Source organism: Roseateles sp. FW305-36 (assembly GCF_058787015.1).
In genome coordinates, this window is the sequence record NZ_JBYSZK010000011.1 from 1 (window position 1) to 115,015 (window position 115,015).

The following is a 115,015-nucleotide window of genomic DNA, read 5'->3' on the forward strand; positions in this document are numbered from 1 at the left end:
GTTTGGCGATTTCCAGTCTCTCAAAACCTCGCCGGGTGAACACCCGCAACAACCTATTGAACCTTCACACCTAGCCCGCCAGGCCGCGCAAGACCTGGGACCGGCTGCGGCTGACCATCAGGGCCCGACCGTCCTTCAGCTCGGCGCTGAGCTGGCCGTTGGCCAGGCGCCGGAAGCGCGCCACTGCGTTCAGGCTGACGATGCAGCCGCGGTGGATGCGCACCCAGCGTTGCGGGTCGAGGCGCTCCTCCAGCCGCGCCAGGGCCAGATGCAGCAGGTGTTCCGCGCCGCCGACGTGCACGGCGACATAGTCGCCCACTGCCTCGAAATGGCTGACCTCATCGACCGCCACCGGCACGATGGCCGCCCCGCTGCGCACGAACAGGCGGGTCAGCGGCCCGCGCCCCAGCAGCTCGGCCAGGCGCTCCAGGGCCGGCGGGACGGGCTCGCCCAGGGCAGCACGAACGCGTTCCAGCGTCGCGTTCAGGCGCTCGGCGCCGAAGGGCTTGAGCAGATAGTCCAGCGCGCCCAGCTCGAAGGCCGTGATGGCATGCTCGGCATGGGCGGTCGTGAAGATGACCAGAGGCGGCGTGCCGGACTCGGCCAGGCGGCGTAGCACCTCGGTGCCCAGCAGCCCCGGCATCTGGATGTCCAGGAAGACCAGCTCGGGCTTGAGTCGCTGGATCTCGGCCAGGGCCGCCGGCCCGTCGGCCGCCTCGCCGATGCAATGCAGCCAGGGCAGGCCGCGCAGCAGATGGCGCAGGCCGGCGCGGGCGACGGGCTCGTCGTCGGCGATCAGGGCGGTGACGGCGGCCTCGCTCATGCGTCGTCACCCTTCAGCGGCAGGCGCAGCTCGGCGCGCAGGCCCTGGTTGGGCGTGCTCTGAATTGCCAGCGACGCGCTGGCGCCATACAGCCAGCCCAGGCGCTCGCGCAGCCGGCGCAGGCCGGTGCCGCCCGCTTCCAACGCTGAGGCCTCCGCTCCCATGCCGTTGTCTTCGACGACGAGATGCAGTTGATCGCCATGGACGCTGGCGCGCAGCTTGAGGGTCGTCGCCTCGACACGCGGCGCCGCACCATGGCGCACGGCGTTCTCCACCAGGGTCTGCAGCGCGAAGCTGGGCACCAGCTCATCCAGGGCGGCCGGTTCGAATGCGGTCTCGACGACGAGCCGCTCGCCGAAACGGATGGCCTCGATGTCCAGATAGAGCTGCACGACCTTCCACTCCTCCCGCAGCGTGACCTGCTCGCGCGGGTTGTCGAAGCTGGCCCGCAGCAGGGCCGCGAGCTGCTCGGCCGCGCGCGTGGCCCGCTCGGGGTCCAGAGGGATCAGCTGCACCACGGTGTGCAGCGCGTTGAACAAAAAGTGGGGGTGGAGCTGCGCCCGCAGCGCCGCCAACTGGCTGCGTGCCTGCAGGGCTTCCAGCTCGGCATTGCGGGCGGCGGCGCGCTGGGCGTAGGCGACGCCGGCGATCATCACGTAGAACCAGACGCCGGTGACGAGATAGGCCGGAAGGCCCGGTCCGACGACAACGACGAGGTGGCGAACCCGCAGGCTCTCGACCAGGCTGTTGGCCGTCACCCAGGCCACGGCATAGAGCGCCGCACCGAGTGCATGCTTGGCGATGAAGGTCAGCCGCATCGGATGCGGCCAAGGCAGGCGGGCGGTGGCCCGGTGCACGACCAGGCCCAGCACCGCCGCCGTCGCCATCAGACGCAGCGAGTAGTGCAGGGCCTCGTGGATGCCGGCGCCATGCACCGTCATCATCAGCACCGCGAACAGCGCGGCCACCGGCAGCCAGCCGATCAGCCATTGCACCCAGATCCAGGCTCGCCCCATCTTTTCTCCGCTTATCGAGCTGCCTTGCGGGAGATTCGCTTGGCGATCACCGTCAAGGTCCCCTCTTCCCAAGTCGCGCCATTGTCATAGGACCGGTCCTGGCGCATCTTGAAGCGGTCGGCCGTGATCTCGAGATAGCGCGTTCGCGTCGTCACCGTCTTGCCCTCGGCGTTCTGACTGCTGCCCTCCAGGCGCATCTCGCCGTCCTGCCAAACGCCACTGCTGCTGCCGAAACGGGCACGGTAGACATCCAGGCCACTGACCAGCCAGCGCTTGGCCTTGGTGTCGAAGATGCGCTGGTTGTAGTTCAGCGACATCGGGTTGCCAGAGGCGTCGATGATGCGCAGTTCGTCGTCCAGGCCGTAGCCGTCGAACGCCTTCCAGGCCTTCCAGCTGCCCACCAGCTTCGGCGCGCCATGGATCATGGCCGCCAGGCCGCTGGCTTTGGGCGTCACTTCCAGCTCCCACTGGCCGATGAGGAAATCGAACTGTGCGGCTTCGGCCGGCGCAACGGCTGCGGCCGTCGAACCGCCACCATGCTGGGCATGGGCGGCGAGGCTGGTCAGGGCGATGGCGAAAGAGAGGACAAGAGCCTTCATGGTGTCTCCGGTTGAGTAGCGATGGCGCCAGCATCGCCACGCGCGCCACGGCTGGCGAGGGCCGATTCGCCGAGTGGCAGAACCGTGCCGTCGAACGGCGCGCTGCCGGGCCGTGCGCTTCCTACATTGGCCGCCATGCAAAGCCCCACACCCCTCATCCGCCTGCGCGGCGTCGGCAAAAGCTACCCCGTCGCGGGCGGTGAATTCCATGCCCTGAGCGGCCTCGACCTCGACATCCAGGGCGGCGAATTCGTCGCCGTCGTCGGCCCCTCGGGCAGCGGCAAGTCGACCCTGCTCAACCTGCTCGCCGGCATCGACCGCGCCGGCAGCGGCGAGCTCAGCGTCGCCGGCCAGGACCTGCGCGCCCTGCCCGAGCGCGCGCTGTCGCGCTGGCGCGGCAAGGTCGTCGGCGTGGTCTTCCAGTTCTTCCAGCTGCTGCCCACGCTGACGGCGCTGGAGAACGTCATGCTGCCCATGGATTTCTGCGACCAATGGCCCGCCGCCGAGCGCGCTTCGCGAGCCCGTGCCCTGCTGGAACGCCTGGGCGTGGCCGACCAGGCCGACAAGTTCCCGACCGCCCTCTCCGGCGGCCAGCAGCAGCGAGTCGCCCTGGCGCGTGCCCTGGCCAACGCACCGGCCCTGATCCTGGCCGACGAGCCGACCGGCAACCTCGACTCGACCAACGCCGAGGCGCTGCTGGCCCTGTTGGCCGAACTGGCCCGCGAACAGGGCGTCACCATCGTCATGGTCACGCACGAGGCCGCGGCCTTGGGCCAGGTGCAGCGCAGCCTGCGCCTGCGCGACGGCCGCCTGGTCGAGGACCGCCGCCATGACTAGGTCGCGCAAGACCTGGCGCGACCTCTGGCAGCACCGCACGCGCAGCCTGCTTGTCGTCCTGGCCGTCGCGCTGGGGCTGACGGCGGCGGGCACCATCCTCAACGCCTGGGCCCTGGTCGAGCGTGCTACCGACGACGGCTACCGCGCCAGCCAGCCGGTCTCGGCCACGCTGGTGCTGGACCGTGCGGACGCACGGGTGCTGGCCCTCGCCAAAGCCCGGCCCGATATCGCCGCCGCGCGGCTGCGCCGCAGCACGATGGCCGCCGTGCAAGCCAACGGCCGCTCGCGCAATGCCGTCGTCATCGCGCTGGACGACTTCCAGCGTGCCGACATCGCGCGGTTGCGGGCCGAGTCCGGCGCCTGGCCGCCTGGCGACGACGGCCTGTGGATGGAACGCTCGTCGCTGGACTTCTCGGGCGCCAATGTCGGCGAGGCAGTGTCACTGCGACTGGCCGGTGCCGAAACCGCATCGGTCGACATCCAGGGCCTGGTGCGCGACGTCAGCCAGGCACCGGGCTGGATGGAGAACCTGGTCTATCTCTACGGCAGCGGGGCAACGTTGACCAGGCTGGGCGCCCCGCCCGGCTTCAACGAGCTGCAGGTCCGCGTGCGCGACGAGCGCGCCACCCGCGTCGAGGTGCGCGCCATCGTCGACGCCTTGAAGGCCGAGCTGACCTCAGCTGGCTACACCATCAAAGGCGTCGACGTGCCCGAGCCCGGCCAGCACATCCATGCCGCGCAGATGGACTCCCTGCTGATGACCCAGGGCGCTTTCGGCGTGCTGGCCCTGCTGGCCTGCGGCTTTCTCGTCGTCAACCTCGTCGCCGCCATGCTGGCCGGTCAGACGCGCGAGATCGCCGTCATGAAGGTGCTGGGCGGCTCACCGACGCAAATCGGTGCCATGGTGCTGGCCCAGGCCGGCGCGCTGGGCCTGCTGGCCTCGGCCATCGCCATTCCCGCCGCACTCTGGCTGGGCCGCATCTACGGCGGGCTCAAGGCCGAGCTGCTGAACTTCCCGCTCGACGGCATTGCGACGCCGGCCTGGGCGGTCGCGCTGCAACTCGGCGTCGGCCTCGCCCTGCCGCTGGCGGCCGCAGCGCTGCCGGTGCGGACGGCACTGCGCAGGCCGGTGGGCGAGGCGCTGCGGGACATCGGCATCACCCGTGAAGGCCAGGCCCTCGGTCTGCAGCGTGGCGCCTTTGCCGCGCGACTTGTGCCCCTGCTCGGCGGCTGGGCACGGCCGCTGCTGCTGTCGGTCGGCAACGCCTTTCGCCGCCGTCAGCGCATGCTGCTGACCGTGCTGGCCCTGGCCAGCGGCGGTGCGGTGTATCTCGGTGCGGCCAATCTGCGCAGCGCCGTGCGCGGCTCGGTGGACGATCTCTTCGACGCCCAGCGCTACCAGCTGCAGGTGCGCGTTGCGGCGCCCTCGCCTGCCGCCCGGCTGGAGGCGCTGGCCCTCGAAGGTCCCGGCATCGCCGCGGCCGAGGCCTGGCGCGGGCTGCGCACCAGCCTTGGCACCGAGCCGCTGACCTTGCTGGGCGTGCCGTCCACCGGCCGGCTGCTGGCGCCACGGATGGTGCAAGGCCGCTGGCTGGGCGAAGGCGCCGTTCAGGAGCTTGTCGTCAGCCGCCTGCTGCAACGCCAGCAACCCGCACTCGTTGTCGGCAGCAAACACCGCATCGCCGATCGCGACTGGACCATCGTCGGTCTCGTCGAAGCCGGCCCGCAGGCCCTGGCCTACACCTCGCGCGCGACGCTGGATGCGCTGGCCGGCAACGAACTTGCGACCAGCCTCGTGCTTCGGCTCGAACGGCCCGACTCACCGGTCGCGCTGCTCGACGCGGTGCGCCAATTGCGCGAGAGCTTCACCGAAGCCGGCATCGGTGTCGCCGCCAGCCAGTCGCAGGCCGAGAACCGCCGCGTCATCGAAGACCATCTGCTGATGGTGGTCGACTTCCTCGGCGCCATGGGCCTGGTCATGATCGCCGTCGGTGCCATGGGCCTGGCCTCGACCATGGGCCTGGCCGTGCTGGAACGGCGCCGCGAGATCGGCGTGCTGCGCGCCATCGGCGCCCGCAACGGCGCCATCCTGGCCATGGTGCAGGTCGAAGGGCTGACGCTGGTGGCCCTCGCCTGGCTGACATCGCTGCCATTGGCATTGCCCATCAGCGCCCTGCTCGAGGTGGCCTTCGGTCGCATCATGTTCGCGGTGCCATGGCGGTTGGTGCCGAGTGCGGCGACCGCGTTCGGCTGGCTGGGCTTGATGGCCGTGATCTCGCTGCTCGCCTGCGCCCTGCCTGCGCGTCGCGCACTGCGAATTCCAGCCGTGCAAGCCCTGTCTTACAACTGATTCAGGCGAAAGCCCCAATCGCGTTTTGCAACGCTGAACAAGACAATCTCCGCCTTCCTGCAGGTGGCGGTTGTCCTTGAGTCACACAACATTACAGAAGTCGTACACAACGCAAGATTGGCGTGCCCGGGCGGCCCGCAAGATGCGTTGCATGTTGGCGTTGGCGGTCCTGCCCTGGAGTTGTTCGACCATGGCGGCCGGACCCGTTTCGACGAGTCCGTCGGCCACGCCCTCGGCCGAGGGTGCGGGTGAGCTGAATGTGCTGCACTGGTGGACGTCGGCGAGCGAGCGCGCCGCGGCCAACCACGTCGCCGCGCGCATGGCCGAGAACGGCCTGAAGTGGGTGGACGGCGCCGTCGCCGGCGGCGGTGGCGGCCCGGCCATCAAGGTGCTGAACGAGCGCATCCTGCGCCGCATGGCGCCCAAGGTGGCGCAGCTCAATGGCGCCTCCATGAACGAATGGGCCGACATGGGCCTGCTGCTGGAGCTCGACGGCGTGGCGGCCAAGCGCAACTGGTCCAAGGTCATGTTCCCGCAGGTCATGGCCCAGGTCACCGTGCATGGCCATGTGGTCGCCGCACCGCTGGGTATCCAGCGCATCAACAACCTCTATCTGAACAAGGCCCTGTTCAAACGCATCGGCATCGAGCCGCCCAACGACTGGGAGGGCCTGGAGCGCGCCGCCGTCAAGCTGCGCGCTGCCGGCATCACGCCGGTGGCCTTCAGCGACGAGCCCTGGCAGGTGGCCACCATCTTCGAGGCTATGCTGCTCAGCGAGGCCGGCCCGGCCCTGTACCGCCGCATGCTGGAGCAGCGCGACCTCAGCGCCTTCGACGACCCGGCCCTGGAACGCGCACTCAAACGCCTGCGCAACTGGCGCAACCTGGCCCTGCCGACCAGCGGCGCGGCACCCGGCGAGCGGCCCTGGACCGATGTCGTCGCCGACTTTGCGGCAGAGCGTGCCGCCATGATGATCATGGGCGACTGGGCCCGCGGCGAACTGGGCACCATGGGGCTGGAAGGCGAGCGCGACTTCAGTTGCAAGGCCGTGCCCGGCACGGCCCAGGCCCATCTCTACAGCATCGACACCCTGGCCATGCTCGCCGGCAACGGCGGCAGCCAGGCCGACCAGGAAAAGATGGCCGAGCTGCTCGGCAGCGCCACGACCCAGCTGGGCTACAACCGCATCAAGGGCTCCATTCCCGTGCGCCGCGACGTGCCGGTGGACGAGCTGGACCCCTGCGCCCAACAGTCCTTCCACCTCTTCGCCAACCCCAGCACGCCGCGCGTGCCCAGCCTCGTGCACCGCATGGCCTTCGGCGAGGTCGGCAAGAACGCCATCATCGAAACCGTCCACCGCTTCGCGCTGGACCCCAGCCAGACGCCCGCCGCCGCCCAGCGCAAGCTGCAAGGCCTGCTGCGCGCCCTCGCCCCCAAGAACGCCAAGGCCACTCCATGACCCCGCGCAAGATCCTGATCGTCGACGACGACCAGAAAATCCGCAGCCTGCTGAAGACCTATCTCGAGAAGAACCAGTACGAGGTGCTGCTGGCCCATGACGGCGCCAGCTTCATGGCCGAGTTCGAGCGCCACCGCGACGAGATCAGCCTGTGCATCCTCGACGTGATGCTGCCCGACACCGAGGGCTTCACCCTCTGCCAGTCGGTGCGTCGCCGCTCCGAAGTGCCCGTCATCATGCTGACGGCCAGCGCCGACGAGACCGACCGCATCGTCGGCCTGGAGTTGGGCGCCGACGACTACCTCGGCAAGCCCTTCAACCCGCGCGAGCTGCTGGCCCGCATCAAGGCCATCACGCGCCGCACCGGCCAGGAGAAGACCAAGGAGCCGCGCTACTACGCCTTCAACGGCTTCACGCTGGACCTGCTGGAGCGCAGCCTCATCGACCCCGACGGCACGGCCACGGCCCTGTCGGGCATGGACTTCCAGCTGCTGAAGCTGCTCGTCGAGCATCCAGGTGAGGTGCTGGACCGCAGCCGCCTGGCCGAGGTCACGCGCGGCCGCGACCTGGGGCCGCTGGACCGCTCGCTGGACGTGCAGGTCAGCCGCCTGCGCCAGCGCCTGCAGGACGACGGCAAGCAGCCGGCGCTGATCAAGACGGTGCGAGGCTCGGGCTATGTGTTCTCGACCACCGTGACGCCCCGGCATGCACTCTGAAGTGGCCGGGGACGTCGGCCCGCCAGCGCCCTTGCGCAGCTGGCCGCAGCGTTTCGGCAGCTTTCTGTTCGACAGCCTGCAGGGCCGCTTCGTGCTGGCCATGCTGGGCGGCCTGGCCCTGGTGCAACTGACGGTCAACCTGGTCTGGTACAGCCAGATCGAGCAGCGCGTGCGGCGCCAGACCGAGCTGGCCGCACATCACGTCGCCAGCGGCGCCATCGGCGCGGTACGGGCGCTGCGCGAGCTGCCGGCGGCCTACCGCCCGCTGCTCATTGAGCAACTGCGCACCATGGGCGGCACGCGCTTCCTGGTCTTCTTCAACAACGCCGCCGTGACGGTGGCGCCGCTGCCCGACCAGCCCATGGCGCGCATGCTGGAGCAGCAGGTCACGCAGGAACTGGCAGCGCAATTACCCAAGGGAACCAAGGTGCGCGCCGTGTTGGCCTCACCACTCGGCCTGGCCGTGTCGCCCGGCGGCGCGTTGCTGAGCGATCTGCCGGAAAGCTGGGTCGAGCCGTCCCTCATCGCCGCCGAGCGGCCCGCACCCTTCCTCGTCATCCAGGCGGAGACCGAACCGGGCCAGTGGCTCTATCTGAGCAGCACCCTGCCGGACCCTTACTTCCTCGAGCAGCTGGAGTTCTTCACCTGGCAGAGGCTGACGCCGCAACTGCTGGCACTCGGCCTGGCCGTGCTGCTGACGCTGATCGCCGTGCGCGCCATCACGCGGCCGCTGGCCGGCCTGAGCCAGGCGGCCGCCCGCGTGGGCCGGCGCGTGGCGCCCAAGCCGCTGCGCGTCAGCGGTACGCAGGAGGTGCGTCAGGCCATCGAGGCCTTCAACGACATGCAGGAGCGCATCCGCCGCTATATCGGTGACCGCGAGCGGCTGTTCGCGTCCATCTCGCATGACCTGCGCACGCCCATCACGCGGCTGCGCCTGCGCAGCGAACTGCTGGACGACACCGCCGTGCAGGACGAGTTCCACGAGGACCTCGACGAGCTGGACATGATGGTGAAAACCGCTCTGCAGATCGTCAAGGACACCGACATCCACGAGAACCGCGCGCCGCTGCGCATCGACCTCGTGCTGCAGAAGATGGTGCGCGACGCCCGCATGGGCGGCCACAAGGTCGAGCTGCGCAGCGAGGCCCTGACCGTGTTCGGCAAGCCGCTGGCGCTGAAACGCGCCATCGGCAACCTGCTGGACAACGCCATGTACTACGGCGAGGCCCAGCAGCAGCCGGTGGAGGTCGCCATCGCACCCGACGAGGCCGGCATGGTGCTGGTGACGGTGCGCGACCACGGCCCCGGCGTGCCCGAGGCCGCGCTGGCGCGCCTGGGCCAGCCCTACACACGCCTGGACCATGGCGCCGCCCTGCGCAAGGAAGGCCTGGGACTGGGCCTGTCCATCGTGCGCGAGATCGTGGCCGACCATGGCGGCACGGTGCAGTTTCACAATCACCCGGACGGCGGCTTCGAAGTCCGTCTCGCACTTCCCGCGGCATGAATCCTCCGAAACACATCGCCATCGTCGGCGGCGGCACGGCTGGCTGGATGACGGCCAATCTGCTGAGGCATCGCTGGGCCAGGCTCGATGTCGAGGTGACGCTGATCGAGTCGGCCGACATCGCCACCATCGGCGTCGGCGAAGGTTCAACGCCCTTCCTGCGTCATTTCTTCCGCACATTGGGAATCGAGGAACGCGACTGGATGCCGGCCTGCGACGCCACCTTCAAGAGCAGCATCCGCTTCCCCGGCTGGAGCAGCGTCCCGGGCTACGAGAGCTATGTCCACCCCTTCTTCAGCGAGGCGGACCGCGAGCTGGGCAACGTCTTCTTCACCAATGCCTGCCTGCGCCGGCGCGGCAAGGCGGCGGACGCCAACCCACAGGACTTCTTCTTGGCCGCCGAGCTGGCCCGCCAGCGCCGCGCGCCCAAAAGCGAAGGCCTTGGCACCGACTACGCCTACCACTTCGACGCCGGCAAGTTGGGAACCTTCCTGCGAACGCACGCCGTGGGCCAAGGCGTGCGCCATTTCGTGGACACGGTGGCACGCGTCGAGCAACAAGAGAGCGGCGACATCGCAGCACTGCAGCTGAGCAGCGGCGCACGCATCGGGGCTGATCTCTTCATCGACTGCAGCGGCTTCAAGGGCCTACTGATCACCGAAACCCTGGGCGAGCCTTTTCACTCCTATCGCGACAACCTCTTCAACGACCGCGCCATCGCCATTCCGACGCCGCTGGTCGACGGGGAAGACATCCCCTGCGAGACCGTCTCGACCGCGCTGCGCCACGGCTGGGCCTGGCAGATCCCGCTGACGACGCGCTACGGCAACGGCTATGTCTACAGCTCGGACTTCGTCAGCGACGATGAGGCCGAGCGAGAGCTGCGCGAACACCTCGGCCCGATCGCCGAGGGTGCGACGGCGCGCTGCCTGCGCATGCGCGTCGGCCGCGTGAAGCAGCACTGGCGGCAGAACTGCGTGGCCGTCGGCCTTTCTCAGGGTTTCATCGAGCCGCTGGAAGCGACGGCGCTGATGCTGATCCAGTTGAGCGTCGAGCAGTTCATCGCCGCGCTCGAAGACGATGGCTTCGGCCGCGCGCGCCAGGCCGCTTACAACGAGCGGGTGAACGCCATGTTCGAAGGCGTGCGCGACTATGTCGTCGCCCACTACCAGCTCAACACGCGCCGCGACACCGACTATTGGCGGGCCAATCGCGCCAACCGCGACATCTCCGACCGCCTTGCCAGCCTGCTTGAGGTCTGGGACCGAGGGGGCGACTTCGAGGCCGAGCTGGAGCGCCACGGCGCCGGGCTGATGTATCTGCGCCCGTCCTGGTACGCCCTGTTTGCCGGCATGGGCCGCTTCCCGGCCGAACTGCGCGCCGCACCGCAGGCCATCACGGCAGCCCAAGCAAGAGAGCGACTGAACCAGATCGCCCGCGCATTCGGCTCACACCGTGGTCATCTGACAGCTTGATTCACAAGCCGTAGGGTGCCAAGCCCGCCACGCGCGGCCGCACAATCCGCCGCATGATGTCCCTACCCGTCACCCATCAATGAACCGCCCCGCGTCGAGCAATCCGCTGCACGGGCTGAAGCCTGCCGACGTGCAGCAGTTGGCCCGTGCCACACAGGCGCTGCAGGCGGGCGACCGCATGTACGCGGAACTGCTGCTGCTCGATCTGGCGCGCAGCGCGCCGGAGCACCCGGAGGTCTTGCGCCTGCGTGCGGTCTGCCGTGCCGGCAACGAAGACTGGGAAGGCGCAACGCAGGACCTCGCTCGCGCGCTGGCACAGCGGCCCGGGGACTTCGACCTCCGCTCGCAGCTCGCGGCCGCACAGGAGCACGCGCACGACCATGCTGCCGTGGTCGCGACGCTGCGCGAAGGCGAGGAACACGCCACGACATCGGCCGACTGGCTGGGGCTGTCGTTCGAGCATGACAACGCCGGCGAACCGGCGGCGGCGTACGGCGCCGTGCAGCGCGCCGTCGCGCTGGACCCGGCAGCGCCGCTCGCCCGGCTGCAACGCGCGCGCTGCGCCACGGCGCTCGGCCATGCCGACGTCGCGGCCGCGGATTGCCGGCACCTGATCGCGCGCGGCGAACTGGTCGCGCACGCATGGTTCACGCTGGCCGACCTGAAGGTCGTGCCGATGACCGCCGACGAGCTGGCTCAGCTCGAGGCGCAGGCCGCAGCGCCGCCGGCGACGATGCCGGCTGAGGAACGGCTGTTCCTGCGCTTCGCCCTCGGCCACGGGCTGGAGAGCGCGGGCCGGCACGCCGACGCGTTCCGGGTCCTGTGCGCGGCGAACGATGCGGCGCGCGCGGCGCGGCCGTGGGATGTCGCGGCGTTCGCGCGCCACGTCGACGCGATCCGCGCCGCGTTTGCCGCCGCGCCGCCACCGCCGCAGGACGGGCCGGGGCGCGAAGTCATCTTCCTCGTCGGTCTGCCGCGGTCGGGGACGACGCTGGTCGAGCAGATCCTTGCCAGCCATTCGCAGGTCGAAGGCGCGAGCGAGCTGCCCTACCTGCCGCAGCTGCTCGACGCCGAATCTCGCCGGCGCGGCAAGCCGTTCCCGGCCTGGGTCGGCGATGCCAGCGACGCTGACTGGCGGCGGCTCGGCGACGCCTACCTGCGGGCGAGCGCGCGCTGGCGTACAGCCAAGCCGATCGCCACCGACAAGCTGCCCGAGAACTGGCTCTATGCCGGCGTCGTGCTGCGCATGCTGCCCGGGGCTCGCATCGTCGACTGCCGCCGCGACCCGGTGGAGACCGCGTGGTCCTGCTACAAGCAGCTCTTCGGGCCGGGCATGGTGAACTTCACCTACAGCTTCGACGGGCTCGCGGCGTACTGGCGCGCCTACGACGCGCTCGCCCGTTTCTGGGCCGAGCGCCACCCAGGCCGCTTCATCGTGCAACGCTACGAGGACCTCGTCGCCGACCCGAGCGCCGGCATCCACGCCCTGCTCGCCGCCTGCGGCCTCGACTTCGAGCCGGCCTGCCTGCGCTTCCACGAGACGCCACGCGCGATCCGCACGCCGAGCGCGCTGCAGGTGCGCCAGCCGATGCGCGCCGCGTCGAAGCCGGCGCAGCGCTACGGCCCGCTGCTCGACCCGCTGCGCGATCGTTTCGCCGCGAGGTGATCTGGCGCTCCACGGCAGCCTCTCGCGTGACATGGCACCATCCAGGCCTGCCTGTGTTCATGGGCCGTTCAACCGTGGTGGAGTGAGATTGGGAAAGAAGCTGATTGGATTCGTGCTGGCCATGGCGGCCGCACTGCAGGTTGCCCAGGCGGACACGGAGCTGGCCTACCCGCCGCAGTTGAAGCCGGCGGCGCAGGAGGCCAAGGCGGCTCGCCTGGCTGCGGACCTGCTGTCGCGCTTCCACTACAAGGCCGTCCCGCTCGACGATGCCTTGTCGAGCAAGGTGTTCGACCAGTACCTGAAGTCGCTCGACCCCGAGAAGCTTTACTTCTTGCAGTCCGACATCGACCGCCTGGCTGCTGACCGCACCCGGCTTGACGATGCCATCCTGACCGAGGACCTGCGCGCGCCGTTCGCGATCTTCAACCTGTACGAACGCCGGGCGGTCGAGCGGATGGCCTTTGCCCGCAGCCTGCTTCCCAAGGGCTTCGACTTCGAGCGCAACGAGACGCTGATGATCGACCGCAAGGACCAGCCCTGGCCCGCGACCGAAGCCGAGTCCCTCGAGCTCTGGCGCAAGCGCGTCAAGAATGACTGGCTGCGGCTCAAGCTCGCTGGCCAGGACGACGCGGCCATCCGGAAGGTGCTCGACAAGCGCTACGACAGCGCCGCCAAGCGCCTGGGCAAGATCTCCAGCGCCGACGCCTTCCAGGCCTTCATGAATGCCTACACGATGGCGATCGAGCCCCATACCAACTACATGGGGCCGCGCGCCGCGGAGAACTTTGACATCGCGATGCGCCTGTCGCTGGTGGGCATTGGCGCCGTGCTGACCGAGATCGACGGCTACATCACCATCCGCGAACTGGTGGCGGGCGGGCCCGCGAGCGTGTCGGGGCAGCTGAAGGTGGGCGACCGCATCGTGGGCGTCGGGCAAGGCGCGGCGGGCGCGATGGACGACGTGGTCGGCTGGCGCCTGGATGATGCGGTGGCCCTGATTCGCGGCACGGTGGCTTCGACGGTGCGGCTGGACATCCTGCCGGCCGACAGCGGGCCCGACGCCTCGGTCAAGACCGTGGCCCTGGTCCGCAACACCATCACGATGCAGGACAGCGCGGCCAAGGCCAAGGTGTATTCGGTGGCGACCGGCGAGGGCAAGCGCCTGGTGGGCGTGATCACCCTGCCCTCGTTCTACGAGGATCTCGCTGCCCTGCAACGGGGCGACAAGGACTATCGCAGCGCGGCGCGCGACGTGGCCCGGCTGCTGCAGGATTTGAAGGCCCAGAAGGTGGAGGGCGTGTTGATGGACCTGCGCAGCAACGGTGGGGGTTCACTGCGCGAAGCGGTGGAGCTGACGGGCCTGTTCGTCGGCAAGGTGCCGGTGGTTCAGACCCGCGACGCCAAAGGCGACATCACCGTGGCGAAGAACACCGATACCGGCCTGGCCTGGACCGGCCCGCTGGGTGTGCTGATCAACCGGGGTTCGGCTTCGGCGTCGGAAATCTTCGCGGCGGCGGTTCAGGACTACGGTCGCGGCCTGGTCATCGGCGAGCCCAGCTTCGGCAAGGGCACGGTCCAGACCATCGCCAGCCTCGACCGCTACGCCAAGAACGCCACGCCGGTGCTCGGCGACCTGAAGCTGACCGTCGCGCAGTTTTTCCGGGTGAACGGCGGCACGACGCAACTGCGTGGCGTGACGCCGGACATTCCCTTCCCATCCAGCGGCGACGACAGCCAGTTCGGTGAGTCCAGCTTCGGCAACGCCCTGCCGTGGACCCGCATCAAGGCGGCCGACTATGCGGCCGTGGGCGACATCACGACCCAGCTGCCGCGGCTGCTGGCGTGGCACGAGAGCCGTGTCCGGCGCGACCCCGACTACCAGGGCCTGCTGGAAGACCTGGCCAAGGCCCAGGACCTGCGCAAGAACAATGTCATCTCGCTCAACGAAGGGGTGCGGCGCAAGGAACGCGCCGCCCTGGAGAAGCGCCTGGCCGCCATGGTGGGTGGAGCGGGGGCGAGCGCAGCCCAGGGTACGGGCAGCGAACTGGCAGACGACGGCCTGCAGTTCAACGAACGCAAGCTCGGCAAGGATCTCGCCGCACAGAAGACCCGGGACGCCGTCAACGACGTCCTGCTGAACGAGGCCGTCAGCATCCTGTCCGACAGCGTGGCGTTGAAAGAGGGCAAGGCCCAGATGACGGCCAGCGCTTCGCCCACCCGTCCCATGGTGGTCAAGACTCTGCTGACCAAGGGTTCATCGGAGCAATAGGCTTCGGGAATGAAGATCGCCGTGATTGGCGGCGGCATCGCCGGCCTCGTCGCAGCGTGGCAGCTGTCGCGGCGACATGCGGTGACGCTGTTCGAACGCCACGCGGTGCCGGGCTTCGTCGCCAGCTCGGTGACGCTGGACGCCATCGCCCCGGGCCTGCGGGTCGACGTGCCGCTGCGCGTGTTCTACCCCGGCTACTACCCGACACTGACTCGCCTCTACGCAGAGCTCGGTGTCGCCTCCGATCCGGTTGACTACGCCACCACCTTCAGCGGCGGCGACGGCCGCTGCTACTTCCGTTGGCGCAACGCGCGCTTGGGCGACTGGTCGCTGTCCTATGTGCTGCCCCAGGATGTAGCCAGCGTACGCGGCTTGCGCATCGCACGGGGCGCGCTGCGCTTCCAGGCCCGGGTGCGCGCGGCGCAGGCTGCCGGGGACCTGGCCGGCGCCAGCATCGGCGAGTTCGTCGCCGCCGAGCGCATCGCGCCTGAGTTCGTGGACGGCCTGCTGCTGCCGGCCATCGCCACCATCGCCACCTGCAGCACGGCCGACGCACGCGCCTACCCCGCTGACGTCGTCGCCGGCTACGCCACCGCCGGCCTGGCGCGTGAGAGCGTGCGCCGTGCGCGCGATGGCGCCGACGCGGTGGCCGCCAAGCTGCTGGCCGGCATCACGCGCGTGCAGTGCAACGCCGGCGTGGTGGCCGTTCGACGCCCAACCGGGGCCGCGCAGGTGCTGGTGCGGCACGCCGCCGGCGAAGAGGCCTTCGACCATGTCGTCTTCGCCACCCAGGCCAACCAGGCCCTCGCCCTGCTGGCCGACGCCGCGCCGGACGAAGCCGCTGCGCTGGCCGCCTTCCGCTACCGAGCACTGGAAGTGCTGATGCACAGCGACCCCGCGTTGATGCCCAAGCGCCGCGCCGACTGGTCGCCGGTGAATGCGCGCGTCTGCCCCGAACACGAGCAGCCCGAAAGCACCATCTGGATCAACCGCGTGCAGCCGGGGCTGCGCCAAGCCGCACCGCTGTTCCAGACCGTGATGCCACAGCGCTCGCCACGAGACGACCTCATCCTCGGCCAGGCCCGCTTCGAACGCCCGCTGGTGGGCGTCGGCAGCGCCGCGGCCTTGGCCTCACTGCAGCAATTGCATGCACAACCCGGCCGCAGGGTGTGGTGGTGCGGCTCCTACGCCGAAGCCGGCGTGCCGCTGCTGGAAAGTGCGGTGCGATCCGCGCTGGCAGTGGCCGCAAGGCTGGAGCCCTGCACCGAAGAAGCCCTCACCAACGCCTGAGGCGGCTGCCGAACAAGGCGTAGAAAAGAATCAGCCCGTACCAGGGCAGCATCACCCAATACCCACGCTGAGGCGTCCACACATCGGCGAAGTGGCCGTAGAGCATGGGGATGAGCGCACCACCGGCAATGCCCATGATGAGCAGGGCCGAACCGGCCGCCGTGTACTTGCCCAGGCCTTCGAGGGCCAGCGGCCAGATGGACGGCCAGACCAGGGCATTGGACAGGCCAAGCATGGCCAGGAAGAACACAGTGTTGGGCACCGCGGGCACGCCGCCCCAGCCCAGCAGGGCCTGGGACATGCCCGAGTCGGTCGGCGACGACAGCGCCACGCCGAGGACGAAGGCGATGCCGCTGACCGCCGAGAAGATCAGCGCCGCGCGCTGCGACATCCAGCGCGGGATCAGCACGACGCCGAGCAGATAGCCCAGCACCATGAAGCCCATGGTGTATGACGTCAGCACGCCGTAGTGGGCCACGCCGAGCTGGCGGCCGTAGAGGCCGATGGTGTCGCCGGCGATGACCTCGACGCCGACGTAACCGAACAGCGCGATGGCACCCAGCACGACCTGCGGATGCTGGAACACGCCCCAGCGCTTGACCGAACCGGAGGGTGCTCCCGCCGCTTCCAGTTCGGGCTCGCGCAGCGACGAGAAATGGATCAAGGCCATGAAGATGACCAGGCCCGCGGCCATCACGGCGTAGGGGAAGACCAGGCGCTGGGACAGCTCGCCGCGCAGCGCCTCACGGCCGGCCGCGTCCAGGGCCGCGAGGGCGGATTCCGAGAAGCGCTCCATGCCCGACAGGATCAGGGCCGAGAACACCAGTGGCACGACGATGCCGGCACCCTTGTTGAACAGGCCCATGATGGAGATGCGCATGGCCGCGCTCTCCCGCGAACCGATGCAGACGATGTAGGGGTTGATGGCCGTCTGCATCAGCGTCATGCCGCTGGCCAGCGTGAACAGAGCCAGCAGGAAGATCGCGTACTGGCCCGACTTGGCCGCCGGGATGAAGGCCAGCGCACCGAGGGCCATGACGCCGAGAGCCGCCGTCATGCCGCGCTTGTAGCCGATGCGCGCCAGGATGGCTGCTGAAGGCAGGGCCATGACGGTGTAGGCGATGTAGAAGGCGAAGGCCACCCACAGCGCCTGGAAGTTGTTCAGCCCACAGACGATCTTCAGGAAGGGAATCAGCGAGCCGTTCAGCCACGTGACGAAGCCGAGGATGAAAAACATCAGCCCGATGAAGAGCATGGGCAGCAGCACGCCCTGGCCTGCCGTAGGTGTGATGGTTTTTGTTTGCATGGACATTGCGCAATGTATTGGGCCGAGCGCCGGGCCGTCCCAAGCCGGCCCGTCTGGCGATGTGCTCGCGGCTCAACGCCGCGAGCATCGTCGTCCCCTCGGGGGACCGGTCAGGCTCGCCCGCGTTCAGCTGGGCGAGACTGGACGAGGGGCCTAAAACTTCGCGCGGACGCCGACGCTGTAGCGCGCGCCGTTCTCATAAACACCGATGGGGATGCCGTCCACCGTGTTGGACTTGATCACTTCGTTGTTGATGTTGACAGCGCTGGCATACAGCGCGATCTGCTTCGTCACGTCCCAGCTGGCCGAAGCATCCCACTGGCCATAGGCCGCGTTGACAACCTGGCCGCCCATCTGCACGTCGCCGTAGCTCTTGGAGCGGTAGTTGTAGGACAGGCGCAGGCTGATCGGGCCCTGCTCGTAATAGCCGCTGAAGTTGAACTGGTCACGCGAGTTGCCCAGCACCTTCAGGCGCGGCTGCCCGGCGACGGCACCAGCCTTGGCGTCGGTGAAGGTGTAGTTCACGACGGTGCCGAAGCCGGTGTTGCCGAAGGGCTGCTGCCACTGCAGCTCGAAGCCCTTGATGTCGGCGCCGTTGTCGGCGTTGTAGGGGCGCTCCACCGTCAGCGTCTCGTTGCCCACCTGCTCGGACTTGGAGGCCTTGTAGGTGAAGGTGTCGAGCTTCTTGATGAAGAAGGTGCCCGAGATCAGCGCGGCGTCGGCGTAGTACCACTCGGCGCCGAACTCGGCCTGGTTGGCATGCACCGGCTTCAGCAAGGGGTTGCCGGCATAGCCCTTGGACAGCACGGTGCCGTCGCGGCGCAGACCGGGGCTGAGCAGGTCGAAGGTCTGGCGGGCCATGGCACGCGACACCGAGCCGCGCAGGATGAGTTCCTTGCTGAGGTCGTAGGCGACGTTCAGGCTGGGCAGGGCGTCGGTGTAGTTGTTGCCGACGCTGGTGGGCGAGAAGCCCCCCGTGGCGTTGCCCAGATAGCCGTCCGAGGTCTGCTGGGTGCGCACGAAGCGCAGGCCGAAGTCGCCGCGCAGCTTGGAGACCGAGAAGTCGGCCTTGGCATACAGCGCCGTGATCTTCTCGTGGATCTTGTAGTTCTCGTTGAGGACGTCCTTGTACGTCATGGCCTTGTCGTACATCGGGATGCCTTTGCTGGCCACCAGCGCATCGTCGAACCAGGCGTACTGGGTCAGCGCGTCGCTTGTTGCGGCCTGCTGGCTCAGCATCGGCGAGGGGCCGCTGGACAGGTCGGACAGGCTGAAGGACTGCCAGCCCGGCGAGCCGGGGCCGGCCGTGCCTTGGGTGCGGAAGTTCTGCAGCGTGTTGTCGCGCAGCTTCAGGCCCAGCTTCACCGACTTGATGACGCCACTGTCGAGGTCGAAGGTGACGTCGCCCTGGGCGTAGTTCTCCTTGGCTTCCATGCGGCGGATGCGGTCGTCGCCGGACTTCAGCGTCAGCGCCTTGGGATCCAGCGGGCTGATGTCGAGGTATTTCACGCCGTAGTGGTCCGGGCCGAGGGAGATCGTCGTGCGCGTGTCGCCCTCCATCCAGAAGTGGCGGTCATGCGAGCTGCCGCCCGAGCTGTTGGTGGTGCCGACCTGGCCATGCAGGGTCCAGCTGCCGCCCTGGTAGCTGCCGTCCAGGTCCGCCACCTTGGACTTGATATAGCTCTCGCGGTAGATGGGCTCGAAGGACACGCCGGTCTTGGGGCCGACGGTACCGCCGACCAGTGCCTTGCCGCCGTCACTGGTGCTGATGAACTTCGGGTCGACGACGCTGATGACGCCGCCCACCGCCAGGCCGCCGGCCTGCCAGAGGTAGTTCTGGTTGTTGTTGTTCATCTTCATGTCCGAATCCATCAGGTTCAGGACGATGTCGGTGGCGGGGTTGGGCTGGAACTGCAGGGCCAGGTTGGTGGTCGTGCGCTCGCGCTCCTGGCGGAAGATGGCCGAGCCGCCGCCCCAGGAGGCATAGGCATTGGTGACGTTGCCGTTCTGGTCCTTGACGTCGTACTTGCCGTCGGAAAACTGCTCCAGGCCGTCGCGACGCATATGGCGCTTCTGGCTGCTGATGGCCAGCAGCACGCCGAAGGTCTTGTCGTCGCTCTTCCAGTTCAACAGGCCCGAGAGCTGCGGGTCGGTCTTGCCCGGCAGCTTGCTGTACATGGCTTCGGCCGAGGCCTGCAGCGTCAGCTGCTCCTTGAAGGCCAGGGGCTTGCGGGTCTTGACGATGACGAGGCCACCGATGCTGCCTTCATCGAGGTCGGCCGACGGGCTCTTGTAGACGTCCAGGCTGCCGACGATCTCCGACGGCAGCACGTCGTAGTTGAAGCTGCGGGTCTGCGGTTCGTTCAGCCACCACTCCGACGACGCCACGGCCTGGCCGTTGAGCTGCGTCATGTTGAGGTTCTTGTCGGTGCCACGCACGAAGATGGCCTTGCCTTCGCCCCAGATGCGGTCGACCGAGATGCCGGGCACGCGCTGCAGCGAGTCGGCCACGTTCTTGTCGGGGAACTTGCCCACGTCCTCGGCGCTGATGGAGTCGACGACATTGCCGGACTCGCGCTTCTCCGCCAGGTTCTTCTTCAACGTCGCCCGCACGCCGCGGATCTCGACGGTTTCCAGCTGTTGGTTCGCATCCTGGGCCATGGCGCCGAGCGCGGTGGCGCCGAGTGCGAGGCCGATGAGGCGGGGCAAGAGAAGGCGATTGGGAAGGGGCTTGAAGTGAGGCTTGGCCACGTAGGTGCTCCTGGGCAACGAGTTCTGTTGGACAACATGGAGCCCTGTCCGTCGGTGGGTGTACCGGCGGCCGGGCTCAACTCAGAAAGGCCAGGGCTGCGTTGTCTCTTGTCGTCACGCCTTGGCCAGTGCCGGCAATCTAGCGGCGGCACCGGCGCGCGGAGCGAGGCGTTGCGCTTTGTTGGACTTCATTGCGCCGACGTTACGTTGGCGCAAGACAGCGTCAGCTGGCGGGGGTGATGACCCCGTCACAGGGGCCAAAACCGATGCGCCGATATCCGGGTTTCTCCGCAAAGGCGCGCAGGCCGAGCTGGTCGCCGTCGAGCACGAAGGTCCTCGTTTCGCCATTGGGCAGGGTGATGGGCTGCTTGCCACCCAGCGTCAGCTCCAGCAGGGAGCCGGCCTCTTCCTGGGCCGGGCCGCTGATGGTGCCGGTGCCCAGCAGGTCGCCGGGCTGCAGATTGCAGCCGTTGCTGGCGTGGTGGGTCAGCATCTGCGTGAGCGACCAGTAGGCATGGCGCAGGTTGGAGCGCGAGAGGCGTGTCGGCTCGCTCATCGCCGGCGTCTTGAACCAGACCTCCATCTCGATGTCGTAGGCCGCGTTGGCGCGGTGAGCCGGCGAGTCCAGATAGGGCAGAGGCTGGGGATCGCCTTCGGGTCGAGTGAAGGGGATGCGGAAGGGCTCCAGCGCCTCCATCGTGACGATCCACGGTGAGATGGTGGTGCCGAAATTCTTGGCCAGGAAGGGACCGAGCGGCTGATATTCCCAGGGCTGGATGTCGCGGGCCGACCAGTCGTTGAGCAGGGTCAGCCCGAAGGCGTGCTCGTCGGCCTCGTCGATACCGAAAGGCTCGCCCAGCGCATTGCCGGGGCCGACGAAGAGGCCCAGCTCGAGCTCGCAGTCGATGCGGGCGCTCGGCTTGAAGACAGGCACCTCGGCATCCGGCGGCTTGACCTGGCCCTTGGGGCGGCGCAGCGACGTGCCGCTGACGACGATGGAAGAACTGCGGCCGTGGTAGCCGATGGGCACCCACTGGTAATTGGGCAGCAGCGGGTTGTCGGGGCGGAACAGCTTGCCGATGGCGCGGGCGTGGTGGATGCCGGTGTAGAAGTCGGTGTAGTCGCCGATGCGGCAGGGCAGCGTGTACTCGGCGGCGGCTTGCGGCACCAGCTCGACCTCGGGCGCACCGGCCTTCAGCGTGTCGAAGATTCGATGGCGCAGCGCGCGGCGCTCGCTGCCAGGGCGGCCCATCAGCGCGTTGAGGTCGGTGATGCCCCAGCCGGTCAGGTCCAGGATCTGGTCGCCGATGCCGACACCGATGCGCCAGGGCTCCAGCGAGCCGGCACGGCGGAAAGAGCAGAAGGGCAGGTTCTGCAGCGGGAAGTCGGTGTCGGGCGAGTTGGCCGAAGCGACCCAGGAAAGGGCGGCGGCGTCGTGGGTATGGTCGATCATGCTCATGTCGTCTTGAATTCGTCTTTCAGGCCTTGCCAGCAATTGGCATAGGTCGTCTCCAGCGGTGCGTCCTTCAGTGCCCAGGCGGTGGGCTTGAGCGGCCAGCGCGTCTCGAACATGAAGGCCAGTGTGGCGTCCAGCTTGTGCGGCTTCAAGTCGGCGTTGCTGGCCTTGTCGAAGGCCTCGGTGTCGGGGCCGTGGGGCACATAGCTGTTGTGCAGGCTGGCACCGCCGGGCTTGAAGCCCTCGGGCTTGGCGTCATACTGGCCCAGCACCAGGCCCATGAACTCGCTCATCACGTTGCGGTGGTACCAGGGCGGGCGGAAGGTGTCCTCGGCCACCATCCAGCGCGGCGGGAAGATGACGAAGTCGACATTGGCCCAGCCGGGCGTGTCGCTGGGGCTGGTCAGCACCGTGAAGATGCTGGGGTCGGGGTGGTCGAAGCTGACGGTGTTGATCGTCATGAAGCGCGAGGTGTCGTAGCGATAGGGCGTGAGGTTGCCGTGCCAGGCGACGACATTGAACGGGCTGTGCGCCTGCTTCGCGCGCCAGAGCCTACCGCCGTAACGCTTGACGATCTCGTACTCGCCCTCTTCCTGTTCGTGCCAGGCCGCGGGCGCTTCGAAGTCACGCGCATTGGCCAGGCCGTTGCTGCCGATGGGGCCGAGTTCGGGCAAGCGGAAGGCCGCGCCGTAGTTCTCGCAGACATAGCCACGCGCCGGCACATCCAGCGGGTCGACCTTGAAGGCCATGCCGCGCGGCAGCAGGGCGATGGAGCCGGGCGCGACCTCGAGGCGGCCGAGTTCCGTCGTCACCAGCAGCCGGCCTTGCTGGGGGACGAGCAGCATCTCGGCATCGGCATTCACCAGCGCGCGGCGGCCCATGGCGTGCGAGGCCACATAGGCCAGCGCGCCCATGCCGGCGATGCCGACCTCGCCGTTGACCGCATAGCTACGCAGGCTGTCGACGAAGTCGCCATCGTCATGCAGGGGCGTCGGGCCCCAGCGCAGCGGGTCGGGCGAAGCGCACTCGCCTTGCGCCGCACCACTCTTCCACAGCGCATGCGCCAGTGGCTCGTAGCCGCCGACGACGACCGAGGGCTGGCGGCGGTACATCCAGGTGCGCTGGTTGTCGGCCCGCGGCGCGGTGAAGGCGCTGCCCGACAGCAGCTCCGCATACAGGCCGTGCGGCGCCTTCTGCGGGCTGTTGCGGCCGATCGGCAGCGCGCCGGCATGGGCCTCGCTGCTGTGCTGATTGCCGAAGCCAGTGAGGTAGGTCAGTTCAGTCATGGTGTTCGTGATGGGCGGGCGCAGTCATTCGGACTCGCGCGCAAGCGCGAAGGCCTGTCTCAGCACCTCGCGGTCGCCGATGTGGTTGCACAGGATCAGGGTCAGCCGCGCCAGCCAGTCGGCCGCGGCCTCATCGCTCAGGCCGGCCTGGGCGGCGATGAGTTCGGCATAGAAGGCATCGGCCTCGCGACCGAAATTCGGGGTCAGAGTCAATTTACTCATAGCGCCTCCCATGGGCACGTGCGAGCGCCGCGCCCACGGCGTCGGCATCGAAGCGATGCCAGCGCGCGGCGACGACGGCGTCGGGGCGGATCAACACCACGCTGCCGGGGCGAGCGCCGTAGCGCGTGGCCGCCAAACCTTCGCCAGGCAGCTGGATCACTCGCGCGCCGCCGGCCTCGACCGGCCAGCCGAAGGCCAGCAGCACGAAGCCCGAGCCGAAACACTCGCTGAGCCAGCCCCCTTCTTCCAGCGGCGCGTCGGGCGCTGGGCAGCCGGGCGCCGGTCCGCCCGTCCAGGCCTCGGCATCCAGCGTGCTCAGTGGCGAATCGACGTGTTCTGTCGGCATCGACAGGCGACCGCTGTTGACCAAGCCCTTGGCGAAGTCGGTGCGCGCGGCAAGGTCCAGCGCCGCCTTGCGAAGTCGCAGGCTGAGCGCGCTTTTGGGGCTGATGAAGTCGGTCGCGCGGGTCGAGTGACCGATATTGTCGTCGGCGGCCTCGATGCGCTCGAACTCGTAGGAGTCCAACAGCACATCGCCGCCCTCGCCTTTCAGCACGGCGGCCAGCTTCCAGCCCAGGTTGTCGGCATCCTGCACGCCGCTGTTGGCGCCGCGCGCGCCGAAGGGCGAAACCTGGTGGGCCGCGTCGCCCGCCAGCAGCACACGGCCGATGCGAAAGCGCTCGGCGCGCCGGCAGCAGAACTGGTAGATGGACGACCAGGCCAGCTCGAAGCCGTGCGTGCCCAGCATGGCCGCGACGCGCGACTTGATGCGCTCGGGGTCGCGCTCGGCTTCGACATTGGCTTCGCGGCCGAGCTGGAAGTCGATGCGCCAGAGTCCGTCGGCCTGGGCATGCAGCAGCACGGACTGACCCCGGTGGAAAGGTGGATCGAACCAGAACCAGCGCTCAGGCCTGGCGGGATCGAGACCACGCGGACGCACACCGGGCGCCAGTCGCACATCGGCGATCAGGAAGCGATCCTCGAAGACCTGGCCCTGAAAGCTCAGGCCCAGCAGCGTGCGCGTGGGGCTGCGCGCACCGTCGCAGGCGACGACCCAATCGGCGCGCATGTCGAAGAGGCCGTCGGGCGTGCGCACGTTGAGCGTGACGCCTTCCTCGTCCTGCTCCAGGCCGATCAGCTCATGTTTGCCACGCAGCTCGATGCGCTGCTCCAGCTGCACCGCACGCACCAGGCGCGCCTCGACCTGGTCCTGCTGCAGATTGACCATGGCCGGCATCTTGTGATGGCTCTCGGGCAGCAGGTCGAAGGCATAGGCCTCGCGCTCGCCGTGGAAGACACGGCCGCGCTGCCAGCGCACGCCCTCGCGCGCCACGGCCTCGCCAACACCGAGGCGGTCGAGGACCTCCAGCGTCTTCTTGGCCCAGCAGACGGCACGCGAGCCCTCGCCGATGCGGTCGCTGTCGTCGATGACGACGACCGGCACATCGCGCCTGGCGAGGTCCAGCGCCAGCGTCAGGCCGACAGGCCCGGCGCCGACGATGACGACGGGGCGGCGCTCAGGCTGGCCGGAGCGCTGCTCCAGCGTCTGGTGATAGGGGTAGCGTGGCAGGTCCACGGGCTCAAGCTCCCTCCAGAGCCTTCCACATTTCGACGTCGCGTTCCGCGGTCCAGATGCGCGGGTGCGAAGTGCCACCGGCCTCGTCATAGGCCCGCGTCACGTCGAAAGGCATGCAGTGGTCGAAGATGACCCAGTGCCCGTACTTGGGCCGCAACGCCGCCATGGTGCGCTGGTAGACGGCCTTCAGCTCCTCGCCGGCCTTCACGCCGGCCTGCACGGCGGCATAGAGCTCGCTGACAAAGGCGCGCGTGCCGTCCAGGCCAGCCGCGACCTGCTCCGCGCCCTTCAGCGCCGGGCCGCGACCGGGCACCAAGGCAGACGCGTTCAGCTTGGCGATCGCCTCCAGCGTGCCCGGCCAGTCCTGGAAATGCGCATCGCCGCAATACGGCGTCGCATCGAACTCGACCAGGTCGCCGCTGAACAGCACCTTCTCCTGCGGCAGCCAGGCCACCGTGTCACCCGCCGTGTGGCCGCGGCCGGGCGAGAACATCTCGACCTTGACGCCTCCCAGGTCCAGGGTGAGGCGGCCAGAGAAGGTCAGCGTCGGCCAGGTCAGCCCGGCAGGCACCGACTCGACGTTGCGGAACAGGCGCGGGAAGCGGCCGATCTCGCTGGCCTTGTCCTGCTCGCCGCGCTCCTGGATGAGGGCCAGCGTCGCCTCGCTGGCGATGACCTGCTCCAGACCTTCGGCCTTGAAGGCCGACGCACCCAGCACGCGCACCGCGTGGTAGTGGCTGAGCAGCACGTATTTGATGGGCACCGCGCTCACCTCACGGATGCGGCGAATCACGTCTGCCGCCATCACGGGCGTGGCCTGGGTGTCGATCACCATGGCCGCATCGCGGCCGATGACGATGCCGGTGTTGGGGTCGCCCTCGGCCGTGTAGGCCCAGGCGTGCTCGGACAGGCGCTCGAAGGTGACCTGCTTCTCTTCCAGGTCGGCTTGCGAGGCGAAGGCTTTCGTTCCGGTCATCGGCGATCTCCAACAGCGAAGGCTGAAATTTAGCCTATTCCAAATTAATTCAGCAATATAGAATTTTTGCCATGAGCGACGCGCAGCCCCCCAGCAAGGAACCGAGAGGCATCCAGAGCATCGAGGTCGGCGGCCAATTGCTGCTGGCGCTGGCCCACCATGGCCGACCGATGGCGCTCAAGGACCTGGCTCGCGAGGCCGGCATGACGCCGGCCAAGGCCCACCCCTATCTGGTCAGCTTCATCAAGCTGGGCCTGGTGGAGCAGGACGGCGGCAGCGGTCGCTACGGCCTCGGGCCGCTGGCCCTGCAGCTGGGACTGATCAGCCTGCAGCAGTACGACCCCGTGCGGCTGGCCACGCCCGTCATCGAGGAGCTGGCCGTGCAGCTCGGTCACACCGTGGCCATCGCGGTGTGGGGCGCGCGCGGGCCGACCATCGTCCGCGTGGCCGAGGGGCCGACGCCGGTACACATCAGCATGCGCCACGGCACGGTGATGAGCCTGGCGGGCACGGCATCGGGCCGGCTGTTCGCGGCCTGGCGACCCGAGGACGCGGCCAACCTGGGCGAACCCCTGCCCGACGCGGATCTCATCGAGGCCGTTCGCCGCGATGGCCTGGCGACGTCGCGCGACGGCGTCGTCGCCGGCGTCAGTGCGGCCGCTGCGCCGGTCTTCGATGCTTCGGGCCGCCTCGTGCTGGCGCTGACGGCGATCGGGTCCAGCCCCAGCTTCGACACGGCGCCGCAAGCTGCACTGATCGCCTCGCTGCAGCAGGCTGCCCGCCTGTTGTCGCGCCGGCTCGGCCACTGAGCAGCACAGCGGCGCGCGCCTGACAGGCTGGCGACAGGCAATTTCCCGACAAACACCGCAAACTATTTTTGCAATCTAGGGACTGCGAATTTGGTGGGGTGCGGGGTGCTCTGTCAGGTCATCTCGCATATTTATGACCCAATCGAAGTCATAAATATTCGAATAGTTCCTGAAAAGCAATATATGGCGGGTCATTTCATTTACATATATTGCTGCATAGATAAGTAATGTGAAGCAGTTTTACCAGTTGGTAAAACGCATCGCGCTCGAACCCGCACAAGCACTTCAGAATCGCCAGAAATCCTTTCTGGATCAACAAGCTAGCGTTCAAAAACGTTCGCTCGCACACAGATTTACGCATCACCCCGAGGATTCCCTAGACACCTGGGGTTTCCACGAGGCCAGAAAATTTGACGGACAGCCAGCGCCCGATCGGGCGCTCTCAAATCGGCTGAATCCGATGGCAAGCCACCCGCTTGCCACGTTTTTTCTGGAGCAGAGATGCATAAGCAAACCAAAGTCGCCGCCGCGGTCCTGTTGACCGTCGGCGGTTTCAGCGCTTGGGCCCAACAGGCCGAGCCGCAACAGATCGAGCGCGTGACCGTCACCGGTTCTGCCATCAAGCGCATCGACGCGGAAACGTCCGTGCCGGTCACCATCGTCAAGATGGCCGACCTGCGCAGCGCCGGCGTGACGTCGGTCGAGCAGATCATGGCCAACCTGACGGCCGTCCAGTCCTCCGTCAACGCGGCCCAGTCCATCGGCTCGGGCAGCGGCGGCGCGTCCTTCGCCGACCTGCGCGGCATCGGCGCCGACAAGACCCTGGTGCTGCTGAACGGTGAGCGCATCGCCAACAACGCGGTCGACGGCTCGGCACCCGACCTGAACATGATCCCGTTCGCGGCCATCGAACGCATCGAAGTGCTGCGTGACGGCGCCTCGGCCCTGTACGGCACCGACGCCATCGGCGGCGTGATCAACTTCATCACGAAGAAGAGCTACAACGGCGGCACCCTCACGCTCGGCTACGACCGGCCCAAGGGCGCCGGCGGCCGCGCCAAGAGCGCCAACGTCGGCGTCGGCTTCGGTGACCTCGCCACCCAGAACTTCAATGTGCTGGCCTTCCTCAGCGTGAAGAAGGAAGACCCCATCGCCGGTGACCAGCGCAACTTCAACAAGCGCATCGTCGGCGGCCTGTCTAACAGCACCGACCCGGCCAACTACACCCAGGACTTCGGCACGCTGTACAACCCGGCGGCTCCGGGCTGCGCTGGCACCTCGCTGATCCCCATTGCTGGCGGCACGCAGTGCAAGATCGTCACGCCCAACTTCGTCGACTTCGCGCCGAAGTCGGACACGGCGTCCGGCATGCTCAAGGGCACGCTGCGCGTCAATGATTCGCTGGAACTGGGCGCCGAAGCCTTCCTGACCCGCAACCGGGTCACGACGCGCATCGCCCCCGTGCCCTACGGCGGCTACTACATGAACCCGACCATGCCCAATGGTCAGCCCAACCCCTATTTCCCCACGGCCCACGTCGATCCGACCTTCGACGACGGCTCGGCGGGCACCAAGCCCTTCAACCCTTCTGCTGCCTTTGCCAACCCGGTGGCCGTGCAGCCGGGCTTCGTCTACGTTCTCTGGCGCGACTTCCCCAACGGCTCGCGCACCCAGATGAACGAGAACAAGCAAAGCCGCATCGTGCTGTCCGCCGACGGCAATGCGATGAACTGGGACTACTCGGTCAAGTTCTCGGCCAACAAGAACACCGTCGACCAGAACCTGACCGGCGGTTACGGTGACGGCGACATGATCGGCGAAGGCCTGCTGGAAGGCGTCATCAACCCCTTCGGCGCCCAAAGCGCTGCTGGCACCGCGCTGCTGGAAAAGGCGGCCCTGAACGGCAAGCTGCAGACGGCCGTCGGCAAGGTCAACATCTTCAAGGTCACGGCCAGCCGCGAACTGGGTGACTGGGTCGGCGCTGGCCGCCCGGCAGCGATCGCTGTGGGTGGCGAGTACCGCCACGAGGACTTCGACTCGCATCCGATCAAGGATTTCGCCCAGCTCGTCTCGGCCTCCACCGGTGTCGATCCGGACGCGACCTCCAAGGGCACGCGCAAGGTCTACGCGGCGTACACCGAAGTCAATGTGCCGATCAACAAGGCCCTGGAGTTGACCGGCTCGCTGCGCTACGACAAGTACAGCGACTTCGGCGACAGCACCAATCCCAAGATTTCCTTCCGCTTCCAGCCCAGCAAGGAAATGCTGTTCCGCGGTTCGGCCTCCACGGGCTTCCGCGCACCGACGCTGTTCGAGCTCTACAGCTCGACGTCGTTCACCAACACGGCCGGCAACTTCAACAACCCGATCAACTGCCCGGGCGGCACGGCCATCCCCGGCGCCTCGCAGGCCAACTGCAATGGCCAGTTCCAGGTCCAGAACGGCGGCAACCCCTTCCTGAAGCCTGAGAAGGCCAAGAACTACACCCTGGGCGCCGTGTTCGAGCCGATGACTGACCTCAGCCTGGGCATCGACCTGTGGGCGATCAAGATCAAGAACGCCATCGCCGTGCTGCCGCAGTCGACGCTGTTCCAGAACTACACGCAGTTCCAGCAGTACTTCCACTTCTCGCAACCTGGCAACCTGCTGTCCATCACCAGCAACTGCCCGGGCCCGAAGTGCGGTTATGTTGAGCAGCTGAACCAGAACCTGGGTGGCACCAACACCAACGGCGTGGACCTGAGCGCCCAGTACCGCCTGAAGTCCGGCGTCGGCCAGTTCGACTTCGCGCTGAACAGCACCTTCGTCAACAAGTACGAGTACCAGGACTACCCGTCGGGTCCCTGGAACCAGAACGTGGGCCGCTACTCCGGCGCCGGTCCGGTCTTCAAGTGGCAGCACAACCTGACGGCGAACTGGGCCTACGACAGCTTCGCCGTGGGTACCGCGGTGCACTACAAGTCGGGCTATCTGGACTTCACCCCGACCAACCGCGTCTCGGCCTTCACCACGACCGACCTGTACGGCAGCTGGTCGCCCATCAAGGGCGCGTCCCTGGTGCTGGGCGTTCGCAACCTGTTCGACCGCGATCCGCCGTTCACCAACCAGGGCGACCTGTTCCAGTCCGGTGGCTGGGATTCGCGCTACGCCAACGCGGCTGGCCGCACCTACTACGTGCGCGGCACGTACTCGTTCTAAGCGCTGCTCGCAGCACGGAACGAAAAGGGGCCCTTCGCAGTCCGTGTCAAAACGGCTGCGATGGCCACCGATAGCAATACGCCCCGAGTTGATCGGGGCGTTTTTGTTTGTGGGCGCCAAATTGATCCACGACGCGGTGCGCGCTACGGCACACATGCTCCGGCCCGATCAACTCGTCCAGCGATACCGGGAACAGGCTGCCCTGATCCCGGCTCTGCCCTTGCAGATAGCCCATATGAACAATGCCCTGCAACTCGCGTTGCAGGGCATTGTCTTCAAGGCTTCAGGTCGGCGTCAGAGTATTGACACGGACTGTTCGGGGCCTCTTTTTCATGTGCGCTAGCCTGCCAGCACCAGGCGGCCTTCGGGATAGCGGGAGCCCATGAACTCGACGAAGGCCTTCACCTTGGGACTGGCCAGTCGCCTCGAGGTGTGGAGCACCCACAGCTCCACGTCCTTGCCTTCCAGAGCTCCCCACTGCAGCAGCTCGCCGCTGCCGAGCTGCTTCCAGACGATGGACTTGGGCACCAGGACCGCGCCCGCGCCCGCCAGCGCCGCGTCCCTGAGCATCAGCATCGACGACAGCCTGAGCACGGGCACGGGCTCGATCAGCAGCCGGCCACCATCCAGGGCCCAAGTCTCGCCGTCACGGTAGGCGCTGACGGCGGCAGCCACGCGGCTGGCGGCCTGGCCCGGCTCCGGCAGGGTGATGGCAGGCGCCGCGACGACCACCAGCCTGTCCTTCGCGAAGCAGCGCCCGACGAGGGCCGTGTCCACGCGCGGGTTGGGCCGGATGGCCACGTCGAACTGCTCGTCGACCAGGTCCACCACACGGTCCTCCCCCACCACCTCCAGCGTGACCTCGGGATGAAGCTGCCGGAATTCGGCCGCCAGCCGCCCCATCGCCAGCTGTGAAAACAGGATGGGCGCTGCCACCCGCAGGCGGCCGCTGACCTTGCCGGGTGCTTCGCGCGCCGACCTGAAGGCGTCTTCCACCTCATGCATGGGCCCTTCGGTCCGACTGAGCAGACGCTGGCCGGCCTCGGTCAGCTCCAGGCCCTTGGCGCCACGCTCGATGAGGCGCACGCCCAGCTGCTCCTCCAGGTCGGCGACCCGCCGCGACAGCGTCGCCTTGGAGCGCCGACTGGCCCGGCTCGCGCGCCCGAAACCGCCATGGGTGGCCACCAGGTTGAAGTCGGCCAGGGCATTCAGGTCCATATGTCCCATATCCAAGACAGATCGTCTTGATTCTGGCGTCTGTGTTTATCGAATGCAACGGCCTATCTTTCGTCCAAGCCCAACCAAGGGCTGACCTCTCCCCCTCAACCCCCTTCACGAAAGTCCATCATGAGCATCCTCGTCATCGGCGCCACCGGCACCGTCGGTTCCCTCGTCGTCCAAGGTCTGGCCCGGCAAGGCGCGCAAGTCACGGCCATGGTTCGCCAGACCGGCGGCCACTCCCTGCCAGCCGGCGTCAACGGCGTCGTCGCCGACCTGACCGATGTCGAATCGCTGCGCCAGGCCATGTCCGGCGTGCGCACCCTCTTCCTGCTGAACGCCCTGGCCGCCGACGAGGTCACGCAGTCCCTGCAGGCCCTCAACATCGCCCGCGAGGCCGGCATCCAGCGCATCGTCTATCTGTCGGTCATCCACGCCGACCTCTACACCGACGTGCCCCACTTCACCGGCAAGCACACGGTGGAACGCATGATCGAAAGCCTGGACCTGCCGGCGACCATCCTGCGGCCCGCCTATTTCATGCAGAACGACGTCAGCATCCAGCCCGTCATCGAAGGCTACGGCGTCTTCCCCATGCCCATCGGCAGCAAGGGCTGCGCCATGGTGGACGTGCGCGACATCGCCGACATTGCCGTGGCCGAACTGCTGCGCCGCGACCGCGCCCCCGAGCCCCTGCCCCGCCTGACGCTGGAAGTCGCCGGCAACGAGGTCTTCACCGGCGAATCGGCCGCTGCCGTCTGGAGCCAGGCACTGAAGCGCGAGATCCGCTACGCCGGCGACGACGTGAAGGCCTTCGAAGCGCAGCTGGCCCAGAACGCGCCGGGCTGGCTGGCCTACGACCTGCGACTGATGATGGACCGCATCCAGCAGCTCGGCCAGATTCCGGCTGCGGGCGCGGCCCGCCGGCTCGAGGAACTGCTGGGCCGCCCCTTGCGCACCTACCAGGCCTTCGTGGCCGAGCGTGTAGCGGCCTAACGCCGGCTGACGAGGGCGATGCCGGCCAGCACCATCAGGCTGCCGGCCACGAAGCTGGGCGCCAGCGTCTCGCCCAGCAGCCGGACGCCCAGCAGCACGCCGAAAAGCGGCGTCAGAAAGGTGAAGGCGCCCAGCCGCGAGGCCAGGTAGCGGCGCAGCAGCCAGAACCAGGTCAGGAAGCTGGCGAAGGACACGACCAGGCTCTGAAAGCCGAGGTGGGCCCAGACAGTGGTCGTCGGCTCGAAGCGCCATTGCCCGGTCAGCCAGGCGCCCGGCAGCAGCAGCAGGAAGGCACCGAGCAACTGGTAGAACAACGTCTCGGTCGCCGGCGCGGCCGCCAGGCGGGTGCAGCGGATGGTGACCGTTGTCGCGCCCATGGCCAGGCCCGCCATCACGGCCAGCATGTCGCCCAGCAGGGCCCAGCCGTCGCGGGCGCCGCCGCCATCGAGAAAGGCCCATGCGATGCCGCCAAAGGCCAGGGCGATGCCGGCCCAGCGGCGCGCATCCAGCCGCTCCGCCGGCAGCCGCCCATGCAGGCCCAGGGCCGTGAACAGCGGCGAGGTGTAGAGGAAGACGACGACGTGCGAGGCCTGGGTCAACTGCAGCGCCACCGCCACCAGCAGGAATTCCAGGGCGAAAAGCGAACCCGCCACCGCGCCGGCCGCCCAGCGGCGGCGATCCAGCGCTTCGCCGTGCCAGCGCATCAGGCCGGCCAGCAGCAGCAGCGCAACGCCGGAGCGCAGCGCGATCATGAGCATCGGGCTGGCCTGACCCGCCACGGCCTTGAGCGACACCTGCTGCAGGCCCCAGAGGCAGCACAGCAGCAGCATGAGGCCGCTCGCGCGGGCATCGAGCGGGCCGGCCGTGAGGGTGAGCGGGCGCGTCGAGACAGCGGGAAAGGCGAGTGCGGCAAGGTACTTCATGGCGCCAATGTGCCGCCCGGCCGAGATTCCGAAAAGCGCATAATTCAGCGCCACAGAATCCGATTTTCGAATTCATGCGCGATTTGCAGATCGACTGGCTGAAATGCTTTGTCGCCACCGTCGACGCCGGCTCGCTGTCCAGTGCCGCCGCCGAGATCCACCGCTCGCAGTCGGCCGTCAGCATGCAGCTGAAGAAGCTGGAGGCGGCCGTCGGCCACCGCCTGCTCGAACGCGATGCGCGCCAGCTGGCCCTCACCCACGAGGGCCAGACCCTGCTGGGCTATGCGCGCCGCATGCTGGACCTGCAGGCCGAGGCCCAGGCGGCGCTGCGCGAGGACGATGTCGCGGGCGTGGTGAAGCTGGGTGTGCCTGACGACTACGCCAGCCGATACCTGACGCCGGTGCTGAAGCGCTTCGCGCCGCGCCATGGCGGCGTCGAGATCCAGCTCGACTGCGAGCAGTCGACCTCGCTGATCCCGCGCGTGGCGAGCGGCGATCTCGACCTGGCCCTGGTCTCACGCGACCACGCGCGGCGCGGCACCCTGCTCTTCCACGAGCCCATGGTCTGGGTAGGCTCGGCGCAGTTCGACGTCTGGCGCCGCAACCCCCTGCCCATCGCGGTCTACGAGGAAGCCAGCCTCGGCCGGCGCAGCGCCATCAACGCGCTGGCCCTGCAGGGGCGGCCCTACAAGATCGTCTACAACAGCTCCAGCCTCGCCGGGCAGATCGCCGCCGTTGAAAGCGGCCTGGCGATCGCCGTGCTGACGCAGTGCAGCGCACCGCCCCATCTGCAGTTGCTGGGCACCGAGCATGGCCTGGGGCCGCTGGAGCCGATGGAGGTGGCGGTCTATCGCAGCCAGGCGTCCAAGGGCAACAAGGCGGTGGACAGCCTGCAGCGCATGCTGGTGGAGACGCTCAGGGCGAGGGCGTGACGCGGATCATCAGCACGCCGTGAGGTGCGACACGGCCGCCGAACTCGCCTGAGATGCCACGCACCTTCTTGCCTGACCAGAGATCGTGCACCTCGGCCTTGAGCTTGGGTGCCAGATCCAGCTGCTCCCACGTCACCTTGATGTCGGCCGGCTTCTCACCACGGTTGAACAGCACCGCCGCCCGGTCGCCACCGACCAGGATCCGCACCCAGACTTCCAGATCACCCTGACGCCAGATACGCCGGCCCTGGCGGCCCAGCGGGTCCTGGTCGACGCGGATGACCTCGGCGTTGGTCAGGATGCGCCGGGTGTCGCCATCCATCTTCGCCATGTCGTTGCCGGCGATCAGCGGCGCAGCCAGCATGGCCCAGATGGAGAAGTGGCTCTCGTACTCCGTCGTCGTCATGCCGCCGTTTCCGACCTCCAGCATGTCGGGGTCGTTCCAGCCATTGGGCGCGGCGTCGGCCCACAGATCGGCATTCATGTCGATGATGTCCAGCAGCCCGTGCGACCACTCCTTCTTGCCCTTCCAGGCATCCCAGATGTCGCCCGTGGTGCGCCACAGATGGCCGATGGGCGGGGCCCAGCGGCCGGGCTGACTCGAACCCCATTCGCAGATGGACAGCACGATGTCGCGGCCCGATTCGCGCAGGGCCTTGGCCATGATGGTGTAGGCCGCTTCGGGGTTGCGCGGGCCGGTGTAGCACCAGTCGTATTTCAGCCAGTCCACGCCCCACTTCGCATATTGGCGCGCATCCTGGAACTCATGGCCGGCGCTGCCCGGACGGCCGCCGCAGGTCAGCGCGCCGGCATCGGAATAGAGGCCGAACTTGAGCCCCTTGCCGTGCACATAGTCGGCCAGGGCCTTCATGCCGGACGGAAAGCGCTCCGGATCGGGCTGAATGTTGCCGTCGGCGTCGCGGCTCTTCTGCCAGCAGTCGTCGATGACGAGATAGGTGTAGCCCGCGGCCTTCATGCCGGAGGCCGCCATGGCGTCGGCCTGCTGGCGGATCAGCTGCTCAGACACATTGCAGGCGAACTTGTTCCAGGAGTTCCAGCCCATGGGCGGCGTGGGCGCGAGATTGGGCTTGGGGGCGTCGAGCTTGAGCGTCTCGTGCGGGGCGGCCTGCACCACGACACAGACGAAAGCCAACAAGGCAAGCGTGCAGCGCAGCCAGATTGCAGTCATCACGGAATCCTTAAACAGTGCCGCGGCGTGCTTCCAGCTCGGCGCGAATCTCGTGCATGCGCTGCTCCGTCAGGAAGTAGCGCGACACGATGTAGAGAGCGACGAGCAGTCCGCAGATGGGGATGCCCGACAGGAAGATGCGAATCAGCAGCAGTGCGTCCTCGCCCTGCACGGGCAGCTTGGCGTCGAAGCCGGTGAACATCAGCACCCAGCCCGAGGCGCCATTGCCCAGGGCCAGGCCAACCTTGGAGATCCACGAGCCGCAGGCCGCGAACGAGCCCTCGCGGCGCTGGCCGCTGGAGAGTTCGTCGTGGTCGATGATGTCGGCCGTAGCCGAGCCATAGATGGTCCAGAAGCCCGCGCCGATGAAGGCCACGCCGCCGCTGGCGAACAGCTGCAACCAGGGCAGCTGCGGGTTGTAGAAGAACCAGTCGCCGATGAAGGCGACGATGCCCAGCACGAGCATGGTCATCAGCGCATTGCGCTTGCCTCGGTGTCTGGCCACCCAGCCGGCGAAGACGATGCCGACCAGGCCACAGACCAGGCCGGCCATGCCCATCAGCGAGTTCCACTTGGTGGCCTCGACGACGTTGCCGCCACAGACGTAGTAGACCGTCGCGTAATAGCCCAGCAGGCCCACCATGGACGTGGCCATGTTGTAGGCCAGCATGGTGCCCAGCATCTGGCGGAAGGGCTTGTTCTTCAGCGTGCGGTAAAGGGTGTCCTTGAAAGGCACGCGCTGCTTCTTCTGCGCCACGACCTTCTCGTAATAGCGCTCCCGCGTCAGCAGGAAGATGGCGACGGACACCACCACCATGATCGCGCCGAGGATGCTGGTGTAGACCTGGGCGCCGAGCAGGATGTCGGGCTTGCCGCTGGCATCGTTGAAGAAGGCCAGGGTCGTGAACTGGGCGGCGACGAACATCGCCAGCTCGGGGATCTTCTGGATCGCGTTCTTCACCGACATCACGCGGGTGCGCTCGTGATAGTCGGGCGTCATCTCCGCACCCAGGCTGTTCCAGGGCATGTTGAAGCAGCTCATCACCGGCACATAGAGGCAGGTGGAGATCAGCATGAAGACGAAGTACTCGCTGTCGCTCCAGCCGCGGCCGACGGCGAACATCAGCGGCAGGCCGATGCCGGCCAGCACGCCGCCGACGAGGATGAAGGGCCGGCGCCGACCCCAGCGACTGCGGGTGTTGTCAGAGATCCAGCCGAACAGTGCGTCCGAGACGGCGTCCACGGCGATCTTCAGGAAGATGACCGTGGAGATCAGGCCCGGCGCCACGCCGAGGAAGACGTTGAAGACGTGGAAGGCCAGCGACTGGTAGAGCCAGTGGCCCCACATGTCGAGAAAGGAGCCGAGGCCGAAGCCGATTTTCTGCGCGGTCGGCACGCGGTCGCTGGCTGCAGTCGCAGGCGCCACCGCCGGTGCGCTCGGGCGGGGCATGGCAGGCACGGCGGCCCCATCGGGATCGGCAAGCACGTCTGTCTCCTCGGCCGCTTGAAGCGACGCTGTTTTAGTAAACAGACAGATTTTCGTTCGATCGCCGATCGAACAAAAGGCGGTGAAACCCTGGGGCCCGTCAGCGCCGTGGCATCAGGCAGCGAAGGCCCTAAGCCGGCTGGCGTTTGGGCTTGCGAGCGGCGGGGGCCGCTGCCACGGGCGCGGGCGTGATCGCCGAGCTTTCGCGCACCACCAGTTCCACCGGCAGCGAGGCATCGTTGGGCGCGATGTCGCCTTCGATGAGGGCCCGCGCCGCGACATTGCCCAGCGCTTCCTTGTCCATCTTCACCGTGGACAGCGGCGGCTTGTTGCGCGCCGCCTCCTCGATGTCGTCGTAGCCGATGAAGCGGATGTCCTCGGGCACGCGCAGGCCCTGCTCCAGGCAGTACTCGATGGCGAACATGGCCGTCGAATCGTTGTAGGCGAAGACGGCGTCCGGCGGCTCGGGCAGGGCCAGCAGGCGGCGCATCGCGTCGCGGCCGGCGTCGCGGTATTCCAGGGCCGGGTCCAGCGTGACTTCGTAGTCGGGGTCGAACAGGCGGCCGGCCTCGAACAGCGCGCGGCGAAAGCCCTTGGCGCGCAGCGAGGTCGAGTAGTGGGCCAGCGGGCCGAAGATGGCGGCGATGCGCCTGGAATGGCCTTCCAGCAGATGGCGCGTGGCCAGCCAGGCGCCGAGCTGGTTGTCGTCGTTGACGCAGCGCACACCGGGGTAGAAGTGGTCCACCAGCACCAGCGGCAGTTCGCAGCGGCGGATGGCCTCCATAGCCTCGGGATCGAAGTAGCCGGCGCCCAGCAGCGCGTCCGACTCGTGGCGGCGCACCTGGCCGGCGACGTCATCGCCCGCCAGCACCGACATGATGCTCAGCGGCACGCCGGCCTCGCGGCAGGCCGTCTCGGCGCCGTGCAGCACATAGGAATAGAAGGGGTTGTTCGCCAGCGAGCCGATGCTGCGGCTGTACAGGAAGAGCATGCGGCGCGGCTTGCCGGTGCGCAGCTTGCCGACGTCATAGCCCATCTGCTGGGCCACGCCCAGCACCTGGGCGCGCGTCTGCTCGGACAACCCGGGCTGGCCCTTCAGCGCCCGCGACACGGTCCCGATGGACACGCCCGCGGCCTCGGCCAATTCGCGAATCGTCACTCCCTTGTCGGCCATTGCCCAAGCTCCCGCTGTTGTTTAGCACCCCGTGCCGGCGGCGATTGTGTCACCGCCCTCCCGCGCTCCCCTCGGACGCCACGCCTGGCAGCGGCCTCGGGGCAAAACCTAGGTTGGCGATTGTTCACTAAACATTTCTTGTTGCATAGAATATTTCGCATGCCCACCTCTCCCGTCGCCGTTCTGGGCGAAGCCCTTGTCGATGAGTTCCACGACGGCCCGGTTGCCGGCGGCGCGCCCTTCAACGTGGCCCGCTCGCTGGCGGCCCTCGGCGCCCCGGCACTGTTCATCAGCCGCATCGCCGCGGACGATGACAACGGCCGCCTGGTGCTGGACAGCGCGCGCCGCTACGGCCTGGACAGCGCCGGCATCCAGCGCGACCTGCAGCGCGCCACCGGACGCGTCAGCGTGCACGAAAGCGCTACTGGCCATCGATTCGAGATCCATGGCGACGCCGCCTGGGACCACATCGATGCCGACGCTGCCCGCCCGCATCTGGCCGAAGCCGCGCCGACGTGGATGTACTTCGGCAGCCTCGCGCAGCGCCAGCCGGCCTCGCGCGCCGCGTTGCGTGCATTGCTCAAGCCCTTCGCCGGCACGCGCTTTCTCGATCTCAACCTGCGCGCCGGCAGCGAGACGCGGCTGCTGGCCGCCGAGTCGCTGATGCTGGCCGACTGGGTCAAGGTCAACGACGAGGAGCTGGCCCAGCTCGCCGGCTGGTTCGACGCCGCCGCCCCGGACGACGCTGGCCGCGCCAGCGCGCTGATGGCGCGCTTCTCGCTGCAGCGCCTGGTGCTGACCTGCGGCGCCAGCGGCTGGCGCTTCTATGCGCCGGGCGGCGCGCTGCTGGCCCAGGGCGCCGGCGTCATCCAGCCGCGCATGGTCGACACCGTTGGCGCCGGTGATGCCTTCACCGCCCTGCTGCTCGCCGGCCTGGCCCTCGATCGCGACCTGCCCGGCACGCTCGCCCTGGCCAATCGCTACGCCTCCTTCATCTGCGGCGTGCGCGGCCCCCTGCCCGCCGACCCCATCGCCCTGCAACCCTGGCGCACTGCCCTGCATGCGCTGCCGACCTCTGCTTGAAGTCTCGACATGGATCTGACCCCGCCCCCCACCTCCCTGGCCGACCTCGTCGCACCGCCCGCCGGCTCGGCCATGCGCCGCCGCGACTTCGTCTTCGGCGCTGGTACCTCGTCCTACCAGATCGAAGGCGCCGCGCATGAAGACGGCCGCCTCGAGTCCATCTGGGACCGCTTCTGCGCCACGCCCGGCAAGGTGCTGCGCGGCGAGAACGGCGACGTCGCCTGCGACCACTACCACCGCCTGGACCAGGACCTCGACATTCTGAAGCGCTTGGGGCTGGACGCCTACCGCTTCTCCATCGCCTGGCCGCGCGTGATGACGCTGGACGGCCAGCCCAACGCCCGCGGCATCGATTTCTACAAGCGCCTGCTCGACGGCCTGTCCGCGCGCGGCATCCGCGCTTTCGTCACGCTGTATCACTGGGACCTGCCCCAGCATCTGGAAGACAAGGGCGGCTGGCTGAACCGTGAGACGGCATATCGCTTCGCCGACTACGCCGACCTGATGAGCCGCCAGCTCGCGGGCCACGGCGATGTGGCGGCCTGGACGACGCACAACGAACCCTGGTGCTCGGCCTATCTCGGCTACGGTGACGGCCACCACGCTCCGGGCAAGGTCTCCACGCGCTGGGCCGCCCAGGCCATGCACCATCTGCTGCTGGGCCATGGCCTGGCCCTGCCGGCCCTGCGCGCCAATGCGCCCCAGGCCCTGCACGGCATCGTCGCCAACTGCGCACCGGGCTATGCCGACCAGGACACGCCCGAGGACCGCGATGCCGCCTCGCTGTTCGAGACCTACCAGAACCGCTGGGTGCTGGACCCGCTGCTCAAGGGCGAGTACCCGGCCGACCTGTGGCGCTACTGGAAGGGCGCCGAGCCGCTGGTGCTGCCGGGCGACATGGACATCATCCGCCGCCCCATCGACTATCTCGGCATCAACTACTACAGCCGCGCCGTGCTGCGTTCCAAAGGCACCGACACCATCGACTGGGTGCGCCATCCCGAGGTCGAGCGCACCACCATGGACTGGGAGGTCTACCCGCAAGGCCTGCAGGACCTCTTCGAGGCCTTCAAGCGCGACTACCCCAACCTGCCGCCGCTCTACGTCACCGAGAACGGCATGTCCAGCCACGACAGCGTGAACGCCCACGGCGAAGTCGACGACCTGCAACGCCAGGCCTACATCAAGGCCCATTTCGCGGCATGCTCACGGGCCATGGACAACGGCGTCAACGTGCGCGGCTATTTCATCTGGTCGCTGATGGACAACTTCGAGTGGGCCTTCGGCTACGAGCGCCGCTTCGGCCTCGTGCACGTCGACTTCGAGACCCAGCAGCGCACGCTCAAGCGCAGCGCCCTGGCCTATGCAGACTTCCTGAAGGAGCGCGCGGCAACGCCATGAACGGCATCCGGCGCATCGTCATCCTGGGTGGCGGCTCCGCCGGCTGGATGGCGGCCGCCGCCCTGACGACGGGCCTGCGCGGCGTCGCCATCGAGCTGGTCGAGTCCGAGGAGATCGGCATCATCGGCGTCGGCGAGGCCACCTTCCCATCGATCCGCCACTTCAACGACATCCTCGGCATTGACGAGGCCGACTTCCTCGCCGCCACGCGCGGCAGCTACAAGCTCGGCATCCAGTTCTGTGACTGGAAACAGCGCGGCGAGCATTACTTCCACACCTTCGGCGACTTCGGCCAACTCGACGGCCCGATGGCGCTGTGGGGCCAGCTGCGGCGCCTGCAGGCCGCTCCGGGCACGCCGCTCGGGGAGTTCTGCCTGCCGACGGTGATGGCGAGCCAGGGCCGCTTCTGTCGCCCGGCCGAAGGCGAGGACAGTCTGGCCTCGCGCTACACCTATGCCTACCACTTCGATGCCACGCTCTACGCCGCCTTCCTGCGTCGGCTGGCCGAAGGCCGCGGCGCGCGGCGCACCGAGGGCCGCGTCGTCGGCGTGGACCGCCACGAGGATGGGCGCGTGCGCGCACTGCGCCTGGCCGATGGTCGCGAGGTCGCGGGCGACCTTTTCATCGACTGCTCGGGCCTGGCCTCGCTGCTGATCGGCCAGACGCTGGAGCAGCGCTTCGTCGACTATGGCCACTGGCTACCGGTGGACCGCGCCTGGGCCGTGCCCACGGAACGCGCACCGGGCGGGCTGGCGCCCTTCACCCGCTCGACGGCCCTGGAGGCCGGCTGGGCCTGGCGCATCCCGCTGCAGGACCGCACCGGCAACGGCCATGTGTTCAGCAGCCGTTTCATCGACGAGGGCCGTGCCCGCGAGCAGTTGCTGGCCCAGCTCGACGCGCCCCTGCTAGCCGAACCGCGGCTGCTGCGCTTTCGCACCGGCCACCGCGAACGCTTCTGGGTCCAGAACGTCGTCGCCATCGGCTTGTCGGCGGGCTTCCTGGAGCCGCTGGAGTCCACCGCCATCTACCTGGTGCACAACGCGCTGGGCCGCCTCATCCCGCTGCTCGGCGAAGCCGACCCTGCCGAAGCGGCTGTCGGCTTCAATGTGCAGCAGCTGCGCCAGTACCAGCGCATCCGCGACTTCATCATCCTGCACTACGCTTTGAGCGAGCGCCGCGACAGCGAGTTCTGGCGCACGCTGACGGGCATGGCCCTGCCCGAGTCGCTGGAATACAAGCTGCATGCCTGGCGCGAGACCGGAACGCTGCACGTCTACGACAACGAAGCCTTCGATGCGGCCAGCTGGCTGGCCATCCACGCTGGCATGGGTCACTGGCCCAAGCGCCGCAGCCCCTGGCTGGACGAGATGCCGGCCGAGCTGGCGGCACGCTATCTGGCCGAGCGCCACCAGGCCATTGCGGCCCTGGCGGCGCGCACGCCCGAGCACGACTGCTATCTGCGCAGCCGCATCGAGGGTCTCTAGACTCGCGCAAACAAGGACCACGGGGACATCGGATGGAGAACTGGGCCAAGCCGCTGCGGCGGGTGGTGATCGTCGGTGGTGGCGCTGCGGGCTGGATGTCGGCCGCGGCGCTCAGCGCCGTGCTGAAACCACCCTACGAGATCCGCCTCGTCGAGTCCGAGGAGATTGGCATCCTGGGCGTCGGCGAGGCCACGATCCCGTTGATCCGCATGTTCAACGGCCTGGCCCGCATCGACGAGGCCGAGTTCCTGAAGGCCACGCAGGGCACATTCAAGCTCGGCATCGAGTTCGTGAACTGGGGCCGTCAAGGCGAGCGCTATTTCCACGGCTTCGGGCGCGTCGGCAGGGAGCCGCTGTGGCCGGTGGACTTCACGCAGTACTGGCTGCGCCTGCGTGCCCTCGGTCGTGCCCAGCCTATCGACGCCTACGTCATGTCCGCGATGGCCGCCAGGGCCAACCGCTTCATGCTGCCCCAGCCGGAGATGCAGAACTCGCCGATGGCAGACATGGGCTATGCCTACCACTTCGATGCAGGGCTCTACGCCAAACACCTGCGCAAGCTCAGCGAGGCGCGCGGCGTGCGCCGCACCGAGGGCAAGGTAGTGCAAGTGCTGCTCAACGAGGAGCCCGGGCCGACGCAGGGCCATGTGCGCGCGGTGCAATTGCACAGTGGCGAACAGGTGCAAGGCGACCTCTTCCTCGACTGCACGGGTTTCGCCGGCCTGCTGACCGACAAGGCGCTGGGTGTCGGGTTCGAGGACTGGAGCCACTGGCTGCCCTGCGACCGCGCATGGGCCGTGCCCAGCGAGAGCACCCAGCCGCTGCTGCCCTACACGCGCGCCACCGCCCACCGCGCTGGCTGGCAGTGGCGCATTCCGCTACAGCACCGCGTGGGCAATGGCCATGTCTATTCGAGCGCGCATGTCAGCGACGACGAGGCAGCCAGCGTGCTGCTCCAGCACCTGGACGGCCCCGCACTTGCCGCGCCACGCCTCATCAAGTTCCGCACCGGCATGCGCGAGCAGGCCTGGCAGCGCAACGTGGTGGCCATCGGCATGAGCGCCGGCTTCGTCGAGCCGCTGGAGTCCACGGCGCTGCACCTCATCCAGATGGGCGTGGCCGGGCTCATCGAAGCTTTCCCGCGCGACGGCTTCGACCCGGCGGAAATCGCCGAGTACAACCGCCGCAGCCGCGAACGCTATGAGTCGGTGCGCGACTTCATCGTGCTGCACTATCACCTCAACCAGCGGCAAGACGGCAGCTTCTGGCAAGCCTGCGCCAACATGGCCATCCCCGACAAGCTGCGCTGGCGCATGGAGCTCTATGCCGCCAGCGGGCGGCTGGTCTACGTCGACACCGACCTGTTCCGCGAACCGAGCTGGTTCGAAGTGATGGAGGGCCAAAACCTGCGCCCGAAGAGCTGGCTGGCATTGGCCGAACTGCAGGGCGTGGAAGAGACGGCAGCCTACTTCAAAGGCGTGTCCGACACGATCGCCAACTGCGTGGCCGCGATGCCGGAGCATGGGGAGTTCGTGCGGCGGTTTTGCCCGGCGACGCCGATGTAGCCGCGGCTGGCCACGCGCTCAGAGGGCCATCGTGATGAACATGACGAGGGCGGCCAGGCCCATGACGCCCGTCGCGATCCAGCCGAGGATCTCGACCGGCCTGGACACCACGAATTGGCCCATCAACGATCGGGAGCGCCCGATCATCAGCATGATGACCATCACCGGCACGGCGATGACGCCATTGATGACGGCGCTCCAGATCAGCGCGGACATGGCGTCGACCTGCAAGAGGCTCAGGGCGGTGCCGAGCAGTGTCGCCGCCAGGATGATGGCGTAGAAGCCCCGGGCATCCTGGAAGCGCTTGGACAGGCCGGCCCGCCAGCCGTAGACCTCGCTGACCGCGAACGCCGCGGAGCCCGCGAGCACCGGAATGGCCAGCAGACCCGTACCGACGATGCCGAGGCTGAAGACCGCGAAGGCCAGGTCGCCGGCCACCGGCTGCAGGGCCGCGGCCGCGTCGGCCGACGACTTCACGTCGGTATGCCCGTGCAGGTTCAGCGCGACGGCTGCCGACAACACGATGCACAAAGCGATGCCGTTGGACATCAGCATGCCGACGAAGGTGTCTTGACGGATGCACTTCAGGTGCGCCTTGACACGTGCGAGCTCGTGGCGCTGGCGCTCGGGAAGCGGATGGCACTTCTGGTCTTCGACCTCCTGCGTGGCCTGCCAGAAGAACAGATAGGGCGAGATGGTGGTGCCCAGCAGGGCGACCACCATGGAGGCATAGTTCTTGAGCGAGCCCGACTCGAGGTGCCGCCACGGCGTTGCCGCTTCGGCGAAGGCACGCGCCCAGGGCACCTTCACGACCAGCACGACGGCCACGTAGGAAAACAGCACGAGCGTCAGGTACTTCAGGATGCGCACGGTCTTCTCGTAGGAGAGATAGACCTGTGCCACCGCGGACAAGGCGCCGAAGCCGACGACATACAGCCACTGCGGCCCGTGCACCAGCAGCCGGGTCGCCTCGGCCATGGCCGACACGTCGGCCGCGATGTTGATGGTGTTGGCGGCGACCAGGGAAAGGACCACGAGCGCGGTGAGCCAGCGGGGGCAGACTTTCGCCATGTTGGCGGCCAGCCCCCGATTCGTGATGTAGCCAATGCGGGCGGAGACCAGCTGGACGGCAATCATCAACGGCGTCGTGATCAGCAGTGCCCATGCAAGGCCGAAGCGGAACTGGGCGCCGGCCTGGCTGTAGGTCGCGATGCCGCTCGGGTCGTCGTCCGCCGCGCCGGTGATCAGGCCGGGCCCGAGCCGCTGCAGCACGTTGGCATCGTCTTCGGCGGGGGCGTCCGACGCGGAGCGCTCCTCTGGTTTGCCGAGGGTGCTCGAGGATCGGGGCGTCGTCGTCATGGTCGTTGCCTGGGCCGCTGCGGACTTGGTGTCGGACAAGGCATGCTGTACCGGCAGCGCCGCAGCCCGTGACGGATGCGCCCTCAGTTACCCGTAGGCGCGCGCTGACCTTAGATCTGGACCCGCGTTCCGAGCTCGACGACCGCGTTGTCCGGCAGGCGGAAGAAGCCGGCCACCCCGCTGGAGTTGCGGCTCAGGGCGGCGAACAGCCGTTCACGCCAGTTCGCCATGCCGCCGCCGGGCGTGGGCACCACGGTCTCACGGCTGAGGAAATAGCTGGTCTCGAAGGGCTGGACCACCAGTCCCTTGGGCTCGCACAGCGCGAGCGCGGCGGGCACGTCCGGCTCTTCCATGAATCCATAGTGGACCAGCACCCGCCAGAAGCCGGCAGCCAGCATCGTCACCTCGACGCGCCGGGCCTCGTCCACCACGGGGTGGTCGTGAAAGGCGACGTTGAGGATGACGTTGGTCTCGTGCAGCACCTGGTTGTGCTTGAGGTTGTGCAGCAAGGCCTGCGGCACGAGCGTGGGGTCGGCCACGGTGTAGACCGCCGTACGCTGCGCGCGATGCGCCCCGCCCAGCGCGAGGCTCTCGATGAAGGGCTCCAGTTCGAGCCCCTCGCTGCGCAGGCTGTCCATCAACAACCGGCGGCCCCGTGCCCAGGTGCTCATCATCACGAACAGCATCAAGCCCAGGGCCAGCGGGAACCAGCCGCCGTCGAAGAACTTGATGGCGCAGCCCGCCACCAGCAAGGCATCCACGGCCAGGAAGAACGCCGTGGCGCCGATGGCAACCGGCGCTGGCAGCCGCCAACCGTCGCGGACGACGAAGAAGGTCAGCACTGTCGTGATGAACATCGTCAGCGTCACGGCAATGCCATAGGCACCGGCAAGCGCCGACGAACTGCCGAACATCAGCACGGCACCGATGACACCGGCCAGCAGCGCCCAGTTGACCGCCGGCACATAGATCTGGCCCGACTCGCTGGCCGAGGTGTGGCGCATCGTCAGGCGCGGCAGGAAGCCCAGCAAGATGGCCTGCTTGGTCATCGAAAAGGCGCCTGAGATGACGGCCTGCGACGCGATGACCGTGGCCAGCGCGGCCAGGCCCACCATGGGCAGCACCAGCGCATTCGGGAAGAGGCGGAAGAAGGGGTTCTCGATGGCACCGGGGTCACCCATCAGCAGCGCGCCCTGGCCCAGGTAGTTCAGGGCCAGGGCCGGGAACACCAGGCCCGTCCAGGCCAGCCGGATGGGCTTGACGCCGAAATGACCCATGTCGGCGTACAGGGCCTCGGCGCCAGTCAGCGCCAGCACGATCGCGCCGACCGCGGCGAACAGATGCCAGCCGCGCTGGCTGAGGAAGGCCCAGGCCTCCAACGGATTGAGGGCCGCCAGGATCTGCGGCTGGCTGGCGATGTGGAGGCCTCCGACGGCGGCGAGCACGCCGAACCACAGCACGATGACCGGGCCGAACACCTTGCTGACCGCCGCCGTGCCGAAGCGTTGAACCACGAACAATCCCACCAGGATGGCCGCCGAAAGGGGCAGCACATAGGGCTTCAGCGTGGGAGTGACGATCTCCAGGCCTTCGATGGCGCTCATCACCGAGACGGCCGGCGTGATGACGCTGTCGCCGTAGAACAGCGTCGCGCCGAACAGGCCCAGCAGCAGCAGGCCGTTGCGCAGCCGCGGCCGCTGCTGCACGGCATGCGCGGCCAGAGCGGTCAGCGCCAGCGCGCCGCCTTCGCCACGGTTGTCGGCACGCAGGATGAGGATGACGTACTTGAGCGTGACCACCAGCATCAGCGCCCAGACGATGACCGACGTGGCGCCGACAAGGTTGTGAGCGTTCAGCGCGACGCCGGTGGCCGGCAGGAACACTTCCTTGAGGGTGTAGAGGGGGCTGGTGCCGATGTCGCCATAGACGACGCCGATGGCACCGAGCGTCAGGGCGGCCAGGCCGCTGCGTTTGTTGTCAAGGCTCATGCGGTGAGGACCCGGAGGGGATACCGCAGTTTCCAGGGTTTCGTATCAAGAACTTATCAAGATGGACAGATGGCCACCAATCAAAAGGGCACCGCAAGCGGTGCCCTTCTCTCTCGTTGAAGCCGGGTCGCCCCGGCCCCATGGCTTCGTCAGAAGCTGTACTGCGCGCTGAGGCGGTAGCCGCGGCCCGACGTGAAGTAGTTGTGGCCGATCATGCCGATGTGCTGCTGCATGATCTGCTTGTACGTCTTGTTCGTCAGGTTGGTGGCATCGAAACCCAGCGACAGATCGTCGCCGACCTTCACGTGCAGGCCGGCATCGACCTGGCCATAGCCGTCCGCCCACAACGGCAGGCCGACGGGCAGGTTGTGCTGGCCGTAAGTGGCACTGCCCGGGTTGGTGTCCAGCGCGTTGGTCTGGTTCGGGCCGGTGTTGTCGGAGTTCAGCGCCACGCCGTAGAGATATTTGCCGCGGTAGTTGTAGGCGATGCGGGCAGAGATCGGTCCACGGTCGTAGAGCAGCGCGATGTTGAAGGTGTTCTTCGACAGGTTGTCCAGCGGCATGTCGCCGAAGGAGCGGCCGTCGGTGTCGCAACCGTTGATGTACAGGTTCAGGTTGTCCTGGCCGGCGCCCGGCGAGCAGTAACCCGTGTACACCGCGTTGTAGCGCTTCACCTTGCTGTCCACATAGGTGTAGTTCGCCTGCAGGCCCAGGCCCTGCAGCAGCGAAGGCAGGCCTTCGAAGTACTGCTGATAGGAAAACTCCAGGCCGCGCGCATAGCCCTTGGCCCCGTTGACCGGACCGTTCAGCACGAAATTGACCGGTTTGCCGTTGGCGTCGTTGACCGTGCGGTTGAAGGCCTGGTTGACGATGATGTCCTTCAGGTTCTTGTTGAAGAGGGCCATGGTGACCGAGCCGTTCTTGGCGAAGTACCACTCGGCGGTCAAGTCCTCCTGGTCGGAGCGGATCGGCTTGAGCTCGGGGTTGCCGCTGGCCGTGCCGGTCAGGTTCACCTTCTTGACGTTGGGCGGCACGCTCTGCGCATCCACCTCGATGGTCTGGTTCATCTGCAGGAAGCCCTGCATCTGGCTGAACTGCGGACGCGCCAGTGCACGCGACGCAGCGAAGCGGAATTGCAGGCTTCCGTCCGCCGTGGCCTTGTACTTCAGGTTCAGGCTGGGCAGCCAGTCCGTGAAGCTCTGGTTGAAGTTCTGCTCCTTGGCGAACGGCGTCAGCTGCGGCACGGCCAGGCCGACCGCACCGGCCGGGGCGGCCTGCGTGGTCAGGATGGTGTAGCCGTCGGCTTCGTTCTTGGTGCGGACCACGCGCAGGCCGACGTTGCCGTCGACGGGCAGGCCGACCTCATCGAAGGAAAAACGCAGTTGGCTGTAGGCCGCCGTGGTGGTCTCGGCCTGAGTGTTGCGGCCGGCCGGATCGGTGCCGAAGGACGTGGGATGCCAGGCACCGCCGCCCTGGATGCTGTTGGCCTGCTGCGCGCAGCCCGCGCCGTCCCACCCCGCCGTCTTCGCAAAGGCCGAGCATTCGTTCAGGTAGAGCTGGTGCAGCTTGTTGTAGCTGTTGGGCCAGTCGAAGGCCACCGAAGCGGCCGGGAAATACAGCGACGGCAGGTTGGCCTTGCCACCGCCCATGAAGTCGCCGTAGGTGTTCTTGTAGGTGGGAATGTCGGGGGCCTTGGTGATGTAGGCCAGGTCGCCGATGTTCCAGCCCACCTGCCAGGCGTGCGTGATCGTCGCCCAGTTGTAGCTCGGGTTGCTGTTGATGGTCTCGGCATCGCGCTTGGCGATGCGCACGCCGACGCGCAGGTCGTTGAGGATCTTGTTGTCGTGGAAGACCCAGCGCGCATCGCCCTTCCAGGACTTCTGCGTTCCCTTGCCCTTGTCCAGGTGGTCCATCATCATGGCCCAGTAGTACTTGCTGGGGTCGTTGAGGATGGCCAGGTCGCTGGCATCGAACACCAGGCGCGGCATGGAACCGGTGTAGTCCACCTGCTCCTTGGGCAGCGACACGGCGGTGCCCACCGTGGAGTCGAAGTTGTTGGTCTTGGAGCGGATGTACTGGAAGTCAGACGTCAGCGTGAGCTGCTCGTTGACCTTGCCGGCGATCTTCCAGGCCAGCTCGTCGGTCTGCGAATTGCGCTTGGAGTAGCGCGTCTGGTTCTCGACCTCCAGGCCGTCGTACTGGCCGTTGCCCAGCGGCTTGCCGGTCAGGGTGCCCTTGGTCAGCACGCCATTGGTGTCGTAGACGCCGTTCAGCACGGTCACGTTGTAGGGGTCGACCTGGGCGCTGACGTTGTTCTCGTTCCAGTTGAACTTGAACTTGGAGCGGAAGAAGGTCAGCGACGACTCGACGTCGTTCTTCTTCCACTGCAGCGCACCGTAGAGGCCGTCACGCGTGCGGTCGTAGAACTGCTGCTTCCACGACATGTCGCGCGAGAACCAGGTCTTGCTGTCCGGCGTGGCCTTGTAGAACGGGTCCAGCACCAGGCCGTCGGTACGGTTGGAGCTCAGCGAGTGGGCCACGTCGATCAGCGCGCCGACCTTGCCCAGGTCGGTGTTCCAGGTGTTGGACAGCAGGCCCGAGATGCTGGGCTTGTTCTTCTTGGCCAGGCTGTTGCGTGCAACGTCGACCGAGATCGAGCCCTTGAAGCCGGGGAAGTCGAAAGGCATGGCCGTGCGCAAGTTCACCAGGCCGCCGATGGCGCCTTCGATCTGCTCGGCCGAGGGGTTCTTGTAGACGTCGACGCCCTGCATCAGCTCGGGCGGCACGTCCTCGAAGCCCAGGGTGCGGCCCTGATTGGCGCTGAAGGTCTCGCGGCCGTTCAGCGTCGAGCTGACATAGGTCAGGCCGCGGATGTTGACGCCCGAGCCTTCGACCGAGAAGTGCACCGGGTCGTTGGAGGCCGACACGCGCGACATCGTCGCGCCGACGATGCGCTGCAGCACCTCGGACACCGAGCGGTCCGGCAGCTTGCCGATTTCGTCGGCCACCACCGAGTCGACGATTTCGTCCGACTCCTGCTTGAGCTTCTGGGCCGAGGCCAGGGCTGCCCGCCGCCCCGAAACGACCACCGTCTCCAGGGCCTGAGGGCCTTTGTCGGCCGCCGGCGTCGCCGCCGCGGCGGGAGCTGGCGTGTTCTGCGCCAGCGCCGGTGTGGCTGCCCAGACCAGCGCCTGAACGGCGGCCAGGGACAGCGTTGTCCTCTTGAAATGTCTCATCCTATTTGCTCCTCTTTGGTGGGAAACATCCAGCCCTTGCGGGCCTCGTGTCAGTCCTGTCGGTTTCTAATGCCGCAGGTATTTGGTAACGCTAACAATATTCAAACAGTCCAACATTGGGACTACTAGGGATAGGGGATATACGCATTCCTTCTGCATTCAGCCCTCATTTCTCAGCAGATGGACCTGCTGTGTCGGAAGCTCCAGCGCCACGACATTTAAAGTTGTTGGTAGCGCTATCCTTGATTCGATCAGGCGCTCGCTTCCCGGCACCAGATCGACGAAGTTGTCGGCCAGTCCGCCTTGCTGAAGCCACAGGCCCTTGATGGGTCGGTCGCAGCCCAGGCGCAAGGTCTGACCCTCGGCACGGACGGAAAGACGGGCGCCCGCCAGGCGGTAGAACTTGAAGGGCTCGGTCCAGGCGCAATCGCGCGCCAGCTCGCGCCCGTCGCGCGGGTCCAGCGCCAGCACCTCCGCGACGACAGGCTCGCCGAGCGCAGGCAGGGCCAGCGTCGTCTCGGCGCTTGTCGACGCCGCCACCTGCTGAGCCGCGCCGGCTTCTGCAAGCAGGCGGCCATCCATCGCGAAGACCCGCAACTGCAGCGTGACGGCAACGCTGTCAGCACGGCCGTTCATCAGCGCCACGCGGGCACGCCCCTCCTCCAGCCGTACGGCGACTGCAAGCGGTGCCAATGCGCGGCGCACCGCATGCCAGGCGGGCTTGACCGTGCCCGACGAGTCGATGAGGGCCCAGCTCGTCACCGGCCAGCAGTCGTTGAGCTGCCAGACCAGGGCGCCGCCGACAGCCCGCGCGCCCGGCTTCTGCCAGCGGCGCCGGAAGTCCTGGTAGGCCACGCGCATGGCCTCGGCCTGCACGAACTGGGTCGCATAGACATGGTCTGCCAGCGTGCCGCCGACGCGCAGGTTGTCGGCCAGGTAGACCGACAGCCGCCTGTGCCCGTCCGGCCCGCTCGGCGAACCCGCCTTGTTGTGCCACTGCACCGTGCGGCTTTCCGGGAAGCGCTCGGCCTCGGGCAGTACCGATTCGAGCAAGGCCAGCGACGGATGCGACTGCATGCCGAACTCGCTGACGAAGCGCGCCTGCACATCGCCATAGCGCTGGTAGGGCAGCATCTGTTGGTGCCAGACCTCCCAGCTGTGACGGTCGCCCACGGTCACGTCGGAAGATTTGGCACCGTCACCCGGCGTGAAGGGGCTGCCCGGCCAGTAGGTGGTGTCGGGGTCCAAAGCTTCGCAGACCGCAGGCAGCAGGCCCTCGTAGATGGCACGCGCCTCGAAGCGCTCGGCCGGCACACCGGGGCCGGCCAGGCCGACGGACTCGGCCAGCATGTAGTCCTCGTTGTTGCCGCACCAGAGGGCCATGCAGGCGTGATGGCGCAGCCGCTTCACCTGGCCTTCGGCCTCGGCGCGCACGCTGGCCAGGAAGGCTTCGTTGGCCGGATAGAGGCCGCAGGCGAACATGAAGTCCTGCCAGACCAACAGGCCGAGTTCGTCGCAAGCCTCGTAGAAGGCCTCGTCCTCGTAGATGCCGCCGCCCCAGACGCGCAGCATGTTCATGTTCGCGTCCGCCGCCTGCGCAACGCGCTCGCGGTAGCGCGCCGGCGTGATGCGCTCCAGCAGGTTGTCGTCGGGAATCCAGTTCGCGCCGCCGGCAAAGAAGGCCTGGCCGTTGACCTCGAAATGGAAGCTGCTGCCGGCCTCGCCGTCGACTGGCGCCTGCACCAGGCGCAGCGTGCGCAAGCCGATGCGGCGGCTGTCTTCGGCGACAACGTGCTCGCCGTCCAGCAGGCGCGCCACTAACGTGTACAGCGGCTGATCGCCCAGGTCGCGCGGCCACCACAGCTGGGCGTCGGTGACGCTCAAGGTCGCCCGCGCCGCGTCGGCCGGCACGTTCTGGCTGGCCACGCTGTTGCCTTCGGCGTCCAGCAACTCGAATTCACAGCGCAGGCCAGCGCCGCCCGTGGGCCGGGCCGACACCTGCAGCGTCGCGCGTCGCCCCGCCACATCGACGTCGCTGCGGCAATGCAGGTCGTCGATGCGCGCCGACCAGCTGTGCCGGCGCACGGCACGCCACGGGCCGCTGACGATGAGTTCAGGGCCCCAGTCCCAGCCGAAGTGGTACTGGGCCTTGCGCGCATGCAGGCGGGCGCTGTCGCCGTTCCACAGCGGGCGCTTGCCATGCACGGTCTCCACCCCGCGGGCACGGGCTAGGGCCGGCTCGAAGCACAGCAACAGTTCGTTGCGACCCGGCTGCAGGTGGCGGCGCACGTCGACACGCCGCGCCACGAACATGTTGTCGGACTCCAGCAGGCGCTCGCCGTTGAGCCAGACGCTGCACCAGGTATCCAGGCCCTCGAAGACCAGGTCTTCGTGATCGGCCAGTTCGCCGGCCTCGAAGCTGAGGCGCCAGGCCCAGCGCTTCTCGCCGACCCAGCGCACCTCGGCCTCGTTCATGCCGTAGAAGGGATCGGGGATGCGACCGGCCGCCAGCAGCGCACCATGGGCCGTGCCCGGCACCGTCGCCGGCAGCCAGGCGTCGGCTGGAAGCACTGCCAAGCCGCGCGCATCGGCACCGGCCGGCGCTTCGGCCAGCTGCCAGCCCTCGTGAAGATCAATCAAGCGTTCGGAGATCACTGCGCTCAGGGTCCTCGCGGCGCGTTGCGGCAACCGCTAAACATCAATTTGTTGCGCATTTTGTTTCTCTGTCAAACGTTCGGCGATCAGGGATAGCACCGACGATTTGCGGGTAGACAACGCTGTTTTGGCAAATCCGAACTGCGGATAATGATTTCGTTTACTAAACATTCATCCTGATCTACAACGCCGCCGTGATCCGCAACACGCGCCTGCTCCAGCTCACCCTGCCCCTCTGCCTGGCCCTCGCCAGCGGGCAGGCCCTGGCCGCGCGGCTGGTGATCTGGATGGTGGGCGACGACAAGACGCCGCAAGTCATGCAGCCGGCCGTCGCGGCCTTTCGCGCCGCCCACCCGGACGTCGCCGTCGAGGTGCGCGACGTGCCCTGGGCTGATGCGATGACCAAGTACTCCGCCGCGCTGGCGAGCCGGCGCGGGCCCGACCTGGTGACGGGCAGCACGTCCTACGCCATCGCGCTGGGCGCCAAGGGCGCGCTGGTGGACCTGAAGGAAGCAGCACCCGACCTGGCCCACCAGCTCGAAGAACACGCCAACCCCGGTGCCCTGCGCGCCATCCGTGACAACAAGGGCCGCCTTTACGGCGCGCCCTTCGACATGCATGTGCAGCTGCAGTACTACCGCAGCGATCTGCAGCCCGCCGCTCCCACCGACTGGGAGGGCTTCATCACCGCCGCCCGCCGGCTGCGCGGCCGGGGTCATGGTTTTGCCCAGCAATGGGGCAACACCAGCTGGCTGGGCTTCTACCCCTATCTGCGCCAGGCCGGTGGTTCGGTCTATGACGCCAGTTGCCAGCGCGCCGTCATCGACAGCCCCGAGGCCGTGCGCGCGCTGACCTACTACTCACGCCTGTATCGAGAGCTGCAGGCGCCCACCGACGGCTGGCCCGACGCCGACGGCGGCCTGGAGAGCGGCGCCTACGGCCTGATGCAGTCGGGCACCTGGCTGCTGTCGCGCATGGACATGGTCCACAAGGGCCTGGTCGGCAAGTGGGCCGCCGCCGCCCTGCCCGCGGGACCGACGGGCAAGCGCACGGCGGTGCTGGGCGGCACGGTGCTGGCCATCACGCGCTTCTCGCCCAACCGCGAGCTGGCTCTGGACTTCATGCGCACCGTCTACCAGCCCGAGGTCACGCGCCGCATGGCCGAGGCGGCCCTGGCCTATGGCGGCATGTGGCTGCCCTCGGGCCGCCAGGACCAGATCGCCAGCCTGCCGCTGCCGAACCGCGACGCGTTGCTGGCCCAGCTCGCCGACGCCGAAGGCCCGCCGCCCTGCCCGGCCTGGATGCGCCAGGACTACATCGTGACCCGCGCCGTGCAACGCGTCGTGCTGGCGGGTGGCGATGCGCAGACCGAGCTGAGCCGCGCCGCCGCCGTCATGAACCGCGCGCTGGAGGCCCAGCGATGAAGACGGTCTGGCGCCGCCATGGCCGCGACATGCTGTTGGTCGCGCCCTTCTTTGCGCTGTTCGGCCTGTTCGGCGTCTGGCCGGTGCTGCGATCGGCCTGGCTGAGCTTTACCGACTATCACGCCACCGATGAGCCCAACTTCATCGGCCTGCGCAACTACGCGGAGCTGGCGGCCGACGAGCGTTTCTGGACAGCACTCGGCAACACTGCCGCCTATATGGCCTCGGTGTCTTTCATCGCCGTCACGCTCGGCCTGGTGCTGGCACTGGCCTTCGGCAGCAACTCGCGCCTGCATCAATGGGTGCGCGTGGCCTTCTTCCTGCCGGCCGTCGCCGGCGGCGTGGGCGCCATCTCGGCCTGGAAGTGGCTGGCCAACTCCGAGGCCTATGGACTGTTCAACAGCATCCGCACGGCGCTCGGCATGGAGCCGGCTCGCTTCCTCGGCGACCCGCAATGGACGCTGCCGGTGCTGGTGCTGGTGGGCGTGTGGTCGGTGCTCGGCTACAACCTCGTTATCTTCGTGGCCGGCCTGCGCGCCATCCCCGAAGAGCTGTATCAAGCCGCGCGCCTGGACGGCGCCTCACCCTGGCAGCAGTTGCTGCACATCACGCTGCCCAACCTGCGGCCGACGCTGGTCTATGTGACCGTGACCGGCATGATCGCCAGCTTCCAGGTCTTCTACGAGCCCTATCTCCTCTACGGTGCGGTCGACACCCTCGGCGGCCCGCTGGACTCGGCGCTGATGCTGGTCACCTATCTCTTCGACCGGGGCTTTCGCCAGCTCGATCTGGGTCTCGCCTCCGCCGCCGCATGGGTGCTGACGACCCTGCTCTTTGGCCTGACCTGGCTCAACCTAAAGCTGATGGGGCGGGAACGATGAAGTGGCTACGCGCCCCACTCTGGCTGCTGGTACCTGCCATGCTGCTGCCCTACTACTGGATGGCCATCGGCGCCTTCAAGAGCGTGGCCGAGCTGCTGCGCCAGCCACCTACGTTGTGGCCGCATGCCGCGACCTCGCGCAACTTCTTCAACCCCGACTGGGTAGGCACCACGGCCGACCCGGACAAGCTCGCCGGCATCCTGCAGGTACAGGTGGAAGGCCACGGTTTCCTGCGCTTCTATGCCAACAGCCTGCTTGTCACCGTCGTCGTCACGGTGCTCAGCTTGCTGGCAGCGTCGCTGGTCGCCTTCGTGCTGACCAAGCGCCCCTTCCCCGGCAGCCGTTGGCTGTTCCGCGCCCTGCTCGTGTCGATGATGCTGCCCTGGGAAGTGACCATCGTCCCCAACTTCGTGACGGTGGCCCAACTGGGCTGGATCAACAGCTATGCCGCCCTGTTGGTGCCGGGCCTGGCCAAGGCCTTTGTCGTCTTCTACTTCCGCCAGGCCATGCTCGCCGTGCCCGACGAACTGGTGAACGCCGCGACGCTGGACGGCGCCGGCACCCTGCGCATCTGGTGGAGCGTCGTGCTGCCCATGCTGAGGCCGGCGCTGGCGGCCATCGCCATTCCGGTGGCGGTGGGCGAATGGAACAACTTCCTGTGGCCGCTGCTCGTCGTCAACGATGCGGCCACGCTGACCCTGCCGCTGCAACTCGGCAAGATGGCCGGCGACCTGAGCTTCAACCCGCAATCGGCCGCCGTGCTGATGGCCGGGTCGCTGCTCGCCTCGGTGCCGGCCGTCATCGTCTTCCTCCTTTTCCAGAAGCAGTTCGTTGCCGGCTTGCAGGCGGGCGCCACCAAAGGTTGATATGAAGTCATTGAAAGGATTGATGTTGGCTCTGTCTATGACGCTCCCGGCGATGGCCCATGCCGATGCGCGCCTGCAGGCCGTCATGCAGCGCCTGGACGCCGGCGAGCCCATCACGCTGGCCACCATCGGCGGCTCCATCACGACGGGCTATGCGGCGCAGCCGCCGCGTGAGCGTGGCTGGGCCGCTCTGCTGGCCAAGTCGCTCGGGCCCAAGGTCAAGCTGGTGAATGCCGGCGTCAGCGGCACCGACTCGGCTGCCGGCGTGCAGCGCCTGCAGAAGCAGGTCATCGACGCCTCGCCCGACCTCGTCATTGTCGAGTTCGGCGTCAACGACCAATGGCTGGACCCGGCCGTGCGCGGCAGCAGCTTTGAAGCCATCCTGCGCAAGCTGCTGACCGCCAAGAAGCCGCCCGCCGTCGTCGTGCTGGGTCTCACCCAGCAGGGCGACCAGCCGCGCGACGCGACCGATATCCAGCTGAAGCTGGCGGCCCACTACGGCTTGACGGCCCTGGACTTCGGCCGCTGGATGCAGGCCCGCGTCGATGCCGGCCAGGACCGCTGGGCGGCGCTCTACGACGAGCCCGTGCATCCCAATGCCACCGGCCATCAGCGCATCGCCCTGGCGCTGGCAGAGACGCTGCGCGCCACTGCCGACGGCAAGACCCCACCGATACCCGAGCCCCTGTTCGGCCGCGCCCACGAGTTCACCCGCCTGCTGATGGGCGAGACCCTCAAGCCCTACCAATCCCACGGCTTCGAGCGCGGCGGCGAGGTGCATCCCGAGTGGACCGGCCAGCAGCCCGGCTGGACAACCAAGGCCGATGACGCCGAGGCCAGCTTCCTGGTCTACGGCAGCGAGATCGCCGTCTTCCACGCCGAGAGCGAACACTACCGCAACCTCGAGGCCCGCGTGGACGAGGGCGCCTGGGTCACGCTGCAGGGCCAGGTGCCCGAGCGCAAGGGCTATCTTGGCTGGCACTACACGGTCGTCGGCCGCGGCATCGAGCCCACCGCCCATCTGCTGCACGTCCGCGTCAAGCGCGACGAATGGGCTGGCAGCAGCCGCCCCGCCAGCCTGCTCGCCATCATGTCGGCCGGCATCCTGCCGCCGGCCTTGCGCAGCAGCGACTTCGTCCGCGAAGCCCTGCCCGGCAAGCTCATCAGGCCCGACGACACCCGGCTGCGCTGGATCGGCCGCATCGGGCCTGCAGCCAATGGCAAGCTGCTGGCCTGGAGCGGCAGCGAGCTGCGCGCCCGCTTCACCGGCCGCCAGCTGGGCCTGAGCTTTGCGTCCACGCATTGGGGCAGCAGCCACTTCAGCGTCGAGATCGACGGCCAGCGCCACTGGCTGGCTGCGCCGGGCAACGCGACGTCGGACTGGAAGCTGCGCGAGCCGCTGGCCGACGGCCCGCACGAGCTGCGCCTCGTCAAGCGCACCGAGGCGCCGATGGCCGAGACCCTCTTCCTCGGCCTGCGCCTGGCCGACGGCGGCCAGCTGCTGGACCCGCCACCCGCCCGCCCACTCAGGCTGGAGTTTTACGGCGACTCCATCACCGCCGGCGCCTGCAACGGCGACATCGCCGACGACCAGTACGAAGACCTCTACCCTCACGACGGCACGCGGGCCTATGGCGCGGTAACGGCCGCGCGCCTCGGCGCTGACTATGTCGGCATTGCCGTCAGCGGCATCGGCATCACGGCGACCTGGGGCGAGTTGTTGATGCCGCAGATCTGGAACCGCTACGCGCCGCGCCTGGACGCGGCTGTGGCGCCACCCGACCCGCGCGCACCCGATGTCGTGCTGCTCAACCTTGGCCAGAACGACCACGGCTTCCCGGCGTCCAAGGGCCAAGGCATCGCCCCCGACTTCGGCGAGCGCTACCTGGCTTTCGTGCGCCAGCTGCGCGCCCGCTATCCGCAAGCCAGGATCGTGCTGCTGATGGGCGGCATGTCGGCCCCGCGCGAGCAGCCCGCCATCCCGCATGCCGTGCAACGCGCCGTGCAGACGCTGCGCGACGAAGGCGACAACAAGGTGTGGAGCTACCGCTTCGAGGCCTTTGCCTGGGCTCATCCGCGCATCGACGTCCACGCCCAGATGGCCGACGAGCTGACCCGCTTCCTGAAAGACGAGGTTCTGAAATGAATGTCCCCGACATGCGCCGGCCCGAAGCGCTGTGGGCCCATATGCGCCACACCCTGGCCTTCTACGCACCGCGCGTGAAGGACGTGAGCGGCGGCTGCTTCCAGTTCTTCAAAGACGATGGCACGGTCTATGACCGCCACACACGGCACTTGGTCAGCAGCACCCGCTTCGTCTTCAACCATGCCCTGGCCTGGCGCTGGTTCGGCGGGCCGCTGAACGACGTGGCCCATGCGCTGGCCTTCGTCAACGAGGTGCATGCACGACCCCAGGGCGGCTATGCCTGGGTGCTGGACTGGCACAACGGCCGCGCCTCGATCACCGACGGCACCAACCACTGCTACGGCCTGGCCTTCGTGCTGCTGGCGAACTCGCATGCGGCCGAGGTCGGCGTGCCCGGCGCACGAGACGGCATCGCGGTGACCTTCGAGCTGATGGAAAAGCGCTTCTGGGAGCCGGCCCATGGCCTCTATGCCGACGAGGCGACGCCGGACTGGCAGGTCGGCGCCTACCGCGGCCAGAACGCCAATATGCATGCCTGCGAAGCCATGCTGGCCGCCCATGCCGCCACCGGTGAAGCCCGCTACCTCGAGCGCGCGCTGACCCTGGCCACCTCCATTGCGCAGCGCCAGGCAGGTCTCGCCGGCGGCCTGGTCTGGGAGCACTACAACAGCGACTGGACGCCCGACTGGGACTACAACCGCGACGACAAGACCAATATCTTCCGGCCCTGGGGCTTCCAGACCGGCCACCTGACCGAGTGGGCCAAGCTGCTGCTGATGCTGGAGCGGCGCCTCGGCGCTGCGGCACCGGACTGGCTGCTGCCGACGGCTCGCCACTTCTTCGACACGGCAATGAAGCATGGCTGGGATGCCGACCACGGCGGCCTGGTCTACGGCTTCGCGCCCGGTGAGTCATGGAGCCCCCCGCCCGCGGGTACGCAGGCAGCCCCCCGAGGGGGCCATGTCGGCCTAGGGAGCGGCCCGTCGCCCGACATGGAGGTGTGCGACGCCGACAAATACTTCTGGGTCCAGGCCGAAAGCCTTGCCGCTGCCGCCTGGCTGGCGGTGCGCACGGGCGACGCCGCCTACTGGCAGTGGTACGACCGCCTCTGGGCCTATGCCTGGCAGCACTTCGTCGACCACGAGCATGGCGCCTGGTACCGCATCCTGGCGCCCGACAACAGCAAGATCACCGACGAGAAGAGTCCCGCCGGCAAGACCGACTATCACACCATGGGGGCCTGCCAGGACGTGCTGGCGGCCCTCGGCGTGCAACCGCCCGCGCGGAGCTGAGCCATGCGCCGCTTTGCCACGCCCCTGCTGATCTGCCTGCTAGCCGCCTGCGGTGGTGGGGGTGGCGGCGCTGCCGCCGACCCGGCGCCACCACCCGCGCCCGTCGATCCCTTCGCCGCCTACCCGACCATGCCCACCGGCACGCCGCCTGGCGCCTCGGCCCAGGCGCGCACCGCCGCGGCAGCGCTCGGTAGCGGCATCAACTTCGGCAACATGCTGGAAGCGCCCACCGAAGGCGCCTGGGGACTGAAGGTCGAGGACGAATTCATCAACCTCTTCGGTCAGGGCGCGGGTTACAGCACCGCCGTCCGCCTGCCGGTGCGTTGGAGCAACCACGCCAGCCTGGATGCGGCCGCCACCATCGACGCGGCCTTCATGACCCGCGTCGATGGCATCGTCACCAAGCTGCTCGCCCGCGGCGTCACCGTGGTGCTGAACATGCACCACTACCACCAGCTCGATGGCGATGCCGTCGAGACGGGCGAGGCCAGCGTCGCGGCCGACGTGGTGCAGCTGCGCTTCCTCGCCATGTGGAAGCAGATCGCCGAGCGCTTTGCCTCGGCCGGCCCGGGCCTGGTGTTCGAGCTCTACAACGAGCCGCACAACAAGCTCGAGGCCGACTGGAACACGCTGGCCTCGCGCGCCCTGCGCGTGGTGCGCGTGAGCAACCCGAGCCGCATCGTCATGATCGGCCCGGTGCAGTGGAACAGCCCCTATGCCCTGTCCAAGCTACAGCTGCCGGCCGACGCCAACCTGCTGCTGACAGTCCATCACTACGAGCCCTTCACGTTCACCCACCAGGGCGCCGAATGGATCAGCCCGCCGCCACCGCTGGGCGTGGACTGCTGCGATGCGACCCAACTGGCCAAGATCCGCGAAGGCCTGGACCTGGCCGCCAACGCCGGCAAGAGCCTCGGCTACCCCGTCGTGGTCGGCGAGTTCGGCGCCTACAGCCGCGCGGCCCAGGCCGCCCGCGTGCGCTACCTGAAGGCCATGCGTACCGAAATGGCCGCGCGACAACTGCCCTGGATGTACTGGGAGCTGGCCTCGGGCTTCGGCCTCTACGACCCGGTGACCCATGCCTGGCGGACCGAGCTGGTCCAGGCCCTGTACGGCAACACGCTCTGACGAAAGACCTGACTCGATGATGAAGATGCGACACCTCGCCGCCCTCTGCCTGCTGGCGGCTTCCACCGCTGGCGCAGCCGAACGCCTGCCCTGGCGCGGCATCAGCCTGTCCAGCGCCGAATGGGGCGAGAAGACCTTCCCCGGCGTCCACGGCAAGGACTTCGTCTACCCGACGGTGGCCAGCACGGCCTACTACCAGGCCAAGGGCATGAACCTGATGCGTGTCGGCTTTCGCTGGGAGCGGTTGCAGCCGACACTGAACGGCGACTTCGATGCCGCCGAACTGGCTCGCCTGCGCGCATTCGTCGACGGCACGACGGCCCGCGGCCTGCATGTGATGCTGGACCCGCACAACTACGCGGCCTACAAGGAAGTCCACGTCGGCAAGCCCGAGGTGCCCATCGCCGCCTTCGCCGACTTCTGGCGCCGCCTGGCCCTGCAGTTCAAAGACAACCCCAAGGTGCAGTTCGGCCTCGTCAACGAGCCGCGCAATATGCCGACCGAGACCTGGGGCCAGGCCGCCCAGGCCGCCATCGACGCCATCCGCGCCACCGGCGCCACCAACCTGATCACTGTGCCCGGCAATGGCTACACCGGTGCCTGGAGCTGGTTCGAATCCACCTGGTACGGCACGCCCAACGCCGAGGTGATGGGCAAGGTGCGCGACCCGCTGGACCACATGGTGTTCGAGGTGCACCAGTACTTCGACAAGGACGGCTCGGGCACCAAGGCCGAGTGCGTCAGCCCGCAGATCGGCGTCGAGCGCCTGCAGCGCTTCACCGCCTGGCTCAAGGCCAACAAGCGCCGCGCCGTGCTGGCCGAACTGGGCGGTGGCGCCAATGCCGTCTGCGAGCAGGCCGTGGCCGGCGCCCTGAAGCATCTCGAAGCCAATGCCGATGTCTGGACCGGCTGGCTGTGGTGGGCCGGCGGGCCGAGCTGGGGCGACTATTTCCTGTCGCTGGAGCCGGGCGCCGATGGCAAGGACAAGCCGCAGATGCGCTGGCTGGAGCCGTTCTTGCGCTAGTCCTCTTTCATCTGCGCGGCCTTGGCGATGGGCGCCAGCCGCGCCTTCTCGGCGGCGAGGAATTTGCGGAAGTCCTCGCGGCTGCCGCCCGTCGGGTCGATGGCCAGCGGGATGAGCTTGGCGCGCAGCTCGCTGGACTTCAGCGCCGCATTCACGGCGGCATTGAGCTTGTCCAGGATGGCCTCGGGCGTGCCCTTGGGCGCGAACACACCCGACCAGTGGCCGATGAAAATGTCGTTGAAGCCCTGCTCCTGGGCCGTCGGCAGGTCCGGCAGGGCCGCGATGCGGCGGTTCCAGGTCGAGGCGATGGCCTTGAGCTTGCCGGCCTTGACCATGGACATCACGACCGGGCTGGCCTCGGAGGTTGCGTCCACCTGGTTGCCGACCACGGCCGCCATGCCCTCGGAGCCACTCTTGAAGGGCACGATCTGCAGCCTGGCGCCGGCGCGCAGCTTCAGCATCTCGGCGACGAAGTGCGGCGTGCTGCCGGTGCCGGCGGTCGCGAAGTTCAGGCTCTGGCCCTTCTTGGACGCCGCGATCAGGCCCTTGAGGTCCTTGATACCCGAGTCGCCCGGCACGACGACGACCGAGGGGCTGACGGCCATCATGACGACGGGCACGAGGTCGTCCTCGGCATAGGGCATGCGCGTCTTGATCAGCGCATTGGTGATGACGCCGGCCGCCGGTGCCAGAAAGGTGTAGCCGTCGGGCGCTGCCTTGGCCACATAGGCCGCGCCGATCATCGAGCCGGCACCGGGCTTGTTCTCGATGACGATGGGCTGGCCGAGCTGCTTGGCCGTGGCTTCGGCCACCGTGCGGGCGACGATGTCGTTGGCGCCGCCCGGGCCGAAGGGCACGACAAAGTGGATGGGTTTGCTGGGCCAGGCGGCCTCCTGGGCATGGGCGCCCAGGGCCAGCAGCAGGGCCGGGATCAGGACAAGGCGGTGGCGCAAGGTTCGTCTCCTGGGGTGTGGGGTCAAGCCTAGCGTGAGAACCGCACAGGCATATGCATCTGACAAAAGCTTTGTTGGGCTTTTTGTCATCCGCCTTCAGACTGGCGACGTTGCCACCCTTACCGACAGCTTCCGCCCCCACCGATGTGTGAGCTTTTCGCCCTCAACAGCCGCCAGCCGGCCGCCGCCACCTTCTCCCTGAGCGGCTTCGCCGCCCGCGGCGGACGCACCGCAGACCATGTCGACGGCTGGGGCGTGGCCTTCCACGACGGCGAGCGCTGCGAGGTCACGGTGGAAGACAGCCCGGCGGCCGAGTCCGAACTGGCGCGTCATCTGGGCCACCACCCGGTGCGGGCCCGCAACATCCTGGCCCATATCCGCAAGGCCACCCAGGGCGTCCGCGCCGTCGAGAACTGCCACCCCTTCCGCCGTGAATGGGCCGGTCGCACCTGGGTCTTCGCCCACAACGGTGATCTGAAGGACTTCCATCCCGAACTGGACGGCAGCTTCACGCCGGCCGGTCAGACCGACAGCGAACGTGCCTTCTGCTGGCTGATGCAGCGTCTGCAGCAGCGCTTCAGCACCGCACTGCCCGCCTGGCCCGAGCTGGCCGCGACGCTGACACCCTGGATCCACGAGATTGCCGAGCACGGCCGCTTCAACCTGCTGCTGACCGACGGCCGCGCCATGCTGGCCCATGCCTCCACCAAGCTGCACTGGCTGCAGCGCCGCCCGCCCTTCGGCCATGTCTCCCTGCGCGATGGCGACTTGAGCGTGGACCTGGCCACCGTCAACAACCCGGCCGACCGCATGGCCCTGGTGTCGACAGAGCCTCTGACCCATGGCGAAGCCTGGGCAGCGTTTGCACCCGGCGAGGTACGCGTGTTCCAGGACGGCGACTGCGTCTTTCTGAGCGAAGGCCTGCTCGAACTAGCTGCCGCCTGATCTGGAGCCCCTCGCCCGCTCTTGCCCCGCTGCACGCGGGCAAGATCGATCGGTCCCCCGAGGGGACGGCGATGCTTGCGGCGTCGATCCGCAAGCACATCACCTGCGCGGGCCGGCTAGGGAGCGGCCCGGCGCTCGGCCCGGAAACATCAATCACCCAAAGCGCGATCCACCAGAGTTCGGGCCTCCTGCAGCAGCCGCTGCAGATGCGCCTCGTCGCGCCAGCTCTCGGCGTAGATTTTGTAGATGTCCTCGGTGCCCGAGGGCCGCGCGGCGAACCAGCCGCCCGCGGTGCAGACCTTGACGCCACCGATGGGCGCGCCATTGCCCGGCGCCCGGTTCAGCACCGCCGTGACTTCATCGCCGGCCAGCGTCTTGGCCGTCACGGCGTCGGCCGTCATGGACGCCAGCTTCTGCTTCTGCTCGCGCGTGGCCGGGCCCTCGATGCGGTCCGCATAGGGCTTGCCCAGGGTCTCGGTCAGCACCTCATAGCCAATGCCCGGGTCTCGACCCGTGCGGGCCGTGATCTCGGCAGCCAGCAATGCGGCGGTGATGCCGTCCTTGTCCGTCGTCCAGACCCGGCCGTCGCGGCGCAGGAAGGACGCACCGGCACTCTCTTCGCAGCCCACACCCAGGCTGCCGTCCAGCAGGCCCGACGAGAACCACTTGAAGCCAACCGGCGCATCGAAGAGGCGGCGACCCAGGCGTTCGGCGACGCGCTCGATCAGCGCCGACGTGACGACGGTCTTGCCGACGGCCGCCCCCGGGCGCCAGCCGGGCCGGTGGCGGAACAGATAGTCCACTACGACGGCGAGATAGTGGTTGGGCGGCATCAGCCCGCCGCTGCGCGTCACGATGCCATGACGATCATGGTCGGTGTCGCAGGCGAAGGCGATGTCGAAGCGGTCGCGCAATTGCGTCAGGCGCCGCATGGCCCAGGGCGAGGATGGATCCATGCGGATCTGGCCGTCCCAGTCCAGCGTCATGAAGGCGAAGCGCGGGTCCACCGCCTCACTGACGACGGTCAGAGGCAGCCGGTAGCGCTCGGCAATGGCGGGCCAGTAGTCCACGCCCGCACCGCCGAGCGGGTCCACGCCCAGCCTGAGGCCCGCAGCGTGGATGAGGTCGACATCCACGACCTGGGGCAAGGCCGCCACGTACTGGGCGCGGTAGTCGTGCACATGGCAACCCGGCGCGGCACGGGCGCGCTCGGCGTCCTTGCGCTGCACACCGTTCAGCCCGTGCAGCAGATAGTCGTTGGCCGTTTTCTGGATCGCCGCGGTGATGTCGCTGTCGGCCGGGCCGCCATGCGGCGGGTTGTACTTGAAGCCGCCATCGCGCGGCGGGTTGTGCGAGGGCGTGACGACGATGCCGTCGGCGCGCGCCCAGGGCTCGCGGCCGAGGTTGTATTCGAGGATGGCCAGTGATACCGCCGGCGTCGGCGTGAACTGACCCGCCGGCGCCAGCATCACTTCCACACCATTGGCGGTCAGCACCTCCAGGGCGCTCAGCGTCGCGGGCTCGGACAGGGCATGCGTGTCGGCGCCGAGGAACAACGGGCCGGCGATGCCCTTTTGCTTGCGGTGGTCGCAGATGGCCTGGGTAATGGCCAGGACATGCCACTCGTTGAAGGAGCCGTCCAGGGCCGAGCCGCGATGGCCCGAGGTGCCGAAGCTGACCTGCTGCTCGGCGCAGGACGGGTCGGGCTGGCGTGAGCAATAGGCCTCGCGCAGGGCCTCGACGTCGATGAGGACGTCGGGCGGCGCGGCTTGGCCGGCAAGCGGATGGTGTTCAGCACTCATGCCCCGCATCCTGCCCAGCGCGGCCGAGCGGTGGTGCCGGACTGTTACACCTGGGTTTGCAGGCCCTGGCCTACAGCGCCGGTCTATCCCGCTTCGACCGGCGCCACGCCATGCTCATGCAGCACCAGGCCGCGGTACACCGCCGTGTGCGCCGGTGTTCCGACGCCCAGTTGCAAGCCTAGGCCATGCACTCGCCCGCTGAGCCAGCTCAGCTCGAGGCGATTGCCTCGCTCCAGGTCTTCGGCCATTGATGAGCGAAAGGCCGCCGGCATCGCGACGAGCTTGCTCATGATTTCGTCGGCGAGACCAGCGCGCATCGCCACGCCATGGGCCTGTGCCACGGCAACGGCTTCGTCCACCAATTGGCGCTGGAAGGCCCGCGTCTCGGCATTGCCAAGGATGGCCCCCATGCGCGCGCGCAGCAGCGACGTGGCACCGGACAGCGAGGCCAGGGCGACAAACTTCTCCCAGATCGTCTGCGTCGCGTTGTCGCTGAGCTTCACGGACAGCCCAGCCAGGCCCGCCGCGGTCCGCTCCAGCTCGGCCAGCGTCGAATCGCCGCGCAGCCGATCGGCGACGATCATGTGCAGGCCACCCGGTGAGCGGATCACACCCGGCCGGGCGATGACGGCGGACACATAGATCACACCGCCCAGCACCGTGGCGGAGGGATCGAGGTGAGCGCGGATCATGGCCACGCTGTCGATGCCGTTCTGCAGCGTGAGCACCCGCGTGTGGGGCCCGACCAGCGCCGCCATGGCCCGAGCGGCACTCTCGGTGTCGAAGAGCTTGACCGCAAAGATCACCAGATCGACCGGCCCGACGCTGGCTGGGTCGTCCGTGGCGCTGACCTGCGGAAGATGCAGCGCCAGCTCGGGGTGCTCGATCCGCAAGCCTTCTCGCTGCAATGCGGCCAGGTGAGCGCCGCGGGCGATGAACACCACATCATGACCCGCCTGCTGCAGCCACGCGCCGGCATAGCCGCCAACACCGCCCGAGCCCATGATCGCGATGCGCATGATCGTCCTGTCGCCTGAATCTGGAGGGCAGCCAGCATAGTGGGCTGCCGCGCAGCGCGCTGATGAGTGGTTTCAGGTCACCGGCGCCGGGTTGAACAGCACCAGGGCGTTGTGCAGCTTCCAGTGCTCGGCCCAGGTCTTCCTGCGGCCGCTCGCGACGTCCAGCAGCAGGCGGAACATGGCCCAGCCGGTCTCCTCGATGGTCGCCTCGCCGTCGGCGATCTTGCCGGCGTTGATGTCCATCAGGTCATGCCAACGGCGCGCGAGGTCGGTGCGTGTGGCGACCTTGACGACCGGGCATTCGGCCAGGCCATAAGGCGTGCCGCGGCCGGTGGTGAAGATGTGCAGATTCATGCCGGCCGCGAGCTGAAGCGTGCCGCAGATGAAATCGCTGGCAGGCGTGGCGGCGTAGACGAGGCCGCGCTGGTCACGCTTGAGCTTGTCGCCGGGCGACAGCACATGGGAGATGGCCGAACTGCCGCTCTTGATGATGGAGCCCATGGCCTTCTCGGCGATGTTGGAGAGGCCGCCGGCCTTGTTACCGGGCGTGGTGTTGGCGGCACGGTCGACGCGGCCCCGGTCCAGATACCGGTCGTACCAGCCGAGTTCGCGAATGATGGCGTCGGCCACCTCGGGCGTGGCGGCGCGGCTGGTCAGCTGCTCCACGGCGTCGCGCACCTCGGTGTTCTCGCTGAACATGATGGTGGCGCCGGCGCGCACCAACAGGTCGGCGCAGAAACCCACGGCCGGGTTGGCCGTCACGCCGGAGAAGGCATCACTGCCGCCGCATTGAACGCCAACGACGAGTTCGCTGGCCGGCACGGTCTCGCGGCGGCGGGCATTCAGACGTTCAAGGTGGGGCCTGGCGCTGTTGAGGATGTCGTCCAGCATGGACATGAATCCCACGTGAGCGTCGTCCTGCAGGCAGATGGTCTCGGGGCCGCTCGCCGGGTCGCGCTCATCGGTGATGGGGAAGCTGCCCGGCGGCAGCAGGCGCGCCGGCTGCAGCTTCTCGCAGCCCAGGCTCACCACCATCACCTCACCGCCGAAGTTGGGGTTCAGCGAGATGTTCTTCAGAGTCCGGATGGGGATGACGGCGTCGGGTGCGTCGATGGCCACGCCACAACCGTAGCTGTGCTCCAGGCCGATGACGTCGTCGACGTTGGGGTAGTGCGGCAGCAGCTCGGCCTTGATGCGCGCCACGGCCTGGGCGACGACGCCGGCGACGCATTGCACCGTGGTCGTGATGGCGAGGATGTTGCGGGTGCCCACCGAACCATCAGCATTGCGATAGCCCTCGAAGCTGTAGCCCTCCAGCGGCTCGGCGACCGGTGGCTTGACGGTGGCGATGGGCAGGCCTTCGAGCGCGCGGGCCGAGGGCATCTGCAGCAGGCGCTCATGCACCCAGCTGCCGGCCGCGATGGGCTTCAGCGCATAGCCGATGGGCACGGCATAGCGCAGCACCACCTCGCCCTCGGCGATGTCGCGCAGCGCGACCTTGTGGCCCTGCGGCACTTTCTCGCGCAGCACCAGGCCAGCGCCCGGCACGCCGTCCGGCAGGCGCGTGCCCTCCGGCAGACCGCCGTCATTGGCGACGATGGCGACGTTGTCCTCGTCGCGCATGCGGATGGTCAGCGGCGGGCGTTGGGAAGGGGAAACGGCATTCATATCCGGCGTCGGAGTGGCTAAAGTGCAAACAAGGCTTGTTGTACGTCGTCTAGTTGTCGTACAACTAAACTCACTTTAGACGCCCTGACCACTTCAAGACTCCGGGAAAACCCGCGAATGCACGCCCCCATCACCCGCCGCCGGCCCCGCACCCTGGCCCTCGAACTGGTCGAATCTCTTGGCGACCGCATCCGCGCCGGCCAACTGCAGGCCGGGGACAAGCTGCCCACCGAGGCGGCCATCATGGAGGAGTTCGAGGTCAGCCGGACCGTCGTGCGCGAGGCGATTTCCAAGCTGCAGGCGGCCGGCCTGGTCGAGACGCGCCATGGCATCGGCACCTTCGTCATCGGCCCCGGCGATGGCCCCTCCTTCAAGATCACGCCGGAGCAATTCAGCACCCTGCAGGACGTCATCGCCGTGCTGGAACTGCGCATCGGGCTGGAAACCGAGGCCGCCGGCCTGGCCGCCCAGCGCCGCAGCGAAGCCAACCTTGCCGCCTTGCGCAGGGCGCTGGATGCGGTGATCGCCGCGGTGGAAGCCGGCCAGGACTCGGTGGCGGCCGACTTCCAGTTCCACCTGGAGATCGCCCGCGCGACGCAGAACAGCCACTTCGCCGACCTGATGGCCACGCTGGGCGCCCAGATCATTCCGCGCGCCCGGCTGGAGCCTGCGAGCGACATGAGTGCCGAGCGCCTGGCCTATATGCGGCGGGTCAACACCGAGCACGAGAACATCCTGGACGCGATCGCCAACCAGGATGCCGAATCGGCCCGCGCTGCGATGCGCACCCACCTCTCCAACAGCCGCGAGCGCCGTCGCCGCGCTCAATCCGAAGCTTCGTAAAGAACCGCAGATTGCGGGTTATCCCTAGGATTTCCGGATTTGATCTAAGTTGTACGATGACCTACAACTTAAGCAACTCGGCGCTGGCCGAGCTCCCAGTCATCCCAACACCCCCGGAGACCCGCCCATGTCGCCTCAAGAACTCAAAGCCGTCCTCGAAGCCGGCCTGCTGTCCTTCCCGCTGACCGACTTCGATCAAGCGCTGAACTTCGCGCCCAAGGCCTATGCCGAGCGCCTGGAGTGGCTGCAGCCCTACGGCGCCTCGGCCTTGTTCGCGGCCGGCGGCACGGGTGAGTTCTTCTCGCTGGAGCCGGGCGAGTACAGCGAGGTCATCCAGGTGGCCCTGGACACCTGCCGCGGCCGCACACCCATCCTGGCCGGTGCCGGTGGCGGCACCCGCGTCGCCATCCAGTACGCGCAGGAGGCCGAACGCCTGGGCGCCCAAGGCGTGCTGCTGCTGCCCCACTATCTGACCGAAGCCAGCCAGGAAGGCCTCGTCGCCCACGTCGAGGCCGTCTGCAAGAGCGTCAAGTTCGGCGTCGTCGTCTACAACCGCGGCGCCTGCAAGCTGACGCCGGCTTCGCTGCAGGTGCTGGCCGACCGCTGCCCCAACCTGATCGGCTTCAAGGACGGCCTGGGCGACATCGAGAAGTTCGTCGCCATCCGCCAGACGATGGGCGAGCGCTTCGCCTATCTGGGCGGCCTGCCCACGGCCGAGGTCTTCGCCGGCGCCTACAAGGCCATGGGCTGCCCGGTCTACTCCTCCGCCGTCTTCAACTTCATTCCGAAGACCGCGATGGAGTTCTACAACGCTCATGCAGCCAACGACACAGCGACGACCGACCGCCTGATCCGCGACTTCTTCCTGCCCTATATCGCCATCCGCAACAAGGCCGAGGGCTATGCGGTGTCCATCGTGAAGGCCGGCGCGACACTGGTCGGCCACGGCGCCGGCCCGGTGCGCCCGCCGCTGTCCGACCTGCTGCCCGCCGAGGTCGACCAGCTCGGTGCATTGATCTCCAAGCTCGGCCCGCAGTAAGCCGTTATTCGACAAAAACAAAGGAGACAACACGATGAAGCGACTGCTGACCTCCGTGCTGCTGAGCCTCGCTGCAGCGACCGGCGCCCTGGCCGATGCCTGGCCCGCCAAGCCGGTGACCCTGCTCGTGCCCTTCCCGCCCGGCGGGTCGACGGACGCCATCGCACGGCTGCTGGGCAACAAGCTGCAGGAGAAGCTCGGCGCCAGCTTCGTCGTCGACAACCGCGGTGGCGCCGGCGGCACCATCGGCACGGCCGCGGCCAAGCGCGCCGCGCCGGACGGCTACACCATCCTCGTCTCCTCTCTCGGCCCCCTGGTCATCGGCCCGCACCTGCTGAAGAACGTCGGCTACGACCCGACCAAGGACATCGACTACATCACGGTCGCCGTGCAGGCACCCAATGTGCTGGTCGTACCGGCCGCGTCGCCGCACAAGAGCATGGCCGAGGTGCTGGCCTTCCTGAAGACCCATCCGGACAAGATGAGCTTCGCCTCTTCCGGCAACGGCAGCAGCGACCACATCACCGCCGAACTCTTCTGGCAGCAGACCGGCACCACCGGCCTGCACATCCCCTACAAGGGCGGCGGTCCGGTCATGACCGACCTGCTCGGCAACCAGGTGGACTCCAGCTTCATGAACATCAACACCGCGCTGCCGCAGATCAAGGCCGGCAAGCTGCGCGCGCTCGGCATCACGAGTGCCAAGCGCTCGCCGGTGCTGCCCGAGGTGCCGACCATGGACGAGCTGGGCATCAAGGGCCTGCAGGTGTACTCCTGGCAAGGCGTGGCGGCTCCGAAGGGCCTGCCCGCCGACATCAAGGCCAGGCTGAATGCCGGCATCGTCGCCACGCTGAACGCGCCCGACGTGAAACCCAAGCTCATCGAGCAGGGCTTCGAGATCGTCGCCAACACGCCCGAGCAGTTCACCGCCTTCCAGGCCGCCGAGTTCGAGCGCTGGAAGAAGGTGATCACCGAACGCAAGATCACCGCGGACTGAGCATGCGCCGCCTACCCGCCATGGCCCCGGAGCTGCGCCGCCAGTGGGTGCTGGGCTTGGGCGCCCTCGCCCTCTTGACCGGCTGCGCCAGCCCGGCCCCACAAGCCGCGCCGGACGACAGCCGCGCCGTGGCGGCGGCCGTCGACCAGTTGACCCAACTGATGCTGAAACCCGACGCGGCCGGCCTGGGTCTGCTGCTGCACGACCGCCTGAGCTACGGCCATTCGGGCGGCAAGGTGGACAGCAAGGCCAGTCTGACCCAGGCCTTGGTGAGTGGCAGCTCGGCCTTCGGCCGCATCGACCTCAGTGCACAGACCGTGAGCGTGGTGGGCGACGTGGCCAGCGTCCGCCACGTCTTCGACGCCGACAACCGCCCCGCCGGCAAGCCGCCGACGAAAGTCCATCTGCAAGTGCTGAGCGTGTGGCTGCGCGGCAGCAGCGGTTGGCAGTTGCTGGCCCGTCAGGCCGTGACCCTGTCCTGACCTGCGACCCCCATCCCTGAACATCCCATGAATTCCACCCCCGTCATCAAAGAGCTGCGTGTCATCCCGGTCGCCGGGCGTGACAGCATGCTGCTCAACCTCAGCGGCGCCCATGCGCCCTTCTTCACCCGCAACCTGCTGATCCTGACCGACAGCGCCGGCAACACCGGCGTCGGCGAAGTGCCCGGCGGCGAGAAGATCCGCCAGACGCTGGAAGACGCTCGCAGCCTGGTCGTCGGCCAGCCCATCGGCGCCCACCAGGGCCTGCTGCAGAAGATCCAGCAGACGTTTGCCGACCGCGACAGCGGCGGCCGAGGCCTGCAGACCTTCGACCTGCGCACCACCATCCATGCCGTCACGGCCATCGAATCGGCCCTGCTGGACCTGCTGGGCCAGCACCTCGGCGTGCCGGTCGCGGCCTTGCTCGGCGAAGGCCAGCAGCGCGACTCGGTCGAGATGCTGGGCTATCTCTTCTACGTCGGCGACCGCACCAAGACCAATCTGCCCTACGACAGCGACCCGGGCGCCGACAACGACTGGTGCCGCCTGCGCCACGAAGCCGCGATGACGCCCGAGGCCATCGTCAAGCTGGCCGAAGCCGCCCACGCGCGCTACGGCTTCAACGACTTCAAGCTCAAGGGTGGCGCCCTGCGCGGCGAGGAAGAGGTGGAGGCCATCCGCGCCCTGCACGAGCGCTTCCCGCAGGCCCGCGTCACGCTGGACCCGAACGGCGGCTGGCTGCTGAAAGACGCGATCCGCCTGATGCGCGACATGCACGGCGTTCTCGCCTATGCCGAAGACCCCTGCGGTGCCGAAGACGGCTTCTCCGGCCGTGAGGTCATGGCCGAATTCCGCCGCGCCACCGGCCTGCTCACCGCCACCAACATGGTCGCCACCGACTGGCGCCAGCTCGCCCACGCGCTGTCGCTGCAGAGCGTGGACATCCCGCTGGCCGACCCGCACTTCTGGACCATGGCCGGCTCGGTGCGCGTCGCGCAAACCTGCCGCGACTGGGGCCTGACCTGGGGCTCGCACTCCAACAACCACTTCGACATCTCGCTTGCCATGTTCACCCACGTCGGCGCCGCGGCCCCCGGCAAGGTCACAGCCATCGACACCCACTGGATCTGGCAGGACGGCCAGCGCCTGACCAAGGAGCCGCTGAAGATCGTCGGCGGCCACGTGGAAGTGCCCAAGAAGCCGGGCCTGGGGATCGAACTGGACATGGCCCAGGTCGAGAATGCGCACCAGCTCTACAAGCAGCATGGACTGGGTGCACGCGACGACGCCATCGCGATGCAGTTCCTGATCCCAGGCTGGACCTTCAACCCCAAGCGCCCCGCACTGGACCGCTAAGACCACCTCCATCATGTTCAAGAACCTCATCAACGGCGAGTGGCTCGACGGCCACGGCGTCTCCCGCAACATCAACCCGTCCGACACTCGCGACGTGGTCGGCGAATACGCGCAGGCCGACGCCGCCCAGGCCGAGCTGGCCATCACGGCCGCCACCGCCGCCTTCCCGGCCTGGAGCCTGTCGACGCCGCAGCAGCGCTTCGACATCCTCGACGCCGTCGGCACCGAGATCCTGGCCCGCCGCGCCGAGCTGGGCGACCTGCTGGCCCGCGAGGAAGGCAAGACCCTGCCCGAGGCCATCGGCGAAGTCGTCCGCGCCGGCAACATCTTCAAGTTCTTCGCCGGCGAGGCCCTGCGCCCGGGCGGCGAGAGCCTGCCCTCGGTGCGCCCCGGCGTCGGCGTGGAAGTGACGCGCGAAGCCATCGGCGTCGTCGGCCTCATCACGCCCTGGAACTTTCCCATCGCCATCCCGGCCTGGAAGATCGCGCCGGCCCTGGCCTGGGGCAATTGCGTCGTCTTCAAGCCGGCTGACCTGGTGCCCGGCTCGGCCTGGGCCCTGGCCGAAATCCTGTCGCGCTCGGGCCTGCCGGCCGGCGTCTTCAACCTCGTCATGGGCCGCGGCTCGGTCGTCGGCGAGAAGCTGCTGAACGACCCGCGCGTGGCGGCCATCAGCTTCACCGGCTCGGTCGGCACGGGCCAGAAGGTGGCTGCGGCCTGCGTGTCCCGCATGGCCAAGTTCCAGCTCGAGATGGGTGGCAAGAACCCCATGGTGGTGCTGGACGACGCCGACCTCGGCGTGGCCGTCAACGCGGCCGTCAACAGCGGCTTCTTCTCCACCGGCCAGCGCTGCACGGCCTCCTCGCGCCTCATCGTCACCGAAGGCATCCACGATCGCTTCATCGCGGCCATGGTCGACAAGATGAAGGCGCTGAAGATCGACGACGCGCGCAAGGCCGGCACCGACATCGGCCCCGTCGTCGACGCCAGCCAGCTCGGCCAGGACACCGACTACATCGGTATTGCCAAGGCCGAAGGCGGCACGCTGGCCCAAGGGGGCGAGCGCATTGAGCGCAACGCCGACGGCGCACCGGGCTTCTACCTGACGCCAGCCCTCATCACCGAGACGACGGCCGCCATGCGCATCAATCGCGAGGAAGTCTTCGGCCCCGTCGTCAGTGTCATCCGCGCCCAAGACTACGAGCACGCCCTGGCGCTGAGCAACGACACGCCGTTCGGCCTGTCCGCGGGCATCGCGACGACCTCGCTCAAGCACGCCACCCACTTCAAGCGCCATTCGCAGGCCGGCATGGTCATGGTCAACCTGCCGACGGCGGGCGTGGACTATCACGTGCCCTTCGGCGGTCGCAAGGGCAGCAGCTACGGCCCGCGCGAGCAGGGCCGCCATGCCGCCGAGTTCTACACGACGGTGAAGACCGCCTACACGCAAGCCTGATCAACCCCTTTCGGCACCACCGCCCGGCAGAAGGCGGAGCCGCTGCATTGCCCGGAGACAACCCATGAACACCGCCACCGCCTCACTGGCTCACGCCAGCAGCGCCAGCCGCACCAAGAAGCGCTTCGCCATCCTGGCCATGCTCTTCGTCGTCACGACGATCAACTACGCCGATCGCGCCACCCTCTCCATCGCCGGCCCGGCGCTCTCGAAAGAGCTGGGCATCGACGCGGTCACGATGGGCTATATCTTCTCGGCCTTCGGCTGGTCCTATGTGATCGCGCAGTTGCCCGGCGGCTGGCTGCTGGACCGCTTCGGCTCCAAGCTGGTCTATGCCTGCAGCATTTGCATCTGGTCGGTGTTCACGTTGCTGCAGGGCGGCATCAGCTTCATCACGGCCAATGTCGGGCTGGCGGTCGTCACCTTGTTCGCGCTGCGCTTCCTCGTCGGCGCGGCCGAGGCGCCGTCCTTCCCGGCCAACGGTCGCATCGTGGCGGCCTGGTTCCCGGCCAACGAACGCGGCACGGCCTCGGCCATCTTCAACTCGGCCCAGTACTTCGCCACCGTGCTGTTCGCGCCGCTGATGGGCTGGATCACGCACAGCTACGGCTGGCCGGCCGTCTTCGTCGTCATGGGCCTGCTGGGCGTGGCCCTCAGCCTGGTGTGGATGAAGGCTGTCTACACGCCCAGGACCCATCCCGGCATCAACCAAGCCGAGCTGGACTACATCGCCGCCGGCGGCGCCCTGGTCAACATGGACCAGCCCGGCACCCAGAGCCGCAGCTTCGCGCCCAACACACCCAAGCTGGGCTACATCAAGCAGCTGCTGAGCAACCGCATGCTGATGGGCGTCTACGTGGGCCAGTACTGCATCACCACGCTGACCTATTTCTTCCTGACCTGGTTCCCCGTCTACCTCGTCAAGGAACGCGGCATGTCCATCCTGAACGCCGGCTTCGTCGCGGCCCTGCCGGCCATTTGCGGCTTCGCGGGCGGCGTGCTCGGCGGTCTGATCTCGGACGCGCTGCTGCGCCGGGGCAAGAGCCTGACCATGGCCCGCAAGACGCCCATCGTCATCGGCATGCTGCTGTCCACCAGCATGATCCTGTGCAACTACGTCGACAGCGCCGCCGTCGTCGTGGCCATCATGTCGCTGGCCTTCTTCGGCAAGGGCCTGGGCGCCCTGGGCTGGGCCGTCGTGTCCGACACCTCGCCGCGCGAGATCTCGGGCTTGTCGGGCGCCCTCTTCAACACCTTCGGCAACACGGCCGGCATCACCACGCCCATCGTCATCGGCTATCTGATCAAGGGCACGGGTTCGTTCAACGCGGCCCTGGTCTTCGTCGCCGCGAATGCGCTGATCGCGGTTTGCTGCTACCTCTTCGTCGTCGGCGAGATCAAGCGCTTCGAACTGAGAAAGCAGGCCTGACCGGCCTGCGGCGAGGGCGCCACAGCAAGCTCCTCGCAAGCCCGTCGTCACGGGTCTTTCATGACGGATTTCTAGTCTGCCGGGCTTTTGCAACAAGCGGCCACGCCGCTTATGAGAAAGCCCGCCATGCGCCACCGCCCGACGTCCCCGCACGCCCTTCTTCCGCTGAGCCGCTGTCTCGCGCTGGCCGGGCTCACCCTGTCCTTCGGCGCCCACGCCGACGAGGCAGCGCGGCCGGACGCCAACCCCATCAAGCTCGAAGCCGTCACCGTCACGGCCCAGTCGGGCGCCTATCGCAAGGAGAAGAACACCGCCTCGGCCGTGGCGCCCACGCAGGCCAGCCTGACGGCCACGCAGCCGCAGTCGGTCATCACGCGCGAGTTCATCGAGCAGTCGGTCGCCCCCACCGCCGAGTACAGCCGCATTGTCGCCATCGCGCCCAGCGTGTCGGGCGACTCGGCCAATGGCCCCGGCCTGTCGGAGACCAAGACGACGCTGCGCGGCTTCAGCGACGACCAGTACAACATCACCTTCGACGGCATTCCCTGGGGCGACACCAACAACCCCGCCCATCACTCCACGTCCTTCTTCCCCGGCGCCGTCATCGGCGGCGCCGTCGTCGAGCGCGGCCCGGGCAATGCCAGCAACCTCGGCTTCGCCACCTTCGGCGGCTCGCTGAACCTGTTCTCCAAGCAGGCCGGCAAGGAGGCCGGCGGCAGCGTCTTCGCCTCGGTCGGCAAATGGAACACGCGCCTGCTGGGCGTGGCGCTGGAAAGCGGCCAGATCGCCTCGCTGAACAAGGCCACGGTGCAGCTCAATGTGCAGCGCCTGTCCTCCGACGGCTACCTCAGCGGCAACCAGATCGCCAGCAACAACGTGACGCTCAAGGTCGATCTGCCGCTGTCGGCCGACCACACGCTGACCGGCTTCGCCTCCGTCAACCGCATCCGCTATGTGCAGCCCGACAACAACAAGGGCCCGACGCTGGACCAGGTCGCCAAATACGGCAAGAACTACAGCCTCAACGACGACCCGACAAGCTTCAACTACACCGGCTTCAACCACACCGGCAAGGCGACGGACTTCGAGTACCTGCGCCTGCGCTCGCGCTGGTCGGCCGGCTTCTCGACCGAAGCCCAGGCCTACAGCTACAGCTACGACAACCAGACCATCTCGTCGACCGACCCGACCGGCGCCACCGCCCCCGGCACCAAGGCCGGCCCCAAGGGCAATGCCGACATCCCCGGCATCGACAAGCAGAACAAATACCGTGTGATGGGCGGCATCTTCCGCACCGAGACCCAGCTGTTCGACACCGGCCTGCTGCGCGCCGGCGCTTGGGGCGAAAGCTCCGACACCGACCGCCACCAGTACGACCTGGACCTGACCCTGGGCGTGCGCGACCCGCGCGAGACCAAGCCGACGCCGGTGCAGAACGCAAGCGTGCTGTTCGACCAGCAGTCGCGCATCTCGTCCTTCCAGCCATATGCCGAGTTCGAGTGGGAGCCGCTGGCCGGCACCACCATCACGCCCGGCTTCAAGCATGTGGACATCACGCGCTCGGTCAGCGCCCTGGTCAACCAGACGACGCGACTGCCGCAGAACGCCAGCGTCAACTTCGGCGCCAACCTGCCCTTCCTGACGCTGAACCAGCAGATCGGCCAGGGCCTGGCCGCCTATGCGCAATACGCCAAGGGCTTCCAGATCCCCGACCTGAAATCCTTCTACATCGCCGACCCGACCCAGAACAGCAGCGACCCGCAGAAGTCCACCAACTACCAGCTCGGCATCGTCGGCAAAAGCGCCGCCTTCACATGGGACGCCGACGTCTACAGGATCAACTTCACCAACAAATACGTCTCCAACGGCCTGGGCGGCACCGCGGCCGCCTACGTCAACATCGGCGGCGCGGTCTACAAGGGCGTGGAGGGCCAGGCCACCTGGATGATCGGCGGCGGCTTCGCGGCCTATGCGAACGCCTCGCTCAACAAGGCCACGGCCAACGACACGGGCAAGACCATCTCGGGCGCGCCCGACATGACGGCGGCGCTGGGCGCCCTCTACAACAGCGGCCCCTGGGGCGCCTCGCTGATCTTCAAGCGCACCGGCCGCAGCTACCAGCAGGACTACGACGCCGCCAACCCGGCCGCCTACGAGGCCTACCGCATCGCCGCGACGACCAACACCGACCTCAGCCTGTCCTACCGCTTCACGGCCCTGGGCTGGGGCGTCAAGGGCCTGAAGCTGCAGCTCAACGTCTTCAACCTGATGGACAAGCAGGACGTCACGTCCATCAGCCCGGCCAAGGTCGCCAAGTACGACCAGTACGTCTTCCAGGCGCCGCGCAGCTGGCAGCTGTCGGCCAAGGCGGAGTTCTGAGCCGGACCGGGCGCCCTCAAGCGTCCGGGCTCCCCGCGCTGAACTCGATGCGGTGCTTGCCGGCCCGCTTGGCGGCATACATGGCCTGGTCGGCGCGGGCCATCAACGCCTGCGCCTGCAAACCGTCGTCGGGCCACAGCGCCACCCCCACGCTGGCCCCTACACCGACCGTCGCGCCGCCCGGCAGTGCCACCGGCACCTCCAGCGCCTGCAGCATGCGCATCAGCACCGGCTCGACATCCTCGCGCCGGTACACGGCGTTCAGCACGACGACGAACTCATCGCCGCCCAGACGGGCCGCCAGGTCCCCGGCGCGGATGCTCTGGCCGATGCGACGGGCCATCTCGCGCAGCAGCGCATCACCGGCGTCATGCCCCAATTCGTCGTTGACGGCCTTGAAGCCATCGAGGTCGATGAAGGCCACGGCCAGCTTGTGGCCACCCTGGCGCGCCTGCCGGATCGCGCCGGCAATCGCCGGGTCCAGCTGGGAGCGGTTGGGCAAGCCGGTCAGCTCGTCGTGGCTGGCGCGATGCTCGGCGCTCGCCTCGCTGGCCTTCGCGCGCGAGATGTCCACCATGACCCACATCGACTGCCCGTCTGGCAGCCGCACGCCGCTCAGGTCGATCCACACCAGGCTGCCGTCCTTGCACCGCATCTGCACCTCGGTGCGGTACTGCCGGCCTTCGGCCAGTCCGGCGTAGGCCTGTCCGACACGCCGGTAGTCGGCCTCGTCGGCATAGACCTCGCGCGTGGGCCGGCCGATCAGCTCGCCCGGCTCGTAGCCCAGCATGCGTGCCAGCGCGCGGTTGTGCCAGACGGTCTGGCGGTCGGCCGCCCTGGCGATGCCGACGATCTCGTTGTCCAGCATGACCTGCTGCTCCGCAGCCAGCTGCGCCAGCGCGACCTGGGTACCCAACAAGTCGCGCTGGCGCAGCAGCACGAAGGCCGACAGCGTGACGACGAGCAGCCCTAGCAGCCCGCTGAGCAGGCCCAGCTGCACGGCCTCGCGCCGCCAGGGACCGTAGAAATCCTGGGTATCCAGGCCCACCAGCACGGTCAGCGGATAGCCCGCCACGCGCTGGTAGGCCGAGGCACGCTCGATACCATCCAATGCGGCGCGCGTGACGTAGAAGCCGCTCTCGCGGCGGTGGGTCAGCACGTCGGCCAGCTCGGCCGAAACCCGGTTGCCCCCGATGCCGGCCAGGCGGTCGGTCGCACCGGGCACATAGCGGGCGACGAGGTTCAGCGCGTCGGTGCGCAGCGCCACGGCGCCGCGCGTGCCGCGGGCCACGGTCTCGAAGCGGTCGATGAAATGCTCCGCCGACAGCACCGCGTAGGCGATGCCCAGAAAGCGCCCGTCGCGGCCCCGCAGGGCCCGGGCCATCACGATGCTCCAGCGTCCCGTGACACGGCTCAGCAGCGGCTCCGACAGGGCCAGCGCGTCGGGCCGCTCACGCGCCTGCGCGAAATAGGGCCGGTCGCCGACGCTCACCGGTGCGGCGCTGTCGCTGGTCAGCACGCGGCCCTGGTCGTCGGTAATCCGGATGCCGTCCACCTCCGGCAGCAGCCGGCGCTGCCCGTCGATGATGACCCGCGCCGCGCCGACATCCAGCGGTCCGTCGGGATGCCGGCGCTCCAGCTCCTGGATGATGGAGGCCAGCGTGCTGTCGATCAGGCGGATCTCGGCCGCCACGTTCTGGCTGACGGAGCGGGCCAGGTTCTCGACGGTCTGACGGGCTCGGTCCGTGTGCGCCTGGTGGCTGGAGCGCGCGGACAGCCAAGCCACGCCGGCCAACAGCACGAGGAAGAGCAGGTTGCCTGCGATCAGCAGGCGCTTGAACTGACGGGACAGACGCTGGACGGGCATGAAGAAGGCGGCGCAAGGCCCTGCCCTCCACATGTTACGGCCGGGCACCGCACCGGCCGGCTCCTCACGGCCGCCGGCTCCAACGGGCCACCCAGGCCTCGTAGGCCGCGAGCGTCTTCACCGGCCAGTTGCCCCACCAGGCATAGCCGTTGCGGCGCTCCAGGCTGATCTCGTTGACGTCGTCGTGCAGGCTCTTGTCGCGGTCACCGAAGACGGGCTTGAGCGTGGTCGCGTCGTAGTAGCGCGCCCACAGCGGCCCGGCACCGGGCTGCTCGACGAGGCGCCGGCCCTGGGCCTCGTCGACCTTGATCCAGGCCCGGTCACGCACGGCCAGTGATTTCAACGTCGCGATGCCGCCCTTCACCGCGTCAACAACGGCCGGCGAGGGCTTGGGCAGACTCATCAGAAAGGCCAGGGCCTTGGCGCTCTCGCCGCTGCACAGGGCCGGCGGCTCGTAGTTGCGGGCCGAGGCCGGCGCCAGCGTCAGCGGGTCGTGCTGCTGGGCCCACAACGCCGGCCTGCCATTGAGGCGGATCTGCGTGGCCAGCAGCGACTGCACGGCGCGCGCTTCGGCTGCCGCGGCCTCGGCCTTCAACGCCGCCGGCAGAAAGCCCAGATCCAGCTCGCTCTGGGACGCCGCGCCCATCAGCTCGGCCACCTCTACCAGGGCGTTGTCGTTCAGCGTGATGGCGTCGTGATAGCCGCCCTGCAGCGGCCAGACCTGGGGCCAACCGCCATTGGGAAACTGCGCCGCCAGCAGATAGCGCAGGCCGCGCTCGACCGACTGGCGGTAGGCGCTGCCCGCCTCACCCGGGAACTGTGCCGCCACGCGAGCCAGGAAGCGGATCTCGTTGATGGTGGCGTCGTTGTCGATGGTGCCGACATAGCTCCACTGCGGGTCCTTGGGCGTGTCGAAGTCGCCGGGCGTGGGCTTCTTGAGGTTGTTGTCGGCCACGAAGGCCTGACCGCGCTCGCGCGGCGGCTGGTCGCGTGGCTGGTTCTTGCCCCAGCCGCCGGCCGGAGTCTGGAAGCTGAGGATGTTGCGGGCCACGAGCAGGGCCGCGTCGCCCGCGTACCAGGCGGCCGGCTTGTCCAGCGGCATGCTGCCCTCGCTGTGGCCACCGGCGGGCGCTGCAGGCAGCGTTGTCATGTCCTGGCGCTCGGCGGCCAGCGCGGCACGGTCGGCGGCGCGCTGGGCGTCGGAACGGGCCAGGTAGTCGGCCCAGGGCTTGCGCTCCGCCTCCGGCAGCGCCGCCACCCGCTCGGCATTCAGCGGCAGGGCCGGCGGGATGACGCCGATCTGCGCCCCGAAAGCCGAGGACGAGATGAGCAGGGCAAGCAGGGTGAGGCGGCGGGCAGCGGGCATGGGAGGCGCCGAAGTTGGGGGTGGCCGGCAATCTACCGGCTCGTGCAAGCCGCGAGGGCGCTAATCTGGCGCCGCTCACACAGTTGATCGACACATGATTCATTGCGCGCGTTTCCCGGCGCTGGTCGCCCTGCTGGTGCTGGCCGGTTGTGCCACGCCTCCACCGCCGCCGCCCGCGCCGGCCCCGGCGCTGGTCGGTCTGCAACAGGCCTGGGTGCAGGCCGTCGCCGGCCCGGCCTGGGCGGTGCGGGCCCTCACGGGTGAAGCCAGTTGCCCGACGCTGCACTGGCCCGGCGGCAGCGCGGCCATGCAGGAGCGCAGCGCCCCCGGCGACGAGACCCCGCCGCCGGGCAACAAGGAGCCCGAACGCAAGCCGACGCACTTCACGCTGCGCGCCTGCGAAGCTCCCTGGCCGGCCGACGCCGACAGCGTCCAGGTCGGCGACATCAACCTGCAGGCCCCCGCCGCCGAGGTTCGCCGCATCGTCGTCATCGGCGACACCGGCTGCCGCCTCAAGGCCTCGGACCGCGATTTCCAGGGCTGCAGCGACGCCTCGGACTGGCCCTTCCCCCGCGTGCTGGCCCAGGCGCTGGCCCTCCAGCCCGACCTCGTCATCCACGTCGGCGACTACCACTACCGCGAGAGCCCCTGCCCGGCGGGCATGACTGCCTGTGCCGGCAGCCCCTGGGGCTATGGCGACGACACCTGGCAGGCCGACTTCTTCCAGCCCGCCCGGGCCCTGCTGGCCGCCGCCCCCTGGGTCTTCGTGCGCGGCAACCACGAGGCCTGCGCCCGCGCCGGCCAGGGCTGGCTGCGCTACCTGGACGCCGAGACCGGCCCGGCCCGGGCCTGCCAGCCCGCGGGCGCGGACGTGAACGACGGCGACTTCACGGCCCCCTTCGCCGTGCCGCTGTCGCCGCGCAGCCAGCTCATCATCTTTGACTCGTCGGAGATCGGCAGCCGCACGCCGCCCAAGGGCTCGCCGGCCTGGGCGCGCTGGCGCGAGCAGCTCGACCGCGTGGCGGACCTGGCCCGGGGCGGCGCCCAGAGCCTGTTCGTCGACCACCACCCCAGCCTGGCCTTCAGCCCCAGCCCGACCGGCGCGCCGGCCACCGTCCGCTCGGGCCTGACCCCGCTGCTGCAGGACGCCTTCGGCCGCCGCCTCTTCCCGCCGGGCGTGCAGGCCAGCCTGCATGGCCACATCCATATGCACGAAGCCCTGGGCTTCGCCAGCAACCACCCCGTCACCCTGGTCATCGGCAATGGGGGGTCGGCGGCGTCGGGCCGGGTCAACGACGCCGCGGCCCTGGGTTACGAATTGCTGCCCGGCGCCCGGCTGGAGACGGTGCAGACCCACACGGATTTCGGCCTGTCCCTGCTGACGGCGACGCCCGAAGGCTGGCAGTTGCAGGCTCTGAACGCCCTGGGCCAGCCGCTGTCGACCTGCTGGCTGGCCGGGCAGAAACTCAGCTGCTGAGGACACAGCTTGTCACCCTGGCCTACCCCTGACTTTCGACAGGCGGCACGAAAAGTAACGCCCGCGCATTCCATCACTGCCTACCCGATTTGAAGGGTTTCCGGCAAGTAAATCGATGCTGCGCATAAATCACCGGCGGCTAAACTGGCCTCACCTGTCAAGCTGTTTCGACAGGATCACGTTGATAGAGGACTCGGCTACATGAGCTCCAGATTGAAAGTCGCCGGTTGGGTTGCCCTCGGTGCCGTCGCGGGTGCACTCACCACGATGCAGATCCAGGCCAACGCGCGCAGCAGCTTTTCGCCGCTGCCCCTGGACGAGATGCAGCAGCTCGCGCATGTCTTCGGCCTCGTCAAGAGCGACTACGTCGAATCCGTCGACGAGAAGAAGCTGATCAACGACGCCATCGCCGGCATGGTGTCCGGCCTGGACCCCCACTCCCAGTTCTTCGACAAGAAGACCTTCAAGGAATTCCGTGAAGGCACGACCGGCAAGTTCGTCGGCGTCGGCATCGAGATCGGCATGGAAGACGGCCTGGTCAAGATCGTCTCCCCCATCGAAGGCTCGCCCGCCTTCCGCGCCGGCCTGAAGAGCGGCGACCTGATCAGCCGCATCGACGACACCCCCGTGCGTGGCATGACCATCGACCAGGCCGTCAAGAAGATGCGCGGCGATCCGTCCACCAAGGTCAGCCTCACTATCTTCCGCAAGGGCGAGAACCGCAGCTTCCCCGTGACCATCGTCCGCGAGGAGATCAAGGTCCAGAGCGTGCGCGCCAAGGTCGTCGAGCCGGGCTATGGCTGGATCCGCGTCAGCCAGTTCCAGGACCGCACCGTCGACGACTTCGCCAAGAAGCTCGAGGAGCTCTACAAGCAGGACCCCAACCTGAAGGGCCTGGTGCTCGACCTGCGCAACGACCCGGGCGGCCTGCTGGACGGCGCCATCGCCATCTCGGCGGCCTTCCTGCCCAAGGGCGTGGAAGTCGTTTCGACCAACGGCCAGATCGCCGAATCCAAGGCCAGCTACAAGGCCGATCCGGAAGACTACCGCCGCCGCCCCAGTGACGACCCGATCAGGCGCCTGCCCGCCGCCCTGAAGAACGTGCCCCTGGTGGTGCTCGTCAACGAAGGTTCGGCCAGCGCTAGCGAGATCGTGGCCGGCGCCCTGCAGGACCACCACCGCGCCATCGTCATGGGCGCCCAGACCTTCGGCAAGGGCTCGGTCCAGACCGTGCGCCAGCTCGGCCCGGAAACGGCCCTGAAGATCACGACGGCGCGCTACTACACGCCGAGCGGCCGCTCCATCCAGGCCAAGGGCATCGTGCCCGACGTGCTGCTGGACGAAACCGCCGAAGGCAATGTCTTCGCCGCCCTGCGCATGCGCGAAGCCGACCTCGAGAAGCACCTGAACAACGGCCCCGAGACCGAAGAGAACGAAGCCCGCACCAAGGCCCGCGAGGAAGCCCGCCAGAAGCTGGAAGCCGAGTACGCCAAGCGCGCCGAGCCGCCCAAGCCGCTGCCGGAGTTCGGTTCCACCGAGGACTTCCCGCTGATGCAGGCCTTGAACAAGCTCAAGGGCCAGCCGGTCATCGCCTCCAAGTCGGCAGTCGAGCGCAAGGCCGAAGCCAAGACCACGGAATAACGACAAAGACTCCGGACTTCACGGACTTCAAGAAGCACAAGGGCCTCGCAAGAGGCCCTCTTTTTTTGCGCCGCGCGCTAGCGACGTATGAAGGCGAGCGCGCCCAGGGCAGCGGCGGCGCCCAGGGCCGGCACGGCCCGCCAGCCGAAATGCGCCAACAAGCTTGAACCCAATGCAGCGCCGCTGGCCATGCCGACGAACATCGAGCTGACCAGCACCGCATTGAGCCGGCTGCGCGAGGCCGGGTCGAGGCTGTAGACGACGCTCTGGTGCGATACGAGGGCCGCCTGCACGCCCAGGTCGAAGACGATGGCCACGGCCACCAGCAGCCACAGCGAAGCGGGCGCCAGCGCCTGCACCGCGAAGGCGGCCAGCACGAGCAGGGCCCCGACGCGGATGACGGCCTGCGGGCCGCGCCTGTCGGCCAGCCCCCCCGCCAGCGGCGCGGCCAGGGCGCCGGCCGCACCAGCCAGCCCGAAGGCGCCGGCCACCGCGCTGCCCTGGCCGAAGTCCGGCCCCGCCAGCACCAGGGCCAGCGTCGACCAGAAGGCGCTGAAGGCCACGCTCAGCAGGCCTTGCGCCAGGGCCGCCCGCCGCAGCGCCGGGTGCCTGGCCCACAGGCCGGCCATCGACGCCAGCAGCGAACCGTAGCCTGCCGACGTCGCCGGCACGAAGCGGGGCAGGCGCCGCCACAGCAGCGGGATCAGCAACGCCACGGCGACGGCGGCTATGCCGTAGACCGCCCGCCAGCCGGCCAGGGCCGCCAGCGAGCCCGCGGCCACCCGCGACAGCAGGATGCCCAGCAGCAGGCCCGTCATGACCTGGCCGACGCGCTTGCCGCGCTCGGCATCGGGCGCCAGCGTGGCCACGGCGGGCACGATGTCCTGGGCCAGCGTGGCCGTCAGCCCGATGACCACGCAGGCCAGGCACAGGGCCACGAAGCCCGGCGCCAGCGCGGCGAAGGCAAGGGCTGCGACCAGGGCAACGGACTTGACCGCGATGATGCGCCGCCGGTCGAAGCGGTCGCCCAGTGGCGACAGCAGCAGGATGGCCGCGGCATAGCCCAGCTGGGTCAGCGTGGGCAGCAGGCCGATGGTGGCGCTGCCGACGCCGAACTGCTCGGACAGCAGGCCCAGCAGGGGCTGGACGTAGTAGAGGGAGGCGACGGCCAGGCCGGTGGCCGTGGCGAGCAGCAGCGTCAGCGCGGGGCTGAGCGGTGCGGGAGTCAGGGAGGGCGACGTCATGGGGCCGCGAGTGTCGGCCCAGGCCGCAAGCCCCTGCCCGTGCACGGGTCTCCCGCCGATGGCCTGGCGCTATCCTGCCGGCCATGACTGACGACGATCTGCTGCGCTACTCCCGCCATCTGATGCTGGACGAGATCGGCATCGAGGGCCAGCAGCGCCTGCTGGACGCCAGCGCCCTCGTCATCGGCGCTGGCGGCCTGGGCTCGCCCGTGGCCCTCTATCTGGCCTCGGCCGGCGTCGGCCGCATCACCCTGGTCGACCACGACACGGTGTCGCTGACCAATCTGCAGCGCCAGATCGCGCATGACATGGGCAGCCTGGACAAGCTCAAGGTCGAGTCCGCCGCCGCCCGCATGGCGGCCCTCAACCCCGGCGTGAAGCTGCGCGCCATCGCGCTGAAGGCCGATGCCGCCCTGCTCGACGAAGAGGTCCCGCGCGCCGACGTCGTGCTCGACTGCACCGACAACTTTGCCACCCGCCATCTCGTCAATGCCGCCTGCGTCCGTCACGCCAGGCCGCTGGTTTCGGGCGCAGCGATTGGCTTCGACGGCCAGATCAGCGTCTATGACAGCCGCTCGCGTGAACTGCCCTGCTATGCCTGCCTGTTCCCGCCGGAATCCGGCTTCGAGGACGTGGCCTGCTCCACCATGGGCGTGTTCGCGCCGCTGGTGGGCATCGTCGGCAGCATGCAGGCCGCCGAGGCCCTCAAGCTGCTGGCCGGCGTGGGTGAGCCGCTTGCCGGGCGGCTGCTGATGCTGGACGGCCGGCGCATGCAGTGGAGCGAGATCGCCATGCAGCGCGACCCGGAGTGCGCTATTTGCGGCGCTGGATGAAATCCGGCGGGTGCCTCGCAATGGGGCACAAAATCCAGTTCCAAAGACCACAGAATCCCGCCCGCCCATGAAGCCCACCGACGTCCCGACGCGCAACTTCCCGACTGCGAAGGAAGAGTGCCGCGACCTGCCCCCGCATCCCGACTACGACGGCCCGGGCGCCGCCTACAACCTGGCTTTCAAGGACGAGCCCTTCCTGCTGCGCCAGGACATGCGCGCCGTGCGCATGCAGCTGGAGCTGATGAAGCCCGAGCTGCTGCAGAACGAGCAGGGCGTCAAATCCACCATCGTCATCTTCGGCAGCGCCCGCATCCTGTCGGCCGAGGCCGCGCAGGCCCTGCTGACCGTCGCCGAAGACCGCGGCGACGAGGCCGGCGCCGTCAAGGCGCGCCGCCAGCTCGCCATGAGCCGCTACTACGAGGAAGCGCGCCGCTTCGCCCAGATCGCCACGGCCGCCTGCAACGAGCGCGGCAACCACGTCGTCATCGCCACCGGCGGCGGTCCCGGCATCATGGAAGCCGGCAACCGTGGCGCCTACGAGATGGGCGGCAAGAGCGTCGGCCTGAACATCGTGCTGCCGCACGAGCAGTACCCCAACCCCTACATCACGCCGGAGCTGTGCTTCCGCTTCCACTACTTCGGCCTGCGCAAGATGCATTTCCTGATGCGCGCCGTCGCCCTGGTCTGCTTCCCCGGCGGCTTCGGCACGCTGGATGAGCTGTTCGAGACGCTGACGCTGATCCAGACCAAGAAGAGCCGTCCCCGCCCCATCCTGCTGGTCGGCCGCGAGTTCTGGAGCCGGCTGCTCAATATCGAGCTGCTGCTGGAGACCGGCATGATCAGCCCGGGCGACGAGCAGCTCTTCCACTATGTCGAGACCGCCGAGGAAGCCTGGGCCATCCTCGAATCCCAACCCGAACTCGCCGCACCTGCGGGCGCCTGATGCCATGACCAAACTCCGCAATGTCTCCCTGATCGGCGCCCCCACCGACATCGGCGCCGGTGCCCGTGGCGCCAGCATGGGCCCCGAGGCCATGCGAGTGGCCGGCCTGGCCGAAGCCCTGCGTGCCCGCGGTGTCGACGTCGTCGACCGCGGCAACCTCAGCGGCCCGTCCAACCCCTGGCTGCCGCCGACCGACGGCTACCGCCATCTGCAGGAAGTGGTGGCCTGGAACCAGACCGTGCATGACGCCGTCTACAACGAGCTCAAGACCGGCCGCATGCCCATCCTGCTCGGCGGCGACCACTGCCTGGGCCTGGGCTCCATCAGCGCCGTGGCCCGCCACTGCCGCGACGCCGGCAAGAAGCTGCGCGTGCTGTGGCTGGACGCCCATGCCGACTTCAACACCAGCGAGCTGACCCCCAGCGGCAACATCCACGGCATGCCCGTGGCCTGCCTGTGCGGCTTCGGTCCCAAGGAACTGATCGAGATCGGCGGCCACGTGCCGGCCATCAGCCCGAAGTGGATCCGCCAGATCGGCATCCGCAGCGTCGACGAGGGCGAGCGCGCCTTCGTGCACGAGCACGACCTCGAAGTGTTCGACATGCGCTTCATCGACGAAATGGGCATGCGCCACACCATGGAGCTGGCCCTGGCAACGCTCGACGACAACACCCATCTGCACGTCAGCTTCGACGTCGACTTCCTCGACCCCGTCATGGCGCCCGGCGTCGGCACGACGGTCGGCGGCGGCCCGACCTACCGCGAAGCCCATCTGTGCATGGAGATGATTGCCGACACCGGCCGCATGGCCTCCATGGACCTGATGGAGCTGAACCCCGCCCTGGACGAGAAGAACCGCACCGCGCTGGTCGCGGTCGATCTCATCGAATCGCTGTTCGGCAAGTCGACGCTGATGCGCAAGTAAGTCGCTCGCCATGGACGCCACGCCCTATCTGCTCGTCCAGCTCAGCGACCCGCACATCACCCATCCGGGCCGGCTGATCTGCGGCCGCGTCGACACCGCCGCGGCCCTGCGCCATGCGGTCGAGCGCGTGCTGCAGATCCGCCCGCGGCCGGTGGCCGTGCTGATCAGCGGCGACCTCGTCGACGCCGGCCATCCGGCCGAATACGCCCAGTTGCGCGAACTGCTGCAGCCCCTCATCGACGCCGCCTTGCCGCTCGCCCTGCTGCCCGGCAACCACGACGCGCGCGAGCCGCTGCGGCAGGCCTTCGCCGCGCTGCCGAAGGTGCACTGCGGCGAGGCCGGCGCGCCGGCCATCCAGTACGCCCTGGACCTGCCCGGCCCGCTGCGGCTGGTGGTGCTGGACAGCCTGGTGCCAGGCCGGCCCGAAGGCGGCTTCGACGACGCGCGACTGGCCCAGGCCCGGGCCCTGCTGGCCGAGCGACCGTCCGTTCCCACCATCGTCGCCCTCCACCACCCGCCGCACGCGACCGGCCTCGTGGTCATGGACACGATGTCGCTGCGGGACGGCCTTGCCGGCTTCGAGGCGCTGATCGCCGCCCACCCGCAGGTCCAGCGAGTCGTCTGCGGCCACCTGCACCGCATGACCCTGGGCCGGGTGGCGCATGCCGCCACCCTCAGCGCGCCCTCCACGGCCCACCAGGTCGAATTGAATCTCGGCACGGATGCACCGCTGTCCATCGCGCTGGAGCCGGCCGGCTGGCTCATCCATGCCTGGGGGCCGGGCCTGCCGCTGGTCAGCCACCTGGCTCACGCCGGCACACCCGAGTTGATCTCAGACCATTAGGGCCTGCGACGTGGGAGGATGCAGCGCATGAAAAAGCCGCTCGCCGTCCTCGCACTTGCCACCGCTGCCCAGGCTTTCGCGCAGCAGTCCAATGACGTCGAGCGCTACACCCTCTTCACCGCCCCCGTCACGCTGCTGCGCAATGCCCAGCTCTACGACGGCAGCGGCAGCGCACCGCGCGAGCACATGAGCGTGCTGATCCGCGACGGCCGCATCGCCGAGGTGCTGCCCGACGCGGAATTGAAGGCACCGGCCGGCGCGCTGGTGAAAGACCTGGCCGGCGGCGCGCTGATGCCCGGCTTCGTGCTGCTGCACGAGCACATGTTCTATCCGACCGAGCGCGGCAGCTACGGCGCTTTCTTCCAGAGCTTCCCGTTGCTCTATCTCGCTGGCGGCGTGACGACGATGCGCACGGCCGGCAGCATGAGCCCCTATGCCGACCTCAACACCTGGAAGGACATCCGCGACGGCAAGGCGCCCGGGCCCGATCTCGACGTGACGGCGCCCTTCCTGAACGGCATCCAGGCCTTTGTCGCCCAGGTGCCGCGCCTCGTCGACGCGGCCGACGCGGTGCGCCAGGTCGGCTACTGGGCCGACGTCGGGGCGACCTCGTACAAGGGCTATATGCACCTGACGCGCGAGCAGCTCTCGGCAATAGTGAAGGCGGCCCACGAGCGCAAGGCCAAGGTCACGGCCCATCTCTGCGCGGTGACCTATGCCGAGGCCTCGGCCATGGGCATCGACAACCTCGAGCACGGCTTCTTCGCGTCCACGGACTTTGTCGACGGCAAGCAGGCTGACGTCTGCCCCGGCGGCGATGCCGCTCCCAAGTCACTCGACGCCCTGGCCGTCGACGACCCACGCATGGCAGCCCTGCAACGCCAGATGATCGAGAAGAAGGTCGCGCTCACCTCCACGCTGACCATCTTCGAGACCTTCTCCTACGGCCGCCCCATGGCCCCGGCCGCGGCACTCGACCTGCTGATGCCGCAGCTGCGCGAGCAATACGTCAGCCGCTACACCGCCATCCAGCGCGGTGGCCCGAATCCGTATGGCCGCATCTTTCCGAAGAACATGGTCTGGGAGAAGCGCTTCCACGACGCCGGCGGCCTGCTCGTCGCCGGCACCGACCCGACCGGCTATGGCGGCGTCATCCCCGGCTATTCGTCGCTGCGCCAGTTCGAGCTGCTGCGCGAGGCCGGCTTCGATGCGGCGACGACGGTCAAGGTCATGACGGCCAACGGCGCGACGTATCTGGGCCGCACGGCCGACATCGGCCGCATCGCCCCGGGCCTGCGCGCCGACCTGATCGCCTTCGCGGCGCCGCTGGATGCGACCAAGCCGGTCCTGCCCGAGGTCGCGTGGACGATGAAGGCCGGGCGGGCCTGGGACCGCGCCAAGATCCTGAATGCCTGGAAGGGGCAGGTCGGCCTGCGCTGACGGTCGCATCCATCCCGCTCATCCTTCAGAGGAAAAGATCTCGCCATGTCCAACTACGTCGATGAGGTCCTCGTGCCCGGCGAGGAAGTCGTCCACCTCGGGCGCACCAGCCTGTGGTCGGTCTGGCACCTGCTGCTGTTCGGGCTGCTGTTGCTGCCTGCCTTCGGGCTGGGGCTCATTCTCTGGGGCGTGGCCTATGTGCGCATCCGCTCCACCGAGGTGGCAGTGACCACCAAGCGGTTGATCGTCAAGCACGGCTTCATTCGTCGCCACACCATCGAGATCAACATCAACAAGGTGGAGAGCATCCAGGTCGATCAGTCGCTGGTGGGTCGCATGCTCAACTTCGGGACGCTGGTCATCGCGGGCACGGGTGCGTCCCATGCACCCATTGACGGCATCGCGGAGCCGCTGGTGTTTCGCCGCGCATTCGTCGAGGCGCAGGACGCGGTGCATCGGGAATAAAGCCAGGACTGCCGGGGTAGAGCAGTCATGCTCAAACCCCTCATCCTCCTCTCCTCGCTGCTCGTCGCAGCCTCTCAGGCCAGCGCTGCCGACGCCCCCCGCGGCCAGGCCGTCTACCAGGCCCGCTGCGCCGCCTGCCACTCGGTGGACTTCAACGGCGTCGGCCCGGCTCACCGCGGCGTGTTCGGGCGCCTGGCCGGCACGGCCAAGGGCTTCACGAACTATTCGGCGGCGCTGAAGCGCTCCGGCATCACCTGGAACGAGGCCAGCCTGGACCGCTGGCTGACCGACCCCGAGGCCCTGGTCCCTGGCCAGGCCATGGGCGTCAGCCTGTCCGATGCCGGCGAACGGGCCGACGTGATCGCCTTTTTGCGGACGCTCGCAAAAAACAAGGAATAAACCGAAGCGACGGCAGGTATCGCATGAGGTCACCACTTCCACGCGAGCGAATGCCATGCAGCGACGCGACTTTCTCCACCTCGCCGGCCTCGGCGGCGGCGCCATCTTTTCGGGCGCCCTGACCGGCTGCGCCAGCGCCGGCCGTCCTCAGGACGAGTTCTATTTCGTGCAGCTTTCCGACACGCACTGGGGCTTCCAGGGTGCACCCAACCCGGATGCGCGCGGCACCTTGCCCAAGGCCATCGCGGCCGTCAACGCGCTGGCCAAGCCGCCCGACTTCGTCGTCTTCACGGGCGACCTGACCCACACCACCGACGACCCCGCCGAGCGCCGCCGCCGCATGGCCGAGTTCAAGCAGATCGTCGGCGAACTCAAGGTCAGGACGGTGCGCTTCATGCCCGGCGAGCACGACGCCTCGCTGGACCGCGGCGCCGCCTTCAAGGAGATGTTCGGCGACACCTGGTACCGCTTCGATCACAAGGGCGTGCACTTCATCGCGCTGGACAACGTGTCCGACCGCGGCACCACCCTGGGCGCCGAGCAACTGGCCTGGATGCAGGCCGAGCTGGCCAAGCTCGATCCGAACGCGCCACTGGTCGTGCTGGCTCACCGCCCGCTGTTTCCGCTGGTGCCCAAATGGGATTGGCACACCCGCGATGGCGACCAGGCCCTGGCCCTGTTGATGCCGCACAAGAACGTCACCGTCTTCTATGGCCACATCCACCAGGAGCACCACCAGATGACGGGCCATATCGCCCACCACTCGGCGCGCTCGCTGATCTTCCCGCTGCCCGCACCCGGCACGGCCGACAAGCCGGTCGCCCTGCCCTGGGACCCGGCCGCGCCCTACCGCGGCCTGGGCTGGCGCGAAGTGGAAGCCGGTGGCAAGGACATCGAGCGCATCGAGCATGGGGTCTCTGCGGCATGAGCCCCGCCCGGCCGCCCGAAGGGGCTCAGCTCCCGCTTGGCGGGACAGCGCGCAGCGCGAAGGGTGCCTTACTGACTCGCCGTCATCTGTTGCTGATGGGTGCCGCAGCTGGAGGCGGGGTGCTGACCTCCGCCCGCGCCCAGCCGCCGCGCGAGATCGAGATCACCGCCCAGCGCTTCAAGTTCACGCCCAACGTCATCGCCTTGAAAGCCGGCGAACCGGTCGTGCTGCTGATACGCTCCCTCGACTTCGCGCACGGCTTCTACGTGCCCGACCTCAACCTGCGCACCGACCTCATGCCCGGCCGCGTCACCCGCCTCGTCCTCACGCCCAAGGCCCCGGGCGAGCTCGCCTTCCTGTGCGACAACTTCTGCGGCGACGGCCACGAGGGCATGGACGGCAACTTTGTGGTGACATGACCGACGCCCGGCAATTCGAGGCCACCGTGCTGCCGCTGCTCGACGCGGCGCACAACCTCGCGCGCTGGCTGCTGCGCGACGCGTCGGCCGCCGAGGACGCGGTACAGGAGGCCGCCCTGCGCGCCTTCCGCTACTTCGCCTCGCTGCGCAGCGCCGAGGAGGCCAAGCCCTGGTTTCTCGGCATCGTGCGCAATGCCTGCTTCACGGCCCTGGCGCGCGAGCGCGGCCGCGCCGACGTGACGTTGCTGGACGAAGACGGTTGGGACCAGCTCGAAGCCCAGTCGCCCAGCCCGACGCCCGACCCGCTCACGGCCCTGGGCACGCAGCGCGAACGCACGCTGGTGGATGCGGCCTTGCGTGCCTTGAGCCCGCCGATGCGCGAGGTCATCGTGCTGCGCGAACTCGAAGGCCTGGACTACCGCGACATCGCCCACATCGCCGGCATTCCCATCGGCACCGTCATGTCGCGGCTCTCGCGTGCCCGTGCTCAACTCAAGCGCCAGCTCAGCCTGGCAGGCCTGCCCTGATGAACGACGACGACCTCACCCGCCTGCTGCAGCAGCATGCCAGCCGCCACCCGGCGGACGAGCGCCTGCGCGCGGCCGTGCGCACACAGATCACGCTGCAGTCCGCGGCCCAGGAGAAGCCGGTCGCCCGCGTGAACTGGCGCGAGCGCCTCGCCGGGCTGCTGCGCATCCACCCTGCTTTGGCCGGCGCCGGTGGCCTGGCCCTGGGCGTCATGCTGACGCTGGTCCTGCTGCGCGTGCCCGATGGTGAACTGCCCGACGACCTCGTCGCCGCCCATGTGCGCGCCCTGCAGGTCGGGCCGCTCTACGAGGTCGCGTCCAGCGACCGCCACACCGTCAAACCCTGGTTCCAGGGCCGGCTCGACTACGCGCCCACGGTGCTCGACGGACCGCTGCGCGAGCAGGGCTTTGCGCTGCTGGGCGGCCGCGTGCAGGCCGTGCAGGGACGACCGACGGCTGCGCTGGCCTACCAGGTCAGGCTGCACAAGATCGACCTCTATCAATGGCCGGTCGACCGCGGCGTCGCGGAGGAAAAGCTGCAGCGCCGCGGCTTCAACCTGGTTCGCTGGAGCGATGGCGCCATGCAGTACTGGGCCGTGTCGGATGTCGACCTCACGGAGCTGGAGCGCTTTGCCTCAGCCTGGCGCGCGGCAGCTCACTAGCGCCCTTCGATGGCGCGCCGGATCGCGGCAGCGGGCGCCGCATCGTCCAGCTTCACGCCGTCGCCCTGCGCCACCACGCCCAGCTCGCGCCACAACGCGGCCAGGTCTACCGGCGCGGCCGTGTCCTTCACGTCGCGGTAGAGATCGGTCAGCACGGTCTGGCCGACGGCGGCGTCGGCCACCGCGAGCAGCCGCCTGATGCTCCAGTCCTGGCCGTAGTGGCCGCCGGCCGCCTGCACGCCTTGCAGCGCCTGCCGCAACCCGGCACGACCACCGCTGGCGCGCAGCATGCGCACATCGGCCTGCAGGCAGAAGAGAGCGCCACCCCAATACAGCCGCCCCCAGCTGCGCGTGCCGTCCAGTCCGCGGTCGCCGCTCGCGGGCTGGCCCTGGGGCATGCCGTGGAGCAGCTCGGTCCAGAGCTGAGTGAAGGGCGTGATGCCGGCACGCGCACGCGCCACCGTCTCGACATAGGTGGCCAGGCCCTCGTGGAACCAGTCATGGGCGCGCGGCAGATTGGGCACGCTGAGGTGCACGAGTTCATGCACCAGCACCCAGTCGTCCAGGAAGCGTGCGGGCCGGGTCTCGCGGCCGACGCGCACGCTGACGAAGGGCTCGGGGTCGACGTCCGTACGACCGCCACCCACGCCTTCGCCCGGCGCCGCATGCAGGCGCAGCTCGATGCGCGGTTGGGGCTGGCGGCCGAAATAGCCGACCAGCGCAGCCAGGCTGCGTGCGATCCAGACGTCGATCTCACGCCGCGTGTCGGCAGGGAAGTCGCCATCCAGCTTCAGCACCACCTCACCGGAAGGCAGGCGCAGGCTGTCCGCCCTGGACTGCAGCGGCAGCAGACCGAGCAGCGCGGCGGTGCAGAGACGGCGCCGCTCCATGCGCTCAAAGGCCGTTGGCCTTGACGATGCGGCCCACCTTCTCGGGGTCGCGCAGCAACTCGCGGTAGAGCCAGCGGTAATGGTCGTGGGCGAAGAACTCCATGACGGCGCGCGCCCGCAGCTCGCCCATCAGGCGCTGGTCGGCGCGGTACTCGATGTAGATGATGATGAGGTGGTCGTAGTTGACCTCGGCGCTGTCCGAGCCCTCCGGATAGTCGACGGGAATGCGCGGGTAGAGCTTGCGCAGCGCGCGCACCGCCGCGGCATGCTCGGCCGGATGCTCGTCCAGCATGCGGTGCGTCTGCTCATGCACGAAGGTGGACAGCAGCAGGTCGTCGTCCTTGAGGTGACGCGCATGCAGGGTCAGCACCGGATGGCTGTGCGGGATCTCGGTCTCGTCGATGACGATGTCGCGGGTGTGGACCCAGCGCGAGACGTCATAGGTCTGCAGCAGGCGTTCGAGCTGGGCTTGCGTCTGGCGTTCGCGTTCGCTGTCGTGGGCGAGGCTGATCTTCAGGCCAGGGTCGGCGGCGGAGGCCGTGCCGTTGAAGGCGAGGAATGCGAGCGCGGCGGCGGGGAGCAGGTGTTTGAGTTTCATGCCCGCATCGTCGCGGCTCAGGCGCCGACTATCCATCCCTCGATGGGATCGACAGCTTGCGGCCAGCTGAAGCGCGGCTGGGTGGCGGCCCAGGCGGCCTGCAGCATCGCGAGCACGGCGTCTAGGCTGTCGCCGCTGGCGTCGGCCACCAGCTCGTCGCGCTGGGCGTGGCTGAGCTTGAGCCTCAGCCCCAGCCGCGTGCGGCCCTGCTCCAGGCCCTCGACGATGTCCTTGCGCGCGATCAGCCGCTCCGGCGTCTGCGCGGCCTTGCTGTCGCTCTTGTAGGAACGGCGGGCGATCAGCTCGCGGGCCAGCAGGCCGGGGTAGGCCTCGAGCGCGACACGGCTGGTGTCGCCGTCCAGATGGCCAGGCAGATGCACGCCGGCCGCGATGAGGCGCGGCACACCGGCATGCAGCATCCAGGCCACCGGCGGGTTGACCCATTTCATGCTGGGGCTGGACCCGGCCGGCAAGTCGCAGGCGCGGTGGGCGAACTTGAAACCCGCGGGTCGCGCATCGCAAAAGGCCGCGAAGCGATCACGGATCTCGTCGCGGCCCAGGCTGGCGTAATGCGCCATCAGCGCGGCGTAGTCGGTGGGCCAGCCCAGATGCTCGACCAGCTCGCGCGGCAGGCCGAAGGGCAGGTCGAACCCGGCCACCCACGGCCCGGGCCGGCTCAGCCAGGCCGAAAACTCGTCCAGGCTGTGTAGCGCTACCAGCCCCGTGAAGCGCACCACGGCACCGTGGCGCTGCCCCGCGGCAACGACGATGGGCTTGGCGCGGCGGGGCGCACTCGTGAAGTCGACCCCGAAAACAGCGATGTCCGTCATGGCCGGCATTCTGGGGCTGGGCAAAATCGGCGGATTCCATGTCAGACCTGCTAGACCTGCCCGCCCTGCCCGCCCGAGACACCGGTTTTGACGCCGGCGCCTTCGACGATGCCTTTGCCGACGCGCGCCAGCGCGCTGCTGCCGGGGCCTACCAGGCGTCCAGCGAAGCCCTCGAGCAGTTGCTGCTGACCTGCCCGCCGACGCAAGCGCATCGGCGCGCCGAAATCCTGGCCCTGCTGGCCCACCAGTACCCGCGCCTGGGCAAGCTGACGGCCAGCGCGCGCTGCGCCACCGAGGCCCTGACCCTGGCCGAACGCCTGGCCGACGACATCCTGCTGGCCGACGCGCTGACCAGCCAGTGCTTCGTCTACGGCCAATTGCTGATGGGCCGCGAGGCGCTGGAGTGCGGCATGAAGGCCCTGGCCGCGGCCCGCCGCGCCGCCGACCCCGTGCGCGAAGCCTGGGCGTTGAACCGCGTCGGCGTCGCCTATGCGAGCCTGGAGAACCCCAGCCAGGCCTGCGCCTATGCAGAGCAGGCGCTGGAGATTGCCGAGCGCACCGATTGCGCCGAGGTGCTGTTCTCCTGCCACAACAACCTGGCCTACTTCTGGCTGCGCCGCGTCGAAGAGGCCCAGGCCCTGGGCGATACCGCCATCCTGTCCGGTGCCGTGGCCAATGCCCGCCGCACCGCCGACCAGGCCACCACGCTGGCGCGCCAGTCCGGCAGCCCCTTCCAGGTGGCGGTGGCCGTGTCCAACCTCGTCAATGCGCTGCTGGCCGGCGGCCTGCTCGACACCGCCCTGCCCCTGCTCAACGAGTTCGGCCACCTCGCTCACGACCACGGCTATCGCACCCTGGCCATCGAGGCCGACGTGCAACGCGCCGTCTTTCTGCGCCTCAACGGCGAGCCCGTGCAGGCTGCCAACATCCTCGACGCCCTGCTGCATGCCGCCGTCGAGCCGCCACCCAAGCTGCGCCGCCTGCTGATCCGCTCGCTGTACGAGACCCACAAGGCCTGCGGCCAGTTCCGCGAAGCGCTGGCCTGGCTGGAGGAGCTCGTCGGCCTGGACCGCCAGATCACGCGCGACAACCTGGTGCTGCAGACCGAGGTCATCCTGATCCGCGACCAGGTCGAGCAGGCCCAGGCCCGCGCCGACAGTGCCGCCGCCGACGCCCGCCGCGAACGCGCCCGCGCGGCTCACCTCGAGACCGAGCAGCAGCGCCTGCGCGAACACGCCATGGCCCTGGACCGCGCCGCCCACGAGGACGTGCTGACCGGCCTGCACAACCGCCGCCACGCCGAGTTCGCCCTGCCCCTGCTGGTCGAGGGCGCGCGCATGGCCGGCCAGGTCATCAGCGTCGCGACCCTGGACGTCGATCACTTCAAGAAGATCAACGACACCCACGGCCACGCGGTCGGCGACGCCGTGCTGCAGCAGCTCGCCCAGCTGCTGCGCCACCGCCTGCGCAGCGCCGACCTGATGGCCCGCATCGGCGGCGAGGAATTCCTGGCCGTGCTGGTCGGCATCGCGCCCCAGCAGGCCGCCGAGATCTGCGAGCGCCTGCGCCTGGCCGTCGTCGAACACGACTGGGCGGCCGTCACGCCGGGCCTGGTCGTGCGCATCAGCGTCGGCATCTCGGGTGGTTCGCCCCATCAGCATCAGGGCGACACCCTGCTCAACCGCGCCGACCATGCGCTGTATGCGGCCAAGCGGGGTGGGCGCAACCGCGTGCACGTCGACTAGGCAAGCCCCGGCAGCGTCGCGAAATATCGCTTCAGCGCTTCCACCGCCACCCTGATCTTGGCCGGCTCGCCTTCTCGCCGCTGCGACACGGCGGCGACCGGCAGCGGCGTGATGCGCCATTGCGGCAGCAGATGCACCAGGGTGCCGCGGGACAGCTGGGCCAACACGTCGGCATACCCCAGGCGGGCCAGCCCCAAGCCCTGCTCGCACATCTGCTGCAAGGCCACATGGTTGTTGCTGGCGATGCGCACCGGCACCTGCAGGCGCTGGCTCTCGCCGCCGGCACCGTGCAGCAGCAGGGCGATGGTCGGCACCGCGTCGCCAGCGTCCCGCGTCTCGCGCGCCCAGGCGATCCAGTCGAAGCCCGGCAGGTCGGCCGGCGTTGACGGCAGGCCATGGCGAGCGACATAGGCCGGTGCGGCACACAGGATCATCTCGATCTCGCACAGCGGCCGCGCAATCCAGTTCGAATCGGCCAGCTGGCCGACGCGCACCGCGATGTCGATGCGCTCGTCGATAAGGTCGATCATGGCGTCGTCCACCAGCAGGCGCAGCCTCAGGCCCGGCGCCTGGGCCAACACCGGCGCCAGGGCCTGGGCGATATGGGCCGCGAAGCCCACGGGCGCTGCCACGCGCAATTCGCCGCTGGGCGCATCGCGGGCGTGGGCCAGTGAATCGGCCGCCGCGCGGGCCGCTTCGACGAGGCGCAGGCAGTGCGGGTAGCAGCGCTCGCCGGCCTCGGTCAGGGTCAGCTTGCGGGTCGAGCGGGTCAGCAGCGTCACGCCGGCCTGGCGCTCCAACGCGCGCAGCGTCTGACTGACGGCCGACGGGCTCATGCCGAGGCGCCGCCCGGCCGCGCTCATGGAGCCGGCGGCGACGGTCTCGGCAAACACGGCATAGGGCTTGAGATCGACCATCTTGAATCCCTGCTTCAAAGTCTTGGCGATTTTGACGGTCTTATCGCCATATCGTGAAGCCCATATCGTTCATCCATCGATCCACACCTTGGAGAACCTCATGAACATCGCCCTCATCGGCCCCACCGGATTCGTCGGCAGCGCCGTCCTGACCGAACTGCTGCAGCGCGGCCACCGCGTCACCGCCCTGGCACGCGACCCGGCCAAGCTGGAGGCACGCGCGGGCCTGACCGCCGTCGCCGCCGACGCCTATGACGCGAATGCCGTCGCCACCGCCGTGCGCGGCCACGACGCCGTCGTGTCGGCCTTCAACCCAGGCTGGAACGAGTCCGAGCTCTATGACAAGTTCCTGCGCGGCGCCGCCGCCATCAGCCAGGGCGTCGAGGCCAGTGGCGTGAAGCGCCTGCTCGTCGTCGGCGGCGCCGGCAGCCTGTTCGTCGCGCCCGGCGTGCAGCTGGTCGACACGCCCGAGTTCGCCGGCCATGTGCCGCCCAACATCGTCCCGGGCGCCCGTGCCGCGCGTGACCACCTCACGGCCCTGCGCGACAACAAGAAACTGGACTGGACCTTCCTGAGCCCGCCGGCGATGCTGGCCCCGGGCGAACGCAGCGGCGCCTACCGCGTCGGCGGCGAAGAGCTGCTGATGGCCGGCGACAAGCCCGCCGGCATCTCGGTCGCCGACCTCGCCGTCGCCATCGCCGACGAGATCGAGCAACCACGCCATCTGCGCGCCCGCTTCACCGTCGCCGCGCTATGAGATGACGGCCTAGACTGGGCGGCATGAACCCCGTCCTCATCGAAGTCCTGCGCGGCAGTGCCGTCGAGTCCCGCCATGCCGGCGCCCTGGCCATCGTCGACGCCTCGGGCGCGGTGCACACGGCCCTGGGCGACATCGAGCGCCCGATCTTCCCGCGTTCCGCCGTCAAATTGCTGCAGGCTTTGCCACTGGTGGCCAGCGGTGCTGCCGACACTTTCGCGCTGACCGACACGGAGCTGGCCCTGGCCTGCGCCTCGCACAGCGGCGAGCCTGAACACGTGGCCACCGCTGCGGGCGTGCTGGCCAGGCTGGGGCTGGATGCCGGCGCCCTGGAATGCGGCACGCAATGGCCCAGCCGCGAGCCGGTGCTGCGGGGCATGGTGGCGCGGGGCGAGATGGCCACGCCTCTGCACAACAACTGCTCGGGCAAGCACAGCGGCTTTGTCTGCGTGGCCTGCCTGATGGCCCGGAGTGCGGGCGCCGAGCCGGCCGAGTTCGTGCGCGGCTATGTCGCGGCCGAGCACCCGGTCATGCGCGAGGTGTCGGCGGCGCTGTCGGCGACGACGGGCGTCGACGTCGAACAGGCACCACGCGGCACCGACGGCTGTTCCATCCCGACCTTCGCCCTGCCGTTGCGCTCACTGGCACTGGCCTTCGCGCGCTGCGGCACGGGACTGGGCCTGCCTGACGGCCATGCCAAGGCCGCGCATCGGCTGCGCCAGGCCGCGGCGGTGGCGCCCTTCATGGTGGGCGGCACGGACCGCTTCGACACGCGCGTCATGCAGGCCTACGGGGAGCGCGTCTTCTGCAAGATCGGCGCCGAGGGCGTGTACTGCGCCGCCCTGCCCGAACTCGGCCTGGGCATCGCGCTGAAGATCGAAGACGGCGCCGTGCGCGCCGCCGAGGCGGCGTTTGCTGCCGTCGCCCAGGCCCTGCTGAGGACTGAAGACGAGCTGCTGCGCGGCTACAGCCACTTGCAATTGCGCAACTGGCGCGGCATAGCCGTCGGCTCGCTGCGGCCGGCGCAAGCGCTCATGCAGGCGCTTGCACCCTAGCCTGCTGCAGCCTCAGTGGCGGTCGCGGCGCGGCGGCAAAGCCTGGTCAGCATTGCTGCTTGTCGAGGAGTCGGTCGTGGGGGTCGTGCTCGATGTCGTCGTCTCGCTGGCATAGGCGGGCGTGCTGGGCTGCTGAGTCTGAGCCGGCATGGCCGGCGCCGCGCTGAGGTCCGTGGCCGGCGGTGAACTGGGCATCGTGTCGTTGCTCTGGGCAGGCGGCTCGACGCTGGCCATCGGCGCCGCGGGAGCTGGTGTTTCCGCCGGCATGGCGACTGTCGTGGTGTCCACCGCATTGGGCTGGCTCGTCGTGTCCAGCGGATTGGTCGGCGTGGCCTCGGCCAGCGTCGGCGTCGTGTCCGCATCGCGCGACAGGCCGGCGGTCTCCTCGCTGGTAGGCGAGGACGCGCAGCCGGCGACCGCGACGATCAGGCTGGCGGTCGCGATGGCAACGGCAGTCGACAAGGGGGTGAATCTCTTGCTCATGATGGCTCTCCAGGGTTGATGAAGCGGTTCACGCTGCCATCCGCTGGCAACGCGGCGCGGCCCACGCCGCCACTGCAGGCCGGCAAAGACCGTTCCCAGGCCGCCAAGCGCCCCCTTGCCGGCTGGTGCTGATCTGATGCCTTGCGCCGGGCGCTGTCCGTCGCCAGTCGATAAAAAACGATACAAAAAGCGACCAAGCAAGCGCTTGATTGGTTTTACAGTCCACCCCCATGCCTGCTGCCAAGCCGACCGCCACCGAAGCCTTGCCGCCCCGTGACCGCCTGTTGCAGGAGGCCATGCGCCTGTTCGGCGAAAAGGGCTTCGACGCCGTGACGACGCGGGAGATCTGCGCCGCCGCCGGCGTCAACCCGGGCGCCATCCACTACCACTTCACCGACAAGGACGGCCTCTACCGCGAGGTGCTGCGCCTGCCCGTCGTCGACCTGCAGCAGCAGCTGGCCGGCTTCGACGACCCCGGGCTCAGCCTGCACGAGTCGATCCGCCGCTTCCTGCAGCCGTTTCTCTTCGACGACGGTGCCTGCAGTGCGCAGCTGTTCTTCCGCGAGATGCAGGCACCCAGCCCCATCTTCATGCAGGCCGTGGCCGAGGAGGTGGGGCCCCTCTTCGACCGCTTCGCCCGCCTGCTGGCCCACCACGCCGGCCTGGCCGAACCGACGGCTGCCATCCACCAATTGGCCATGGGCCTGCAGGCCATGGCCCACGACTACTCCATGACCCGTCCCATGCTGGACGCATTCCATCCCGAGTTGCTGGCCAACGACCCGCTGCTCGAGCAGACCTGCCACCGCCTCGCCGACTGGGGCTGCGCCCTGGTCGCCTACGAGCGTGCCCAACATGAAGCCCCTCGTCCAGTCGCACGCCGCTGAACGCGGTGCGCCTGACCGGTCCCCCGAGGGGACGGCGATGCCCGCGGCGTTGAGCCGCGAGCACATCGCCATGGCGGGCCGGCTCGGGAGCGGCCCAGCGCTCGGCCCGGAGCAGATACCGCGAACACGCAATTGACAACTGAAATGATCCCCCCACGCCTTCTCCTGGCCGCGCCTCTGCTGGCGCTGCTGACCGCCTGCATGTCGCCGCCGCCGGCCCCGCCCGCCACGCCGACCGCGGTTCCCGCAGCCTGGCGCTCGCCGCTGCCCCACGGTGGCAGCACCGTCGCCCTGGCGCAGTGGTGGCAGGCCTTCGAGGACCCGGCCCTCGCCCGCCTCGTCGAGCGCGCCGAGGCCCAGAGTCCGACGCTGGCCCAGGCCGCCGCCCGTCGCCGCCAGGCCGAGGCCGGCGCGGCCCAGGCCCGTGCGGCCCTGTTCCCCCAGATTGGCGTCGGCGCCCAGCTGCAGCGGGGCCGTGCCCTGAACGGCGTGGCCGGAGACAGCACCCAGGCCAGCGGGCAGTTCAGCGCCAGCTGGGAGATCGACCTTTTCGGCGGCCAACGCGCCGCGGTCGCCGCGGGCGTCGCCGAGGCCACGGCTGCCACGGCCGACTGGCACGCCGCCCGCGTCAGCCTGGCGGCCGATGTGGCGACGGCCTATGTGCAATTGCGGCTGGCCCAGGCTCGCGAAGAATCGTCCGTGCTGGACACCCGCTTTGCCGAACAGATTGCCGGCTGGGCGCGTGAGCAGCAGCAAGCCGGCCTGATGAGCGCCAGTGACGCGGCCCTGCTGAACACCGAGCGCGCCGCCGCGTCGGCCGCCCGCAGCCAGTGGCGCGCCGAAGCCCAGATCGCGCTGCAGACCCTGGCCCTGCTGTGCGCCGAGCGGGCCGACACGCTGGCCACCGAGCTGGCACCGCCGGCCATCGCCACCGCAGGCTTCGACCTGCGCCGCAGCCAGCCGCGCGCGCCGGGGTTCGACGTCGACGCCCTGCCCGCCCAGGCCCTGGCCCAGCGCCCTGACCTCGCGGCCGCCCATCAGCGCTGGCTGGCAGCAGCCCAGCAGCAGCGCCGCGCGGAAGCTGATCGCTATCCCCAGCTCAGCCTGGCCGCCATGGCCGGCGAGTCGCGGCTGCGCGTCGGCAGCAAGTCCAGCCACGGCACGAGCTGGTCCTTCGGGCCCAGCCTCGTCGTGCCCCTGTTCGACGGCGGCGCGCTGAAGGCCCAGAGCGACGCCGCCCAGGCCGCCGCCGACGAAGCCGCCGCCGCCCTGCAGGCGCAGTGGCTGGTGGCCGTGCACGAGGTGGAGGAAGCCCTGCAGCGCGTGGACGCCGGCGCCGAGCGCGAGCGCGAGGTCGATGCCGTCAAGCGCGAATGGGAAGGCATCGCCCGCCGCTCCTTCTCGCAGGCCCAGGCCGGCCTGCAAAGCGGCGTGCAACGCAACACCACCTTCCGCAACGCCCTGGCCGCCTACGACGCCGTGCTCAGCGTGCGCGCCGAGCACGCCCTGGCCTGGATCCGCCTGTACCGCAGCCTCGGTGGTGGCTGGACCGCAGACGCCCTCCAAAACACGAACACCGCCTCCGCGCGCTGAACGCCATGAAGATCCGCATTCCCTTCGCCGCCGCCGCCCTCACGATCGCCCTCGCTGCGGCCTTCGTCGCCGCCCTGTCCAGCCCGGTCTTCGCCGCCGACCAGGCCGCCAGCGCCGCGCCCAAGCCCGCGCTGACCGTCAAGCGCGTGCTGGCCCAGACCGGCACCTGGCCCCAGACCCTGGCCGGCACCGGCTCCATCGCCGCCTGGCAGGAGGTCGTCATCGGCGCCGAGATCGGCGGCCAGCGCCTGCAGCTGCTGATGGTCGACGTGGGTGACCGCGTCAAGAAGGGCCAGGTGCTGGCCAAGCTCAGCCCGGGCACGCTGGAGGCCGACCTCGCCGCGTCCAAGGCCGCGCTGCTGGAGGCCGAGGCCTCGGCCCGCGAGGCCCACCAGACCGCCGAGCGCGTGAAGACCCTGCAGGGCAGCGAGGCGCTGTCGCCCCAGGCCATCGACCAGGCCCTGGCCGCCGATGCGGCCGCCCAAGCCCGCGTGGCCGCGGCACGAGCGCGTGTGCAGGCCGACTCGCTGCGCCTGTCCTACACCCAGATCACGGCGCCCGACGACGGCGTCATCAACGCTCGCATTGCCACGCCCGGTGCCCTGGTGCAGCCGGGTCAGGAGCTGTTCCGCCTGCAGCGCCAGGGCCGCCTGGAATGGCGCGCCGAGGTGCCGGGCGCCGAGCTCGCCCAGCTCAAGGTCGGCCAGACCGTGCGCGTGCAGCCCAGCGGTGCACCGGCCGTCGAAGGCCGCATCCGCCGTGTCTCGCCGCAGATCGATGCCCAGACCCGCAACGGCTTGGTCTATGTGGACCTGAAGGCCGGCGAGGCCTTGCGTGCCGGCCTGTTCGCCCGCGGCGACTTCGTGCTCGGCGAGAGCAGCGCGCTGACGCTGCCTCAGACCGCCGTGCTGCTGCGCGACGGTTTCAGCTATGTCTTCCGCATCGACGGCAGCAAGGTGCGCGAGCAGAAGGTGCAGACCGGTCGGCGCGAGGGCAACCGCGTCGAGCTGAAGTCCGGCCTGGCCGCCGGCACGGCCGTCGTCGAGTCCGGCGTCGGCTTCCTCGCCGACGGTGACACGGTTCGCGTGGCACCCTGAGGAGACACAACGATGTTCAACGTCTCCCGCTGGTCCATCGCCAACCCGGTGCCGGCCATCATGTTCTTCATCATGCTGACGGCAGCCGGCCTCTACGGCTTCAAGCAGATGAAGATCCAGCAGTTCCCCGACATCGAGCTGCCCACCATCGTCGTCAGCGCCTCCCTGCCTGGCGCCGCGCCGGCGCAGATGGAGACCGAGGTCGCCCGCAAGATCGAGAACTCGGTCGCCACGGCCACCGGCGTCAAGCACATCTACACCAAGGTGCAGGACGGCGTCGCCACCGTCACCGTCGAGTACCGCCTCGAGAAGCCGCTGCAGGAAGCCCTGGACGACACCCGCGACGCCATCGCCCGCGTGCGCGCCGACCTGCCGGCCGATCTGCGCGACCCGGTCGTCACCAAGATGAACCTGTCGGGCATGCCCATCCTGACCTACACGGTCTCGAGCAACCGCATGGACGACGAGGCCCTGTCCTGGTTCGTCGACAACCAGGTCACCAAGCGCATGCTGTCGGTGCGCGGCGTCGGCTCGGTGGCTCGCGTCGGCGGCGTCGGCCGCGAGCTGCGCGTGGAGATCGACCCGGCCCGCCTGCTGGCCCTGCGCGTCAGCGCGGCCGATGTGTCGCGCCAGTTGAAGCAGGTGCAGCAGGAAGCCCCCGGCGGCCGCGCGACCCTGGGCGGCGCCGAGCAGTCGCTACGCACCATCGCCACCGTGCAGACGGCGGATGAGCTGGCCGCCATGAGCATCCCGCTGTCCGACGGCCGCCTGGTCAGGCTGGACCAGGTCGCGTCCGTGACCGACACCCTGGCCGAGAAGCGCGCCGGCGCCTTCCTGAACGGCAAGCCCGTCGTCGGCTTCGAGATCGTGCGCGCCAAGGGGGCCGGCGAGGTGGACGTGGCCCAGCGCATCCGCGCCGCGCTGGAGGAGCTCAAGGCCGCCCACCCCGACATCACCGTCACCGAGGCCTTCAACTTCGTCGACCCCGTCATCGAGAACTACGACGGCAGCATGAAGCTGCTGCTGGAAGGTGCGGCCCTGGCCGTGCTGGTCGTCTTCCTGTTCCTGCGCGACTGGCGCGCCACCTTCGTCAGCGCCGTGGCCCTGCCGCTGTCGGCCATCCCGACCTTCCTCGTCATGTACTGGATGGGCTTCACGCTCAATGTCGTGACGCTGCTGTCGCTGTCCCTTGTCATCGGCGTGCTGGTGGACGACGCCATCGTCGAGATCGAGAACATCATGCGCCACCTGACCATGGGCAAGACGCCCATCGAGGCGGCGCGCGAGGCGGCGGACGAGATCGGCCTGGCCGTCATCGCGACGACCTTCACGCTGATCGCCGTCTTCCTGCCGACGGCCTTCATGAGCGGCGTGGTCGGCAAGTTCTTCGTGCAGTTCGGCTGGACGGCCTCCATCGCCGTGTTCTTCTCCCTCGTCGTCGCCCGCATGCTGACGCCGATGATGGCCGCCTACATCCTGAAGGCGCCCAAGAAGGCCCACAAGGAGCCCTTCTGGATGCCCACCTACATGAAGGCGGCGCGCTGGGCCTTCACCCACAAGGGCAAGACCCTGGCCATCACCGCGGTCTTCGCCGTGGCGGCCTGCACACCGCTGTTCATGGGCGCCATCCCCGGCGCCTTCATCCCGCCGGACGACCTGAGCCAGACCCAGATCAGCATCGAGCTGCCGCCCGGCAGCACCTACGCACAGACGGCGGCCATCGCCGAGCAGGCGCGCGCCGCAGCCGCTGCGCACAAGCAGGTCAAGCTCGTCTACACGGCGGTGGGCGGCGGCAGTGCCGGCGGCGACCCCTTCGCGATGAGCGGCGCCGCCGAAGTCCGCAAGGCCACGCTGACGCTGAACCTGACGCCGCGCCACGAGCGCCGCGGCATCAGCAAGCAGCAGGTCGAACGCGAGCTGCGCGAGAAGCTGGAGAACATCGCCGGGGCCCGCATCAAGGTGACCTTCGGCGGCTCCAACGACAAATACCAGCTCGTGCTCGCCGGCGAGGACGGCGAGCTGCTCGCGGCCCACGCGGCCAAGGTCGAGAAGGAGTTGCGCGGCCTGCCCGGCATCGGCCAGGTGCTGAGCAGCTCCAGCCTGCAGCGCCCCGAGCTCATCGTGCGTCCCGACGCGGCGCGCGCGGCCGACCTGGGCGTGTCGACGGCCTCGATTGCCGACACCCTGCGCATCGCGACGGCCGGCGACTACGACCAGTTCCTGCCCAAGCTCAACCTCAGCCAGCGCCAGGTGCCCATCGTCGTGCGCCTGCCCGACGCGGCCCGTGCCGACCTGGCCCTGCTCGGTCAGCTGACGGTGCCCGGCACCCATGGCCCCGTGCCGCTGCAGCAGGTGGCCGAGCTGACGCTGACCAGCGGCCCGGCCCAGATCGACCGCTTCGACCGGCTGCGCAACGTCAACTTCGAGATCGAGCTGAACGGCCAGCCGCTGAGCGAAGTGCAGGCCGCCGCCGCCGCCCTGCCCAGCATGGCCAACCTGCCGCCCGGCGTGACCAAGGCCGAGATCGGCGACGCCGAGGCCTTTGCCGAGCTGGGCCAGGGCTTTGCGCTGGCCATGGGCACGGGTGTGGCCTGCATCTACATCGTGCTGGTGCTGCTCTTCCACGCCTGGGTGCAGCCGGTCACCATCCTGGGGGCCCTGGTGCTGTCCATTCCGGGCGCCATCCTGGCCTTGTTCGTGACCGGCACCGCCCTGTCGATGCCGGCCATGATCGGCATGATCATGCTGATGGGCATCGCGACCAAGAACTCCATCCTGCTGGTGGAGTACGCCATCGTCGCCCAGCGCGAGCAGGGGTTGACACGCCTGGAAGCCCTGCTGGATGCCTGCCACAAGCGCGCCCGGCCCATCGTCATGACGACCCTGGCCATGGGCGCCGGCATGATGCCCATCGCCCTGGGCTTCGGCACCGACCCGAGCTTCCGCGCGCCTATGGCCATCGTCGTCATCGGCGGCCTGATCACCTCGACCTTCCTGAGCCTGCTGGTGATCCCGGTGCTCTATGAAGTGGTGGACGACGTGATCCAGCGGTTCGCGAGAAAGCGCGCCAGCGGGTCGGTGGAGGTGGCGTCAGCCTGACGAGGCGACGGCCCGGTCCGCAGCGGCGGATCGGGAGCGCTTGACGCGATACATGGCCTCATCGGCCTTGGTGACCAGCGTCGTTTCCGCGGTGCCGTCCTCGGGGAAGACGCTGAAACCCAGGCTCGCCGAAACCATGATCGTCTGGCCGGCGGCGTAAAACGGCTCGCACAGCGCTTCCCTGATCTTTCGCGCCAGCTGGTCCACGTCGTCCCGGGTGGCTGTCGAGGCCACCACGAGGAACTCGTCGCCCCCGAGGCGACAGACCGTGTCGCTGGCGCGCACCGTCGCGATCAGGACGCTCGCCACCTGCTGGAGGACCAGGTCGCCGACCACATGCCCGCGCTGGTCGTTCAGCGCCTTGAAGTCGTCGAGGTCCAGCAGCATGACGCCGACGTGTTGCCCCATCCTGCCAGCCAGGTCCAGCTGATGCGACAGCCGATCCCAGAGCAGGCTGCGATTGCGCAAGCCCGTCAGTGGGTCGGTCTGCGATGCCTTCACCGCCAAGTCCAGCGCCGCCTGGTTCACGCAGGCAGCCTGGGCCGCCAACAGATTGGTCGCAAGGAGGTGCCTGTTCTCGGCCCGCACGACTTGAACGGCGGCAAGCCCTGCATCGCTGCGCGCCTCCCTGATCGCTGACTGCAGTGCCGAGAGCCGGGCCCGCGCCTGGGCGATCTCGAGCCGCAGCGATGCCAGCTTGCGCTTGCCCTTGTCGCTGCTGCGGCTGATGCCCATGGGAAGAGCAGGCCTTCAGCCCAGCCACTGCCGCAACTGGTCATACACCTCGGCACTCGACAGCAGATCGAGATGGCCCATACCGTGCACGACCGCCTGGCGCTGCGGTGCGAACCCAAGACCAAGGTCCGGCTCGTCGTGCTGGCCCAGCGCGCTGGCCACCGGCACCAGGCCGTCGCCCGGCAGCCTGGACCTCGTGCTGCCGGACGCCGGGCCGAGGCTGGCGGCCATGGCATAGCAGTTGGCTCCGCCTGGCAAGCCGACCCGGTCGGCCGCCTGGTTGCCCTCATCGCCCGCAGGCCCCTTCAGGATGTTGCCCAGCCGCAGGTCGTTGATGCCTGCGCTGCGCACCCTGGCCAGCCGCGCCAAGGGGGCCGCATACGGTGCGGCGCCCAGCAGCAGGTCCACGCCATGGCCCTTGCGTTCGAGCGGTGCGCCCTGGTGAGGGGTGCCGAGAGAGATCAGATCGTTCACGCGCCCCGGCCAACGCAACCCGCCGCGCTGCATCTGCGCGCCGTGATGGATGGCGCTGCGCGCCACCAGGCCGCCCATGCTGTGGCCCATCATCACCAGGCGCTCCACCGGCACGGGCCAGACGCTGTACAGGCTCTCCATCAGGTGAGCCAGGACGCGGCCATTGGTCGATACGCTCAGGCCGCTGTTGTAATGGAGGTAGACCGGTGTGTAGCCCAACTCGCGCGCCAGTGCCTCGCCATGGTCATGTCCCGCGCGATGCCACTGCAGGTCGTTCATGCACAGCCCGTGCAGCAGCACCATCAGCTTCGGTGTCACGCCGCCGAGGCGCGAGCGCAGCGCATGACGCTCCAGCGGGAGGGGCCGGCCCGAATGTCGGAACTGCATCGCGATCGCGAGCGGGTTGTCGGTCGCGGCGAGGTGGTCGCCCAGCAAGCCGTTCAGTGCCGCCAGGATGGCCTCACGTTCCGGGCGCGGCGGCCGAGGCGGATCGGCAGCGGCCAAGGCCGGCGCCAACCAGGCCAGCAGAGCATCGGCGCCGCCCCCGGCCTGGCCGTTCACGCCGCGCACGGTCTCGTACACCAGGCCGGTGAGACCGGAGCTGAGGCCGTCGACCTCGGCCCCGCCGTCCAGGGCCGGGATTCGTGGCAGCGTCACGATGCGAGCGTGCATCGCCTCGACCAGGTCGGCCAAGCCGGCCACGGCCTCGGTGCCGAGGCGCGCGGCGCCACGCAGATCGGCGGCCTGCAGCAGAGGTTGCGTCATGGCAGGGCACGCCTTGCGCCGGTGGTCAGCGTCATCAGCACATCGGCATACCAGGCACAGTTCAGTCCCAGCGATTCGTCCAGCACCGCGTCACGCGTGGCCATGTCCAGGCGACTGGAGTGCACGCCCAGCAGGCACCAGCGCGGCCTGCCAGGGGTGGCCGGCTCGACTCGCGCGAGCACAGGCGAGCCGCTGCAGCCGCGGTGCAGGCGCCCATCGGTGAGGAAATAGCCCAGGCCCTGGAACCGGACGCCATAGCAGGAGGCGACGCTGGCCTGCCTCACCACGGGCAGGTGATGCACGGTGTCGAAGAAGCCCAGCGGGAAGCCCGGGATGGCCAGCCGGTCGCCCACCTCGAAGAGATCGAATCCGACCGGCAGGTGCGGCGGCCCGAAAGGCCGCACGACGCAGCCTGCCGGCATCGCGGCCCGGTCGATCTCGAGAGCCGCAACGTCGACCTCGCCCGCGCTGTCGCGCGCCTGGCTCCACACGGTCAGGCCGTCGCGATGCAGCAGGATGGACAGGGTGGTCAACCGCGTCAGGTCGCGCGCATCGGTGTGCAATTCGATCTCGATGCGGTCGGGCGCATGCCCGGTCTGAACGTCGAGCAGCACATGGCGGCTGGTGACGAGGAAGAGTCGGCGGTCTCGCTCGAAGAAGAAGCCGCTCGCCGATGTCAGGCCCTTGGCGCCTGCAAAGGTCAGCACTCTCGTGACGCCGAAGAGCGCCTCGTCCTGGACACGCTCGTTGGCCGCAACGTCGCCGGCAGGGCGGGCCGGCGAGCCCATCGGACTTTGCTGCGACCCGTGGCCGCGTTGCCAGGCGTCGCGCCGATCGGACCAGATCTGCTCGCTCTCTCCGGTGGTGCCTGGCTGGTTGATCGAGTCCAGCATCGGGTTCGACGCCTGCGCTTCGCCGCGGGCAGCGGCCTTGGCGCCCTGGCGCTGCAGCTCAGCGTGCTCGGCAGAAACGGGCGCAGCGGATGCTTCGGTGGGCGGTGCGCCCGCGGCAGCCGGTGCCGCCTCATCAGCGGCAGGGGGATCAGATCGGGAAGACAAGGGACAACTCCGCTCAAGGACTTGTCCCGACAAGGGCGACGCTTCCGCCGGTGGCGCTTCAAGCAAGCCAGTGTGGGGCGGTGTCACTTGTGCAGCGTGCCCCGACGAAGCCTCAATGTACCTGAAAGGGTAGCGCCCCGGGAGTGCGCGGGGCTTCCTCGGGCCTGTTGGCGTGCCTCAGCTCAACCTGAACACCGCCACCGATTGCGACAGTTCGTCGGCCTGCTGCTGCAAGCTCGTAGCAGCAGCAGCCGACTCCTCCACCAGCGCCGCGTTCTGCTGCGTCATCCGGTCGAGGTTGGCGATGGCCTGGCTGATCTGGCCGATGCCGGTGCTCTGTTCGCCGGTGGCATGGCTGATCTCGGTCACGATGTCGGAGACGCGGGCGATGGAGGCGTTGATCTCCTTCATCGTCTCACCGGCCTGGGTGACCAGGGCCGAGCCGCTGTCGACGTTCTCGGTGCTGCGCGTGATCAGACCCTTGATCTCCTTGGCTGCTTCCGCCGATCGTTGCGCCAGCGTGCGCACCTCGGCCGCGACGACCGCGAAGCCGCGGCCCTGCTCGCCGGCGCGTGCCGCTTCCACGGCGGCGTTCAGGGCCAGGATATTGGTCTGGAAGGCGATGCCGTCGATGGTGCCGATGATGTCGCTGATCTTGTGGGACGAGCTGCTGATGCGGCCCATGGTCTCGACGACCTCGTTGACGACGGCGCCGCCGCGGCGCGCCACCTCGGCCGCGTCGGCAGCCAGCTTGTCGGCCTGGCGCGCCGACTCGGCGTTGTGCGTGACGCTGGCGGTCAGCTCTTCCATGGCCGAAGCCGTCTCCTGCAGATTGCTGGCGGCCTGCTCGGTGCGCGAGCTGAGGTCGTGGCTGCCGACCGCGACTTCCTTGGACGCAGTGGCGATGCTGTCGGTCGCCCCGCGCACCTGGCGCACGACGCCGGCGAGCGAGTCCTGCATGGCCGCCATGCCGCGCATCAGCTGCGCCGTCTCGTCCTTGCCGCGAGCCTGCACGTCGCCGGTCAGGTCCTGGCGCGAAATGCGCTCGGCGGCCGCGACGGCACGCTGCAGCGAGCCGAGGATGGACTTGGAGTTGGCGTGCAGCAGCAGCGTCAGCACGGCGACGGCCACCACCAGCAGGACGATGAGGCCGGTGCGAGATGACGCGAAACGGGCGTCGATCTGGGCGATCTGCTGCTCGGAGTTGTCATCGATGAGCTTGGTCAGCGCCGCCAGCTCCTTGTCGAGGGCCCGCACCGGGTCCTTGATCGAGCCCATGCCCTTGTTGGCCTCGGCCGTATCGGGGAACTCGCCCTTCGCGACGCGGTCGGCGAACGGCAGGAACCCTTCGCGGTAGGCCTTGAGCGCACGCTGCGCCTCGCCCACGGCGCCCAGGATCTGCGCGTTCAGCTGCAATGTCGCGACCTTGTCCAGGGCAGTGCGCGCCTTCTGCTCGGCCTCGTCCCATTCCTTGCGGTATTTGCCGACGGCCTGCGCATCGGCCATGTTGATCAGCGTGTCCTTCTCGTAGCGCCGCAGATTGCCGACGGACGCACGCGCCGTCGACAACTGGGTCAGGGCTTCGACGTCGTTGTCGACGAAGCGCTTGAGCTGACCACTGGCGTCGGACTGGGCCATCAGCCCGGAACCGCCGATCAGCAACATGCCCAGGCCCGCCAGCACGCCTACGGCGGCCAGTCGTGCCCGGATCGGGAATTGGCTCATGTCGATCATGGCTACCTCCTCGTCCCCCCTGAAGGCATCAAGGGTAGCCATTTCTGAGCGATTTGGGTTATTTCATGACCAGAGCTGGCGCATGGCGGCCTCGAAGGCATCCCCCACCCGAGTGGGGGCGCGCCAGGGCCGGGCGCGGCCGGCCACCCACACCGACTGCCACGGCGAGCCGTTGCTGCCGAAGACGACCGCGTCCAAAAGGGCTTCCTCGGGCAGGCCGCGCAGGGTGTCGGCCTCGCGGTTCAGCACCAGGCAGTCGGCCCGCGCACCGGGCGTCAGGCCCCAGGCCGCGAAGCCGGCGGCGGCGGCGCCACCATGGACTGCGGCATCAAAGAGCCGCGCCGCACTGGAGGGCTGGCTGCCGGGTGCCGAAGCGACATTGCGCTGGCGCAGGGACAGGCGCTGGCCGTATTCCAGCCAGCGGATCTCCTCCACCCAGCCGCGCGTGACCTGACTGTCCGAGCCCACCGTGAGCGGCACACCGCCGGCCAGCCAGCGCGGCAGATCGGCCAGGCCGTCGCCGAGATTGGCCTCGGTGCCGGGGCAGATGACGATGCCGGCGCCGCTGCGGGCCACGGCCTCGATCTCGGCCGGCTCGGCATGGGTGGCGTGCACCAGTTGCCAGCGCGGATCCAGATGACCCTCCTCGGCCAGCCACTGGATGGGGCGCTTGCCCGTGGCGGCCAGGCAGTCGGCCACCTCGCCGGTCTGCTCGGCCACATGGATGTGGATAGGCAGGTCGGACGCGCCGACAAGGTCTCGCAGGCGGGCGATGTCCTGAGGCGAGGCGCCGCGCAGCGAATGCAGGGCCACGCCGGCGTTCACCCGCGGCAGGCCGGCGGCCATGACGCGCTGGCTGGCCCGCCAGGCCCAGTCGGCATCGGCGGCAAAGCGGTGCTGGTCGGCTCGCAGGCCGTCGGCGCCGAAACCGCTGCGGGTGTAGACAACCGGCAGCAGGGTCAGACCGATGCCGACCTCCTCGGCGGCCTCGGCCAGGGCCCAGGCCATGTCCAGCTCGTCGTCGAAATCATGGCCTTCGGCCGGGTGGTGCAGATAGTGGAACTCGCAGACCTGGGTGTAGCCGCCGCGCAGCAACTCCGCATAGAGCTGGCTGGCCACCGCCTTCAGCTGCTGCGGCGAGATGCGCAGGGCCAGCGCATACATGCGGTCGCGCCAGCTCCAGAAATCGTCCTGGCCGGCCTCGCGACGCTCGGCCAGCCCGACGAAGGCGCGCTGGAAGGCATGGCTGTGGGCGTTGACGAGGCTCGGGATGACGGGGCCACCCAGCTTCTCGGCGTCAAGCGGTGCCGGCAGGTTGACGGTGATCTCGGACCAGCAGCCATTGGCATCGACGCTGAGCAGCACATCGCGCTGCCAGCGGCCGTCCACCCAGGCCAGGGCGGCGTGAAGGCGCTTCAAGGCTGCCATGCGAGCATCTCCTTCAGCAGCTTTTCGATCAGCGGCGCCGCGCCGTTGGCCAGTTCGTCGTCGTAGGCGCCGGCCGGGTCGGCGGCTTCGTCCATGTAGCAGCGCTGGCACATCTCCAGCTGGACCGCATGCACGCCGCGGCCCGGCTGGCCATAGTGGCGGGTGATGTAGCCGCCCTTGAAGCGGCCGTTGACGACCTGGCTGAACTGCACCTGCCCTGCCAGCAACGCGCCCAGACGTTCGGTGAGGGCCGGTGCGCAGGAGGCGCCATCGGCCGTGCCGAGGTTCAAGGCCGGCAGCTGGCCGTCGAACAACCAGGGCAGCTCGGAGCGGATGCTGTGGCCGTCGAACAGCAGGGCATGGCCGTGAGCGGCACGCAGGCGCTCGAGCTCGGCGGCCAGGGCCTGGTGATAGGGCTGCCAATAGGCCTCGCGGCGCGCACCGATTTCGGCGGCGTCGGGCTCGGCGCCTTCGCGGTAGAGCGGGTCGTCGCTGAAGAAGCGGGTCGGCACCAGACCGGTGCCACCCGCAGCGCCCGGGTAGAGGGGCTGGTCGTCGGGCGGCCGGTTCAGGTCGATGACGTAGCGGCTGTAGCGCGGCACGATGACGCTGGCGCCGAGCTTCTCGGCCAGCGGCCGGTAGAGCCGCTCCAGATGCCAGTCGGTGTCCTCGCTGGCCAGGGCGCGCGGCACCAGGCGCTCGACCAGTTCGGGCGGAATTTCGATGCCCACATGGGGCAGGCTGATCAGCAGGGGCACACGGCCCTGCTGCAGGCTGAAAACGCTCATGCTTCTCCCTGTTGTCCTTGCCAGACCCGTTCTATCAGCGGGTTATGTCCAAAGCATGCTGCCAGCTCACGCGGATGTGCGCTATCCCAGACACAGAAATCGGCGCGCTGACTCGGCACCAGCCGGCCGCGGTCGGCCAGCCCCAAGGCGCGGGCGCCATTGACGGTGAGGCCGCGCAGGGCCTCCTCGGGCGTCAGGCGGAACAGCACGCAGGCCATGTTCAGCATCAGCAGCGGCGACAGCGTCGGCGAGCTGCCGGGGTTGTGGTCGGTGGCGATGGCGATCGGCACGCCGGCCTCGCGCAGCGCCGCAATCGGCGGCAGCTGGGTTTCACGCAGCGCATAGAAGGCGCCGGGCAACAGCACCGCCACCGTGCCGGCCTCGGCCATGGCCTGAACGCCCGCCGGGCTGAGGTATTCGAGGTGGTCGCAGCTCAGCGCCCGGTAACCCGCGGCGAGCTGGGTACCGCCCTGGTCGCTGAGCTGCTCGGCATGCAGCTTGACGGGCAGGTTGAGGCGCTTGGCCGCGTCGAACACGCGCGCCACCTGGGCCGGGCTGAAGGCGATGTGCTCGCAGAAGGCGTCAACCGCATCGACGAGGCCGGCTTGGTGCAGCTCGGGCAGCCACAGGCAGGCGGCGGCGATGTAGTCGTCGGCGTCGGCGAACTCGGGCGGCAGGGCATGGGCGGCAAGATAGGTCGTGC

The 115,015-nt window shown here is 68.7% G+C and carries 91 protein-coding genes (1 of these 91 cut by a window edge); 53 read left to right on the top strand and 38 right to left on the bottom strand.

The features are described 5' to 3' along the window. Positions 1-70: 70 nt before the first annotated feature. From AC3WOE_RS19845 to AC3WOE_RS19855, 3 genes are read right to left on the bottom strand one after another with little or no spacing between them, the layout of a single operon-like run. The gene (locus tag AC3WOE_RS19845) at positions 71-823 is read right to left on the bottom strand and encodes a LytR/AlgR family response regulator transcription factor (RefSeq protein WP_492692865.1); all 753 of its coding nucleotides are present in this window, start codon (positions 821-823) and stop codon (positions 71-73) included. Next, positions 820-1,839, bottom strand: a complete 1,020-nt coding sequence (locus AC3WOE_RS19850; RefSeq protein ID WP_492692867.1) for a sensor histidine kinase — start codon at positions 1,837-1,839, stop codon at positions 820-822. The genes AC3WOE_RS19845 and AC3WOE_RS19850 overlap by 4 nt, the downstream gene beginning before the upstream one ends. 11 nt (positions 1,840-1,850) lie before the next feature. Then, positions 1,851-2,438 carry a hypothetical protein gene (locus AC3WOE_RS19855; RefSeq protein ID WP_492692869.1) on the bottom strand — a complete coding sequence of 196 codons (588 nt, stop codon included), beginning with the start codon at positions 2,436-2,438 and terminating at the stop codon, positions 1,851-1,853. 135 nt (positions 2,439-2,573) lie between these two features. Here AC3WOE_RS19855 and AC3WOE_RS19860 point away from each other — a divergent pair, with 135 nt between their 5' ends. The 9 genes from AC3WOE_RS19860 (at position 2,574) to AC3WOE_RS19900 (ending at position 16,004) form a co-directional block, all read left to right on the top strand. Continuing rightward, positions 2,574-3,275: an ABC transporter ATP-binding protein gene (locus AC3WOE_RS19860; RefSeq protein ID WP_492692871.1), complete on the top strand. Its 702-nt coding sequence runs from the start codon at positions 2,574-2,576 to the stop codon at positions 3,273-3,275. Next, positions 3,268-5,625, top strand: a complete 2,358-nt coding sequence (locus AC3WOE_RS19865) for an ABC transporter permease (protein WP_492692873.1) — start codon at positions 3,268-3,270, stop codon at positions 5,623-5,625. The genes AC3WOE_RS19860 and AC3WOE_RS19865 overlap by 8 nt, the downstream gene beginning before the upstream one ends. Before the next feature lie 190 nt (positions 5,626-5,815). Beyond that, positions 5,816-7,084 (top strand): ABC transporter substrate-binding protein, encoded by a 1,269-nt coding sequence (locus AC3WOE_RS19870; RefSeq protein WP_492692875.1) that lies wholly within the window; start codon positions 5,816-5,818, stop codon positions 7,082-7,084. Beyond that, positions 7,081-7,800 carry a response regulator gene (locus AC3WOE_RS19875; RefSeq protein ID WP_477934763.1) on the top strand — a complete coding sequence of 240 codons (720 nt, stop codon included), beginning with the start codon at positions 7,081-7,083 and terminating at the stop codon, positions 7,798-7,800. The genes AC3WOE_RS19870 and AC3WOE_RS19875 overlap by 4 nt, the downstream gene beginning before the upstream one ends. Continuing rightward, positions 7,790-9,304: an ATP-binding protein gene (locus AC3WOE_RS19880; protein ID WP_492692878.1), complete on the top strand. Its 1,515-nt coding sequence runs from the start codon at positions 7,790-7,792 to the stop codon at positions 9,302-9,304. Before AC3WOE_RS19875 ends, AC3WOE_RS19880 begins: the two co-directional genes overlap by 11 nt. Continuing rightward, on the top strand, positions 9,301-10,779 hold the full coding sequence (locus tag AC3WOE_RS19885; protein WP_492692880.1) for a tryptophan halogenase family protein: 1,479 nt from the start codon (positions 9,301-9,303) through the stop codon (positions 10,777-10,779). The genes AC3WOE_RS19880 and AC3WOE_RS19885 overlap by 4 nt, the downstream gene beginning before the upstream one ends. Before the next feature lie 79 nt (positions 10,780-10,858). Next, on the top strand, positions 10,859-12,445 hold the full coding sequence (locus AC3WOE_RS19890; RefSeq protein ID WP_492692881.1) for a tetratricopeptide repeat-containing sulfotransferase family protein: 1,587 nt from the start codon (positions 10,859-10,861) through the stop codon (positions 12,443-12,445). Between the two features lie 88 nt (positions 12,446-12,533). Further along, the gene (locus tag AC3WOE_RS19895) at positions 12,534-14,714 is read left to right on the top strand and encodes a carboxy terminal-processing peptidase (RefSeq protein WP_492692883.1); all 2,181 of its coding nucleotides are present in this window, start codon (positions 12,534-12,536) and stop codon (positions 14,712-14,714) included. A gap of 9 nt (positions 14,715-14,723) precedes the next feature. Beyond that, on the top strand, positions 14,724-16,004 hold the full coding sequence (locus tag AC3WOE_RS19900; protein WP_492692885.1) for an FAD-dependent oxidoreductase: 1,281 nt from the start codon (positions 14,724-14,726) through the stop codon (positions 16,002-16,004). On the opposite strand, the gene AC3WOE_RS19905 is transcribed toward AC3WOE_RS19900, so the two are convergent. The 7 genes from AC3WOE_RS19905 to AC3WOE_RS19935 form a co-directional block, all read right to left on the bottom strand. Further along, a complete protein-coding gene (locus AC3WOE_RS19905; RefSeq protein ID WP_492692886.1) occupies positions 15,991-17,310 on the bottom strand; it encodes a sugar MFS transporter in 1,320 nt (439 codons plus the stop codon). The two genes, AC3WOE_RS19900 and AC3WOE_RS19905, sit on opposite strands and share 14 nt — an antisense overlap. Before the next feature lie 153 nt (positions 17,311-17,463). Continuing rightward, on the bottom strand, positions 17,464-20,019 hold the full coding sequence (locus AC3WOE_RS19910) for a TonB-dependent receptor (RefSeq protein WP_492692887.1): 2,556 nt from the start codon (positions 20,017-20,019) through the stop codon (positions 17,464-17,466). A gap of 265 nt (positions 20,020-20,284) precedes the next feature. Further along, positions 20,285-21,520, bottom strand: coding sequence for a fumarylacetoacetase (gene fahA, locus AC3WOE_RS19915; protein ID WP_492692889.1), 1,236 nt, complete (start codon positions 21,518-21,520; stop codon positions 20,285-20,287). After that, a complete protein-coding gene (hmgA, locus tag AC3WOE_RS19920) occupies positions 21,517-22,803 on the bottom strand; it encodes a homogentisate 1,2-dioxygenase (RefSeq protein ID WP_492692891.1) in 1,287 nt (428 codons plus the stop codon). The genes fahA and hmgA overlap by 4 nt, the downstream gene beginning before the upstream one ends. 24 nt (positions 22,804-22,827) lie before the next feature. After that, the gene (locus AC3WOE_RS19925; RefSeq protein ID WP_492692892.1) at positions 22,828-23,025 is read right to left on the bottom strand and encodes a DUF2783 domain-containing protein; all 198 of its coding nucleotides are present in this window, start codon (positions 23,023-23,025) and stop codon (positions 22,828-22,830) included. Then, entirely contained in the window at positions 23,018-24,601 is a 1,584-nt protein-coding gene (locus AC3WOE_RS19930; protein WP_492692894.1) for an FAD-dependent oxidoreductase, read from the bottom strand. Before AC3WOE_RS19930 ends, AC3WOE_RS19925 begins: the two co-directional genes overlap by 8 nt. Positions 24,602-24,605: 4 nt before the next feature. Continuing rightward, positions 24,606-25,577 (bottom strand): MBL fold metallo-hydrolase, encoded by a 972-nt coding sequence (locus AC3WOE_RS19935; protein ID WP_492692896.1) that lies wholly within the window; start codon positions 25,575-25,577, stop codon positions 24,606-24,608. A gap of 71 nt (positions 25,578-25,648) precedes the next feature. Here AC3WOE_RS19935 and AC3WOE_RS19940 point away from each other — a divergent pair, with 71 nt between their 5' ends. Beyond that, positions 25,649-26,386: an IclR family transcriptional regulator gene (locus tag AC3WOE_RS19940; protein ID WP_492692898.1), complete on the top strand. Its 738-nt coding sequence runs from the start codon at positions 25,649-25,651 to the stop codon at positions 26,384-26,386. A gap of 501 nt (positions 26,387-26,887) precedes the next feature. Beyond that, on the top strand, positions 26,888-29,584 hold the full coding sequence (locus tag AC3WOE_RS19945) for a TonB-dependent receptor (RefSeq protein ID WP_492692899.1): 2,697 nt from the start codon (positions 26,888-26,890) through the stop codon (positions 29,582-29,584). Positions 29,585-29,923: 339 nt separating this feature from the next. On the opposite strand, the gene AC3WOE_RS19950 is transcribed toward AC3WOE_RS19945, so the two are convergent. Continuing rightward, positions 29,924-30,802, bottom strand: coding sequence for a LysR family transcriptional regulator (locus AC3WOE_RS19950; RefSeq protein ID WP_492692901.1), 879 nt, complete (start codon positions 30,800-30,802; stop codon positions 29,924-29,926). Between the two features lie 129 nt (positions 30,803-30,931). Between AC3WOE_RS19950 and AC3WOE_RS19955 the strand changes: the two genes are divergently transcribed. Continuing rightward, entirely contained in the window at positions 30,932-31,798 is an 867-nt protein-coding gene (locus AC3WOE_RS19955; RefSeq protein ID WP_492692902.1) for an NmrA family NAD(P)-binding protein, read from the top strand. Here AC3WOE_RS19955 and AC3WOE_RS19960 read toward each other — a convergent pair. Then, positions 31,795-32,628 carry a DMT family transporter gene (locus tag AC3WOE_RS19960; RefSeq protein ID WP_492693136.1) on the bottom strand — a complete coding sequence of 278 codons (834 nt, stop codon included), beginning with the start codon at positions 32,626-32,628 and terminating at the stop codon, positions 31,795-31,797. The two genes, AC3WOE_RS19955 and AC3WOE_RS19960, sit on opposite strands and share 4 nt — an antisense overlap. 167 nt (positions 32,629-32,795) lie before the next feature. On the opposite strand from AC3WOE_RS19960, the gene AC3WOE_RS19965 reads away from it, so the two are divergent. Beyond that, a complete protein-coding gene (locus AC3WOE_RS19965) occupies positions 32,796-33,653 on the top strand; it encodes a LysR family transcriptional regulator (protein ID WP_492692904.1) in 858 nt (285 codons plus the stop codon). Here AC3WOE_RS19965 and AC3WOE_RS19970 read toward each other — a convergent pair. The 3 genes from AC3WOE_RS19970 to AC3WOE_RS19980 form a co-directional block, all read right to left on the bottom strand. Then, entirely contained in the window at positions 33,637-34,842 is a 1,206-nt protein-coding gene (locus tag AC3WOE_RS19970; protein WP_492692905.1) for a glycoside hydrolase family 27 protein, read from the bottom strand. The genes AC3WOE_RS19965 and AC3WOE_RS19970 overlap by 17 nt on opposite strands. Positions 34,843-34,852: 10 nt before the next feature. Beyond that, the gene (locus AC3WOE_RS19975) at positions 34,853-36,328 is read right to left on the bottom strand and encodes an MFS transporter (protein ID WP_492692907.1); all 1,476 of its coding nucleotides are present in this window, start codon (positions 36,326-36,328) and stop codon (positions 34,853-34,855) included. A 130-nt stretch (positions 36,329-36,458) separates the two neighbouring features. Continuing rightward, positions 36,459-37,502: a LacI family DNA-binding transcriptional regulator gene (locus tag AC3WOE_RS19980; RefSeq protein WP_492692909.1), complete on the bottom strand. Its 1,044-nt coding sequence runs from the start codon at positions 37,500-37,502 to the stop codon at positions 36,459-36,461. A gap of 159 nt (positions 37,503-37,661) precedes the next feature. On the opposite strand from AC3WOE_RS19980, the gene AC3WOE_RS19985 reads away from it, so the two are divergent. From AC3WOE_RS19985 to AC3WOE_RS20000, 4 genes are read left to right on the top strand one after another with little or no spacing between them, the layout of a single operon-like run. Continuing rightward, the gene (locus tag AC3WOE_RS19985; RefSeq protein ID WP_492692910.1) at positions 37,662-38,585 is read left to right on the top strand and encodes a PfkB family carbohydrate kinase; all 924 of its coding nucleotides are present in this window, start codon (positions 37,662-37,664) and stop codon (positions 38,583-38,585) included. 9 nt (positions 38,586-38,594) lie between these two features. Then, on the top strand, positions 38,595-39,986 hold the full coding sequence (locus AC3WOE_RS19990) for a GH1 family beta-glucosidase (RefSeq protein ID WP_492692911.1): 1,392 nt from the start codon (positions 38,595-38,597) through the stop codon (positions 39,984-39,986). Then, positions 39,983-41,470 (top strand): tryptophan halogenase family protein, encoded by a 1,488-nt coding sequence (locus AC3WOE_RS19995; RefSeq protein WP_492692913.1) that lies wholly within the window; start codon positions 39,983-39,985, stop codon positions 41,468-41,470. The genes AC3WOE_RS19990 and AC3WOE_RS19995 overlap by 4 nt, the downstream gene beginning before the upstream one ends. Before the next feature lie 32 nt (positions 41,471-41,502). After that, entirely contained in the window at positions 41,503-43,035 is a 1,533-nt protein-coding gene (locus tag AC3WOE_RS20000) for a tryptophan halogenase family protein (protein ID WP_492692915.1), read from the top strand. An 18-nt stretch (positions 43,036-43,053) separates the two neighbouring features. Here the strand turns inward: AC3WOE_RS20000 and AC3WOE_RS20005 are convergent, their stop codons facing one another. The 4 genes from AC3WOE_RS20005 to AC3WOE_RS20020 form a co-directional block, all read right to left on the bottom strand. After that, positions 43,054-44,394 (bottom strand): NRAMP family divalent metal transporter, encoded by a 1,341-nt coding sequence (locus tag AC3WOE_RS20005; RefSeq protein ID WP_492692917.1) that lies wholly within the window; start codon positions 44,392-44,394, stop codon positions 43,054-43,056. Positions 44,395-44,504: 110 nt separating this feature from the next. Next, positions 44,505-46,382, bottom strand: a complete 1,878-nt coding sequence (locus AC3WOE_RS20010; RefSeq protein ID WP_492692918.1) for a potassium transporter Kup — start codon at positions 46,380-46,382, stop codon at positions 44,505-44,507. A gap of 149 nt (positions 46,383-46,531) precedes the next feature. Then, entirely contained in the window at positions 46,532-49,618 is a 3,087-nt protein-coding gene (locus AC3WOE_RS20015; RefSeq protein ID WP_492692920.1) for a TonB-dependent receptor, read from the bottom strand. 159 nt (positions 49,619-49,777) lie between these two features. Further along, a complete protein-coding gene (locus AC3WOE_RS20020; RefSeq protein WP_492692921.1) occupies positions 49,778-52,258 on the bottom strand; it encodes a glycoside hydrolase family 2 protein in 2,481 nt (826 codons plus the stop codon). 209 nt (positions 52,259-52,467) lie between these two features. Between AC3WOE_RS20020 and AC3WOE_RS20025 the strand changes: the two genes are divergently transcribed. From AC3WOE_RS20025 to AC3WOE_RS20055, 7 genes are read left to right on the top strand one after another with little or no spacing between them, the layout of a single operon-like run. Then, positions 52,468-53,697, top strand: coding sequence for an extracellular solute-binding protein (locus AC3WOE_RS20025; RefSeq protein WP_492692923.1), 1,230 nt, complete (start codon positions 52,468-52,470; stop codon positions 53,695-53,697). After that, complete coding sequence (locus AC3WOE_RS20030) at positions 53,694-54,578, top strand: carbohydrate ABC transporter permease (RefSeq protein ID WP_492692924.1); 885 nt, start codon at positions 53,694-53,696, stop codon at positions 54,576-54,578. The genes AC3WOE_RS20025 and AC3WOE_RS20030 overlap by 4 nt, the downstream gene beginning before the upstream one ends. Then, a complete protein-coding gene (locus tag AC3WOE_RS20035; RefSeq protein ID WP_492692926.1) occupies positions 54,575-55,444 on the top strand; it encodes a carbohydrate ABC transporter permease in 870 nt (289 codons plus the stop codon). The genes AC3WOE_RS20030 and AC3WOE_RS20035 overlap by 4 nt, the downstream gene beginning before the upstream one ends. A 22-nt stretch (positions 55,445-55,466) precedes the next feature. Beyond that, positions 55,467-57,590: a GDSL-type esterase/lipase family protein gene (locus tag AC3WOE_RS20040; protein WP_492692928.1), complete on the top strand. Its 2,124-nt coding sequence runs from the start codon at positions 55,467-55,469 to the stop codon at positions 57,588-57,590. Then, complete coding sequence (locus tag AC3WOE_RS20045) at positions 57,587-58,882, top strand: AGE family epimerase/isomerase (protein ID WP_492692929.1); 1,296 nt, start codon at positions 57,587-57,589, stop codon at positions 58,880-58,882. Before AC3WOE_RS20040 ends, AC3WOE_RS20045 begins: the two co-directional genes overlap by 4 nt. Before the next feature lie 3 nt (positions 58,883-58,885). Beyond that, positions 58,886-60,010 carry a glycoside hydrolase family 5 protein gene (locus AC3WOE_RS20050; protein WP_492692930.1) on the top strand — a complete coding sequence of 375 codons (1,125 nt, stop codon included), beginning with the start codon at positions 58,886-58,888 and terminating at the stop codon, positions 60,008-60,010. A gap of 16 nt (positions 60,011-60,026) precedes the next feature. Continuing rightward, a complete protein-coding gene (locus tag AC3WOE_RS20055) occupies positions 60,027-61,034 on the top strand; it encodes a glycoside hydrolase family 5 protein (protein WP_492692931.1) in 1,008 nt (335 codons plus the stop codon). Here the strand turns inward: AC3WOE_RS20055 and AC3WOE_RS20060 are convergent. Beyond that, positions 61,031-61,987, bottom strand: a complete 957-nt coding sequence (locus AC3WOE_RS20060) for a tripartite tricarboxylate transporter substrate binding protein (protein WP_492692933.1) — start codon at positions 61,985-61,987, stop codon at positions 61,031-61,033. The two genes, AC3WOE_RS20055 and AC3WOE_RS20060, sit on opposite strands and share 4 nt — an antisense overlap. Positions 61,988-62,131: 144 nt before the next feature. Between AC3WOE_RS20060 and AC3WOE_RS20065 the strand changes: the two genes are divergently transcribed. Then, entirely contained in the window at positions 62,132-62,932 is an 801-nt protein-coding gene (locus tag AC3WOE_RS20065) for a class II glutamine amidotransferase (protein WP_492692935.1), read from the top strand. 149 nt (positions 62,933-63,081) lie between these two features. On the opposite strand, the gene pgm is transcribed toward AC3WOE_RS20065, so the two are convergent. The 3 genes from pgm to garD form a co-directional block, all read right to left on the bottom strand. Continuing rightward, positions 63,082-64,734 carry a phosphoglucomutase (alpha-D-glucose-1,6-bisphosphate-dependent) gene (gene pgm / locus AC3WOE_RS20070; RefSeq protein WP_492692936.1) on the bottom strand — a complete coding sequence of 551 codons (1,653 nt, stop codon included), beginning with the start codon at positions 64,732-64,734 and terminating at the stop codon, positions 63,082-63,084. Positions 64,735-64,817: 83 nt separating this feature from the next. Continuing rightward, positions 64,818-65,753: a ketopantoate reductase family protein gene (locus AC3WOE_RS20075; protein ID WP_492692937.1), complete on the bottom strand. Its 936-nt coding sequence runs from the start codon at positions 65,751-65,753 to the stop codon at positions 64,818-64,820. A gap of 72 nt (positions 65,754-65,825) precedes the next feature. After that, positions 65,826-67,421 carry a galactarate dehydratase gene (garD, locus tag AC3WOE_RS20080; RefSeq protein WP_492692938.1) on the bottom strand — a complete coding sequence of 532 codons (1,596 nt, stop codon included), beginning with the start codon at positions 67,419-67,421 and terminating at the stop codon, positions 65,826-65,828. A gap of 117 nt (positions 67,422-67,538) precedes the next feature. Between garD and AC3WOE_RS20085 the strand changes: the two genes are divergently transcribed. The 8 genes from AC3WOE_RS20085 to AC3WOE_RS20120 all read left to right on the top strand — a co-directional run bounded on the left by AC3WOE_RS20085 (position 67,539) and on the right by AC3WOE_RS20120 (position 77,399). Continuing rightward, on the top strand, positions 67,539-68,264 hold the full coding sequence (locus AC3WOE_RS20085) for a FadR/GntR family transcriptional regulator (protein WP_492692940.1): 726 nt from the start codon (positions 67,539-67,541) through the stop codon (positions 68,262-68,264). A gap of 127 nt (positions 68,265-68,391) precedes the next feature. After that, on the top strand, positions 68,392-69,303 hold the full coding sequence (gene kdgD / locus AC3WOE_RS20090; RefSeq protein ID WP_492692942.1) for a 5-dehydro-4-deoxyglucarate dehydratase: 912 nt from the start codon (positions 68,392-68,394) through the stop codon (positions 69,301-69,303). A gap of 34 nt (positions 69,304-69,337) precedes the next feature. Beyond that, positions 69,338-70,300 (top strand): Bug family tripartite tricarboxylate transporter substrate binding protein, encoded by a 963-nt coding sequence (locus tag AC3WOE_RS20095; RefSeq protein WP_492692944.1) that lies wholly within the window; start codon positions 69,338-69,340, stop codon positions 70,298-70,300. Positions 70,301-70,302: 2 nt separating this feature from the next. Then, positions 70,303-70,782, top strand: a complete 480-nt coding sequence (locus AC3WOE_RS20100; protein ID WP_492692945.1) for a nuclear transport factor 2 family protein — start codon at positions 70,303-70,305, stop codon at positions 70,780-70,782. Positions 70,783-70,809: 27 nt separating this feature from the next. Beyond that, positions 70,810-72,138 (top strand): glucarate dehydratase, encoded by a 1,329-nt coding sequence (gene gudD, locus AC3WOE_RS20105; protein ID WP_492692947.1) that lies wholly within the window; start codon positions 70,810-70,812, stop codon positions 72,136-72,138. A gap of 13 nt (positions 72,139-72,151) precedes the next feature. Further along, complete coding sequence (locus AC3WOE_RS20110) at positions 72,152-73,591, top strand: aldehyde dehydrogenase family protein (protein WP_492692948.1); 1,440 nt, start codon at positions 72,152-72,154, stop codon at positions 73,589-73,591. Between the two features lie 64 nt (positions 73,592-73,655). Continuing rightward, positions 73,656-75,020 carry an MFS transporter gene (locus AC3WOE_RS20115; RefSeq protein WP_492692949.1) on the top strand — a complete coding sequence of 455 codons (1,365 nt, stop codon included), beginning with the start codon at positions 73,656-73,658 and terminating at the stop codon, positions 75,018-75,020. A 126-nt stretch (positions 75,021-75,146) separates the two neighbouring features. Continuing rightward, on the top strand, positions 75,147-77,399 hold the full coding sequence (locus AC3WOE_RS20120) for a TonB-dependent receptor (protein ID WP_492692951.1): 2,253 nt from the start codon (positions 75,147-75,149) through the stop codon (positions 77,397-77,399). A 16-nt stretch (positions 77,400-77,415) separates the two neighbouring features. Here AC3WOE_RS20120 and AC3WOE_RS20125 read toward each other — a convergent pair whose 3' ends face one another. Both AC3WOE_RS20125 and pelA read right to left on the bottom strand, forming a co-directional pair. Next, complete coding sequence (locus tag AC3WOE_RS20125; protein ID WP_492692953.1) at positions 77,416-79,266, bottom strand: sensor domain-containing diguanylate cyclase; 1,851 nt, start codon at positions 79,264-79,266, stop codon at positions 77,416-77,418. Between the two features lie 64 nt (positions 79,267-79,330). Further along, positions 79,331-80,632, bottom strand: coding sequence for a pectate lyase (gene pelA / locus AC3WOE_RS20130; protein WP_492692955.1), 1,302 nt, complete (start codon positions 80,630-80,632; stop codon positions 79,331-79,333). A gap of 94 nt (positions 80,633-80,726) precedes the next feature. On the opposite strand from pelA, the gene AC3WOE_RS20135 reads away from it, so the two are divergent. Continuing rightward, positions 80,727-82,109, top strand: a complete 1,383-nt coding sequence (locus tag AC3WOE_RS20135; RefSeq protein WP_492692957.1) for a metallophosphoesterase family protein — start codon at positions 80,727-80,729, stop codon at positions 82,107-82,109. A 201-nt stretch (positions 82,110-82,310) separates the two neighbouring features. After that, on the top strand, positions 82,311-83,750 hold the full coding sequence (locus tag AC3WOE_RS20140) for a S41 family peptidase (protein ID WP_492692959.1): 1,440 nt from the start codon (positions 82,311-82,313) through the stop codon (positions 83,748-83,750). 77 nt (positions 83,751-83,827) lie between these two features. Here the strand turns inward: AC3WOE_RS20140 and AC3WOE_RS20145 are convergent, their stop codons facing one another. Then, positions 83,828-84,994, bottom strand: coding sequence for an MFS transporter (locus tag AC3WOE_RS20145; protein WP_492692960.1), 1,167 nt, complete (start codon positions 84,992-84,994; stop codon positions 83,828-83,830). 83 nt (positions 84,995-85,077) lie between these two features. Between AC3WOE_RS20145 and AC3WOE_RS20150 the strand changes: the two genes are divergently transcribed. From AC3WOE_RS20150 to AC3WOE_RS20200, 11 genes are all read left to right on the top strand, one after another. After that, complete coding sequence (locus AC3WOE_RS20150; RefSeq protein ID WP_492692962.1) at positions 85,078-85,827, top strand: HesA/MoeB/ThiF family protein; 750 nt, start codon at positions 85,078-85,080, stop codon at positions 85,825-85,827. A gap of 67 nt (positions 85,828-85,894) precedes the next feature. Beyond that, positions 85,895-86,770, top strand: coding sequence for an LOG family protein (locus AC3WOE_RS20155; RefSeq protein WP_492692963.1), 876 nt, complete (start codon positions 85,895-85,897; stop codon positions 86,768-86,770). Positions 86,771-86,774: 4 nt separating this feature from the next. Continuing rightward, on the top strand, positions 86,775-87,695 hold the full coding sequence (rocF, locus tag AC3WOE_RS20160) for an arginase (RefSeq protein ID WP_492692964.1): 921 nt from the start codon (positions 86,775-86,777) through the stop codon (positions 87,693-87,695). A gap of 10 nt (positions 87,696-87,705) precedes the next feature. Further along, positions 87,706-88,539, top strand: coding sequence for a phosphodiesterase (locus tag AC3WOE_RS20165; RefSeq protein WP_492692966.1), 834 nt, complete (start codon positions 87,706-87,708; stop codon positions 88,537-88,539). Positions 88,540-88,566: 27 nt separating this feature from the next. Then, positions 88,567-89,979, top strand: coding sequence for an amidohydrolase family protein (locus tag AC3WOE_RS20170; protein WP_492692967.1), 1,413 nt, complete (start codon positions 88,567-88,569; stop codon positions 89,977-89,979). A gap of 45 nt (positions 89,980-90,024) precedes the next feature. Then, positions 90,025-90,444 carry a PH domain-containing protein gene (locus AC3WOE_RS20175; protein ID WP_492692968.1) on the top strand — a complete coding sequence of 140 codons (420 nt, stop codon included), beginning with the start codon at positions 90,025-90,027 and terminating at the stop codon, positions 90,442-90,444. A gap of 27 nt (positions 90,445-90,471) precedes the next feature. Beyond that, entirely contained in the window at positions 90,472-90,843 is a 372-nt protein-coding gene (locus AC3WOE_RS20180; RefSeq protein WP_492692969.1) for a c-type cytochrome, read from the top strand. A gap of 55 nt (positions 90,844-90,898) precedes the next feature. Beyond that, positions 90,899-91,771, top strand: a complete 873-nt coding sequence (locus AC3WOE_RS20185) for a metallophosphoesterase family protein (protein WP_492692971.1) — start codon at positions 90,899-90,901, stop codon at positions 91,769-91,771. A 119-nt stretch (positions 91,772-91,890) separates the two neighbouring features. Continuing rightward, the gene (locus tag AC3WOE_RS20190) at positions 91,891-92,190 is read left to right on the top strand and encodes a cupredoxin domain-containing protein (protein ID WP_492692972.1); all 300 of its coding nucleotides are present in this window, start codon (positions 91,891-91,893) and stop codon (positions 92,188-92,190) included. Then, positions 92,187-92,717 carry a sigma-70 family RNA polymerase sigma factor gene (locus tag AC3WOE_RS20195; RefSeq protein WP_492692973.1) on the top strand — a complete coding sequence of 177 codons (531 nt, stop codon included), beginning with the start codon at positions 92,187-92,189 and terminating at the stop codon, positions 92,715-92,717. The genes AC3WOE_RS20190 and AC3WOE_RS20195 overlap by 4 nt, the downstream gene beginning before the upstream one ends. Further along, complete coding sequence (locus AC3WOE_RS20200; protein ID WP_492692975.1) at positions 92,717-93,379, top strand: anti-sigma factor family protein; 663 nt, start codon at positions 92,717-92,719, stop codon at positions 93,377-93,379. The genes AC3WOE_RS20195 and AC3WOE_RS20200 overlap by 1 nt, the downstream gene beginning before the upstream one ends. On the opposite strand, the gene AC3WOE_RS20205 is transcribed toward AC3WOE_RS20200, so the two are convergent. The 3 genes from AC3WOE_RS20205 to AC3WOE_RS20215 are packed head-to-tail and all read right to left on the bottom strand — an operon-like array spanning position 93,376 to position 95,697. After that, positions 93,376-94,269, bottom strand: a complete 894-nt coding sequence (locus AC3WOE_RS20205) for a hypothetical protein (RefSeq protein ID WP_492692976.1) — start codon at positions 94,267-94,269, stop codon at positions 93,376-93,378. The two genes, AC3WOE_RS20200 and AC3WOE_RS20205, sit on opposite strands and share 4 nt — an antisense overlap. Before the next feature lie 4 nt (positions 94,270-94,273). Beyond that, positions 94,274-94,867, bottom strand: coding sequence for a hypothetical protein (locus tag AC3WOE_RS20210; protein WP_492692977.1), 594 nt, complete (start codon positions 94,865-94,867; stop codon positions 94,274-94,276). Between the two features lie 17 nt (positions 94,868-94,884). Further along, a complete protein-coding gene (locus AC3WOE_RS20215; protein WP_492692979.1) occupies positions 94,885-95,697 on the bottom strand; it encodes a DUF429 domain-containing protein in 813 nt (270 codons plus the stop codon). Positions 95,698-95,735: 38 nt separating this feature from the next. On the opposite strand from AC3WOE_RS20215, the gene AC3WOE_RS20220 reads away from it, so the two are divergent. After that, positions 95,736-97,442 (top strand): GGDEF domain-containing protein, encoded by a 1,707-nt coding sequence (locus AC3WOE_RS20220; protein WP_492692981.1) that lies wholly within the window; start codon positions 95,736-95,738, stop codon positions 97,440-97,442. Here AC3WOE_RS20220 and AC3WOE_RS20225 read toward each other — a convergent pair. Then, a complete protein-coding gene (locus AC3WOE_RS20225) occupies positions 97,439-98,377 on the bottom strand; it encodes a LysR family transcriptional regulator (RefSeq protein WP_492692983.1) in 939 nt (312 codons plus the stop codon). The genes AC3WOE_RS20220 and AC3WOE_RS20225 overlap by 4 nt on opposite strands. Before the next feature lie 82 nt (positions 98,378-98,459). Between AC3WOE_RS20225 and AC3WOE_RS20230 the strand changes: the two genes are divergently transcribed. Both AC3WOE_RS20230 and AC3WOE_RS20235 read left to right on the top strand, forming a co-directional pair. Further along, positions 98,460-99,116, top strand: coding sequence for an NAD(P)-dependent oxidoreductase (locus AC3WOE_RS20230; protein WP_492692984.1), 657 nt, complete (start codon positions 98,460-98,462; stop codon positions 99,114-99,116). 23 nt (positions 99,117-99,139) lie between these two features. Next, positions 99,140-100,171 (top strand): asparaginase, encoded by a 1,032-nt coding sequence (locus AC3WOE_RS20235; protein WP_492692985.1) that lies wholly within the window; start codon positions 99,140-99,142, stop codon positions 100,169-100,171. Between the two features lie 12 nt (positions 100,172-100,183). Here the strand turns inward: AC3WOE_RS20235 and AC3WOE_RS20240 are convergent, their stop codons facing one another. After that, positions 100,184-100,654, bottom strand: a complete 471-nt coding sequence (locus AC3WOE_RS20240; protein ID WP_492692987.1) for a hypothetical protein — start codon at positions 100,652-100,654, stop codon at positions 100,184-100,186. Between the two features lie 230 nt (positions 100,655-100,884). Here AC3WOE_RS20240 and AC3WOE_RS20245 point away from each other — a divergent pair, with 230 nt between their 5' ends. The 4 genes from AC3WOE_RS20245 (at position 100,885) to AC3WOE_RS20260 (ending at position 107,330) form a co-directional block, all read left to right on the top strand. Continuing rightward, the gene (locus AC3WOE_RS20245) at positions 100,885-101,541 is read left to right on the top strand and encodes a TetR/AcrR family transcriptional regulator (RefSeq protein ID WP_492692988.1); all 657 of its coding nucleotides are present in this window, start codon (positions 100,885-100,887) and stop codon (positions 101,539-101,541) included. 144 nt (positions 101,542-101,685) lie between these two features. Then, positions 101,686-103,134, top strand: coding sequence for an efflux transporter outer membrane subunit (locus tag AC3WOE_RS20250; RefSeq protein WP_492692990.1), 1,449 nt, complete (start codon positions 101,686-101,688; stop codon positions 103,132-103,134). Between the two features lie 5 nt (positions 103,135-103,139). After that, positions 103,140-104,231: an efflux RND transporter periplasmic adaptor subunit gene (locus tag AC3WOE_RS20255; RefSeq protein WP_492692992.1), complete on the top strand. Its 1,092-nt coding sequence runs from the start codon at positions 103,140-103,142 to the stop codon at positions 104,229-104,231. Between the two features lie 12 nt (positions 104,232-104,243). Continuing rightward, entirely contained in the window at positions 104,244-107,330 is a 3,087-nt protein-coding gene (locus AC3WOE_RS20260) for an efflux RND transporter permease subunit (protein WP_492692993.1), read from the top strand. On the opposite strand, the gene AC3WOE_RS20265 is transcribed toward AC3WOE_RS20260, so the two are convergent. The 7 genes from AC3WOE_RS20265 to hutI all read right to left on the bottom strand — a co-directional run. Continuing rightward, positions 107,322-108,065, bottom strand: a complete 744-nt coding sequence (locus AC3WOE_RS20265) for a GGDEF domain-containing protein (RefSeq protein ID WP_492692995.1) — start codon at positions 108,063-108,065, stop codon at positions 107,322-107,324. The two genes, AC3WOE_RS20260 and AC3WOE_RS20265, sit on opposite strands and share 9 nt — an antisense overlap. 15 nt (positions 108,066-108,080) lie before the next feature. Next, positions 108,081-109,304 carry an esterase/lipase family protein gene (locus tag AC3WOE_RS20270; RefSeq protein WP_492692996.1) on the bottom strand — a complete coding sequence of 408 codons (1,224 nt, stop codon included), beginning with the start codon at positions 109,302-109,304 and terminating at the stop codon, positions 108,081-108,083. Then, positions 109,301-110,362, bottom strand: coding sequence for a S1 family peptidase (locus AC3WOE_RS20275; RefSeq protein ID WP_492692998.1), 1,062 nt, complete (start codon positions 110,360-110,362; stop codon positions 109,301-109,303). Before AC3WOE_RS20275 ends, AC3WOE_RS20270 begins: the two co-directional genes overlap by 4 nt. 177 nt (positions 110,363-110,539) lie before the next feature. Next, positions 110,540-112,096, bottom strand: a complete 1,557-nt coding sequence (locus tag AC3WOE_RS20280; protein WP_492693000.1) for a methyl-accepting chemotaxis protein — start codon at positions 112,094-112,096, stop codon at positions 110,540-110,542. 63 nt (positions 112,097-112,159) lie between these two features. Further along, complete coding sequence (hutF, locus tag AC3WOE_RS20285) at positions 112,160-113,524, bottom strand: formimidoylglutamate deiminase (protein ID WP_492693002.1); 1,365 nt, start codon at positions 113,522-113,524, stop codon at positions 112,160-112,162. Next, a complete protein-coding gene (gene hutG, locus AC3WOE_RS20290) occupies positions 113,512-114,312 on the bottom strand; it encodes an N-formylglutamate deformylase (protein ID WP_492693004.1) in 801 nt (266 codons plus the stop codon). Before hutG ends, hutF begins: the two co-directional genes overlap by 13 nt. Beyond that, on the bottom strand, positions 114,309-115,015 hold the 3' portion of the coding sequence (gene hutI / locus AC3WOE_RS20295; RefSeq protein ID WP_492693006.1) for an imidazolonepropionase. It continues 490 nt past the right edge of the window; the window shows 707 of its 1,197 coding nt (coding positions 491-1,197); its start codon lies off the right edge, out of view; the stop codon is at positions 114,309-114,311. Before hutI ends, hutG begins: the two co-directional genes overlap by 4 nt.

Excerpts from the sequence above, each read along its gene's own strand:
- AC3WOE_RS20205 (WP_492692976.1), bottom strand. The coding sequence starts at position 94,269 with ATGGAGCGGCGCCGTCTCTGCACCGCCGCGCTGCTCGGTCTGCTGCCG.
- AC3WOE_RS20005 (WP_492692917.1), bottom strand. The coding sequence starts at position 44,394 with ATGACGACGACGCCCCGATCCTCGAGCACCCTCGGCAAACCAGAGGAG.
- AC3WOE_RS20075 (WP_492692937.1), bottom strand. The coding sequence starts at position 65,753 with ATGCGCATCGCGATCATGGGCTCGGGCGGTGTTGGCGGCTATGCCGGC.
- AC3WOE_RS20135 (WP_492692957.1), top strand. The coding sequence starts at position 80,727 with ATGATTCATTGCGCGCGTTTCCCGGCGCTGGTCGCCCTGCTGGTGCTG.
- AC3WOE_RS20165 (WP_492692966.1), top strand. The coding sequence starts at position 87,706 with ATGGACGCCACGCCCTATCTGCTCGTCCAGCTCAGCGACCCGCACATC.
- AC3WOE_RS20245 (WP_492692988.1), top strand. The coding sequence starts at position 100,885 with ATGCCTGCTGCCAAGCCGACCGCCACCGAAGCCTTGCCGCCCCGTGAC.
- pgm (WP_492692936.1), bottom strand. The coding sequence starts at position 64,734 with ATGAGTGCTGAACACCATCCGCTTGCCGGCCAAGCCGCGCCGCCCGAC.
- AC3WOE_RS19855 (WP_492692869.1), bottom strand. The coding sequence starts at position 2,438 with ATGAAGGCTCTTGTCCTCTCTTTCGCCATCGCCCTGACCAGCCTCGCC.
- AC3WOE_RS20030 (WP_492692924.1), top strand. The coding sequence starts at position 53,694 with ATGAAGACGGTCTGGCGCCGCCATGGCCGCGACATGCTGTTGGTCGCG.
- AC3WOE_RS20250 (WP_492692990.1), top strand. The coding sequence starts at position 101,686 with ATGATCCCCCCACGCCTTCTCCTGGCCGCGCCTCTGCTGGCGCTGCTG.
- AC3WOE_RS19955 (WP_492692902.1), top strand. The coding sequence starts at position 30,932 with ATGAGCATCCTCGTCATCGGCGCCACCGGCACCGTCGGTTCCCTCGTC.
- AC3WOE_RS20050 (WP_492692930.1), top strand. The coding sequence starts at position 58,886 with ATGCGCCGCTTTGCCACGCCCCTGCTGATCTGCCTGCTAGCCGCCTGC.
- AC3WOE_RS19860 (WP_492692871.1), top strand. The coding sequence starts at position 2,574 with ATGCAAAGCCCCACACCCCTCATCCGCCTGCGCGGCGTCGGCAAAAGC.
- AC3WOE_RS19845 (WP_492692865.1), bottom strand. The coding sequence starts at position 823 with ATGAGCGAGGCCGCCGTCACCGCCCTGATCGCCGACGACGAGCCCGTC.
- rocF (WP_492692964.1), top strand. The coding sequence starts at position 86,775 with ATGACCAAACTCCGCAATGTCTCCCTGATCGGCGCCCCCACCGACATC.
- AC3WOE_RS20210 (WP_492692977.1), bottom strand. The coding sequence starts at position 94,867 with ATGAAACTCAAACACCTGCTCCCCGCCGCCGCGCTCGCATTCCTCGCC.
- AC3WOE_RS20055 (WP_492692931.1), top strand. The coding sequence starts at position 60,027 with ATGATGAAGATGCGACACCTCGCCGCCCTCTGCCTGCTGGCGGCTTCC.
- AC3WOE_RS20185 (WP_492692971.1), top strand. The coding sequence starts at position 90,899 with ATGCAGCGACGCGACTTTCTCCACCTCGCCGGCCTCGGCGGCGGCGCC.
- AC3WOE_RS20145 (WP_492692960.1), bottom strand. The coding sequence starts at position 84,994 with ATGACGTCGCCCTCCCTGACTCCCGCACCGCTCAGCCCCGCGCTGACG.
- AC3WOE_RS19945 (WP_492692899.1), top strand. The coding sequence starts at position 26,888 with ATGCATAAGCAAACCAAAGTCGCCGCCGCGGTCCTGTTGACCGTCGGC.
- AC3WOE_RS20235 (WP_492692985.1), top strand. The coding sequence starts at position 99,140 with ATGAACCCCGTCCTCATCGAAGTCCTGCGCGGCAGTGCCGTCGAGTCC.
- AC3WOE_RS20200 (WP_492692975.1), top strand. The coding sequence starts at position 92,717 with ATGAACGACGACGACCTCACCCGCCTGCTGCAGCAGCATGCCAGCCGC.
- AC3WOE_RS20255 (WP_492692992.1), top strand. The coding sequence starts at position 103,140 with ATGAAGATCCGCATTCCCTTCGCCGCCGCCGCCCTCACGATCGCCCTC.
- AC3WOE_RS20100 (WP_492692945.1), top strand. The coding sequence starts at position 70,303 with ATGCGCCGCCTACCCGCCATGGCCCCGGAGCTGCGCCGCCAGTGGGTG.
- hmgA (WP_492692891.1), bottom strand. The coding sequence starts at position 22,803 with ATGACTGAACTGACCTACCTCACTGGCTTCGGCAATCAGCACAGCAGC.
- AC3WOE_RS20010 (WP_492692918.1), bottom strand. The coding sequence starts at position 46,382 with ATGAGCCTTGACAACAAACGCAGCGGCCTGGCCGCCCTGACGCTCGGT.
- AC3WOE_RS19850 (WP_492692867.1), bottom strand. The coding sequence starts at position 1,839 with ATGGGGCGAGCCTGGATCTGGGTGCAATGGCTGATCGGCTGGCTGCCG.
- AC3WOE_RS19985 (WP_492692910.1), top strand. The coding sequence starts at position 37,662 with ATGCCCACCTCTCCCGTCGCCGTTCTGGGCGAAGCCCTTGTCGATGAG.
- fahA (WP_492692889.1), bottom strand. The coding sequence starts at position 21,520 with ATGAGCATGATCGACCATACCCACGACGCCGCCGCCCTTTCCTGGGTC.
- AC3WOE_RS20015 (WP_492692920.1), bottom strand. The coding sequence starts at position 49,618 with ATGAGACATTTCAAGAGGACAACGCTGTCCCTGGCCGCCGTTCAGGCG.
- AC3WOE_RS20095 (WP_492692944.1), top strand. The coding sequence starts at position 69,338 with ATGAAGCGACTGCTGACCTCCGTGCTGCTGAGCCTCGCTGCAGCGACC.
- AC3WOE_RS20170 (WP_492692967.1), top strand. The coding sequence starts at position 88,567 with ATGAAAAAGCCGCTCGCCGTCCTCGCACTTGCCACCGCTGCCCAGGCT.
- AC3WOE_RS19890 (WP_492692881.1), top strand. The coding sequence starts at position 10,859 with ATGAACCGCCCCGCGTCGAGCAATCCGCTGCACGGGCTGAAGCCTGCC.
- AC3WOE_RS19870 (WP_492692875.1), top strand. The coding sequence starts at position 5,816 with ATGGCGGCCGGACCCGTTTCGACGAGTCCGTCGGCCACGCCCTCGGCC.
- AC3WOE_RS20155 (WP_492692963.1), top strand. The coding sequence starts at position 85,895 with ATGAAGCCCACCGACGTCCCGACGCGCAACTTCCCGACTGCGAAGGAA.
- AC3WOE_RS19965 (WP_492692904.1), top strand. The coding sequence starts at position 32,796 with ATGCGCGATTTGCAGATCGACTGGCTGAAATGCTTTGTCGCCACCGTC.
- gudD (WP_492692947.1), top strand. The coding sequence starts at position 70,810 with ATGAATTCCACCCCCGTCATCAAAGAGCTGCGTGTCATCCCGGTCGCC.
- AC3WOE_RS19875 (WP_477934763.1), top strand. The coding sequence starts at position 7,081 with ATGACCCCGCGCAAGATCCTGATCGTCGACGACGACCAGAAAATCCGC.
- AC3WOE_RS20085 (WP_492692940.1), top strand. The coding sequence starts at position 67,539 with ATGCACGCCCCCATCACCCGCCGCCGGCCCCGCACCCTGGCCCTCGAA.
- garD (WP_492692938.1), bottom strand. The coding sequence starts at position 67,421 with ATGAATGCCGTTTCCCCTTCCCAACGCCCGCCGCTGACCATCCGCATG.
- AC3WOE_RS20265 (WP_492692995.1), bottom strand. The coding sequence starts at position 108,065 with ATGGGCATCAGCCGCAGCAGCGACAAGGGCAAGCGCAAGCTGGCATCG.
- AC3WOE_RS19980 (WP_492692909.1), bottom strand. The coding sequence starts at position 37,502 with ATGGCCGACAAGGGAGTGACGATTCGCGAATTGGCCGAGGCCGCGGGC.
- hutG (WP_492693004.1), bottom strand. The coding sequence starts at position 114,312 with ATGAGCGTTTTCAGCCTGCAGCAGGGCCGTGTGCCCCTGCTGATCAGC.
- AC3WOE_RS20115 (WP_492692949.1), top strand. The coding sequence starts at position 73,656 with ATGAACACCGCCACCGCCTCACTGGCTCACGCCAGCAGCGCCAGCCGC.
- AC3WOE_RS19960 (WP_492693136.1), bottom strand. The coding sequence starts at position 32,628 with ATGCTGCTGCTGTGCTGCCTCTGGGGCCTGCAGCAGGTGTCGCTCAAG.
- pelA (WP_492692955.1), bottom strand. The coding sequence starts at position 80,632 with ATGCCCGCTGCCCGCCGCCTCACCCTGCTTGCCCTGCTCATCTCGTCC.
- AC3WOE_RS20270 (WP_492692996.1), bottom strand. The coding sequence starts at position 109,304 with ATGACGCAACCTCTGCTGCAGGCCGCCGATCTGCGTGGCGCCGCGCGC.
- AC3WOE_RS19880 (WP_492692878.1), top strand. The coding sequence starts at position 7,790 with ATGCACTCTGAAGTGGCCGGGGACGTCGGCCCGCCAGCGCCCTTGCGC.
- AC3WOE_RS20260 (WP_492692993.1), top strand. The coding sequence starts at position 104,244 with ATGTTCAACGTCTCCCGCTGGTCCATCGCCAACCCGGTGCCGGCCATC.
- AC3WOE_RS20215 (WP_492692979.1), bottom strand. The coding sequence starts at position 95,697 with ATGACGGACATCGCTGTTTTCGGGGTCGACTTCACGAGTGCGCCCCGC.
- AC3WOE_RS19935 (WP_492692896.1), bottom strand. The coding sequence starts at position 25,577 with ATGACCGGAACGAAAGCCTTCGCCTCGCAAGCCGACCTGGAAGAGAAG.
- kdgD (WP_492692942.1), top strand. The coding sequence starts at position 68,392 with ATGTCGCCTCAAGAACTCAAAGCCGTCCTCGAAGCCGGCCTGCTGTCC.
- AC3WOE_RS20120 (WP_492692951.1), top strand. The coding sequence starts at position 75,147 with ATGCGCCACCGCCCGACGTCCCCGCACGCCCTTCTTCCGCTGAGCCGC.
- AC3WOE_RS20000 (WP_492692915.1), top strand. The coding sequence starts at position 41,503 with ATGGAGAACTGGGCCAAGCCGCTGCGGCGGGTGGTGATCGTCGGTGGT.
- AC3WOE_RS19940 (WP_492692898.1), top strand. The coding sequence starts at position 25,649 with ATGAGCGACGCGCAGCCCCCCAGCAAGGAACCGAGAGGCATCCAGAGC.
- AC3WOE_RS19885 (WP_492692880.1), top strand. The coding sequence starts at position 9,301 with ATGAATCCTCCGAAACACATCGCCATCGTCGGCGGCGGCACGGCTGGC.
- AC3WOE_RS20180 (WP_492692969.1), top strand. The coding sequence starts at position 90,472 with ATGCTCAAACCCCTCATCCTCCTCTCCTCGCTGCTCGTCGCAGCCTCT.
- AC3WOE_RS20240 (WP_492692987.1), bottom strand. The coding sequence starts at position 100,654 with ATGAGCAAGAGATTCACCCCCTTGTCGACTGCCGTTGCCATCGCGACC.
- AC3WOE_RS20040 (WP_492692928.1), top strand. The coding sequence starts at position 55,467 with ATGTTGGCTCTGTCTATGACGCTCCCGGCGATGGCCCATGCCGATGCG.
- AC3WOE_RS20110 (WP_492692948.1), top strand. The coding sequence starts at position 72,152 with ATGTTCAAGAACCTCATCAACGGCGAGTGGCTCGACGGCCACGGCGTC.
- AC3WOE_RS19925 (WP_492692892.1), bottom strand. The coding sequence starts at position 23,025 with ATGAGTAAATTGACTCTGACCCCGAATTTCGGTCGCGAGGCCGATGCC.
- AC3WOE_RS19990 (WP_492692911.1), top strand. The coding sequence starts at position 38,595 with ATGGATCTGACCCCGCCCCCCACCTCCCTGGCCGACCTCGTCGCACCG.
- AC3WOE_RS20140 (WP_492692959.1), top strand. The coding sequence starts at position 82,311 with ATGAGCTCCAGATTGAAAGTCGCCGGTTGGGTTGCCCTCGGTGCCGTC.
- AC3WOE_RS19995 (WP_492692913.1), top strand. The coding sequence starts at position 39,983 with ATGAACGGCATCCGGCGCATCGTCATCCTGGGTGGCGGCTCCGCCGGC.
- AC3WOE_RS19900 (WP_492692885.1), top strand. The coding sequence starts at position 14,724 with ATGAAGATCGCCGTGATTGGCGGCGGCATCGCCGGCCTCGTCGCAGCG.
- AC3WOE_RS20280 (WP_492693000.1), bottom strand. The coding sequence starts at position 112,096 with ATGATCGACATGAGCCAATTCCCGATCCGGGCACGACTGGCCGCCGTA.
- AC3WOE_RS19865 (WP_492692873.1), top strand. The coding sequence starts at position 3,268 with ATGACTAGGTCGCGCAAGACCTGGCGCGACCTCTGGCAGCACCGCACG.
- AC3WOE_RS20195 (WP_492692973.1), top strand. The coding sequence starts at position 92,187 with ATGACCGACGCCCGGCAATTCGAGGCCACCGTGCTGCCGCTGCTCGAC.
- AC3WOE_RS19950 (WP_492692901.1), bottom strand. The coding sequence starts at position 30,802 with ATGGACCTGAATGCCCTGGCCGACTTCAACCTGGTGGCCACCCATGGC.
- AC3WOE_RS20175 (WP_492692968.1), top strand. The coding sequence starts at position 90,025 with ATGTCCAACTACGTCGATGAGGTCCTCGTGCCCGGCGAGGAAGTCGTC.
- AC3WOE_RS20045 (WP_492692929.1), top strand. The coding sequence starts at position 57,587 with ATGAATGTCCCCGACATGCGCCGGCCCGAAGCGCTGTGGGCCCATATG.
- AC3WOE_RS20035 (WP_492692926.1), top strand. The coding sequence starts at position 54,575 with ATGAAGTGGCTACGCGCCCCACTCTGGCTGCTGGTACCTGCCATGCTG.
- AC3WOE_RS20220 (WP_492692981.1), top strand. The coding sequence starts at position 95,736 with ATGTCAGACCTGCTAGACCTGCCCGCCCTGCCCGCCCGAGACACCGGT.
- AC3WOE_RS20230 (WP_492692984.1), top strand. The coding sequence starts at position 98,460 with ATGAACATCGCCCTCATCGGCCCCACCGGATTCGTCGGCAGCGCCGTC.
- hutF (WP_492693002.1), bottom strand. The coding sequence starts at position 113,524 with ATGGCAGCCTTGAAGCGCCTTCACGCCGCCCTGGCCTGGGTGGACGGC.
- AC3WOE_RS19970 (WP_492692905.1), bottom strand. The coding sequence starts at position 34,842 with ATGACTGCAATCTGGCTGCGCTGCACGCTTGCCTTGTTGGCTTTCGTC.
- AC3WOE_RS20150 (WP_492692962.1), top strand. The coding sequence starts at position 85,078 with ATGACTGACGACGATCTGCTGCGCTACTCCCGCCATCTGATGCTGGAC.
- AC3WOE_RS20125 (WP_492692953.1), bottom strand. The coding sequence starts at position 79,266 with ATGCCCGTCCAGCGTCTGTCCCGTCAGTTCAAGCGCCTGCTGATCGCA.
- AC3WOE_RS20065 (WP_492692935.1), top strand. The coding sequence starts at position 62,132 with ATGTGTGAGCTTTTCGCCCTCAACAGCCGCCAGCCGGCCGCCGCCACC.
- AC3WOE_RS19905 (WP_492692886.1), bottom strand. The coding sequence starts at position 17,310 with ATGCAAACAAAAACCATCACACCTACGGCAGGCCAGGGCGTGCTGCTG.